Raw genomic sequence first — 87890 nt, forward strand, 5'->3', positions numbered from 1 at the left:
CACCCCCGTGTTCCGGTCGTGAACCATCGGCCAGCGATGCCCGCAGCAGCCGGGCCTGCTCGCGGATCGCGGCCAGCTCGGCCGCGGGCTTGCGCCCCAGGTGCGACCACTGCCCAGACCGCGTCGGTGGCCGGATCGAAGTCGTCGAAGACCGTGGACTGCCGGTCGAGTTGGACGCCCAGGACCAGCACCAGGTGATGCAGTGGTTTTGCCATCCCGGCAGTGTGCCGGCGGCGCCGTGCGGGCGCCGACAAGGCGGCCCGGACCGCCCGGTCCTCAGCCGCCGATGTATTCGCGCGGGATGCGGCCGTTGAGCCCGACGAGGATTTCGTAGGGGATGGTGCCCGCGGCGAGGGCCACGTCTTCGCAGCGGATCGCCTGGCCGCCCTGCCCGCCGATCAGCACCACCTCGTCCTCGTTGTAGGCCGTGCCGGCCGGCCCGATGTCGACCATGAACTGGTCCATGCAGATGCGCCCGACGATGGGGTAGCGCTGGCCGCGCACCAGCACCTGGCCGCGCGAACTGAGCGCCCGTGGGAAGCCGTCGCCATAACCGATCGGCACGGTGACCACGCGGGTGGCGACCTGCGGTGCCCAGGTGCCGCCGTAGCTGACCGGGTCGCCGGCCGGCACCACCTTGAAGTAAACGACCTGCGAGGCCAGGCTCATCGCCGGCCGCAGGGCCACGGTCGGTCGCGAGGCGGCGTCGGGCAGCACGCCGAACAGCGCGATGCCCGGCCGCACCAGGTCCAGGTGGGTTTCGGGGAAATGCAGCACGCCGCCGGAGTTGGCCAGGTGCCGGACCGGCATCGGGGCACCGAGCCGGTCGAAATGGGCGCAGGCGTCGAGGAACCGTTCCAGCTGCCGGGCCGTGGCCGGCGAGTCCGGATCGTCGGCGCAGGCCAGGTGCGAATAGATGCCCTTGATGTCGCAGTGGCGCGAAGCCAGCGCGGCCTCGATGAAGGGACCGGCGTGGTAGCTGTGCACGCCAATGCGCTCCATGCCGGTGTCGATCTTCAGATGCACGGTGGCGCGCTGGCCCAGGGACTCGGCCGCGGCCTCGACCTGGCGCAGTTTGTCGATCGACGACACCGTGATTTCCAGGTTGTTCGCGATCAGGCTCGCGGCCTGCGGCCCGAAGACGCCGCCCATCACCAGGATCGGCAGGCTGACGCCGGCGCGGCGAAGGGCGATGCCCTCTTCCAGGAAGGCCACGCCCAACTGGCCGGCCCCGTTCGCCTGCAGGTGCAGGCCCACGCGGGCCAGTCCGTGGCCGTAGGCATTGGCCTTGATGATCGGCATCACCGGCACGCCGGCGTGGGCGCCCAGGGCGCGCAGGTTGTGGGTGATGGCGTCCAGGTCCACGCGGATGCGCGTGGGCCGCTGGCTGAAGAGGTCGTCGCGCTGGCTGGCGGGGTCCATCGGCCGATTCTAGCCCGGGCCCGGCCTATTCGAAGCTGCCGACGCTGTCCCGGGCCAGGTTGTCGAAGCGGGTGTATTCGCCGAAGAACTTGAGCTTGAGCGTGCCGGTGGGGCCGGAACGCTGCTTGGCGATGATCACTTCGGCCAGACCCTTGTCGGCCGAGTCCTTGTGGTAGTACTCGTCGCGGTAGATGAACATGATGATGTCGGCGTCCTGCTCGATGGCACCCGACTCACGCAGGTCGGCCATGACCGGGCGTTTGTCGGTGCGCGACTCCAGGCCACGGTTGAGCTGGGACAGCGCGACCACCGGCACGTTGAGCTCCTTGGCCAGGGCCTTGAGCGAGCGCGAGATCTCGGAAATCTCGTTGGTGCGGTTCTCGCCGGTGCCGGGCACCTGCATCAGCTGCAGATAGTCGACCACGATCAGGCCCAGGTCGTGTTCGCGCTTGATGCGCCGCGCCTTCGAGCGCAGCACGTCCGGCGACAGCGCCGGCGTGTCGTCGATGAAGACCTTCACTTCCGACAGCATCTTGATCGCCATGTTCACCCGCGACCAATCCTCGTCCTCGAGCTGGCCGGTGCGCAGGCGGGTGGCGTTGATGCGGCCGATGGAGGAGATGAGTCGGAACGCCAGCTGCGAGGCCGACATTTCCATCGAGTAAACCGCCACGGCCTTCTTGGACTTGATGGCGCCGTATTCGGCGATGTTCAGCGCCAACGTGGTCTTGCCCATGGCGGGACGGGCCGCCAGGATGATCAGGTCCGACGGCTGCAGGCCGGCGGTGAGCTCGTCGAGGTCGGTGAAACCAGTGGCCAGGCCGGTGACGTTGCCCTGGTTCTCGTAGCGTTCCTGCAGGACCTGGAAGGCTTCCTTCATCGCGTCGCGCAGGGTGACGAAGTCGGCGCGGCCGCGGCGGCCCTGCTCGGCGATCTTGAAGACCTTCTGCTCGGCGGCCGACAGCACTTCCTGGCTGTCGCGGCCGTCGGGCTGGAAGCCGTCGTTGACGATTTCGGTGCCGGCTTCGATGAGCTGCCGCAGCACGGCCTTCTCGCGCACGATCTCGGCGTAGGCCTTGATGTTGGCGGCCGAAGGCGTGGTGCTGGCCAGCTCGATCAGGTAGCCGGTGCCACCGATTTGTTCACTGAGCGAGTTCGACTCGAACCATTCGCCCAGGGTGACGGCGTCGAAGGGTTTGTTCTTGTCGCTCAGGTCGCGGATGGCGCGATAGATGAGCCGGTGGTCGCGGCGGTAGAAGTCGTTTTCGGTGAGGAAGTCGCCAACCCGGTCGAGCGAATCCGGCGCCAGCATCAGGCCGCCCAGCACCGCCTGCTCGGCCTCCACCGACTGGGGCGGCAGGCGCAGCGCGTCGATCTTGGCGTCGGTTCTGAAGGAGTCGGGACGTGCGGACATGTTCGCCTTTTTCTAATTATCGACGTGGCGGGCCACGCGGGCCAGGTCGGTCATCCTAACGACCTGGCCTTCCAAGCGTTAGGCATAACCCTGTGCATAACCGGTGGGCATCTCATACCCGCCCGGGCTCTCATATCGTGAGATTGGCGCAGGAAATGCAAAGGGGGCGCCGAAACGCCCCCTGTCCGGGTCTCCGTGGCGTGCGCCTATTCGACGCAGATCGCGTCGCCGGCGTCGCCCTTGCCGGTGCCGCCGGCCTCTTCGCACAGCAGCAGGAACAGGTTGCAGCTGCCGCCTTCGCCGGTATTGGTGCAACAGGTGATGGTCTTGGTTTCGCTGCTGCAGTCCGCGGTCTCGTAGGCCTGGGGATTGCCGTCCGGATCCACGGCCGGCGCGAACCGGCCGGGCGTCGGCACCGTGCCAACGGGTGGCTTGCGCGCCGGGGCCGCAACCCGCGCCGGCCGTGCCGCCGGTGCCTGGCTGCGCTGCTTGGCGTCAATTTCGTCCGGTTCGACGCCCTGGCTGGCCGCGGTCGCCGTCGCCGGCTTGCGGGTCTCGCTGGCCGATGCGGACGCCGCCACCGCGACGAGGGCCATGGCCACGATCGTTGCCATCATTAGTCGGAGGCTGGGTTTCATGGGGTTCTCCTTGTGCCGGGGGGGCATCCAGGAATAACGCACCACGGCACGCCGGGGGGCCAAAAAGACGAAGGCCGCCCCGGGGGGCGGCCTTCGGCGGTCCGCATGGCTCGCGGATCAGGCTTCGGCTTCGACGATCACCTTGACGGTGGTCTGGGCGTCGGCGTGCAGGCGCACTTCGATGTCGAACTCGCCGGTGCGGCGCAGCGGGCCTTCGCCCAGCACGACTTCGTTCTTCTCCAGCGCGAAACCGGCCTTGGTGAAGGCTTCGGCGATGTCGCGCGGGCCGATCGAACCGAACAGCTTGCCTTCGGTCGAGGCGTTGGCGGCGATGGTCACCGACGCGCCCTCGAGCTTGGCCTTGCGGGCTTCGGCGTCGGCCAGCTGGGCGTTGGCCTTGGCTTCGTACTCGGCGCGCTTGGCTTCGAACGCGGCCACGTTGTCGGCGGTCGCCGGCACGGCCTTGCCGTAGGGGATCAGGTAGTTGCGGCCGTAGCCCGGCTTGACCTTCACCTTGTCGCCCAGGCCGCCGAGGTTGACGACCTTCTGCAGGAGGATCAGTTCCATTTTTTTAACTCCGTAACGTTAGCGGGGCCGGTGGCCCCGCAACTGTGGCTGTCCGTCAGGATCAGTTCTGGTGGTTGTCGGTGTACGGGATCAGGGCCAGCTCGCGGGCGCGCTTGATCGCGGTCTGCAGCTGGCGCTGGTACTTGGCCTTGGTGCCGGTGATGCGGCTCGGCACGATCTTGCCGTTTTCGGTCAGGTACTGGCGCAGGGTGTTGAGATCCTTGTAGTCGATCTCCTTGACACCCTCGGCGGTGAACTTGCAGAACTTGCGGCGGCGGAAGAACTTGCTCATGTCGGTCTCCTGGCTCAGGCCGCGTCGGCGTTGGAATTGCGGTTGTCGTTGTCGCCGTCGTTGCGGTCGCCGGACTCATCGTCCTCGCGGCGCGGGCGGCGCTCGGTCTTCTCGTCCTTGCTCTTCATGATCAGGGACTGCTCGGTCACCGCCTCGTCGCGGGCGATGATCATGTGGCGGAGGACCGCGTCGTTGAAGCGGAAGCCGTCGACCAGCTCGGTCAGCTCCTTCTGGCCGCACTCGATGTTCATGAGCACGTAGTGGGCCTTGACCAGGTTGTCGATGGCGTAGGCGAGCTGGCGGCGACCCCAGTCTTCGAGACGGTGGATCTTGCCTTCACCGCCCTCGATCAGCGACTTGTAGCGCTCGATCATGGCCGGCACCTGCTCGCTCTGGTCCGGATGGACCATGAAGACGACTTCGTAATGGCGCATTGCTGTTTCCTTGTGGATGCGGCCGAGGATTCGGCCTGGCAGCCCCCGGCCGGGATGCATGGCATCCGCCGTGGAGCAAGGTCTCCCCGGGATGGGGAGCCGCGTATTATGCCGGCAATGGGGTTTCCCGCGCAAGTTCAGGCACTTGCGGGCCCCGGGGCGGCTAGGCGGCGCGATCGGCCTTGGTGCTGAAGGACTCGCCGCAGCCGCATTCGTCCTCGATGTTCGGGTTCCTGAACACGAACTGCTGGTTCAGGCCCTGGCTGACGAAGTCGATTTCGGTGCCGTCCACCTGGGGCAGGCTGTGGGCGTCCACGAACACCTTCACCCCGTCGGTCTCGAAGACGGTGTCGTCCGGACCCGCGGCCGTGGCCATGTCGACCACGTAGGCAAAGCCGGTGCAGCCGGACTTGCGGACGCCGAAACGCAGGCCCAGCGTGCCCGGCGTTTCAGCCAGGTACTTGCGGATGCGGGCGGCGGCGGCGGGGGTGAGCGTGATGGCCATGGCGGGGTCCGTGATTAGTCGGGGGCGAGGCAGCGCACAGTATACCGGCGCTGCGCCGGGACGCGCCTGCGGGTATCCTTGCGCACTTAACCAGATGGGCCCGTCCGGGCAGGGAATCAAGGCATGGCAGTGGTCAGCGTCCAGCAGGCGCTCGGTGGCGTGGTCGCCCCCGGCGAAGAAGTCACGGTCCGCGGCTGGGTACGCACCCGGCGCGACTCCAAGGCCGGGCTGAGCTTCGTCAACGTCAGCGACGGCTCGTGTTTCGCCCCGATCCAGGTGGTCGCCCCGGCGAGCCTGGGCAACTATGAAGACGAAGTGCGGCGCCTGAGCGCCGGCTGTTCGGTGGTCGCCACCGGCACCCTGGTGCCGTCCCAGGGCCAGGGCCAGGGTTTCGAGATCCAGGCCAGCGCGATCGAGGTGCTGGGCTGGGTCGAGGACCCGGAAACCTACCCGATCCAGCCCAAGGCGCATTCGCTGGAATTCCTGCGCGAGGTCGCCCACCTGCGCCCGCGCACCAACCTGTTCGGCGCGGTCACCCGCATCCGCCACTGCCTGGCCCAGGCCGTGCACCGGTTCTTCCACGAACAGGGCTTCTACTGGATCAGCACGCCCATCATCACCACCTCCGACGCCGAGGGCGCCGGCCAGATGTTCCGGGTCTCCACCCTGGACATGGCCAACCTGCCCCGCGACAACAAGGGCGAGGTCGATTTCAGCAAGGACTTCTTCGGCAAGGAAACCTTTCTCACCGTGTCCGGCCAGCTCAACGTCGAGGCCTACTGCCTGGCGCTGAGCAAGGTCTACACCTTCGGGCCGACCTTCCGCGCCGAGAACAGCCACACCACCCGGCACCTGGCCGAGTTCTGGATGATCGAGCCGGAGATCGCCTTCGCCGACCTGGCCGCCAACGCCGACCTGGCCGAAGCCTTCCTCAAGTACCTGTTCGAGGCGGTGCTGGCCGAACGTGCCGACGACATGGCCTTCATCGCCGAGCGCGTGCAGAAGGACGCCGTCACCCGGCTCGAGAACTTCATCGACTCGCCCTTCGAGCGCATCGACTACACCGAAGCCGTGCGCCTGCTGAAGGACTCCGGCCACAAGTTCGACTACCCGGTCGAATGGGGCCTGGACCTGCAGACCGAACACGAGCGCTGGCTCACCGAGGTGCACGTCGGCCGGCCGGTGGTGGTGATGAACTACCCCGAGCAGATCAAGGCCTTCTACATGCGGCTCAACGACGACGGCAAGACCTGCGCGGCGATGGACGTGCTGGCGCCCGGCATCGGCGAGATCATCGGCGGCAGCCAGCGCGAGGAGCGCCTGGACGTGCTGGACAAGCGCATGGCGCAGTTCGGCCTGGATGCCGAGCACTATGGCTGGTACCGCGACTTCCGCCGCTACGGCAGCGTGCCGCACGCCGGCTTCGGCCTGGGCTTCGAGCGCCTGGTGGTCTATACCTGCGGCCTGGCCAACATCCGCGACGCCATCCCCTACCCGCGCGCGCCCGGCCTGGCGACGTTCTGACCCATGCAGACCGGCGCCGGCTCCCTGTTGCTGTTCCTGATGCTGGGCCTGGCGGGCTCCGCGGCACCGGCGCATATCGGGTTCCGGGTGCTCGCCTACCGCCAGCACCTGGACAAGGACCACGCCTTCGAACCCGGCACCGCCGACGGCAACTGGGGCTACAGCTGGTGGCTGATGCGCTGGCGGCACCGCGTGCTCGGCGATCCGTCGCTGAACTTCTTCGGCGGCATCGCCGCCGGCAGCGGCTGGCTGGCCCTGGTCGGCGGCATCGGCGTGATCGTCCTGATCGCACTGCAATAAAGGAAACCCATGAGCGACGACACTTCAAGCGACGACACCTCCCGGGACAACGACCAATGGTGGCTGGCCGTCCTGCCCCGCATGCTGGTCTGGTGCCGGCTGCGCGTGCTTGAGAGCGGCGTGGCCGAAGTCTTCGACTGCGACGGCCGGATCAACGTTTACGAAAACGAAGACATCGCCCGGTCCTCCCTGATGGACGCCGAATACCGCGCCTTCGACGGCTTGGACGATGAGGATGCCGAGGCCTGGGGCCTGGACCTGGAAGAAATCGAACCGCCGCGGGCCGAGAACGACGACGAGCTGCGCGAACGCATGATGCAGCCGATGAAGACCCCGCTGTCGGGACAGGATTGGTAATAGCGACGAGGAGCACCGATGCACAAGGACCTGGCCGGGCGACACGCCCTGGTATGTGGAGGCTCGGAAGGTATCGGCCTGGCGGCCGCCACCGCGCTGGCTGAACGCGGCGCCGACGTGACGGTGCTGGCCCGCCGCCCGGGCCGGCTGTCGGAAGTCGCGGCGGCCCTGCCCCGCGTGCACGAGTCGCAGCGCCACGGTTTCATCGCCGCCGACGCGACCGACGCCGACGACCTGGGCGCGCAGGTTCGCGTCCTGTGCGAAAAGCGCGCCGTGCACATCCTGCTCAACAACACCGCCGGCCCGCCCGGCGGCCCGGCCCACGCCGCCGACCCCCAGGCCTACGTGGACGTCTTCCGCCAGCACCTGGTCGCCGGGCAGACCCTGGTGCAGGCGGTATTGCCGGGCATGAAGGCCGCCGGCTGGGGCCGCATCATCAACGTCATCTCGACCTCGGTGAAGGAACCGATCGCCAACCTCGGCGTTTCCAACACCATCCGCGGCGCGGTCGCCAGCTGGGCCAAGACCCTGGCCAGCGAACTCGGGCCGTTGGGCATCACCGTCAACAATGTCCTGCCGGGCTACACGCGCACCCAGCGCCTGGACCAGATCCTGGCCGAGCGCGCCCGCGCCACCGGCAAGTCAGAGGACGACATCGCCAAGGGCATGCTGGCGACGGTCCCGGCCGGACGTTTCGCCGAGCCGGCCGAAGTAGCCGCCGCCATCGCCTTCCTGGCCTCACCGCCGGCGGGCTACGTCAACGGCATCAACCTGCCGGTCGACGGCGGCCGGACCCGGTCACTGTGAGCCGGGCCCGATGAACGACCACCGGTTCGCACAGCGCGTTCCCTACGCGGCCAGGGTGATGGTGGTGCGCGGCGAGGAAGCCTGGCTGGGCGAGGTCGTGGACCTGTCCGAGGGCGGCTGTGGCTTGTTCCGGCCCGAAGGCTGCGAACTGCAGGTAGCCGAGCTGGTGCAGCTGGTGTTCTTCGATGAACCCGGGCCAGCCGTGCTGGTCGGTGCCCGCGTGGCGCGGGTGCACGACGGCCTGCTGGGCTTCGAGTACCACGATCCGCAGCAGATCCCGCCGGTGCGCGGCTAGGCCGCGACGCCGCCTGCACACGCCACGCAGCAAGCTGCACGCATGCCCGAAGGTCCCGAGATCCGCCGCGCCGCCGACCGCCTCGCCGAAGCCGTGGTCGGCCGGCCGCTGGCCGCCGCCTGGTTCCATTTCCCCGAGCTCAAGCGCCACCAGAAGACGCTGGTGGGTCGCACGATCACGGCGATCGAGCCCCACGGCAAAGCGCTGCTGACGCACTTCGACCACGGCCTGAGCCTGTATTCGCACAACCAGCTCTACGGCGTCTGGAAAATCGCCGACGCCGGGCAGCGGCCCGACGAAGGCGCCCGCTCGCTGCGGGTGGCGCTGGAAACAGACGAGCGCGCGATACTGCTGTACTCGGCCTCGGACGTGGCCATGTGGAAAACGGCTGAACTGCCGCGCCATCCCTTCCTGGCCAAGCTGGGACCGGACGTGCTCGACGCCGCGCTGAAGGCAGCGACGGTCGCGAAGCGGCTGCAGGATCCGCGCTTCGCCGGCCGTTCGCTGGTGGCGCTGCTGCTCGACCAGGCCTTCCTGGCCGGCATGGGCAATTACCTGCGCTCGGAAGTGCTGTTCACCGCCGGCATCGCACCCGAACGCCGACCCTCGGAACTGTCGGCCGCCGAGCGCAAGCGCCTGGCAAAGGCCCTGCTCGACGTCCCCCGGGCAAGCTACCGGACCCGCGGCATCGAAGCCGCCTCGGGCATGAAGAGCGACTACCTGACCGACACGCCCGCCGGCTTCCGCTTCCAGGTCTTCGACCGCGAAGGCGAACCCTGCCCGCGCTGCGGCGACGTCGTCGTCCGCCAGGAACTCGGCAGCCGCCGCCTCTATTGGTGCCGCCACTGCCAGTGTTGAGCCCTCCCCCGTGGCGGGGACTCCCTGTGGGAGGGACTTCAGTCCCGAGCTCTGGTCTTGTCCTTCAACAAGCAGGGCGTTGCCGCTCAGGACGTTCGCGGGTGGAGGCAGCGTGCAGTCGCCCTGGCCGACACGCCGCAAGTACCTCCCTGTAGGCTCTTCGTCGACGTCCTTGTCTCCGAAGGTCGGCCAGGGCGACCGCACGCTACCTCCTCGAAAAGACGCAGTGGCCGTCAGGAAAGCAGCGGGAAACTGACGCCGGAAGCAGCTACCGGCCCCCGATCACTGGCGCGCGCCAGGCACTTCGACGCGAAGCGTCGGGCTTGCAATCTGCGGCCCGTGATGAAGTGGGAGCGTCGTCGTGCACGCTATGTCCTCGACGAAGTGGAGGACAGGATGTCCGTAACGGCGCCGGGCAGGATGCCCAAGTGTCGCGGAGCGCATGGATGCGCGGGAGCGACCCGGCCGTGAGCTGGTCATGGATGACGCTTGGTCCCGGCCGGGCGGCGAGGACGTAGCGTGCGCGGCGGCGCCTCCGACGAATGCCCCAAGGGCCGCCCTGCTTGCCCATAGGGCAAGACCAGAGCTCGGGACTGAAGTCCCTCCCACAGGACGTCGCGCCCTGCGGGATGGATTGGCGTCCCGACCTGTCCGTACGGAGGCATGGGCGGGTAAGCTTGCGGGCATGAGCCTGAGACTGAGCCACCTGATCGGCGGTGACGCCCGGTCCGCCTCCGGTGGCGGCTGGCTGGAGGTCTTCGAGCCGGCCACCGCTACCGCGTATGCCCGCTGTCCGGACGGCACCGCCGACGACGTCGACGCCGCCGTCGCTGCTGCCCGCAAGGCTTTTCCCGCCTGGTCCGCCCTGCCCGCCGCCGAGCGCGCCGCCTGGCTCAACCGGCTCGCCGATGCGCTCGAAGCCCGTCTGGATGACTTCGCCGCGGCCGAGTCCCGCGACGTCGGCAAGCCCTTGGCCCTGGCCCGCAGCCTCGACATCCCGCGCGCCGCGAGCAACCTGCGCTTTTTCGCTGCGGCCGCGACCCAGTTCGCCAGCGAATCGCATGCCGGCCCGGGTGTCGTGAACTACACGCTGCGCCAGCCGCTCGGCGTCGTCGCCTGCATCAGCCCGTGGAACCTGCCGCTGTATCTGTTCACCTGGAAGTTTGCCCCGGCCCTGGCCGCCGGCAACTGCGTGGTCGGCAAGCCCTCCGAGGTGACGCCGGTCACCGCCTGGATGCTGGGCGAGCTGGCGCGCGAGATCGGGTTCCCGGCCGGCGTGTTCAACATCGTCCAGGGGCGCGGCGCCGTCGTGGGCCAGGCACTGGTGGACCACAAGGACGTCAAGGCGGTCAGCTTCACCGGCAGCACGGCGGTCGGCACGGCCATCGCCACGGCCTGCGCCGCTTCGCTGAAAAAAACCTCGCTGGAACTGGGCGGCAAGAACCCGACCCTGGTGTTCGCGGACGCGCCGCGCCAGAAGCTGCTCGACACCGTGCAGCGTTCGGCCTTCCTCAATTCCGGGCAGATCTGCCTGTGCGGCTCGCGCATCCTGGTCGAGCGCGGCTATTACGACCAGTTCCGCGACGAGCTGGTGGCTCGTGCCCGGGCGATGGTCGTCGGCGATCCGATGGAAACGGACACGCAGCTGGGGCCGGTCGTGTCGCAGGCGCACTTCGACAAGGTCATGGCCTGCATCGAACTGGCCCGGTCCGAAGGCGGCCGGGTGCTGTGCGGCGGCGAAGCCGTGAAACCGGCCGGGCGCTGCCAGGACGGCTGGTTCATCGCCCCGACCGTCATCGAAGGCCTGGGGCCGGCCTGCCGTACCAATACCGAGGAAATCTTCGGCCCCGTGGTCACCCTGCAGGCTTTTGATTCCGACGAGGAAGCCCTGGCCCTGGCCAATGCCGCCCCCTACGGCCTGGCCGCCAGCGTCTGGACCGGCAACCTGGGCCGCGCCCACCGGCTTGCCGCCGCCATCGAGGCCGGCGTGGTGTGGGTGAACACCTGGATGAACCGCGACCTGCGCACGCCCTTCGGCGGCGTCAAGCAGTCCGGCGTCGGCCGCGAAGGCGGCTGGGAGGCCATGCGCTTTTTCACCGAAGCCAAGAACGTCACCATCGATCTGGAATGAACCCATGCCCCTGAAGGAACTACTCGACAAGAACAAGGAGTGGGCCGACAACGTGCGGGCCGAAGACCCGCAGTTCTTCAAGCGTCTCTCCGGGCTGCAGGCACCGAAATACCTGTGGATCGGCTGTTCGGATTCGCGCGTGCCGGCCAACCAGATCACCGGGCTGATGCCGGGCGAAGTGTTCGTGCATCGAAATATCGCCAACCTGGTCGTGCACACCGACCTCAACTGCCTGAGCACCATCCAGTTCGCCGTGGACGTGCTCAAGGTCGAACACATCCTGGTCGTCGGCCACTACGGCTGTGGCGGTGTGCATGCCGCGCTCACCGGCACCCGGGTCGGCCTGGCCGACAACTGGCTGCGCCACGTCGCCGACGTGTCCCGCAAGCATGCCGCGCTGCTGGCCGAGGTCGACCTCGAGTCGCTGCGCCACGCACGGCTGTGCGAACTCAACGTCGTCGAGCAGGTGGCCAATGTCTGCGAGACCACCATCGTCCAGGATGCCTGGGCGCGTGGCCAGACGCTGAGCGTGCACGGCTGGGTGTATTCGCTGCTCGACGGCCGCGTGCGGGAGCTCGGCATGGGCGTGGACAGCCTCGAAGAACTGCCCGAAGCCTATGAGCTGGCGATGAAACACATCCGTGGCCGCCTGCAGGACGAAGCATGAGCGACATCATCCGCACCGAATCCGCACCCAACCCCGTTGGCGCCTACCCCCACGCACGCCGGGTCGGCCAGTTGCTGTTCCTGTCGGGCATCGGCCCGCGCACGCCGGGCAGCAACGCCATCCCGGGCAACCGCTACGACGCCGATGGCCGCCTGAAGGACTACGACATCGTCACCCAGGCGCACTCGGTGTTCGCCAACGTGCGCGCGGTGCTCGAGGCCAGCCACTGCCGCTGGGAATGGCTGGTGGACGTCACCGTCTATCTCACGGACATGAGCCGGGATTTCCAGGCCTACAACGGCGTGTGGGCCGAGTATTTCCCGGACATCAACAAGGCGCCCTGCCGCACCACGCTGGGCATCAGCGCCCTGCCCACGCCGATCGCGATCGAGCTCAAGTGCGTGGCGGCCTATCCGGAGTCGCACCGATGATCCCCGACGCCTTCAACCTCCAGCAATGGGTGGACGAGCACCGGCACCTGCTCAAGCCCCCGGTCGGCAACAAATGCATCGTCGACGGCGATTTCATCGTCATGATCGTCGGCGGCCCGAACCAGCGCACCGACTACCACGTCGAGGAAGGCCCGGAGTTCTTCCACCAGCTCGAGGGCGAGATGGTGCTCAGGATCCAGGAGGATGGCCAGGTGCGCGACATCCCGATCAAGGCCGGCGAGATGTTCTACCTGCCGCCGAAGGTGCCGCATTCACCGCAGCGCATGGCCGGCAGCGTCGGGCTGGTGATCGAACGCAAGCGCCGCCCGGGCGAGAAGGACGGGCTGCTGTGGTACTGCGAGAAGTGCAACCACCCGCTGTTCTCCGAGTACTTCGAGCTGGAAAACATCGAAACCCAGTTCCAGGCGGTCTTCGACCGCTTCTATGCCTCGGTCGCACGCCGCACGTGCGCCGACTGCGGGCACCTCAACCCGGCGCCGGCCAAGTACGACGCGACCTGAGCCATGCCCTTCGACCTGGATCTTTTCACCGCCAACCTGCTGTCGCCGGTGGTGCTGGCGTTTGGCCTGGGCCTGATCGCACGCACCCTGCGCAGCGACCTGGACATCCCGCCGGCCATCCAGGCCTACCTGTCGATCTTCCTGCTGCTGGCGATCGGTCTCAAGGGCGGCGTCGCGCTGCGGCAGGAACCGCCGGACAACCTCTGGCTGCTGCTGGGCGTGACCATCCTGGCCGGGCTGGCCACGGCCACGTCCGCGTATTTCCTGGCCCGCGCCTGGCTGCGGGACTCACCGCTGCAGGCGGGTGCGATCGCGGCCCACTACGGGTCGGTGTCGGCGGTCACCTTCATCGCCGCCCAGCAGTTCGTTGAACGCACCGGCGGCCAGCCGGTCGAGGTGCTGGTCGCGCTGGTGGTGGCCCTGGAGATCCCGGCCATCCTGGTCGGCATCGGCCTGGCACGTGGCGGCGGGCGCCCCAACTGGCACCAGGTGCGCGAAGTCCTCACCGGACGCACGGCGATGCTGCTGCTCGGCGGACTGGCCATCGGCGCCATCGCCGGCAAGGCCGGCGTGCAGGCAGTGGACGCCATGTACGTGCAGCTGTTCCAGGGCATGCTGATGCTGTTCATGCTCGACATGGGCCTGGTGGCCGCGGGACAGCTGCGCCGCCTGGGCAGCGGCTTCGGGCGCCTTCTGGTGTATGCGACCGCGCTGCCGGTGTTGCACGGCCTGGCCGGCGTGGCCCTGGGACACGCCGTGGGGCTGGGTCCGGACGGCGCGACCGTGTTCGGGGCCATGCTCGCCAGCGCGTCCTACATCGCGGCGCCGGCCTCGGTGCGCGCCTCGCTGCCGGAGGCCGACGCCGGCCGCTGCATCACCGCGGCGCTGGGCCTCACGTTCCCGTTCAACCTGGCGGTGGGTATTCCCCTGTACGCCGCCTTTTCCATGTGGCTGGCGTCGTAAGCCGGCCGTGGATGCCGGGCCGGCCCGGGGGCCAAAGCGGCTAGAATCGTGACCATGCTGAAAATCGATAGCCACGCCCATTACCTGCCCCGGACCTGGCCCAACCTGGCCGAGAAGTACGGCGACATCCGCTTCCCGGTGATCCACCACGAGGACGGCCGCGCGCGCATCTACAAGGACGGCAAGTTCTTCCGGGAAATCTGGTCCAAGACCTGGGACCCGGCCGAACGCATCACCGACTACGAACGATTCGGGGTGCAGGTGCAGGTGCTGAGCACCGTGCCGGTGATGTTCAGCTACTGGGCCAAGGCCCAGCACGCGCTGGAACTGCACCAGGCCCTGAACGACCACATGGCCGAGGCCTGCCGCGACCATCGCCGCCACTGCGCCGGCATCGGCACGGTGCCGCTGCAGTCGCCGCGGCTGGCGGTGCAGGAGCTGGAACGCTGCATGGACCAGCTCAACCTGCAGGGCGTGCAGATCGGTTCGCACATCAACGAGTGGAACCTCGACGCACCGGAGCTGCAGCCTTTCTTCGAAGCGGCCCAGGACCTGGGCGCCGCGATCCTGGTGCACCCCTGGGACATGATGGGCACCGAGTCCATGCCCAAGTACTGGATGCCCTGGCTGGTCGGCATGCCGGCCGAACAGAGCCGCGCCGCCTGCGCGCTGATCTTCGGCGGCGTGCTCGAACGTTTCCCGCGCCTGAAGATCTGCCTGGCCCACGGCGGCGGCAGTTTCCCCTACACCATCGGCCGCATCGAACACGGCTTCAACATGCGCCCCGACCTGGTCGCCACCGACAACCCGCACAACCCGCGCAGCTATCTGCCCAAGCTCTATTTCGATTCCTGGGTCGCCGACGACCGCGCCCTGCGCTACCTGCTCGACACCGTCGGCGTGCCGCGGGTGATGCTGGGCACCGACTACCCCTTCCCGCTGGGCGAACAGGAACCGGGCGCCGGCATCGCCGCGCTGGGCCTGGACGACGCCGAACAGGCCCGGCTCTACCATGGCACCGCGCTCGAATGGCTGGGCCTGCCGCTTTCGAGGTTCGCATGAGCGAGCTGCACACGCTTGCCGCCGCGGACCTCGACGCCCGCGATCCACTGGCCACCTACCGCGAGCAATTCCTGATTCCCCGCCACGGCGACGGCGAGCAGGCCTATTTCTGCGGCAATTCGCTGGGGCTGCAGCCCCGTGGCGTGCGCGATGCCCTGCTGCAGGAGCTCGACGACTGGGCGGCGCTGGGCGTGGAGGCGCACTTCCACGGCAAGCACCCCTGGATGCCGTACCACAACGAAGTGCGCGAGGGCCTGGCGCACATCGCCGGCGCCCTGCCCTCGGAAGTGGTGGCGATGAACTCGCTCACCGCCAACCTGCACCTGCTGATGGTCAGCTTCTACCGGCCGACGGCCGGACGCCCGGCGATCCTGATGGAGGCGGGTGCGTTTCCCTCCGACCAGTACGCGATGGCTTCGCAGGTTCGCTTCCATGGCTTCGATCCGGCGACCGACCTGATCGAGGTGCAGCCCGACGAAGCCAACGGCACGATCTCGATGGCCGCCATCGAACGTGCCCTGGACGAACACGGCCACCGGGTCGCCCTGGTGATGTGGCCGGGCGTGCAATACCGCACCGGCCAGGCCTTCGACCTCAAGGAAATCACCCGGCTTGCCCATGCCAAGGGCTGCGTGGTCGGCTTCGACCTGGCCCATGCCGCCGGCAACCTGCCGCTGGCGCTGCACGACAGCGGCGCCGACTTCGCCGCCTGGTGCAGCTACAAATACCTTAATTCCGGCCCCGGCGCGGTCTCCGGCGCCTTCGTGCATGAGCGCCACGCCCGCACCGACCGCCCACGTTTCGCCGGCTGGTGGGGTCACGACCAGGACTCGCGCTTCAAGATGGGCCCGGAGTTCAACCCCACGCCCGGTGCCGACGGCTGGCAGTTGAGCAATCCGCCGATCCTGGCGCTGGCGCCGCTGCGGGTCTCGCTCGATCTCTTCGCCAGCGCCGGCCTGCCGGCGCTTCGCGCGAAATCGCAGCTGCTCACCGCGTATCTCGAAGGCCAGGTGCTGGCACGGCTGCCGAACGTGCTCAAGATCGTCACCCCGGCCGAGCCGGCGCGCCGCGGCTGCCAACTCTCCCTGCGGGTGCGCGGCGGACGCGACCAGGGCCGCGCCCTGTTCGAATTCCTGATGGCCCAGGGCATCGTCGGCGACTGGCGCGAGCCCGACGTGATCCGGATCTCGCCGGTGCCCCTGTACAACCGTTACAGCGACATCAGCCGTTTCATCGCCGCGGTCGAGGCCTGGGCCGCACCGGCGGGTGGCGTCGCGTGAAGCCGCAGGCGCCCATCACGATCGCAGGCGCCGGCCTGGCCGGCGCGCTGCTGGCCACGCTGCTGGCGCGACGCGGCTGGTCGGTGGACGTGTTCGAAAAGCGCCCCGACCCGCGACGGCGCGGTTACGAAGGTGGCCGTTCCATCAACCTGGCGCTGGCCGAACGTGGCCTGGACGCGCTGCGCCAAGCCGGGCTGCAGGATGCGGTGATGGCCCAGGCCGTGATGATGCGCGGCCGCATGGTGCATCCGCTGGGCGGCGAAACGATGCTGCAACGCTACGGCCGCGACGACAGCGAGGTGATCTGGTCGGTGCATCGGGGCCGGCTCAACATCGCCATGCTCGACGCCGCCGAAGCCGCCGGTGCGCGACTGCACTTCAACCAGCGCCTGGACGGGGTCGATTTCGAAAGCCGACGCGCCGACTTCGTCGACGACCACGACCGGGTCCGGCGCAGCCACGATTTCAGCGTGCTGCTCGGCTGCGACGGCGCCGGCTCGGGCCTGCGCGCGGCGATGGCGCCGCTGGTAGACCTGGGCGAGCGCTTCGAGCCCCTGGGCCACGGCTACAAGGAACTGGAAATCCCGCCCGCGGCCGATGGCGGCTTCCGCATCGAACCCAACGCCCTGCACATCTGGCCGCGCGGCGGCTACATGTGCATCGCCCTGCCCAACACCGAAAAAACCTTCACGGTGACGCTGTTCCTGCCCAACGAGGGCGATCCCAGCTTCGCCACCCTGCCCGACCTGGCCAGTGCCCGCGCGTTGTTCGAACGCGACTTCGCCGACGCCCTGCCGCTGGTGCCGGATTTCGACGCCGACTGGACCAACAACCCGGTCGGTGGCCTGGGCACGCTGCGCCTGAGCAACTGGCGGCTCGACGACCGCGCGCTGCTGCTGGGCGACGCGGCCCATGCCATGGTGCCGTTCCACGGCCAGGGCATGAACTGCGCCTTCGAGGATTGCGTGGCGCTGGACCGGCACCTGGCCAGCGCCGCCGACTTCGGAGCCGCTTTCGCCGCCTTCGAAGCCGAGCGCCGGCCCAATGCCGAAGCCATCCAGGCCATGGCGCTGGAGAACTACGTCGAGATGCGCGACCGCGTTGACGACGCCGACTACCTGCTGCAGCGCCAGCTCGAGGTCTTGCTGGCCGAACGCCACCCGGACCGCTTCGTGCCGCGCTACTCCATGGTCAGCTTCGGGCGCGTGCCCTACGCGACGGCGTTCGAGCGCGGCAAGGTCCAACGTGCCCTCCTGGTCGAGGCCACGCGTGGGCTGGATCGCCTGGAGCAGGTGGACCTGGCCGCCGCCGATGCCGCCGTCGAGGCGCGACTGGCGCCCTTGCCGCGGCAGGCATGACCGCCAGCTTCCTCTGGTACGACCTGGAAACCTTCGGGCGCGACCCGCGGCGTACCCGAATCGCCCAGTTCGCCGCCCAGCGCACCGACGCGCAGCTCAATCCCGTCGGCGAACCGATCAGCCTTTTTTGCCAGCCCGCCAACGACCTGCTGCCTTCCCCGGAGGCAAGCATGATCACCGGCATCACGCCGCAGCACGCGCTTGCACACGGCCTGCGCGAAGCTGAATTCATGGCCCGTCTGCACGAGGAGTTCGCCCAGCCCGGCACCTGCGCCGTGGGCTACAACTCGATTCGCTTCGACGATGAATTCGTAAGGTTCGGCCTATACCGCAACTTCCACGATCCCTACGAACGTGAGTGGCGCAACGGCAACTCACGCTGGGACCTGCTCGACGTCCTGCGCCTGGCCGAGGCCCTGCGCCCCGAGGGACTGGCCTGGCCGCAGCGCGATGATGGCGCGCCAAGCTTCAAGCTCGAGCACCTGGCCGAAGCCAACGGCGTGCGCGAGGGCGACGCCCACGAGGCCCTGAGCGACGTGCGCGCGCTGATCGGACTGGCCCGCAAGTTCAAGGCCGCGCAGCCGCGGCTTTGGGACTACGCCTTCTCCCTGCGCAACAAGCGCCAGGTCGGCGCCCTGCTGGACGTGGCGAACATGACGCCGCTGGTGCACATTTCCTCGCGCTACCCGGCCAGCCGGCACTGCGCCGCCCTGGTGGTGCCCCTCGCCCGCCACCCGCGCATCGAATCACGGGTGATCGTCGCCAGCCTCGACGAGGACCCGGCACGCTGGCTGGCGATGTCACCCGAGGACATCGCCGAACGTTTGTTCGTGCGCAGCGCCGACCTGCCCGAAGGCGAGCAGCGCATTCCGCTCAAGGAAGTCCACACCAACAAGTGCCCGGTGCTGCTGCCGCTGGCCCACCTGCGCGATGCCGATTTCGAACGCCTGGGTATCGACCGGGCCGCCGGCCTGGCGCATGCCGACGCGCTGCGTGCGACCGCCGGCCTGGGCGAGCGCGTGCGCCGCGCCTTCGCTGTGGAAGCCGCGCGCGAGCCGGCCGATGCCGACGCGGCCCTGTACGACGGGTTCCCGGCCGAGGCGGACAAACGCCTGTTCCCGCGCGTGCGCAGCACACCGCCGGCGGGCCTGGCCGCGCTGGCCGACCAGTTCACCGACCCGCGCTATCGGGAACTGCTGTTCCGGTATCGCGCCCGGAACTGGCCCGACAGCCTCGACGACGCCGAACGCGGTCGCTGGGACGATTACCGCCGTGCCCGCCTGGGCAGCGAGCAGCTCAGCGAGTACGACTTCACTTCGTATTACGCCGCCATTGGCAAACTGCGCGGCGAACATGGCCCGGGCCCGCAGCAGGCCTGGCTGGATGCCCTGGAGACCTGGGGCCGCGACCTGCAACGATCCCTGGCATGAGCACCTATTTCAGCGACAAGACCTTCAAGTTCCTGCGCGCGCTGGCACGCAACAACAACCGGCCCTGGTTCGAGGAACACCGCAAGGACTACGAGGCCCAGCTCAAGGGCCCGTTCCAGCGCCTGATCGCCGACCTCGAGCCCGACCTGCTGGCGATCAGCCCGCACTACCGGGCCGACCCTCGCGGCAATGGCGGCTCCCTGTTCCGCATCCATCGCGACACCCGCTTCTCCAACGACAAGACGCCCTACAAGACCTGGGGCGGCGCGCGCTTCTTCCATGCCCGCAGCAAGCAGGTCCCGGCGCCATCGTTCTACCTGCACGTGCAGCCCGGCAACAGTTTCCTCGGCGGCGGCATCTGGCATCCCGAACCGGACGTGCAGCGGCGCATCCGCGAGTTCCTGGTCGACAACCCGGCCGGCTGGCAATCGGTGAAGACCCCGGCCTTCCGGCGCCGCTATGAATTCTGGGGCGACACTCTGGTGCGCCCGCCGCGCGGCTTCCCGGCCGAGCACCCGCTGATCGAGGACCTCAAGCGCAAGGACTTCACCGCCGGTTACGCCCTCGACGACGAAATCGTGGTGGGGCCGCGCCTGCGCCAGGCCGTGGCCTCGGGCTTCAAGGGCGTCGCGCCCCTGGTCGATTACCTGTGCGCGGCGCTCGAGCTCGAGTTCTGACAGCGATACCCGACCGATCTCCATACGGGGTAAGCCACGCTGTACACCCCGGGCCCTGAACGGCCATACGCTGCCGCACTGCAGCATCGAAATGTGTTGACCGTCACGGATTTAGCCGTAGGGTGGGCTTCCATACGCCGGCGCAGGGGAGCACCGGTTACTACCGGACGTGGCGACGCAAGGACGGGAAACCCGCGTTTCGCATGACATTCCTGGGGAGGGATCGTGCGCTATTTAATCTTCGCCGCCTTGGCGGCTCTTTCGAGCGTGTGCAGTGCAAACACCGGCGTCGCCTTCGTGCATGGCACCGGCAAGCAGACCAACGCCACCGCGGACTACTGGACGTCCGGCTTCGTCAACAACGTGCGAGGGGGCCTGCCGAACTCGGCCAACTACGTCGTCATCAATTGCGATTTCACCAAGTACATGTGGGACAACGCGGCCGCCGGTTGCCTGGCCGGCCAGCTGACGACCTTCATCAACAACAAGGGCATCACCCGGCTGATCGTCATCACCCACAGCAACGGCGGCAACGTCATGCGCTGGATCCTTTCGAACCCGACCTGGGACAGCCGCTACCCGAACATCATCGCCAAGACCGTGCGCGTCAATGCGCTGGCGCCGTCCTCGGCCGGCACGCCGCTGGCCAATGCCGTCATCAACGGCAACGTCTTCGAAGGCGCCCTGGGCTGGTTGCTGGGTTACCAGAACGACGCGGTGCGCATGCAGCAGACCAGCTGGATGGCCAGCTACAACGGCAGCTGGCTCTACGGCACCAGCGGTCGCCCGGCCCTGCCCAAGACCTTCCGCAGCGTGGTCGGCACCGACGTCGACTCGGCGATCTGGGATCCGGACAGCTATTGCGGTGGCTACGTCGAGAACGTCGGCCTGGAAACCACGCAGAACTGGCTGAGCTCGTGCTCGGACGGCTTCCTGGAGTGTTCCAGCCAGTCCGCCGCCGGCAGCGTGTGGTTCCAGGACAAGGCGCGCATGCGCGGCCGCGAGCCGCTGTCGCACAACCAGAGTCGCCGGGCCTGCTTCGGCCTCGACACCATCCTTCGTTCGGACATGGGGGCCTGAGCCATGAACAAGACCCTCATCGCCTGCCTGGTCACCCTCGCCTTCTCCTCGGCCCAGGCCGGCACCTTGCTGCCGCCCGGCGCCGCCGACCAATCACCCACCCGACTGGTGGCTTCCCCGCTGCCCGAAGGCCAGTTCGAGCGCCAGCCGGTGGCCGTGGCCTGGGCCATGGACCCGGCGGCGGCATTGGCCGCCGACGCGCCCTACCTGGCGCAAAGCCGCGAGTACTGGTCGGCGGTCGACGCCGGCGAACTCAAGTCCGGCTTCGCGCTCACCACCACGGCTCCCGGTGCACTGGTGCGCATCAGCCCGCGCGACCACGCCAAGTCCGGCGCGGTGGACCCGGGCGAGCTGCGGCTGCTGCGCGGCGGCCAGCCGCTGGCGCCCTCGGCGTTCAAGCGCCTGGCCGGCGCCGGCGAGCTCAAGTCGGCCGGCATGGACGTGCCCGAGGGCTCGCTGATCGTGCAGCTCGACGACGCCATCGGCCAGGGCCGCTTCCAGCTCCAGCTGACCAAGGCATCGGGCCGCTACCTGGTGCATGTGTTCGAGCCCAACAGCGACCTCGTGCTCGAGGCCCAGGCCGGCCGCAGCCGGCTGCTGGCGGGTGAAAACATCGAGGTCGCGGCAAGCCTGCAAAAGGGCACGTCGGCCCTGGCCGGCGGCGTCATGCAGGCCCAGCTGGTTTCGCCCTCGGGCCAGACCTGGCCGCTGCAGTTCGCCGATGGCAAGGCCACCGGCCAACTGCCCCTGGACGCCGATCCGGCGCCCGGTCTCTGGGAAGTCCAGCTGTTCGCCGGCGCGACCAGCAAGGACGGACCGGTGCAGCGCGACGCCCGCACCGCCATCGAAGTCAGCCGGCCGACCGCCCGGCTGGGTGGCGACTACGGCTTCGACCCGGGCGCGGTGAAGTTCAGCCTGCCGGTGCAGGTGGCGGCCCCGGGCCGCTACGAGGTGCGCGGCGTGCTCTACGCCACCAGCGCGTCCGGTGAATCCCGGCCGGTGGCGCAGGCGCATTCGGCGAACTGGCTCGAAGCGGGCGAGCGCAAGCTCGACCTGGCCTTCGGGCCGGGCAACGTGCCGATGGGCTACGGCGCGCCGTTCGAGCTGCGTTTCCTCGAGCTCAAGGACCAGACCCGCATGGGCACGCTCGAGACCCGTGAACTGGCCCTGCGCGAGGCGGCCCGCCGGCCGGGTTCGCGCGGCGACACCCGCCGCGAACGCTAGTTCCGGACCGGCGCGAAAACAGCGATGATGCAACGGCCGGGCCTTCGGGCCCGGCCTTTCTTTTTCGATGCCTCGCGCCCATGCCCCGATCCCTCTGGCGCTTCGCCGCCTTTTATTTCTGGTACTACGCCGCGCTGGGCGCCTACACGCCCTATGTCGGGCGCTGGGTGGACGCGCTGGGCCACGGTGGTTTCGTGATCGGCGCGATGCTCGGGCTCTGGTACGGCACCCGCGTCCTGGCCCCGCCGACCTGGGCGGCGCTGACCGGCCGCAGCGCCCGGCCAGGGGAGTGGTTCGTGGCCGGCTGCGTGGCGACGACCCTGTGTTTCGCCGGCTTCCTGTTCACCCGCGAAGCCTGGGCCCTGCTGGGCGTGATGGCGGTTTTCGGGCTGTTCTACAACGCGGTGATGCCACAGTTCGAAGCCATGACCCTGACCGCCCTGGGGCCCAGCCCCGAACAGTACGGACGGCTTCGGGTCTGGGGTTCGGTGGGTTTCCTGCTGGTGGCCTCGAGCTATGGCGCGCTGATGGACTACGTCGGTGCCGAGGCCTTCCCCTGGCTCACCCTGCCGCTGTTCGTCGCGATGATCATTTCGGCCTGGCCACATCGGCACGACCGGCCACCGGAGCTGCCCGGGCCCGCGGTCGCCGACGCCGGACATCTGTTCAAACGCCCGGGCGTGCGCCGTTTCCTGCTGGTGGCGATGCTGATGCAGCTGGGCTTCGGGCCCTTCTACGTTTTCTACACCCTGCACCTGCAGGCTGCCGGGCATTCGGGCGCGGCCATCGGTGCGCTCTGGGCCATCGGGGTGACGATAGAGATCGCCATGTTCTGGCAGGCACCGCGGCTGATCGCCCGCTTCGGGGCCGCCAGGCTGCTCGGGGTCTGCTTGGGCGTCTCCGTGCTGCGCTGGGCGCTGGTGTCGGGCTTCGCCGACCTGTTCTGGGTCATGGCGCTGGCGCAGACCACGCACGCGCTGAGCTTCGCCACCTTCCACGCCTGCTGCATGCGGCTGATCACCGAATATTTCCCGGGACGGCGCGCCGTGGCCGGTCAAAGCCTGCTCTATGGATTCAGTTCCGGCGTCGGCGGCGTGTTGGGCGCCGGACTGGCGGCGCTGATGTGGGAACGCGGTGGCGGCGGCGTCGGGGCCTTCGCCGCAGGCGCCGTGGTGGCGGCGATCGCCTGGCTGGTCTTCGCGCTGCGCCAGCGCGACGTCACCGTCGGGACGACCTAGCCTTCGTTGGTGACGCCGAACGGCACATGGCCGGTGGCGACGTGGCGGCGGGCGTTTTCGACGTTGTGCTGGGAGTCGTCGAAGAAGATGTCGGCCCCGAAGGTTTCCAGGAACGGCCCCTTGTCGCGCCCGCCCAGGAACATGGCTTCGTCCAGGCGCACGCCCCACTCGCGCAGGGTCAGGATGACCCGCTCGTGCGCCGGCGCCGAACGCGCGGTGACCAGCGCGGTCCGGATCGGCGAGGCATCGCCCGGCGGGAAGGCATCCTGGAGCTTGTGCAGGGCCGCCAGGAATCCCTTGAAAGGTCCACCCGACAGGGCCTCGCCGACGCGGCTGGTTTCGTTGTCATGGAAAGCGGCCAGGCCCGACTGCCGCGACACCCGCTCGGATTCGTCGCCGAAAATGACCGCGTCGCCATCGAAGGCGATGCGCAACTGGTCGTGCGTCCGCTCGGGCGGCTTGGACGGCAGGATGGTGGCGGCGGCAACCTCGTGCTCGAGCGCGCCGCGCACCGAATCCGGGTTGGCCGACAGGAACAGCTGGGCCCCGAAGGGCCGGACATAGGGCCAGACCTCGGCGCCGCTGGTGAACACGGCGCGCACGATGCGCAGGCCATAGTGGCGGATGGAGTTGAAGATGCGCAGGCCGGTGTCGGAGGAGTTGCGCGACAGCAGCACCACTTCCACCCGGGGCGCCGCTTCGGTGGCGCCTTCGTTGAGCGCCAGCAGCTTCTGCACCAGGGGGAAGGCGATGCCCGGCGCCAGGATTTCCTTTTCACGGCTGCGCTGGAACTGCGCGTAGGCCTCCAGCCCGCTGGACTGGAACAGCGCGTGGCTGTCCTCCAGGTCGAACAGGGCCCGCGCCGTGATCGCGACGATCAGCCGGTCGGACGGGGATTCGGGCGGGAGCGAATTCGGGGCCATGGGGGCATTGTCGCCGGGGACGGTCTCACCGGCCGAGACGACTCAGGTGATGAATTGTTCGTTGAGGATGCGTTCCTCGAGGTTGTGCTCGGGGTCGAACAGCAGGGTCACGGTGCGTTCCTGCGATTCGCGCACGGTGATCTCGGCGACATCGCGCACTTCGTGGGAATCGGCCGTGGCGCTGACCGGACGCTTGTGGCCGTCGAGCACCTCGATGCGCAGCTCGGTATCCGAACGCAGCAGCGCCCCGCGCCAGCGCCGCGGGCGGAACGCGGCGATCGGCGTGAGCGCGATCACCTGCGACCCCAGCGGCAGGATCGGACCGTGGGCGGAGAAATTGTAGGCGGTGCTGCCGGCGGGGGTGGCCACCAGGGCGCCGTCGCAGACCAGCTCTTCCAGGCGCACCTGGCCATTGAGCGAAATCCGCAGGTGGGCGGTCTGCCGCGTCTGCCGCAGCATCGACACCTCGTTGTAGGCCAGCAGCGAGATCGTCGCCCCTGACTCGCTGGTGGCGGTCATCTCCAACGGTCGAAGCACGGTGTCGTGCGCGGCCTGCAGCCGGTCGAGCAGGCCCTCGGGCCGGTGCTGGTTCATCAGGAAGCCGACCGTGCCCAGCTTCATGCCGTACACCGGCTTGCCAAGGCTGCCATGCCGGTGGAGGGTATGGAGCATGTAGCCGTCACCGCCGAGCACGCACAGGACGTCCGCGTCTTCCGCGCTCACCTGGCCGAACCGCGCGGTGAAATGCTCCCGGGCGGCCTGGGCCTCCGGCGTCGAACTGGCGAGGAAGGCGATGCGCGGGTTGGCGGGCAGGCTCGTCATGGGCCGAGGATAGCGCAGCTGGTCACTGTGGGAGGGACTTCAGTCCCGAAAAGAATCGGGACTGAAGTCCCTCCCACAGGTCCGGTCTGGTCAGGCCGCGCCGGAGGCGGCGACCTGGGCCAGGCGCCGGACCGCCACCGACAACGTCGGGTAGTCCAGGTCGCGCAGGTCGCGCATGTCGGCGAACATCGCCATCGTGTAGCGCAGCGCCGCATCGTCACGCTCGAGCCAGCGCGAGACCCGCTCGATGGCCGGGAGCCCGGCCCCGGCAACCAGCACCTGGCCGACCAGGGTTCGCTGCTGGGCCTGCAGTTCGTCGCGCAGCACGCCGCGGGCCTGGGCGTGCCAGCGGCCGCCGACCGGCAGGGCCTCGACCGCGTCCATCAGCCACTTGGTGTGCAGTGCATCGGACAGGCTGAAGTAGGTCGCCGCGACTTCGGCCACCGGCAGCGCCTGTTCAATCGCGACTTCGACGATGTCCAGGGCGTAGGCCAGGAACGGCAGGCTGGCGAAGGCACGCGCCATGTCCTCCGGGTAGCCATGGGCCTGCCACTGGGCGACATCGGCGACCAGCTCGGCACGGGCGGCCTCGGGCAGCACGCGGTCGAGCGAGGCGCGCAGCTCGGCGACACCGCCGGCGTAGCGTTCCACCTTTTCGGCGATGTTGAGCACTTCGCCCGGACGGTTGAGCAACCAGCGGGTCAGGTTGCGCTGCAGCTGCCAGATGCTGGTCAGGGCTTCGAGCTGGGCGTCTTCGCTGACCTTCAGGTCCAGGGCGTCGATGCCGGCCCAGAGTTCGCGGGCGTCGAGCACTTCGCGGCTGATCGTGTAGGCCTTGGCGATCTGCGCCGGCGACTGGCCAGTGTCTTCCTGCATGCGCAGCAGGAAGGTGGCGCCCATGCGGTTGACGGTGGAATTGGTGACCGCGGTGGCGATGATCTCGCGACGCAGGCGGTGGTTCTCCATGTCCTGGGCGAAGCGTTCCTGCAGGGCATTGGGGAAATAACGCACCAGTTCCTTGGACAGGTAGGGGTCCTCGGGCACGTCCGAATCGAGCATCTGGTTGAAGACGACGATCTTGTCGTAGCTCAGCAGCACGCTCAGCTCCGGACGGGTCAGGCCCTGGCCGCGCGCCTTGCGGTCGCCGAGCTCCGCCTCGGAGGGCAGGAACTCGATGCCGCGGTCGAGCAGGCCCTGGTCCTCGAGCACCCGGATGAAGTGCCCGAACGAGCCCAGGCGGGCGGCGCTCATGCGCTCCATCAGGCTGATGGCCTGGTTCTGCCGGTAGTTGTCGGTCAGCACCAGCTCCGCGACTTCGTCGGTCATGCTGGCCAGCAGCTCGTTGCGCTGGGGCAGGCTCAGTTCCTCGCGCTGGACCGGGGCCGCGAGCAGGATCTTGATGTTCACCTCGTGGTCGGAGGTGTCGACGCCGGCGGAGTTGTCGATGAAGTCGGTGTTCACCAGCACGCCGTTCATGGCGGCCTCGATGCGGCCGCGCTGGGTCAGGCCCAGGTTGCCGCCCTCGCCCACCGCGCGGCAGCGCAGTTCGTTGCCGTTCACGCGCAGGCCGTTGTTGGCGCGGTCGCCGGCGTCGGCATGGGATTCACTGCTGGCCTTGACGTAGGTACCAATGCCGCCGTTCCACAGCAGGTCCACGGGCGCCTTGAGGATGGCGTTCATCAGCGCCATCGGGCTGAGCTGCTCGACGTCGTCGGCCAGGCCCAGGGCCTGGCGCACCTGCGGGCTGACCGGGATGGTCTTGAGCGAACGCGGATAGACGCCACCGCCCTCGGAAATCAGCGAGGTGTCGTAGTCTTCCCAGCTCGAACGCGGCACCTTGAACATGCGTTCGCGCTCGGCGTAGCTGCGGGCCGAATCGGGGTTGGGGTCGAGGAAGATGTGGCGGTGGTCGAAAGCCGCCACCAGGCGGATGTGCCGCGAGAGCAGCATGCCGTTGCCGAATACGTCGCCGGACATGTCGCCGATGCCGACGCAGGTGAAGTCCTGCGACTGGCTGTCGATGCCCAGCGCCCGGAAATGGCGCTTGACCGACTCCCAGGCGCCGCGGGCGGTGATGCCCATGCCCTTGTGGTCGTAGCCGACCGAACCGCCGGAAGCGAAGGCGTCGCCCAGCCAGTAGCCGTGTTCGGCGGAGATGCCGTTGGCGATGTCCGAGAACGTGGCCGTTCCCTTGTCGGCCGCGACCACCAGGTAGGGGTCGTCCGGATCATGGCGCACCACGTCCTGCGGGTGCACGACCTCGCCATCGACCAGGTTGTCGGTGATGTCGAGCAGGCCGTTGATGAAGCGCTTGTAGCAGGCGATACCCTCGGCCAGCTGGGCGTCGCGGTCGCCGCCGACCGGCGGCCGCTTGACCACGAAACCGCCCTTGGACCCGACCGGCACGATGACGGTGTTTTTCACCATCTGCGCCTTGACCAGGCCCAGCACCTCGGTGCGGAAGTCCTCGCGCCGGTCCGACCAGCGCAGGCCGCCGCGGGCGACCGGGCCGAAGCGCAGGTGCACGCCTTCGACCCAGGGCGAGTACACGAAGATTTCCCGGTAGGGCCGCGGCTTGGGCAGGTCGGGCACCAGCGCCGGGTCGAACTTGAAGGCGATGTAGTCGCGGAAGGCCCCGTCCTTGCGCTGGTAGAAGTTGGTGCGCAGGGTGGCGTTGATCAGGGCCTGGTAGCCACGCAGGATGCGGTCGTCGTCGATGCTCTGGACCAGGCCGTCGAGCAGGATCTCCAGTGCGTCGGTGACGGCGTCGACCTGGGCGGCGCGGTCGAGCGCACGCGCCGAGGCGATTTCCTGGGGAATGGTGTCCAACGCCTTGCGGCGGTCGCTGGGCAGCAGCCAGGCGATCTGGTCGTGCAGGGCCTGCTGGCCGGCGGCGTCGAGCGGCTGTTCACGACCAGGCTCGAAGCGGGCGGCGAACAGTTCCCACAGCAGGCGCGCGATGACCGGATAACGCTGCAGCGTTTCCTCCATGTACGGCTGCGAGAACGGCACGCCGGTCTGCAGGGCGTACTTGGTGTAGCCACGCAGCATCGCAATGTCGCGCCACTCCAGGCGCGCGCTGGGCAGGAGCTGGTTGAAACCGTCGTTTTCAGCTTCGCCGCCCCAGACCGCCGTGAAGGCTTCCTCGAAGGGCTGGCGCGCCGCCTCGACGTCGATTTCGCCGTGGCGGGCCTTGACCTCGAAGTCCTGGATCGAGATGCGTTCGCCCTCGACCTCGAGTTCGTAGGGGTGCTCGGTGAGCACGCGCAGGCCCAGGTTCTCCATCACCGGCAGCACGTCGGAAAGCGCGATGTCACCGCTGCGGCGGACCAGCTTCAGGCGCAGTTCGTCGCCGTGGCGATAGAAGGAAATACGCTGGTCGCCGGGACCGGCCAGGCGCGAAGCCTGCAGCACGTCGGCGGCGGCCACCTCCGGCGAGACGGCTTCGACGTAGCCGGCGGGCAGCGCGCGACCATAGGTCTGGGCCAGCTTCAGGCCCTGTTCCTCGCCCGCCTCGCGCACCAGGATCTCGCGCAGTTCGTCGTGCCAGTCGCGGACGATGCCGGCCAGCTCGGCTTCCAGTGCTTCCTGGTCGAAATCAACGCGGCAGCCGGCCTTGGGCCGGATCACCAGATGCAGTTGGGCCAGCGGCGACTCGCCGATCTGCACGCTGTGGTCGAGACGCTCGCCGCCCAGCTCGCGCATCAGCACCGCCTCGATGCGATGGCGGATGCTGGTGTTGAAGCGGTCGCGCGGGATGTAGACCAGGGCCGAGAAGAAGCGGCCATAGCGGTCGCGACGCAGGAACAGGCGGGTGCGCGCGCGCTCCTGCAGGCCCAGGATGCCCATGGCTGTGCGCTGGAGTTCTTCGGCGCTGGACTGGAACAGTTCCTCGCGCGGCAGCGATTCGAGGATGTGGCGCAGGGCCTTGCCGCTGTGGCTGGTCGGGGCCAGGCCCGACGCCGCCATGACGTGTTCGTGGCGCTGGCGCACCATCGGGATTTCCCAGGGGCGGCGGTTGTAGGCGCTGGAGGTGTAAAGGCCAAGGAAACGCTGCTCGCGCACGGCGCGGCCGTTCTCGTCGAACACCAGCACGCCGATGTAGTCCATGTAGCCCGGACGATGCACGGTGGCGCGGGCGTTGGTCTTGGTCAGGATCAGGGCATCGAGGCTGCTGCCGGGCGGCAGGTCGGCGGCGGCCAGGCCGGTGATCGGTCGCGGCCGGACCAGGTGGTCCTTGCCGCGCAGCAGGCCCAGGCCACTGCCGGGCACCGCGCGCAACTCGCGATCGACCACCTCGTACTCGCGATAGCCCAGGAAGGTGAAGTGGTTGTCGGCCGCCCAGCGCAAGAAGGCCTCCGCTTCGGCGCGGCTGGCGGCATCGACCGGCAAACACCGGGACTCGAGTTCACCGGCGACCTCCAGCATCTTCTCCCGCATCGGCGACCAGTCGGCGACCGCGGCACGCACGTCGGCCAGGGCCGCCTTGATCGCCGCCTCGATGTCGGCCTGGGCCTTGGCGTCGGCCTGCCGGTCGATTTCCAGGTACATCAGCGATTCGGGCTCGCCCTCGCCCACCGCCTGCAGCTTGCCGGCGGGGTCGCGGCGCATCGCGATGACCGGATGGGCGATCTGGTAGAGGGTGATGTTGAACTGCGCAAGCGCCATCCGCACCGAATCGACCAGGAAGGGCATGTCGTCGTTGGCGATGCGCACCACGGTGTGGGTGCTGTCGTAGCCGTCCTGCGCCAGGCTCGGGTTGCCCGTCGCCACCGACACCGTACCCGGCGCCCGGTCCTGCGCGAAGTCGAGGAAGGAGCGCGCGATCGCGGCCCATTCCGCGGCCGGACGGCTGCGCAGTTCGTCGTCCGGCACCCGCACGAAGAAGCTGCGGGTGAAGGCTTCCAGCCGGTCCTTTTCGGTCTGCGAACCCGTGGCGGGCAAGGCCGCGGCGATGGCGTCAAGGGACTCGGCGGAAGCCAGGGCGTGGGCGTTCATCAGGAGCGTTCTCGCGGGGCGTGGATAAAACGTGAATTGTAGTCCCCGGGGATGCGGGCGGCCAGCAAAAAACCGCATAAAAAAAGCCCCGCTTCAGCGGGGCTTCGGATACGGCGGGGTACGGCTGCCGGACTAGCGCAGTCCGGTCTCGTTGCGGGCGATGACCAGGCGCTGGATTTCGCTGGTGCCTTCGTAGATTTCGGTGATCTTGGCGTCGCGGAAATAACGCTCGAGCGCCATTTCCTTCGAGTAGCCCATGCCGCCGTGGATCTGCACCGCCTGGTGGGTGATCCACATCGCGGCTTCCGAGGCGGTGAGCTTGGCCACCGAGGCCTCGGTGGTGAACTTCTGGTCCTGGCCCTTGAGCCAGGCCGCGCGCAGGGTCAGCAGCAGGGAGGCGTCGAGCTTGCACTTCATGTCGGCGATCTTGGCCTGGGTCATCTGGAAGGCACCGATCGGCTTGCCGAAGGCCTTGCGCTCCTTGACGTAGTCCAGGGTGGCCTCGTAGGCGGCGCGCGCCACGCCGATGGCCTGGGACGCGATGCCGATGCGGCCGGCGTCGAGCACGCCCATGGCGATCTTGAAGCCCTGGCCCTCCTCGCCCAGCACGTCTTCGGCGCCGACCACGTAGTCCTGGAACTCGATTTCGCAGGTGGCCGAGGCGCGGATGCCCAGCTTGGGCTCGGTCTTGCCACGGTGGAAACCGGGCTTGGTGGTGTCGACGAGGAAGGCGGTGATGCCCTTGGCGCCCTTGTCGGCGTCGGTCATCGCGAACAGCACGATGTACTTGGCGACCGGGCCCGAGGTGATCCAGCTCTTCTTGCCGTTGACCACGAAGCTGCCGTCGTCCTGGCGCACGGCCTTGCAGCGCATGGCCGTGGCGTCCGACCCGGACTGCGGCTCGGTCAGCGCGAAGGCGCCGATTTCCTTGCCTTCGGCGATCGCGCGCACGTACTTCTGCTTCTGCTCCTCGCTGCCGAACTTGAGGATGCCGTTGCAGAACAGCGAGTTGTTCACCGAGACGATGGTGGAATGGGCGCAGTCGGCCGCCGCGATCTCGACCATGGCCAGCACGTAGCTGATCGGGTCCATGCCGGCGCCGCCGTACTCGGCCGGGACCTCGATGCCCATCAGGCCGTTTTCACCCAGGGTGCGAATGTTTTCCAGCGGGAACTCGCCGGTGTGGTCGTGGTGTTCGGCGCTGGGGGCGATCTTTTCGCGGGAAATGCGCCGGGCGACGTCCTGGATCATCAGCTGTTCTTCGGTGAATCGGAAATCCACGGGGCACCCTCGGTCTGTATTGGGACAAGACCGCAATTGTAGCGGCTGCCGTCGTCGTCGGCAGGTGCAGGCCGGGTGAAGCGCCCTGCCTGGCGAACACGGCCGCCCGACGCGGCTTGACGGCCCCTGGCCACGGGCCTAACCTTCCAATATCTTTGAATCCGGATGAAAGGATAAAGCATGGACCTGGACGCCTGGTCGGCCTGTTTGAAGGTCCTTTCCGACCCCACCCGGGTCCGGCTGCTGGCCCTGCTCGAGGGCGAAGAGCTCACCGTGGCCGAATTGGCCGCCATCACCCGCCTGGCCCAGCCGCGCGTCTCCACCCACCTGGCCAGGCTCAAGGAAGCCGACCTGGTGCGCGACCGTCGTGCCGGCGTGTCGGCCTACTACCGTTTCAACGGCGACACCCTGGACCCGGGCGAGGCCCGGCTCTGGGAAGCCCTGCGCGACAGCACCGACGATCCGCTGCTGCGCCAGGACGCCGAACGCCTGCCGGCGGTGCTGGCCACCCGCGCCGCCGACCAGAACTGGGCCGACTCGGTCGCCGGCGACATGGAGCGGCACTATTCCCCGGGCCGTACCTGGGAGGCCCTGGCCCGCTCCACCCTGCCCCTGCTCGAACCCGGCGACGTGCTCGACGTCGCGTCCGGCGACGGCGTGCTCGGCGAGTTGCTGGCGCCGCATGCGCGTCGCTACGTCTGCGTGGACTCGAGCAGCCGGGTGGTCAACGCCGCCCGCGAGCGGCTGAGCAAGTACCGCCACGTCGAGGTGCTCGAAGGCGACATGCAGGCCCTGGATTTCCAGGCCGCGCAGTTCGACCTGGTGCTGCTCATGCACGCGCTGACCTACGCCGAACGGCCGGCCCAGGCCATCGCCGAAGCCGCCCGCGTACTGCGCCGGGGCGGCCGGCTGGTCGCCACCTGCCTGGGCAAGCACGAGCACCGCGCCGCGGTCACGCCCTATGGCCACGTCAACCTCGGCTTCACGGTCAAGGACCTGCGCCGCCACGCCGAGAAAGCGGGCCTGGAAGTGACCGTCTGCGAAGCCGTGACCCGCGAGAAGCGGCCCCCGCACTTCGAGGTCCTGACGCTGCTGGCGCGCAAGCCATGAGCCAGCTTCCCTGGCACGACCCAGGGCGCAGCGAGCGCCTGCTGCAGGCATTATCCGAACGCATCCTGGTGCTCGACGGCGCCATGGGCACGCTCATCCAGCGCCACGAACTGGGCGAGGCCGACTACCGCGGCGAGCGCTTCGCCGGTTCGGGGCGCGACCTCAAGGGGAACAACGACCTGCTCACCCTGGTCCGCCCCGACATCATCGCCGGCATCCACCAGGCCTACTTCGACGCCGGCGCCGACATCGTCGAAACCAATACGTTCAACTCGACCGCGGTCTCGCAGTCCGACTATGGCCTCGAGGCCCTGGTGCCGGAACTCAACCGCGAGGCTGCCCGCCTGGCCCGCGCCTGCGCCGCCCGGGCCGAGGCCGCCGATCCCGGGCGCCCGCGCTGGGTGGCCGGCGTACTGGGACCGACCAGCCGCACGGCCTCGATCAGCCCCAAGGTCGAGGACGCCGGCTACCGCAACACCAGCTTCGACGCCCTCGTCGCCGACTACACGGTCGCCGCGCGCGCCCTGGTCGAAGGCGGCGCCGACATCCTGATGGTCGAGACGGTGTTCGACACCCTCAATGCCAAGGCGGCGCTGTACGCGCTCGACGTGCTGTTCGAAGAACTGGGCGCGCGCGTGCCGGTGATGGTCTCGGGCACGATCACCGACCGCAGCGGACGCACCCTGTCGGGCCAGACCGCCGAAGCCTTCTGGTACTCGCTGCGCCACGCCCGGCCGCTGTCGGTGGGCCTGAACTGCGCGCTCGGCGCCCGGGACCTGCGCCCGCACGTGGACATGCTGTCCCAGGTCGCCGACACCCACATCAGCTGCCACCCCAACGCCGGCCTGCCCAATGCCTTCGGGGGCTACGACGAGGGCCCGGAGGAAACCGCCGGCATCCTGCGCGAGTTCGCCGAAGCCGGCCTGCTCAACCTGGTCGGTGGCTGCTGCGGCACCACGCCCGGGCACATCGCCGCGATCGCCAAGGCCGTGCACGGCCTGCCGCCGCGGCAGCTGCCCACCCTGCCCGCCCATACCCGGCTGGCGGGCCTGGAACCCTTCGTCATCACGCCCGACACCAATTTCGTCAACGTCGGCGAACGCACCAATGTCACCGGCTCGATCCAGTTCAAGAAGCTGATCCTGGAAAACCGCTACGACGACGCCCTGGCCGTGGCCCGCCAGCAGGTCGAGAACGGCGCCCAGGTCATCGACGTGAACATGGACGAGGGCATGCTCGACGCCGAGGCGGCCATGGTCCGCTTCCTCAACCTGGTCGCGGCCGAACCCGACATCGCCCGGGTGCCGGTGATGATCGACAGCTCGAAATGGAGCGTGATCGAAGCCGGCCTCAAATGCGTGCAGGGCAAGGCGATCGTCAACTCCATCTCGATGAAGGAAGGCGAAGCCAGCTTCCTGGCCCAGGCCCGCGAGGCGCGCCGGCACGGCGCCGCCGTGGTGGTGATGGCCTTCGACGAACAGGGCCAGGCCGACACGTTCGAGCGCAAGGTCGCCATCTGCAGCCGCGCCCATGCCCTGCTGGTCGGGCAGGCGGGGCTGGCGCCCGAAGACATCATCTTCGACCCCAACATCTTCGCCATCGCCACCGGCATCGAGGAACACGATGGCTACGCCGTGGCCTTCATCGAGGCAGCGCGCGAACTCAAGCGGCGCTTCCCCGACTGCCATGTGTCGGGCGGCGTATCGAACGTCTCGTTCTCGTTCCGCGGCAACAACGCCGTGCGCGAGGCCATCCATGCGGTGTTCCTGTACCACGCCATCGGCGCCGGCATGGACATGGGCATCGTCAACGCCGGTGCGCTGGCCCTGTACGACGACCTCGACCCGGCGCTGCGCGAGGCGGTCGAGGACGTGGTGCTCAATCGCCGTGGCGACGGCACCGAACGCCTGCTCGCCGAAGCAGAGAAGCACAAATCGAAGAAGGGCGAGGTCCGCTCCGAGGACCTGGCCTGGCGCGAATGGCCGGTGGACCGGCGCATCAGCCACGCCCTCGTGCACGGCATCGACAAATACATCGAGGCCGACGCCGAACTGGCGCGGCAGGGCTCGTCGCGGCCGCTGGACGTGATCGAAGGGCCGCTGATGGCCGGCATGAACGTGGTCGGCGACCTGTTCGGGGCCGGCAAGATGTTCCTGCCCCAAGTGGTCAAGTCGGCCCGGGTGATGAAGCGCGCGGTCGCCCACCTCATCCCCTACATCGAGGCCGAAAAGGCCCGCAGCGGCGACGCCGGCAAGCCCCGCGGCAAGGTGCTGATGGCCACGGTCAAGGGCGACGTGCACGACATCGGCAAGAACATCGTCGGGGTGGTCCTGGCCTGCAACAACTTCGAGGTCGTCGACCTGGGCGTGATGGTGCCGGCCCAGGTCATCCTGGACCGTGCCCGCGAGGAAAACGCCGACGCCATCGGCCTGTCCGGGCTGATCACGCCCTCGCTCGAGGAAATGAGCCACGTCGCCCGCGAGATGAAGCGCCAGGGCTTCACGATGCCGCTGCTGATCGGCGGCGCCACCACGTCGCGGGCGCATACGGCCCTGAAGATCGATCCGCACTACGATGCGCCGGTGATCTGGGTGAAGGACGCCTCGCGCGCGGTGGGGGTCACCCAGTCCCTGCTCAGCGCCGAGCTGCACGCGCCCTTCGTCGCCGCCAATTCGGCCGACTACGCCGAGGTGCGAAAACGCCACGCCAACCGGGGCGACGCCAAGCCGCTGATGCCGCTGGCGAAGGCGCGGGCCAAGCGCTTCGACGGCGGCTGGACCCGGTATGCGCCGCCCGCGCCGCGCAAGCCCGGCCTGACGGTCTTCGACGACTATCCGCTTGCCCAACTGCGCCCGCTGATCGACTGGACGCCGTTCTTCCAGACCTGGGAGCTGGCCGGCCGCTACCCCGCCATCCTCGATGACGAGGTGGTGGGTGCGCAGGCGCGCGAACTGTTCGCCGACGCGAAGGCCATGCTCGACCAGATCATCGAGGGAAAATGGCTGCGCGCGAAGGCGGTGGCGGGGCTGTGGCCGGCGCGTTCGGTCGGCGACGACATCCAGGTGCTCGACGACACCGGCCATCTGCGCGCCACCCTGCACTGCCTGCGGCAGCAGGCCGACAAGCCCGAAGACCGCCCCAACCTGTGCCTGGCCGATTTCGTGGCGCCGCGTGACGCCGGCATCGAGGATTGGGTCGGTGGTTTCGCGGTCACCGCGGGCCTGGGCATCGAACCGCACCTGGCGCGCTTCGAGGCCAGCCACGACGACTACAACGCGATCCTGCTCAAGGCCCTGGCCGACCGGCTGGCGGAAGCCCTGGCCGAAGCCCTGCACCAGCGCGTGCGCACCGAACTGTGGGGCTATGCCCCCGACGAGGCGCTCGACAACGAGTCCCTGGTGCGCGAGCAGTACCGCGGCATCCGGCCGGCCCCGGGTTACCCGGCCTGCCCGGAGCACAGCGAAAAGGCGACCCTGTTCACCCTGCTCGACGCGGAGCGCCATACGGGCATCACGCTGACCGAGAGTTTCGCCATGAGCCCGGCCGCGGCCGTGAGCGGGCTGTACTTCTCGCATCCGGGCAGCCAGTACTTCGTCGTGGGCCGGCTCGGCCGCGAACAGGTCGCGGACTACGCCCGCCGCAAGGGCGTGCCGCTGCACCAGGCCGAGCGCTGGCTGGCCAGCAACCTCGACTACGATCCGGCCTGAATCACCAGATCAGGTCGTCGGGCACCTGGTACTGCGGATCGGCGTAGGGGTCGTCCGTCGCGGGCGCGTTCGGGTCGATCTTCAGGGCGAGCAGGCTCGGCAGCACGGCGGCCACCTCGTCGGCCAGCGCCGCGGTCACCAGCAGGTAGCGGCCATCGAGCTGCACCACGGCCAGTTCACCGGCGTTGAGCGCCTTGAGCTGGTCGGGCGTCACGTAGACCCGCTTGATCTTGCCGCCGTACTCGAAGTGGCGCGCATGTTCGGCCTCGGCGACGTTGAGCGCCTTGTCCTTGAGCAATTCCGCCGCCCTGGCCTTGGCGGCGCGACGGCGCGCCGCCTCTTCCTGTTTCAATCTTTCGGCCTCGATGCGCTCCTGCTTTTCCTTCTGCGCGCGGATCGCATAGGCCTTGGCCAGGTCGATTTCCTCCTGGCTGCGGGGTGGCCGGTTACCGGCGCCGGCCTTGCCGCCGCGCCCGGGCTTGCCGGACCGCCCGGGTTTGCCCGACGCCTGGCCACCCGCCTTGTCGGGCGTACGCGCACCGCCTTTGCCCGACGTCCCGGGCCCGCGCTCGGGACGCTCGCGCCGGGGTTCGGGCGCCGGGGCGGTGAAGCCCAGGCCCAGCAGTTTTTCGCGCAGGGAATTGCTCATGGTGCGTTCTTCGGATCAATAGTGTGGCGGCGGGGGTTCGCTGCCGGGATCGGCGTACAGCAAGGTACGCAGCTGCTTGAGTTCGGCCATCACCCGCACCAGCGTCTCGGCGTTGCGCGCCGACTCCATGCGGATTTCGGCCAGGGCATCGCTCAGCTCGCCCAGGGTGTGTTCCTGGAACGCGAGCCGGGTTTCGAGTTCCGCGATGCGCTGCTCGACATCAGTGGTCATGGCCAGCCTCCCCGGCAGGCCGCAGGCTGCGCCCGCGACCGATGCCGTAATACGCCAGCCCGGCCTGTTCGACCTGGACCGGGTCCCAGACGTTGCGTCCGTCGAAAACCACCCGGGCGCCCAGCGCCGTCGCCAGCGCCGGGAAATCCGGGCTCCAGTAGGCCTTCCACTCCGTCACCAGCACCAGCGCGTCGGCGCCCTCCAGGGCGCTGGCAGGACTCGCGCACAGTTCCAGGTCGCCGCGCTGGCCGAATACCCGGCGCGCTTCCTCCATCGCTTCGGGATCGTGCGCCCGCACACGCGCACCGGCCGCCCACAGGTCGGCCAGCAGCGCGCGGCTGGACGCCTCGCGCATGTCGTCGGTATTGGGCTTGAATGCCAGGCCCCAGACCGCGAAGGTCTTGCCCCGCAGGTCGCCGCCGAAATGGCGAAGCGCCAGCTCCGCGAGCTTGTGCTTCTGCCGTTGATTGACGCCTTCCACGGCCTGCAGCAATCCGGCCTGGTAATCGTGCTGGCGGGCGGTGCGTTCCAGCGCCTGCACGTCCTTGGGAAAACACGAGCCGCCGTAGCCGGCGCCGGGATAGATGAACTGGTAACCGATGCGCGGGTCCGAGCCGATGCCCTGGCGGACCATTTCGATGTCGGCACCCACCCGTTCGGCGATGTTCGCCATTTCATTCATGAAGCTGATCTTGGTCGCGAGCATGGCGTTCGCGGCGTACTTGGTCAGCTCGGCGGAACGCTCGTCCATCACGACCAGGCGCTCGTGGTTGCGGTTGAACGGCGCATACAGCCGCTTCATGGTGTCCACCGCGCCGGCGCTGCGCGCGCCCAGCACGATCCGGTCGGGCCGCATGCAGTCATTGACCGCGGCGCCTTCCTTCAGGAACTCCGGGTTCGACACCACGTCGAAATCCAGCGGCAGGCCGCGTGCCGACAGCTCGGCGGCTATGACGGCACGCACCTTGTCGGCGGTGCCCACGGGCACCGTGGACTTGTTGACGACCACCGCCGGCCTCGACAAATGCCTGCCGATGGTCCGGGCCACCGCCAGGACGTACTGCAGGTCGGCGCTGCCGTCCTCGTCCGGCGGCGTACCGACCGCGATGAACACGACTTCGGCATCCGCGATCGCGGCCGCCGCGTCCGTGGTGAAGGCCAGCCGGCCAGCGGCATGGTTGGCCTTCACCATCGGCTCGAGGCCGGGCTCGAATATCGGGACGATCCCGCGTTCGAGCCCTTCGATCTTGGCCTGGTCCACGTCCACGCAGGTCACCTGATGGCCGACCTCGGCCAGGCAGGTGCCCGAGACGAGGCCGACGTATCCGGTGCCGAATACCGTGGCGCGCATGGCTTACTCGACGATTTCGAGCAGTTCGACTTCGAAGGTCAGCATGGCATTGGGCGGAATGACGCCACCGCCACCGGCTTCGCCGTAGCCCAGCTCGGACGGGATCCAGAAGGTGTACTTGCTGCCGACTTTCATCAGCTGCACGCCTTCGGACCAACCCGGAATGACTTGGCCCAGGCCGAATTCGGCCGGCTGGCCGCGGTCGTAGGAGCTGTCGAAGACATCGCCGTTGGGCAGCGTGCCCTTGTAGTGCACGCGCACGACGTCGTCGGCCTTCGGGCTGGCGCCGTTGCCGGCACGCTCGACGCGGTACTGCAGGCCGCTTTCGGTGACCTGCACGTTCGGCTTGTCCTTGTTGGCGGCGAGGAAGGTTTCACCCTCGGCCTTGGCGGCGATCGCCGCGGCTTCCATTTCGGCCTGCTTGCGTTCCTGCAGCTTGGTGGTGAAGGCCGCCTGGATCTGCTGCATCTGCTCGTCGGTGATCTTGGGCTCGCGCTCTTCGAACGCGTCCTCCATGGCCTGGCGCACGACGTCCAGGTCCAGGTCCTGCTTGACCACCGACATCGAACGGCCAATATCCAGGCCGATCATGTAGCTCACCTGGGCGCGCTCGGTTTCCAGGCCTTCGATGCCCGCAACGATGGGCGCGCCGGATTCGGCAGCGGCGGGGTCACCGGACGGATCGGCTTGCGAAGCAGATTCGGCTTCCGACTCGGGGGTATCGGACTTGCAGGCGCTGAGGCTGAGCACCAGGCTGGCGAGCACCAGCGGCGCGGCGAAACGCAGGGCGGGATTCATTGGGACAAGACTCCTGAAGGGGCGGGCCGGAACGGCACGTCGCCCGCTATTGTCCCGATGCGCCGCCGTCACGGCAATCAGCACCGTGACGGCGGTTCAGGCTGGCCCGCGGTTCAGCCGGCCTTGCCGGCCTGGTCGGCGGGCGCCGGCGCCGCCAGCAGCTTCTCGATTTCAGCCACCAGCTTCGGATCGTCCGGGGTCGTGCGGCTGCCGAAACTGGCCACCACCTTGCCCTCGCGATCGATCAGGTACTTGTGGAAGTTCCAGCCCGGCGCCTCGCCCGTCGCGGCGGCGAGCTCCCGGTAGAGCGGCGTCGCACCCGAGCCGCGCACCTGCACCTTCTCGAACATCGGGAACTTCACCCCGTAGGTCAGCGTGCAGAACTCCTGGATGTCCTCTTCGCTGCCCGGCTCCTGGCCCATGAAGTCATTGGACGGGAAGCCGAGCACCGCGAAACCCTGGTCCTTGTACTTCGCGTACATGGCCTCCAGGCCTTCGTACTGCGGCGTGAACCCGCATTTGCTTGCGGTGTTGACCACCAACAGCACCTGGCCGCCGTAGGCCTGCTCCAGGTTCACGGTCTCCTTGCCCGCCAGTTGCCGGAAATCCCGGTCCAGCAGCTTGCCGGCAGCCATGGCCGGCACCACGGCCAGCAGCCCGGCCAGTAAAACAAGCGATTTCCTGCCCATCGTCCACCCTCCGGCGCGGACCATCCGCGCCTATGCCATCAGTTTGGGCCCCCGGACGTGCAAAAGGTGTTGACAGCCGCTTTTTGGGTGTTATAGTTTGCTACAACACCTGACCAATACCTCACCAACGCGGGAGGCCGCATGAGCCCCAAGATCAAAACCAACCTGATGGCCCTGGCCGTGGCGCTTGGCGTCCTCGTCGCCGGATACGGCTTCGGTGAACCGCCGAGCCAGGCAGTCTCGCTGGCGCCTGCGACGACCCTGGCCATGGCCGACAGCGTCGAGCCCATCGCCCAGGACGCCGAAGCGGCGCTCCGGGCCCACCGGATCAGCCGCGGCGCGCTCAAGCGCCAGATCGCCATGCCCTACGTGTCGATGGCGGCCTTGATCACCCGCCGGGAGTCCTGAGATGACTATCGCCTGGAATGACAGCGCGCCGATCTACCGGCAGCTCAAGGACAAAGTGGTGGCGATGATGCTCGACGGCATCCTCCAGCCCGGCGAGGCCCTGCCCTCGGTCCGGCAGATCGCCGCCGAATACCAGCTCAATCCAATCACCGTCTCCCGCGCCTACCAGGAGCTGGCGGACGAAGGTCTTGTGGAAAAACGAAGGGGACTTGGCATGTACGTGACCGAAGGGGCGCGCGAAAACCTGCTGCATTCGGAGCGCGAACGCTTCCTGAAGGAAGAATGGCCGTTGGTGGTCGAGCGCATCCAGCGCCTTGGCCTGGACATCGGCAAGCTCATGGCCCAAGCGAAGGAGAGCAACTGATGAGCGCCGTCATTTCCGCCCGCAACCTCTCCAAGCACTACGGCAAGGGCGTCAAGGCCGTCGATTCGATCAGCTTCGAGATCCCCGCCGGCCGCATCGTCGGCCTCATCGGCCCCAATGGCTCGGGCAAGACCACCACGCTCAAGGCCGCCCTGGGCCTGGTGCCCTTCGAGGGCGAGCTCAAGGTGCTGGGCAAGAACCCGCGCACCGAGCGTGACGACGTCATGCAGGACGTGTGCTTCATCGCCGACGTGGCGGTGCTGCCGCGCTGGATCAAGGTCAAGCAGGCCGTGGACTTCGTCGCCGGCGTGCATCCACGCTTCGACCGCAAGAAGGCCGAGGCCTACCTGGCGCACACCAAGCTGCACCCGGACATGAAAGTAAAGCAGATGTCCAAGGGCATGATCGTGCAGCTGCACCTGGCGCTGGTGATGGCCATCGACGCCAAGCTGCTGGTGCTCGACGAACCGACCCTGGGCCTGGACATCCTGTACCGCAAGCAGTTCTACCAGAACCTGCTCGAGGACTACTTCGACGAGAACAAGACCATCGTCGTCACCACCCACCAGGTCGAGGAGATCGAACACATCCTCACCGACCTGATGTTCATCCGCGAGGGCAAGATCGTGCTCTCGGCCACGATGGACGAAGTGGGCGAGCGCTTCACCGAGGTGATGGTGCCGGCCGACAAGGCCGAAGCCGCCCGCGCCCTGAACCCGATCGACGAACGCACCGTGTTCGGCAAGGCCGTGATGCTGTTCGACGGCGTGCCCCGCGAGCAGGTCGCCACCTTCGGCGAGGTCAGAAACCCCGGCATCGCCGACCTGTTCGTCGCCACCATGAAAGGAACCTACGCATGAACACCTTCAAATGGCTCCTCAAGCGCGAATACTGGGAACACCGCGGTGGCTTCCTGTGGGCGCCCCTGATCGCCGGCGCGGTCTTCCTGGTCATCAGCACCATGGCGGTGATCGCCGGTGAAAGCATGCGCCGCAGCGTCGACCAGGGCGACCTCGAGATGAACGGCGTGCAGCTGCGCATGCTCACCGAAACCCTGTCGCCCAAGGAAATGGCGGAGCTCGGCGGCGGTCTCGACCTGGGCACGCTGATGGCCGGCTCCTGGCCCCTCATCGTGCTCGCCTTCGTGGTGTTCTTCTACTGCCTGGGCGCGCTCTACGACGAGCGCAAGGACCGCAGCATCCTGTTCTGGAAGTCGCTGCCCCTGTCGGACGGCCAGACCGTGCTGTCCAAGGTGGCCAGTGCGCTGGTGGTGGCCCCGCTGGTGGCCATGATCGCGGCGGTCATCACCTCGATCGGCTTCCTGGTCCTGCTCAGTGCCTACGTGATGTTCCACGGTGGCAATCCGATCCCGCTGATCTGGGGACCGGCCAGCCCGCTGAGCATCGCCTTCCACATGCTGGCCTCCCTGCCCGTCTATGCGGCCTGGGCCCTGCCGACGGTGGGCTGGCTGATGCTGGTTTCGGCCTGGGCCCGCACCAAGCCCTTCCTGTGGGCGCTGCTGGTGCCGGTCTTCGCCGGCATCCTGGTGACCTGGTTCGACGTCATGGAAATGTTCGGCTCCAGCGCCTCCTGGTTCTGGCAGCACATCGTCGGCCGCATGCTGCTGGGCACCGTCCCGGGCATGGACCTGGTCTACCGCGGCGCCAATGACCCGCAGATGGCGAACTTCAACCCGGACGGCCCGCAGGACATCGTCACCCTGTTCTCGGCCCAGAATGCCTGGGGTGCCTTCGCGACCCTCGACCTCTGGATCGGTGCAGCCGTCGGCGCCGCGATGATCTTCGCCGCCGTGCACTTCCGCCGCAGCCGCGACGAAGGCTGATCCCATCGGCAGGGCGGCCCCGTTGGCCGCCCTGCCCGTTCCATGCTCCATCCGACATCGCGAGGTTCCCCATGTCCCGACTTTCCCTGCTCCTGCTTGCTCCCCTGCTGGCCCTGGCCGCCTGCGGCGCCAACGGCGACGACGCCAGCACCGGCAGTTCCCTGGCCGACAAAGTGACCCGCGAAATCCGCGAGGAAATGGCGACCGAGAACCTCGACCTGGGCCGCGGCGATGACCTGCCCCGCGCCGAGCTCACGCCCGAGGGTGAATTGATCATCGGCGGCGAGCCGGTGGGGCTGGACCCCTCCCAGCGCGAACTCGCCATCGCCTATCGCGCCGACGTGGCCGCCATCGCCGAACATGGCGCGCGACTGGGCCTCGAGGCGGCCGGCCTGGCCAAGGAAAGCATCGGCATCGCCATCCAGGGCCTCTTCACCGGCGAAGGCACGGCGGCCGTGGAAGAAAACGCCAAGAAGAAATCCAAGGAGATCGAGGTCGCGGCCCTGGCGCTGTGCGATCGCCTGCCCGCCCTGCACCAGAGCCAGCAGGCCCTGGCCGCGGCGGTGCCGGAGTTCGCGCCCTACGCCAAGATGGACCAGTCGGACATCGACGATTGCCACGTCAACGTGGACTGAGGACGGAGACCCGACCATGAAGCCGATACTGCTCCCCCTGCTGCTGCTGCCTGGCCTGGCCCTTGCCAACGACTGCAAGCATGAAGACACGCGCCAGCTCGCGCTCGACCTCGACGGGGTCAGCCTGGTGCGATTCGAAGTGAACTCGCATGACCTGCGGCTCGACGGCGTGCCGGACGAATCGGTGGCGCCGCTGCAGATCCGCGCCTGCGCTTCGGACCCGGACTACCTGTCCCAGCTCGTGGTGGAGGCCCAGCGGTCCGGCGACACGCTGCGCGTGACCATCGAACGCCGGGGCAAGAGCAGCGGCCTGTTCTTCAGTCCGACCTACGCCAACCTGGAGGTCCAGGCCCGCCTGCCGGCCGGACTCGCCTACGACGTGGAGGTCGGTTCGGGTGACGCCGAGGTCGCCGGCGTCGCCAGCCTGGTGGCCGACGTGGGCTCGGGCGATCTGGAGGCACGCCGCATCAGCGGCGAAGTGCGCGCTGAAGTCGGCTCGGGCGACCTGGATTTCGACGACATCGGCAGCCTGGACCTTCGTTCGGTCGGATCCGGTGACCTGGATGCCCGGCGGGTGCGCGGCGACGTGCAGATCGGATCGCTCGGTTCGGGCGACATCGACCTCGACGGCGTCGCCGGCAGCGTCCGGGTTCGCCGGATTGGTTCGGGCGACCTCGACGTACACGACGTCGCCGGCGACCTGGTGGTCGAACGCCTGGGCAGCGGCGATGTCGACCACGGCCGGGTCCTGGGCGCCGTCAACGTACCCAAGGACGACTGACCCCGCGGCGGGGGCTAGCCGCCCCCGCCCGCGCCGCCATGGATGCCGCCCTTGGCCAGGGCCGCGGGATCGAGCAGTTTGCGCAGGGTCTTCTCGTCCATGCCGGTGCGCTCCATCGCCACCGCCAGCACCGGCCTGCCCTCGCGGTAGGCCTGTTTTGCAATGGCGGCGGCGTTTTCGTAGCCGATCACCGGGTTCAGCGCCGTCACCAGGATCGGATTGCGCGCCAGCGCCGCTTCCAGCCGGTCGTGGCGCACGCTGAACCCCGTGATGGCGCCGTCGGCCAGCACCCGCATCGCATTGGCCAGCAGCCCGATCGACTGCAGCAGGTTGTGCGCCACCAGCGGCAACATGACGTTGAGCTGGAAATTGCCGCTGGCGCCGGCCACGGTGATCGTGACGTGGTTGCCCATGACCTGCGCGCAGACCATGCACAGCGCTTCTGGCAACACGGGATTGACCTTGCCGGGCATGATCGAGCTGCCCGGCTGCAGGGCCGGCAGCTCGATTTCCCCGAGCCCGGCCAGCGGACCCGAGTTCATCCAGCGCAAGTCGTTCCCGATCTTCATCAGCGCCGTGGCCAACGCATTGAGCTGGCCGGACAGCTCCACCGCCGCGTCCTGCGAGGCGATGCCTTCGAAAAGATTGCCTGCCTGGGTGAAGCGCTGGCCCGCATGGGTCGACAGTTCCTTGCACAGGCGCTTGCCGAAACGGGGCTCGGCGTTGATGCCGGTGCCGACGGCGGTGCCGCCGATGGGCAGGCGGCGCACGCGTTCGAGCGTGTCGTCGATGCGTTCCATTGCGGACGCCAGCTGCGCCGACCAGGCCCCCATCTCCTGGCCCAGGGTCAGCGGCATCGCATCCATCAGGTGGGTCCGGCCGGTCTTGACGACCTTGCCGACCCGGCGTGCCTTGCGATCGATGGCCAGGCGCAGGTGCCTGATCGCCGGCAGCAGGCGCTCGCGGCAGGCCAGCACGGCGGCGACCTGGATGGCGGTGGGCACCACGTCGTTCGAGCTTTGGCCCATGTTGACGTGGTCGTTGGCGTGCACGGGCGATTTGCGGCCCTTCGAGGCCAGCCGCGCGATGACCTCGTTGGCATTCATGTTGCTGGAGGTGCCCGAGCCGGTCTGGAAGACGTCCACCGGGAACTGCCCGTCCAGGTCGCCGGCGGCCACCTGCAGGGCGGCGTCGCGGATGGCCTCCGCCAGGTCCGCGGGCAACTGCCCCAGCGAGGCGTTGGCGCCGGCCGCCGAGGCCTTGACCAGGCCCAGGGCACGGATGAAGTCGCGCGGCAGGCGCAGGCCCGAGATCGGGAAGTTCTGCACGGCACGCTGGGTCTGGGCGCCATACAGCGCCTCGGCGGGAACCTGCAATTCGCCCAGGCTGTCGGATTCGGTGCGGGTCTTGCCGGCCATGGCGGTGCTCCTTGCGACTTGCCCCGAGCATAGCGCTCCCGCGGGAGGGACTTCAGTCCCGAAGCTTTTCGGGCCTGAAGTCCCTCCCACAGTGGGGGCCGGTTAGAATGACGCCTTCCCCGCACTGCCCGAGCCCAGCCGATGTCCGACGCCGCCCTGACCGCCCTCTCCCCGATCGACGGCCGCTACGCCGGCAAGGCCGAGGCGCTGCGGCCGATCTTCTCGGAATACGGGCTCATCCGGGCCCGCGTGCGGGTGGAGGTGGAGTGGCTGCTGGCCCTGGCCGCCGAGCCCGGCATCACCGAACTGGCGCCGTTCCCGGACGCCGCGGCGGCGCGCCTGCGCGCCCTCGCCGAGGGCTTCACGGTGGCCGACGCCGGCCGCGTCAAGGCCATCGAACGCACCACCAACCACGACGTCAAGGCGGTCGAATACTTCATCAAGGAACGACTCAAGGACGATGCCGAACTCGGGCCGGCGCTGGAGTTCGTGCACTTTGCCTGCACCAGCGAGGACATCAACAACCTCAGTTATGCCCTGATGCTGCAGGAGGCCTACACCCGCGTGATCGCGCCCAAGACCGCGGAAACCGTCGATACCCTGCGGGCCATGGCCCACGAGCATGCCGCGCTGCCGATGCTCTCGCGCACCCACGGCCAGACGGCCTCGCCCAGCACCGTCGGCAAGGAAATCGCCAACGTCGTGGCACGGCTGCAGCGCCAGGTGGCGGTGATGCACGGCATCGAGTTCCCCGGCAAGATCAACGGCGCGGTCGGCAACTACAACGCCCACGTGGTGGCCTACCCCGACGTCGACTGGCCGGCGCTGGCGCAGCGCTTCGTCGAATCGCTGGGCCTGGACTTCAACGCCTACACGACCCAGATCGAACCGCACGACGGCATCGCCGAACTGTGTGATGCGCAGCGCCGGATCAACACCATCCTGGTGGACCTGTGCCGCGACGTCTGGGGCTACATTTCGCTGGGCTATTTCAAGCAGGCGGTGAAGGCCGGCGAAGTCGGCAGCTCGACCATGCCGCACAAGGTCAATCCCATCGACTTCGAGAACGCCGAAGGCAACTTCGGCATCGCCAATGCCCTGCTGGGCCATTTTTCCGAGAAGCTGCCGATCAGCCGCTGGCAGCGCGACCTGACCGACTCGACCGTGCTGCGCGCCCTGGGCACCGCCTTCGGCCACACGCTGGTGGCGTTCGAATCGCTGCAGCGCGGCCTGGGCAAGCTCAGCGCCAACCCGGCGCGCCTGGCCGAAGACCTCGATGCCGCCTGGGAGGTGCTGGCCGAGCCGGTGCAGACCGTGATGCGTCGCCACGGCCTGCCCAATCCCTACGAACAGCTCAAAGCCCTGACCCGCGGCCAGGGCATCACGGCCGAGTCCATGCGCGAATTCATCCAAGGCCTAGACCTGCCCGCCGACGCCAAGGCCCGCCTGCTGGCGCTGACCCCCGCCGGTTACATCGGCCACGCGACCTCGCTGGCGCGGGACGTCTGACCGGCCTGGCCGCGGACCCCATGCGCCCTGAACCCATGGCCCGACACCCGATCGAAGTCACCGGTGACCGCAAGCAGCCGCTGGGCATGGCGCCGTCGGCGTTCCTGCGTGATTACTGGCAGAAGCGACCGCTGCTGATCCGCCAGGCCTTCCCGGGATTCGAGTCACCGATTTCCCCCGAAGACCTGGCCGGACTGGCCTGCGAAGAAGCCGCGCTGTCCCGCATCGTCATGCATGACCGGCGCCGCGATGCCTGGCAACTGCGCACCGGGCCCTTCGACGAAGCCATGTTCCCGGGACTTCCGCAGCAGGACTGGACCCTGCTGGTCCAGGACGTCGACAAATGGGACATGGACGTGCGCGCACTGCTGCAGGCCTTCCGGTTCCTGCCGGCCTGGCGGGTGGACGACATCATGGTCAGCTTCGCCGCGCCCGGCGGATCGGTCGGCGCGCACGTGGACCAGTACGACGTCTTCCTGCTGCAGGCGCAGGGCCACCGCCGCTGGCAGATCGACAGCCGTGCGGACGCCCCGACCGACTTCCGCCCCGACGTCGAACTCAAGCTGCTGGCCCGCTTCGACCCCGACCACGACTGGGTCCTGGGTCCTGGTGACATGCTCTACCTGCCGCCGGGCGTGCCGCACCATGGCGTCGCCGAGGAGGCCTGCCTGACCTTCTCGGTCGGCATGCGCGCACCCTCGCGCGCCGAACTCATCGTGGACCTCGCCGAGGAACTGGCCGCCGCGCTGCCCGAGCAGGCGCGCTACGCCGACCCCGACCTGGCGCCGCCGCGGGACCCGTGGGAAATCGACGACGCGGCCTTCGGCCGCCTGCGCGGGGCACTGCGGGATTTGCAGTCGCTGGAAGAAGACCAGCTGCGCGCTTGGTTCGGCCGCTTCATCACCCAATACCGCGCCGGCGGCGAGATCGCCGCGCCCGCGCGCCCGCCCAGCGCCGAAGCCCTGGCGTCGAGCCTGGACCAGGGGGCGAGCCTGCTGCGCCATCCCCACTCGCGTTTGGCCTGGACCCGCGAAGGCCGCCAGGCGCGGCTGTTCGCCAATGGCCTGGGCCTCACGCTGGGGGTCGCCGACGCCCGCCGCCTCGCCGCGGCCGAGGAGCTCGACGCCGCAGGCCTGGCCGCGCTGGGCCCCGCCGGCCGTGACGCCCTGCACGCCCTGGTGGCCGCTGGCCACTACCAGCTGGTCAAGCCACGCCGCAAACGGTGACGCCATGATCCCGACCGACTTCCGCATCGAACCCGCCGACTACGCCACCGACCTGCCGGACCTGCGCAAGGTCCGCGAGACGGTCTTCGTCCTCGAGCAAAACGTGCCGGAGGAAGAAGAATGGGACGAGCTCGACCCGCGCAGCCACCACGTGCTCGCCCGCGACGGCGAAGGCGAACCCATCGGCACCGGCCGCCTGACACCGGAACACAAGATCGGACGCATGGCGGTGCTGGCCGGGTGGCGCGGCCGCGGCGTCGGCGACGCGCTGCTGGTGGCCCTGATGGACCGGGCCCGCAGCCTGGGCTGGACCGAGGTCAGGCTCAATGCCCAGGTCGCGGCCATCGGTTTCTACGGGCGCCACGGCTTTGAACCCTACGGTGACCGCTTCATGGAAGCGGGCATCGAGCACCAGGCCATGCGCCGCGCCCTCGTGCCCCTGGCCGGTCCGGACCGGCCCCCGGCCAGGCCACGCGGCCCGTCGGTGCCGGCCACGGAGTTCGAAGGGCTTCCCGAAGCGAGCCAGGCCACCCTGCGCCTGGTCGGGGACGCCCGGCGCGAACTGTTCGTCTTCAGCCGCGACCTCGACCCGGTGCTCTACGGCCAGCCGGCGCTGATCGATGCGTTCCGGCGCTTCGCCACGGCCGGGCGCGGCGGCGTCGTGCAACTGATCGTGCTCGACCCCGCCGGCGTGCAGGGCCAGGGCCATCCCCTGCTGGGCCTGGCGCAGCGGCTGACCTCGGCTTTCCAGCTGCGCACGCCCACCGAGGACCTCGACCTGCAATATCCCTCGGCCTTCCTGGTCAACGACCGCGATGGCTACCTGTTCCGCCAGCTCGGCAGCCGCTGGGAAGGCGACTGGAGCCCGGCGCACCCGGCGCGCACGCGCCAGCTGGCGGAGCATTTCGGCCGGGTCTGGGAGCGTTCACGCGCCTGCACCGAATTCCGGGCCCTGGACATCTAGGCCGGCCCCCGCCGGGTCGTCACGCGCGGGCTTCGGGTTCCCGTACCTGCGCGTGCGGGCTATAATCCCGGGCCTTGTCGTCGCCCGCCCGCGGCGCCCCGACATCCCATTCCATCAATCACTTACCTGCCGTCAGGCGGGCCAGGCCAGGGTCGTGGATAGTCTGATCAAGCAGTTCAAACAGACCTCTCAGCTCGCCGGCGGCAATGCCGCCTATATTGAAGACCTGTACGAGTCGTACCTGGTCGATCCCGACGCCGTTCCGGCGGCCTGGAAAACCTACTTCGACGGCTTCAAGGGCCGCGAGGCCGGCGACGTGCCGCATTCGGCGGTCATGGCCCGGGTGCAGGCCGCCGCGCGCGCACCGCAGTCGGGTGGCGTGGACGACGAGACCGCCCGCAAGCAGGCCGCCGTCGGCAAGCTGGTCACGGCCTATCGTTCGCGCGGCCACCTGGGCGCCAAGCTCGATCCGCTGGAACTGATGAAGCGGCCGGACGCGCCCGACCTGGGCCTGGCCCACCACGGCCTGTCCGATGCCGACCTGGACACCGAGTTCACCGTCGACACCTGGTTCGGCGCGCCGCGCTACAAGCTGCGCGACCTGCTGGCCAAGCTGCGTGCGTCCTATTCGGGCAGCATCGGCGCCGAATTCATGCACATCTCCGACGTGCAGCAGCGCCGCTGGATGCAGCAGCGACTCGAAGGCGCCACCCGCGGCTACGGCCTGGACAAGGACGGCAAGCTCCGGCTGCTCGAGCGCCTCACGGCAGCCGAAGGCCTGGAACGCTACCTGCACACCGCCTTCGTCGGCCAGAAGCGTTTCTCGCTGGAAGGCGGCGACTCGCTGATCCCGCTGATGGACACCCTGATCCGCCGCGGCGGCAGCGCCGGCGTCAAGGACGTGGTCATCGGCATGGCCCATCGCGGCCGCCTGAACACCCTCGTCAATACGATGGGCAAGCCGCCGCACAAGCTGTTCGACGAGTTCCGCGGCCAGTTCGAGCACAACGACGACCCGGCCTACTCGGGCGACGTGAAATACCACATGGGTTATTCGTCGGACATCGCGACGCCGGGCGGCCCGGTGCACCTGGCGCTGGCCTTCAACCCCTCGCACCTGGAAATCGTCGACCCCGTGGTCGCCGGCTCGGTGCGCGCGCGCCAGATGCGCCGCGGCGACAGCAAGCGCGAGCAGGTGCTGCCGATCCTGGTGCATGGCGACGCCGCCTTCGCCGGCCAGGGCGTGGTGATGGAGCTGTTCCAGATGTCGCAGGCCCGCGGTTTCGCCGTCGGCGGCACCGTGCACGTGGTGGTCAACAACCAGGTCGGCTTCACCATCAGCCGCCCGGACGATGCCCGCTCGACGCTCTACAGCACCGACCCGGCGAAGATCATCGGCGCCCCGGTGTTGCACGTTAACGGCGACGATCCCGAGGCCGTGGCCTTCTGCGCCCAGATGGCCTTCGATTTCCGCCGCGAATTCGGCCGGGACGTTGTCATCGACCTGGTCTGCTACCGCAAGCACGGCCATAACGAAGCCGACGAGCCGGCCGCCACCCAGCCGCTGATGTACAAGAACATCCGCGCGCGCAAGTCCACGCGCGAGCTGTATGCCGAGCGGCTGGTCGAGGAAGGCGTGATCGACGCCGACGGCGCCAAGGCCCTGGTCGACGACTACCGCGACAAGCTCGACAAGGGCGTGGTCACGACCGAACTGGCCAAGAGCCAGTCCGATCCGTTCGCGGTCGACTGGTCGCCGTGGCTCGAGGGCACCCTGGCCGACGAGGTCAAGACCGCCGTCAAGCGCAGCGAGCTCGACGCGCTGGCCACCCGCATCAACGCCGCGCCCGAGGGCATCAAGCTGCACGCACGCGTCGCCAAGATCTACGACGACCGCCGCAAGATGGCCGCCGGCGAGCAGGCCATGGACTGGGGCTTCGCCGAGAACCTGGCCTACGCGACCCTGCTCAAGGAAGGCTACAAGCTGCGCATCGTCGGCCAGGACTCGGGCCGTGGCACCTTCTTCCACCGCCATGCCGTGTTGCACGACCAGGCCACGGGCGAATCGGTGATGCCGCTGCGCGCGCTGGTGGACAACCCCGAGCACGCCATGATCATCGACTCGCTGCTCAGCGAAGAGGCGGTGATGGGCTTCGAATACGGCTACTCCACCGCCGAACCGTCGACGCTCAACATCTGGGAGGGCCAGTTCGGCGATTTCGCCAACGGCGCCCAGGTCGTGATCGACCAGTTCATCACCTCGGGTGAATCCAAGTGGGACCGGCTGTGTGGCCTGGTGCTGTTCCTGCCGCACGGCTACGAAGGCCAGGGTCCGGAACACAGTTCGGCCCGCCTTGAGCGCTTCCTGCAGCTGTGCGCGCTGGACAACATCCAGGTCTGCACGCCGACCACGCCCGCGCAGATGTTCCACCTGCTGCGCCGGCAGATGCTGCGCGCCACCCGCAAGCCGCTGGTGGTGATGACCCCGAAGTCCATGCTGCGGCACAAGCTGTCGGTGTCGAGCCTGGACGACCTGGCCAAGGGCGGCTTCCAGAACCTCATCCCCGACAGCACCTGCAAGGACGCCAAGAAGGCGCGCCGGGTCGTGGTCTGCGGCGGCAAGGTCTATTACGACCTGGTCGAGGCGGCCGCGGAAAAGAAGGTCAAGGACGTCGCGATCGTGCGCGTCGAGCAGCTCTATCCGTTCCCGCGCCAGCTCCTGGCCGCGGAACTCAAGCGCTTTGGCGCCGCCAAGGAAGTGGTGTGGTGCCAGGAAGAACCCATGAACCAGGGCGCCTGGTACCAGATCCGCCACCACCTTGATTTCTGCCTGGGCAAGGGCCAGTCGCTCAGCTACGCCGGGCGCTCGCGCTCGGCCTCGCCGGCGGCGGGCCACCTGAACACGCACAATGCCGAACAGGCGCAGCTGATCGAAGACGCACTGGTCAACGCGCCCAACACCCACACCGCCGAATAAGCCCCCAATCCAACGCCAGCAGGACCTTGTCCATGAGCATCGAAGTCAAAGTCCCGGTCCTTCCGGAATCCGTGTCCGACGCCACCATCGCCACCTGGCACAAGAAAGCCGGTGACTCGGTCCGTCGCGACGAGAACCTGCTCGACCTCGAGACCGACAAGGTGGTCCTCGAAGTGCCCTCGCCCGTGGACGGCAAGCTCAAGGAGCTCAAGTTCAAGGAAGGCGACACGGTGAATAGCCAGCAGGTCGTGGCCATCATCGAGGAAGGCGCCGTCGAAGACGCGCCCAAGCCCGAAAAGAAAGCCGACACGCCCAAGTCCGAGGACAAGCCGGCGGCCAAGGCCGAGGCTGCCAAGGCCCCGTCCCGGACCGGCGGCAGCGAGCTGCCCCCGGGCGCCGCGGCCCACGCCGCCCGCAACGACGTCAACCCGGCCGATGTCGAAGGCACCGGCCGCGGCGGCCGCGTGACCAAGGAAGACGTCGTCAACCACATCAAGGTCGGCGGTGGCGCCCGCCCCGAACAGCGCGTGCCGATGACCCGCATCCGCCAGCGCATCGCCGAGCGCATGATGCAGTCCAAGAACTCCATCGCCATGCTCACCTCCTTCAACGAGGTGAACCTGGGCAAGGTGATGGCGATGCGCAAGGAACTGGGCGAGCCGTTCGAGAAGACCCACGGCATCAAGCTCGGCTTCATGAGCTTCTTCGCCAAGGCCGCGGCCAACGCGCTGCAGAAGCACCCGGCGGTCAACGCCTCGGTCGACGGCAACGACGTGATCTACCACGGTTACGCCGACATCTCGATCGCGGTGGCCACCGACAAGGGCCTGGTCACGCCGGTGCTGCGCAACGTCGAGAACATGTCCTTCGCCGACGTCGAGTCCTCCATCGCCGGCTACGCCAAGGCGGCCCGCGAAGGTGGCCTCAAGCTCGAAGACCTGCAGGGCGGCACCTTCACCATCACCAACGGCGGCACCTTCGGCTCGCTGATGTCCACGCCGATCGTCAACCCGCCGCAGTCGGCGATCCTGGGCATGCACGCCATCAAGGAACGCCCGATCGCCGAGAACGGCCAGGTCCTGGTCGCGCCGATGATGTACATCGCGCTCAGCTACGACCACCGCATCATCGACGGCAAGGACGCGGTGCTGTTCCTGGTGGACATCAAGAACCAGCTCGAGAACCCCCACCGCATGCTGCTGGGCCTGTAAGGCCAACAAGGAAGGAACCGGACATGTCTGAGCAATACGACGTCGTCGTCATCGGTGCCGGCCCCGCCGGTTACCATGCCGCCATCCGCGCGGCCCAGTTGGGCCTCAAGACCGCCTGCATCGATGCCGCGCTGGGCAAGGACGGCAAACCGGCGCTGGGCGGCACCTGCCTGCGCATCGGCTGCGTGCCTTCCAAGGCGCTGCTCGACAGCTCCCGCCAGTTCCACAACCTGCAGCACCTGTTCGGCGAGCACGGCATCACCGCCAAGGACGCCAAGATCGACGTCAAGACGATGGTTGCCCGCAAGGACAAGATCGTCAAGCAGTTCACCGGCGGCATCGCCCAGCTGTTCAAGGCCAACAAGATCTCGGCCTACTACGGTTTCGGCACCCTGCACGCCGGCAAGAAGGTGGTCGTCAAGCAGCACGACGGCAAGGAAGTCGAACTGGTCGGCAAGCACGTGGTGCTGGCGCCGGGCTCGGATTCGATCGAACTGCCGTTCGCGAAGTTCGACGGCAAGCACATCGTCGACAACGTCGGTGCGCTCGATTTCGAGCAGGTGCCCAAGCGCCTGGGCGTCATCGGCGCCGGCGTCATCGGCCTGGAGCTGGGCAGCGTCTGGAAGCGCCTGGGCGCCGAGGTCACCGTGCTCGAGGCCCTGCCCGACTTCCTGGCCGCGGCCGATGCCGACGTCGCCAAGGCGGCGCTGCGCGAATTCAAGAAGCAGGGCCTGGACATCAAGCTGGGCGCCAAGGTCAGCAAGGCCGAAATCAAGAAGAACGAAGTCCACCTGACCTACAACGACGGCAAGTCCGACCAGTCCCTGGTCGTGGACAAGCTGCTGGTCGCGGTTGGCCGCAAGGCCGCCACCAAGGGCCTGCTGGCCGACGACAGTGGCGTCAAGCTCAACGACCGTGGCCAGGTCGAGGTGGACGAGCACTGCAAGACGTCCGTCGACGGCGTCTGGGCCGTGGGCGATTGCGTGCGCGGACCGATGCTGGCGCACAAGGGTTTCGAAGAAGGCATCGCGGTCGCCGAGCTCATCGCCGGCCTGCCTGGCCACGTCAATCTCGACACCATCCCCTGGGTCATCTACACCGAGCCCGAGATCGCCTGGGTCGGCAAGACCGAAAAGCAGCTCAAGGACGAAGGCGTGCCGTTCAAGACCGGCAGCTTCCCCTTCGCCGCGGTGGCCCGTGCGGTGGCGATGGCCGAACCGGCCGGCTTCGTGAAGGTGATCGCGCACGAGGAAACCGACCGCATCCTGGGCATGCACCTGGTTGGCGTGAACGTCTCCGAGCTCGTGCACGAAGGCGTCCTGGCGATGGAATTCCACGGCTCGGCCGAGGACCTGGCGCGCATCTGCCACGCCCACCCGACCCTGTCGGAAGCCATCCACGACGCCGCCATGGCGGTCGACAAGCGCGCCATCCACAAGGCCAACTGAGGCATGGGCGTGCCGGAAAAATTCCGCGCATTCCGCATCCATGGGGAAGGTGGCCACCGCGCCGGCATCGAACAGGTCGGCATCGACGACCTGTCGCCCGGCGAGGTGGTGGTCCGCGCCGAATGGTCCAGCATCAACTACAAGGACGCGCTGGCGGGCACCGGCGAAGGCAAGATCCTGCGCAGGTTCCCGCTGGTCGGCGGCATCGACGTCGCCGGCCACGTGGTGGCCTCCACCGACCCGCGATTGCGCGAGGGCGACCCGGTGCTGTGCACGGGTTCGGGCCTGTCCGAAACCCGCGACGGTGGCTATTCCGAATACGTGCGGCTGCCGGCGGAGTGGACGATCCCGCTGCCGGCGGGCCTGGGCCTGCGCGAGGCCATGGTGCTGGGCACCGCCGGTTTCACCGCCGGCCTGTCGCTGCTGCGCATGGAGGCCAACGGCCAGACCCCGGCGATGGGGCCGGTCGTGGTCACCGGCGCCACCGGCGGCGTCAGCATGCTGGCGATCGACATCCTCACCCGCGCCGGCTACGAGGCGCACGCGATCACCGGCAAGTTCGACCAGCTCGACTTCCTCACCCGGCTGGGCGCGAAGCAGGTGCTCGACCGCAGGGACATGCACTGGGGCCAGCGGCCGCTGGAAACCGCCCTCTGGGCAGGCGCCATCGACAGCGTCGGCGGCGACACCCTGGCCGGCCTGAGCCGCGCCATCCAGCCCTACGGCAATATCGCCGCCTGCGGCCTGGCGGGCGGCCACGTACTCAACACCACGGTGATGCCGTTCATCATCCGGGGCGTCTCGATCCTGGGAATCGCCTCGGCAGGCACGCCGCGACCGCAGCGCGAGCAGGTCTGGGAACGCCTGGCCGGACCCTGGAAACCCGCCCACCTGGATGCCATCTGCACCCGGGAAGCCACGCTGGACGCGCTTGGCGAGGTTTTCCCGACCATGCTGGCCGGCGACTCCTTCGGACGAACGGTCGTCCGCATCTGACCCGGGTTGCACCCTGACCGCCCCCCCGGCATACAATCCCCATACCTGTTGGAGGCCCATTCATGGCACGCATCCTGATCGTCGATGATTCCCCGTCCCAGCTGATGGGCATGAAACGCATTGTTGAAAAGCTGGGCCACGAAGCCCTGACCGCCGAAGACGGCGCCGCCGGCGTCGAAGCCGCCAAGGCCAATGTCCCGGACCTGATCCTGATGGACGTGGTGATGCCCAACCTCAATGGGTTCCAGGCCACCCGCGCCATTTCCAAGGAATCGACCACGGCGCACATCCCGATCGTGCTCGTGACCACCAAGGACCAGGAGACCGACAAGGTCTGGGGCATGCGCCAGGGCGCCAAGGCCTACATCACCAAGCCGTTCAACGAGAACCAGCTGATCGAGGTCATCAACGGCCTGCTCACCGGCGGCTGATCCGGCACGACACGTTTGCAAAGGGCCCTTCGGGGCCCTTTTTTTCTCAGGCCCGCCGCGGGTCGAAGTCGAAGGCCTCGGCCATCTGCTGGTATAGCGCCTTCTGTGCGTCGGTCGACGCCTTGGGCGCGCGGACCTCGAGCTCGACGATCTGGTCGCCGGCCGCGGGCTTGCCCGGCAGGCCGCGGCCGCGCAGGCGCAGCTTGCGCCCGGTGTCGGAATCGGCCGGCACCCGCAGTTCGACCGTACCGCCCAGGGTCGGCACGCTCACCGTGGTGCCCAGCGCCGCCTGCCAGGGCGCCAGCGGCAGGGTGTAGAGCACGTTGCGGCCATCGACCTCGAACTCGGCGTGCGGGCGGTAGTCCACTTCCAGCTTCAGGTCGGCGCCACGACGCCCCTGCCCCGCCAGGCGGATCACCTGGCCCGGCTGGATGCCGGCCGGAATCCCGACGTCGAGCTTGCGGCCATCCACCTCGATGCGCTGCTTGCCGCCGGTGAAAGCCAGTTCCAGCGGGATCGCCAGCTTGGCCCGGGTATCGCCGGGCGGCTCCGGCCGGCCGCGCGGACGGCCGCCGCCGAACAGGGATTCGAAGAAGTCGCTGAAACCACCGCCGCCGAAGTCCTGTTCGAAGCGGAAGCCCTGGCCGCCGAAGCCACCGGCGCCGAAGTCCGGCGGCGGGCGAAACTCCTCGCCCGGGCGGTAACCCTGCGACTTGAGCTGGTCGTAGGCGGCGCGTTTTTCCTTGTCGCGCAGGACCTCATAGGCCTCGTTGATGGCCTTGAAGCGATCTTCGGCGCCCGCCTCCTTGCTGACGTCCGGGTGGTATTTGCGCGCCAGCCGCCGGTAGGCGGTCTTGATTTCCGCCTCGCCGGCCGTCGGCTCGACGCCGAGGGTTTCGTAATAATCCTTGAACTGCATCGTCTGGCCTTGGGAAAGAAAGGACCCGCGGGTGTCGGCCGCGGGTCCAGTTTACGCGGGTGCCGTCCCGGGGCCGGGGCCGCCGGGATCAGGACACCTGGATGCGGCGGGGCGTGGTCTCCGGGCGCTTGGGAATGGCGATCTCCAGCACGCCATGCTTGCCGGTGGCGGTGACGCCATCCGGGTCGGCGCTGTCGGGCAGCGCGAAGCGCCGGTAGAACACGCCGTGTGCGCGCTCGACCCGGGAGTAGCGGGCCGACTCGGCCACGGCTTCGGTCTTGCGCTCGCCCTTGATCGAGAGGATGCCCTTGTCCATCTGCACCTCGATCTGGTCCGGGTCCACGCCCGGCAGGTCGGCGAGGATCAGGAACCGTGCTGCTTCCTCCTTGATGTCCACCCGCGGCATCCATTGGCTGGTCACCACGCTGGAGGCATCGTCGGAATCGCCGTTGAAGAACTTGTCGAACACCTGCTTGATCTCGTCCTGCAGGGCGGCAGGATGGTTGGCTGAATAGCGGGTCAGGCTCATGTCGGATCTCCGTGGTTGCGGCGGCCGGGCCGCCATACCCGCTAGATAGGGACGGTCTTCACGGCTTCAAGACCCCTGACCCGGCAGCATCACCCATGGGGATAATCCCTTATTTCGTTTCCGCCGCCCTTCCGATATAACCGTTGTAATCACCCCCCGGAGCCACCCATGACCATCGCGGTCGGAGACAAGATTCCCAAGGCCACGCTCAACGTCCTTCGTGACGGCGTCCAGGCCGTGGACACGCAGGAACTGTTCGGCGGCAAGAAAGTCGTGCTTTTCGCCGTCCCGGGCGCGTTCACGCCCACCTGCTCGGCCAAGCACATGCCCGGGTACGTGGAGAAGATGGACGCCTTCCGCGAGCGCGGCGTCGAAGTCGCCTGCCTGTCGGTCAATGACGCCTTCGTCATGGGCGCCTGGGCCAAGGACCAGGACGTGCCGCCGGACCTGACCATGCTCGCCGACGGCAATGGTGCTTTTACCCAGGCCCTGGGCCTGGAGCTCGACGCCACCGCCTTCGGCATGGGCCTGCGCGCGAAACGCTTCGCCCTCTACGCCGACGACGGCGTCGTGCGGCAGCTGCACGTGGAGGCACCGGGCGAGTTCAAGGTCTCGGCGGCCGATTACGTGTTGGCCAACTTGCCCGGCGACTAATCGAGTACGCGCAGCCGCAGCTCGGCCCAGGCGCCGGATTCGGCCAGGGCGGTGACATGCTGCGGACCCGGCTGGTCGAATCGAACCGTCCAGGTCGACTGGCCCCGGGTCTGCCCGGCCAGGCGACCGTTGACCAGCCACTGAACCCGGGCGTCGGTACCGAGCGCGCGCAGCCGCAGCGTCGGCGGCTTGCTGCTGCCGGGCGGTGAGGCCAGCAGGCTGCCGTTGGCCGGGCCGTCGATGCGCAGGTTCTCGAAGGCGGCCAGGGCATCGGGCGGGCAGTCGGGGGACAGCGGCGGAATGGCCGAAGCCTGCCGTTCGGCCGCCGGCAACCAGGGCGTGGCCAGGCTGGGCCAGCGGGCGATTTGCACGCGTTTGACCGGGGCCTCGCGCCGGCAGCCCGCCGACAGCCGCCGGCCACTGCGCGCATCCAGGTCCAGCACCAGCCGACCCGCGCCCCAGGTTCGGGCATCACGCTCGGGCAAGGTCGGTGGCAGTTGTCCGGCCAGGGTCCAGGCCTCCCGGCGACGATGGCAAAGCGCGGGTGCCGCCGGATCCGGCGCCACCCCCAGCGGCCAGCAGATGTCGCGCTTTTCCACGGACGCCGGCATCGGCGGGCGTTGGCCGCCGCCGGGATCGCGCGGCAGGCCGTCGATGACCTCGAACAACAGGGGCAGCGCGGTGATGGCGCCGTACTGGCCCGGCAGCGGGGTCCCGTCCGGTCGCCCCACCCACACGCCGACGGTGTAACGACGCGTGCTGCCGATCGCCCAGGCGTCGCGGAAGCCGTAGCTGGTGCCGGTCTTCCAGGCCACGCGCTGGCGACCGGAGGCGTCCACGACACCCTCGCGCAGCCCCGGCCGCCCGTGCTGCTCGAGGATTTCGCGCACGATCCACGCCGAGCCTTCCGACAGCAGCCGGCGCTCCTGCAGCGGCGCATCCGGGGTGTACCGCACCGTGCCGGCCAGGCCGGCACGGTTGAAGGCGGCGTACGCACCGACGAGCTCCTCGAGCCGGGTGCCGGTGCCGCCCAGGATGATCGACAGGTTCGGCCGGGCACCGCGCGGCAGGCGCAACCCGACCCCGCCGTGCGCCATGCGCGCGGCGAACCGTTCCGGTCCGACCCGGTCGAGCAGGTCAACCGCCGGCACGTTCAAGGAAAGCCGCAGCGCCTCGGCCACCGACACCGGGCCATTGAAGGTGGGGTCGAAGTTGGCGGGCCGGTAGTCCCCGAACGACTGCGGCGCGTCCAGCAGCAGGCTTTCCGAATGCACCAGGCCATCGTCCATGGCCAGTCCGTAAAGGAAGGGCTTGAGCGTCGAACCCGGGGACCGCACGGCGCGCACCATGTCCACGTGGCCCAGGCGCCGGGCATCGCCGAAGTCCAGCGAGCCGACGTAGGCGCGGGCCTCGAGGGTGGCGTTCTCCACCACCAGCAGCGCGGCCGAACTGCGCTCGGGAAGCGGGGAAAAGTAGGCGGCGAGCCGCGCTTCCAGGCTTCGCTGCATGTCGGCGTCGAGCGTGCTGCGGATGCGCCCCTGGCCCGGCCGGGCGGCGTGCAGGCGTCGTGCCAGCAGCGCAGCGTGCATCGGCGGTCGCAGCCGGCGCGAGACCACCGGCTCGATGCGCGCGGCCTCGACCTCGGCGGGCGTCCAGTCGCCCTGCGTCGCCAACCGGTCGAGCACCTTGTCGCGCGCGACCCGCGCCGCTTCCGGATGCCGGTCCGGACGCAGCCGGCTGGGCGCTTGCGGCAGCACCGCGAGCAAGGCGGCCTCGGCGCGCGAGAGCTCGCGCGAGGACTTGCCCAGGTAAGCCCAACTCGCCGCCTCGACGCCTTCGACGGTGCCGCCGAAGGGGGCGTGGTTGAGGTAGAGCGCCAGGATCTGGTCCTTGTCCAGGTGCCACTCAAGCTGCAGCGCGCGCAGCGACTGCCGCAGCTTGCCGCCCAGGCTGCGCGGCTGGGGTTCGAGGATGCGTGCCACCTGCATGCTCAGGGTCGAACCACCCGACACCACCCGCCCGTGCCGGGCGCGCTGCCAGGCGGCGCGCCCCATCGCCAGCGGATTCACGCCCGGATGCCGGTGGAACCAGCGATCTTCGTAGCCCAGGAGCGCCTGCAGGTAGAACGGCGACACCTCGTCGGGTGTCACCGGGTATCGCCAGCTGCCCTCGCGGTCGGGGAAGGCACGCAGTGGCGATCCGTCGGCCGCCAGCACGACGCTGGCGCCCCCCGGCGCCGGCAGCGGCGGCGGGAACAGGCGGTCGACCAGCCACCAGGTGCCCAGCCAGGCGACCAGGACCAGCAGCAGCCCGCGACCCGGCCCGCGGACCCCGTCAGGGCGGCCAGCCTGGCGGCGCGGACCGCCCATTTCAGGGCGAACCGACGGTCACCGTCGCGGGACTGGCACGGCCGGTACCACGCAGCTGCGGCCGGTACATGTCCTCGGCCTGGGGCGGCGGCACGGCATAGGTTCCCGGGGTCACCGCACGGACCAGGTAGAACAGGTGCGCGGGCTGGCCCGGATAGAGCCTCAGTGCCGCCACGTAGCGGTCGTCCCGGTATTCCTCGTGCGCCAGGTCCGACGCGAAGCCCCGGTCCGACAGCGCCACGCCGTCGATGCTCACCCCGTTCCACTGGTCCGGATCGCTCAGGTTGAGGTTCTCGATCTCCAGGCCGGCGGCCAGGCGGTCGACGACCAGGGCGTCGGGCATGGCCTCGCGCGCCTCGATGCGCAGCGCCGCCACCAGCACCTGGCCCTCGCGCAGCGGCCCGGGTTTCCAGGGGCTGCCGTCCGGGTTGTGCCAGCTGCGCACGATGCTGATCTGGCTGTCGTCGAACTCGGGCGCGCGGCGCGGGATGCCGGTGACGTCCAGGAAGCCGAAGACCGGCGCATCCGCACGCGCCGTGAAGCGCAAGCCCGCCGCCAGTCCGGCGTGGCCCAGCTCGCGCACGTGGATGCGGTCGGGCGTGAGTTCGACGCTTTCGCCGCCGGCGACCAGCACGCCCGCGAAGGTGCGTTCGCCGTCCAGGGCCAGCTGCCTTCCCAGGCGCGCCAGCGCGATTTGTTCGCGCGTGCTGTACCAGGCCGGGCTGCCGCTGCCGCGGGCCTGCAGGTCGCGCGACAGCGCCAGCAGCCGCTCGTCCAGGCCCGGTGCCTGGCGGCCATGTTCGCGCAGCAAGGCCAGCACCAGGGCCTGGTCGCTGAGCACGCTGCCGTAATCACCCAACCAGCGCGGCCGGCGCGAGGCCTTGGCCAGGCCCTCGGCAATCGCGGCGTCGCCGCGGGCCGTGTCTCCCTGCAGCGACAGCGCCAGGCCCAGCTGCACCAGGGGCAGCCCGGCGAGCGCGTTCCCGCGCTGGTTGTCGTGCAGCGCACGCAGGGTACCCAGCGGCGCCCGGTTGAGCGTGGCCAGCACCAGACCGGCCTGCGCCTGGTAGGCGAAACGAAGATGTTCGGACTGGTCGTAGGCGTAGAACGGCAGGCCACCCGAGAGCAGGTCCTCGTTGAGGCGCTCAAGCGTCTTCTGCAGCATCGCCTCCGGCACTGCGAAACCAGCGTCGCGCGCGGCCAGCAGGAACTCGGCGATCGCCGGCGTCAGGATCGGCGAGGTATCGCTGCCTCCCCACATCGAGAAATGACCGCTGTCGGCCTGCAGCGCCGCCAGGCGGCTGATGCTGGCTTCCAGGCGGCGACGGCGTTCGTCCTGGCCCAGGCCGGCCAGGCCCATGCCCTTGGCGGTCTCCTGGTCGAGCAGCAAGGCCGCGTGACCGCGGCTCAGGGTTTGTTCGGCGCAGCCATAGGGATAGGCGAGCAATTCGCGCAGCGCCTGGGCAAAGGGCACCGGCGGCTGCGCGCTCAGGGTCAGTCGTGCCGACACGGTGGCCGGCATCAGGCCCTCGGCCAGGCTGGCGTCGAAGGCCAGGGTGCCGCCGGGTGCCACCGACTGCGCCCGCGAACGCGCGACGCTGCCCCAGGCCGGTCGGACCGGCAGGTCGAACTCGCGATTGACCACGTGGCCGCCGCCTTCGACCCGCAGCTTGAGCAAGCCCGTGCCGACGCCTTCGGTCGCCGTCAGCGGGAAGCTGAGCGTTTGCCGCGCTTCGGGTTGCAGCGAGACCCGGCGCTGGCCACCGCCGACCGCCAGCGGCCCCTCGGTGTCCAGTCGCAGGGTGAAGTCACCGGCCTTGCCGGTGAAGTTCTGCAGGTCGATGGTGACCGTGCTGCGGTCGCCCGGGGCGAGTACGCGCGGCGCGCTTAGTTCGGCCAGCACCGGCGCACGCAGCACGCTTTCGGCGCTGGCCTGGCCATAACGTTCGTCGCTGAACACCACGGCTGAAACCCGCAGCGTGCCGTTGAAGTCCGGCACCGGCAGCGCGACGGTGGCACGACCACCGGCATCGAGCCGCACCGGACCGGCGAACAGGTCCACGGTCTTGACCCGCGCCGTCGGTCGCCGCGCCTGCGGCAGCGCCGCCAGCGCCATGTCACCGCCAAAGCGCAGGCGGGCATCCTCGCCTTCGAAGCTCTCGATGACCCGGCCATACAGGTCGTAGGCATCCACGCCCAGGCGCCGTTGCGCGAAGAAATGCGCGGCGGCATCGGGAACCGGGAACCGCGTGATGTTGATGATGCCCAGGTCGACGGCTGAAATCGTCGCCCAGGCGTTCTGCCCGGCCAGCGCCGGCGCCGTGACCGTGACCGGCAGGTCGCCTTCGGGCTCGGCCATCGCCGGCACCTCCAGGCTGGCCTCGACGCGTCGTTCGGCGCGGTCCATCGGCACGTGCACGACGCCGACGGCGCGCGCAGGCGTCACCTTCTCGAGCGCCGACCCTCCCCGCAGCACCAGCGCGGTGATGTACACGTCGTGGCGCTCCCAGTCCTCGGTGACCTCGAGCTCGTAGCTGGCCCCGGGCTTGGCGAGCAGCGGCTGCACGTGCAGCAGCCGGTCGGTTTCGACCAGCAGCAGGCCCTGCCCCGGCTGCGGCGGCGTCACGGTCACCGTGAGCTTGTCGCCGGCACGGTAGTGCGTCTTGTCCAGGGCCAGCTTCACCTTGTCGGGGCGGGCGTCCAGGCCGCGGTTCTGGTTGTCCCAGCTCCAGCCGGCGACGAAGGGCAGTCGCGTCACCAGGCCGGTGGCCGGATCGCGAACCTCCAGCCGGTACTCGCCCCACTGCACCGGGAAATCAATGCGGGTGCCACCCTCCCGGCGCGCGACCAGCTCGCGGGTTTCCACCGTTTCGTAGCGGGCGGTGAAGTCGAATGCCCAGCCGCCGTCGTCGCGGCGCCAGTGGTAGTCACGATGCTCGCGCACCAGGCTCACCTGCAACGCGCCTTCCGAGAGCTTGCCGTCGGCATCGCTTCGCAGGACTTCGAACCCGGCGTTGCCGTTCGCCGGCGCGCCTTCCTTGGGATCGAACAGCGGCCGCACGCCGACCAGCACCGGCGCCGGCCAGAGGCTGCGCGACAAGGTGCGCACGACCGGACGGCCGCCACTTTCGTAGACGCTGCCGGCGACCAGCACGGCGACCGGCGCGGTCGGTTTCGCGACTTCTTCGGGCAGTTCGATGGCCTGTGCCAGCTTGCCCGCCTGGTCGAGCTTGGCGTCGATGACGTCGCGCGGTTCGCGCGGCACCACCACGCCCGGATCACCGAAGTGATGGTCCGGCAAGGACACGACCGGATGCAGCGCCGGCGAAAGCGACAGGCGTGCAGTGAACCGGTTGCCGGCGGCGGGCGCCCCGTACAGGTAGGCGGCGTCCACGGCCAGGTCGAGCGCTTCGCCCGGCGCCAGCGCATCAGGCGCCTGCAGCTCGAGTTTCATGCGCTCGGGCAGGAATTCCTCGATGCGCAGCGCCAGCCCCTGCACCACGTCGGCGGCGCCCGGCGAGGTGCGGAATTCAACCCGCCAGCGCCCGGTCGGTGCCTCCGGCGGCAAGGCCTGCTGCCACTCGTAGTAACCGCCCTCGCCCGCTTCGAGCCGGGTTTCGAGATGAAGCTTGCCATCGGGCTGGCGCAGGGCCAGGTACAGCGGCTGCGGCTTGACCGCCCCGCCGTCGTGGTCGCGCATCAGGGCCGAGATGCGCAGGGTTTCACCCGGCCGGTAGAGGTCGCGCCCCGACCAGGCGAACACGTCGAACCAGGCCTGGGTGCGGCCGGCGACCGCGAACTCGGAGAGGTCCAGCGCCGGCTGGTTGAAGGGCAACACCGACACGTCGTTGCCGCTGCGGGCCACGAGCACGTGACCAGCATCGAGGCGATAGGCGATCCGGGCATTGCCGGATGGGTTAGTGTGCGCGGCGACGGCCACGGTGCCGTCGGGCCCGAGGACCTCCAGGCTGACGTCGCCGGCCGGGTCGCCGGACTTGAGCGAGGCCACGTGCACGAAGATTTCCTCGCCGTAGGCACGCACGTGCAGGCCCAGGTCGCTGACGAAGAAGATCGCCGTTTCGTATTCCTCGTCGTAGCCGCCGACGCGGCGCATCAGCGCGAAATAAACGCCGGGATGCTGGAGCTCGGTGATGTTCTGCACCGGCAGGTAGGACAGCTTGCGCTCGTTCTGGGCGCCTCCGAGCACGAAGCGGTTCAAGTACACGGGCTCGGCGACGCGGGTGATCGCCACGCGGTCCTGCCAGGGACTGTCCGACAGGTCCCAGCCACCCCGGCGGCCGCCGCGCTGGTAGCTGACGAAGAAGTTGGCGATTTCCGACTCGCGCACGCGCAGGAATTCCACGTCCACTTCCGGCACGTTCACGGACACCACCGGCAGGCCGCGGGTGTCGCGCGCCGGCAGCACGCTGCCCTGCGAAGCGAATCCGGCCGCCGGCTCGACGGGCGCGGTGTCCAGCTCGCGCTCGACGTCCTGGCCCAGGCTGCTGCCGTCGGCCGCGGCCAGCGATGCGCGCAGGCGCACGGCATACTTGCTGCTGGCCTCGACGTAGGGGAAACGCAGCACCCTGGCGCTGTCGTCGAGCACCCAGCTGCCCTTGACCACCTCGCCATCGGGGCCGGTCACCGCGATGCGTTCGTCGAAGGCCTGGCCTGCGGCCAATGGCCGGGTGAACCGCAGCTCGATCGCAGTGGCGCCATCGTGGCGCCCGTGGCCGGCGCCCTCGAGCGCGAACTGTTCACTCCCGGTGCGGGTGTCCACCGGCGTCGCGCCCTGGAGCTCGGGAACTTCGCCAGCGTCACGCTGGCAAGCGACGGTCAGCAGGACGGCGAACAACAGCACCAGCGCGGCAAGGCGGCGGGACAGGGTTTGAACGGGCATGGGCGGCTCCCGGGAAGTCCGCGCCAGTATAGGCCGCCCGCCTTGCGGCTTTCAGTCCGGGTTTATTCCCCGCCGGCGATGGGCAGGCCGGCTGCCTGCGCGGTGGCCGCGGCGACCTTTTCCACCGGCGTCAGGCGCAGGACCATGTCGGCCATGTCCATGCCGATGCCGGGGTTCTGCGAACGCATCATCTGCGCCAGGTCGATGTCGACGTACCCCATGGGCAGGCCGTCGTGCGAGAACGCCAGGCCCGGCACGCCGTCCACCAGCAGGCGGTAGGTCGGCGTGTGGGTTTCGCCCAGTACCAGGCCCGGCCGGTACACCACGACGCCGCCGTATTCGTCGGACGTGCGCAGCGCCGAGAAGAACACCATGCCCGGCTTGGCCGGCGTGCCCTTGGCGAGATCGACGAAGGGCAGTTCGCCCTGGACGTCGCGCAGTCGCAGCCAGGCCAGGCCCAGCGCGCTGTCGCGCGTGACCAGGTCGGCAGGCTGCCACTCGTCGCTGCCGGCCAGGCGCACCCGGAAGTCGCTCGACTTCGCCACGGGCGCCCCTTGGGAGCCCTCGCGCAGGCTGGAGAGGTCCAGGCTGATGGTGCGCTCGGGCACCAGCAGCAGGCCATCGGCGCTGACCAGCACGGCCTGGGTACGGTCTTCGATGCGCTGCTCGTTGCCCGAATTGGTCACGGACATCACGAACTTGACGGTCACCACGGCATCGCCGTGGCGCTCGCCGAGCATGCTGAATACGTCCTGGTAGTCGTCGAAGTCCTCGGCCGCATGCGCGGCCGGAAGGCAAGCCGATCCGAGCAGCAGGGCCAGGGCGAACAGGCGGGCAAGGGTCATGGGGTCTCCGTAAGCCAATAGCGTTCAAGGTAAAGGATGCGTGACTCGGCGCCGCGCAGCACCTGCAAGGGGATCACGCGGCCATTGCCGTTTTCCAGCGCGGCGTCCAGCGCCGCCTGCAGGCCAGGCAGGTCGCGGACCACCTGGTCGCCCAGGCGCACGATGATGTCGCCGCGCTTGAGGTGGGCCAGGCCGGCCGGCCCGCCGGCCTCGACGCCGTCGACCATCACGCCCTGCTGGCTGGCCGGCAGTTCGCGCGCGGCGCGATCGAAGAAGCCCAGCTCCCGGGTCTGGGCGCGCAGTTTGGTCAGGGCCAGGGTACGCAAGGAGGCCGTGTTGGCCGGTGCGGCGCGCAGCGCCACCTGCAGCGCCAGCGTCTGGTCGCCACGGCGCGCCTGCATGGTGACCTTCTGGTTTACCGCCAGGTCGCGCACCCGTTGGTGGAAAGGCAGGTCCGAGGTCTCGTTGCCCGCGCGCAGCGCGACGTCGTCGATGGCGGTCAGCAGGTCGCCGACGCGCGCCCCCGCCTCGCCCAGCGGACTGCCGGGATAAACCCGGGTGATGCGGAAACCCGGGCCGGCAAGGCCGAGCTCGCGGGCCAGCGAACTGGTGACCGGCTGTACCTCGACGCCGGCCCAGGCCTTGTCGAGTTCGGGCAGCGGCACGCGCATCTGGTCGCCGTGACGCGGCACCAGCAGCGCGATGCGCCGCTCCGGCCCGCGCCGGTATTCGATGACCAGGGGCTGGTTTTCCGGCGGTGGTTCACCGGCCACCGCCTCGAGCGCCTCCAGGTCCGGGACCGGCTTGCCGTCCACGCTCAGCAGCAGGTCGCCTTCGTCCAGGGCGGGCCGGGCGATCGCCGCCGGGCCGCCGGGCCGCAGGCCGGTGACCAGCAGTCCCCGCTCGCCCTCGAGGTTGCGACGCCGGCCCATGGCCGCGGTGAGCTCGGCCAGCGAGGCGCCGAAGGGCGCAAAGGCCCGTTCCTCGCCGCGATCCTCGGGCTGGGCGCGGGTGGTGAGCTTGAGTTCGCGGCGCTTGCCGTCCTGGGCGATGCCCAGCCGGACCTCGGCGCCGATCGGCAGTTCGGCGATGCGTCGCTGCAGCGCCGGCACGTCCACCGGCTGCAGGGTGGTCACCGGCTCGCCGTCCACCGACACGATGCGGTCGCCGGCCCGCAGGCCGCCTTTTTCAGCGGCCGAGCCGCGCTCGACCGAATTGACCAGCACGCCTTCGGTTTCGCCGGTGCCCTTGAGCGAGCGCAGACGGAAGCCCAGGTGCGAGCGCTTGATTTCGCCGCGTTCGATCAGTGCATTGACCACGTCGCGGGCGTCGGGGCCGGGAATGGCGAAGGCCAGGTCACCGCCGAAAATCATGCCGCGGGTGTTCACCCCGACGATGCGACCGGAAAGATCGACCAGCGGGCCGCCGGAGTTGCCGGGGGCGATGGCGGCGTCGTGCTGGATCCAGGCGTAATACCGGCCGGTGGGTTCATCGGCACCCAGCCGGTCCTCGTAGTCGGCTTCGTCGTCGAACAGCGACACCAGCAGGCGGCGCGGGTTGTTGACCACGCCGGCGCTCATCGAGTTCGACAGGCCCCAGGGCGCGCCCATGGCCAGCACGGTGTCGCCCGGCGCCAGGTCCAGGACGTCGGCGAAGCGCGCGTGCGCGAAGGTTTCCGCCTTCGGCGGCTGCACCTTCAGCACCGCCAGGTCGGACAGGGTGTCGGTGCCGACCAGCCGCGCCGGGAGTTCGCGCCCATCGGCGAAGACCACCCGGAAACTCTTGCCCTTCTGGGTGACGTGGGCATTGGTCGCGACGTGGCCCTCGGGCGTGACCACGGTGCCGCTGCCGGAGGACACGGTCAGCACCGGCTCGCCCTGCTTGAAGTCCTCGCGCACCGTCAGGATGCTCACCACCACCGGCAGCACCTTGTCGCGCGCCGCTGCAATCGTGCTGGGCGCCGGCGCCTCGGTCGCGGGCACGGCATCGGCGGCAAGGGCCCGCGAAGCGGGAGTCAGGACCAGCCAGGCGGCAAGCAGGAACGCAGCGGGGCGGGAACAGGTCATCGGACACTCCTGGGGATTTCGCCCTTAGGGTACAGGCCGCGCGGGGAGTTCCGCGCGGCCTGTCGCCGTGGCGTGATGTGCCGGGTCAGGCGCCCGGCTGGTCGGCACCGACGGACGGGGTGTCGGTATCCGCTTCGTCTTCCGCGTCGACCTCCAGCACGTCCACGCGCTCGACCGCGATCAGCTTTTCGTCCTTGCCTACGCGCATCAGGGTCACGCCCTGGGTGTTGCGGCCGACCTGGCTGACTTCCGAAGCCCGGGTGCGCACCAGCGTGCCCTGGTCGGAGATGAGCAGGATCTCGTGCATTTCGGTCAACTGGATGGCGCCCACCAGCGCACCGTTGCGCTCGGAAACCTGCATGGCGATCACGCCCTGGGTGCCGCGGCCCTTGCGCGGGAACTCCGACACCGGCGTGCGCTTGCCGTAACCATTCGCGCTGGCGGTGAGGATGTCGCCCTCGCCGTCGACGACGATCATGCTGACCACCTTGGCGGCGTGGCCTTCGGCGTCGTCCTTCAGGCGCATGCCGCGGACGCCGGTGGCGGTGCGGCCCATCGGCCGGACCTCGCCTTCGTCGAATCGCACCACCTTGCCGTTGCTGGCGAAGAGCATCACGTTGCACTCGCCGTCGGTGAGCTGCACGTCCACCAGGCCGTCGCCCTCGTCGAGGTTGATGGCCCAGATACCGGTGGAACGCGGACGCGAATAATCGGACAGCGGCGTCTTCTTGACCGTGCCGTCGCGGGTGGAGAAGAAGACGTAACGCTGTTCGTCGAACTCGCGCACTGGCAGCACCGCCTGCACCTTCTCGCCTTCCTGCAGCGGGATCCAGTTGATGATCGGCCGGCCGCGGGCGTTCGGGCCGGCGTCGGGCAGCTGGTAGACCTTGAGCCAGAACACCCGACCGGTGCTGGTGAAGGTGAGCAGCGTGTCGTGCGTATTGACCACCCACAGGCGGTCGATGAAGTCTTCTTCCTTCATCGCCGTCGCCGAGCGACCCTTGCCGCCGCGCTTCTGGGCGCGGTAGGTGGTGAGCGGCTGGCGCTTGGCGTAACCGCTGTGCGACAGCGTGACCACCACGTCTTCGGACGCAATCAGGTCGAGCACGTCGAGGTCTTCCTCGCTCGGACGGATCTCGGTCCGGCGGGGGTCGGCGTACTCGGCACGCAGCGCGTGCAGTTCGTCGCGGATCACCTGGAGCAGGCGCTCGGGGTTCTCGAGGATCTCGATCAGCCCGCGGATGGCCTCGAGCAGCTGCTTGTATTCTTCGGTCAGCTTTTCCTGTTCCAGCCCGGTCAGGCGGTGCAGGCGCATTTCCAGGATCTGCTGGGCCTGGGTGTCGGTGAGCTGGTACCCCGAGGCCTGCAGGCCGACGCCGTCGGGCAGGTCTTCGGGGCGGGAGGCTTCGGCACCGGCGGCTTCGAGCAGCGCACCGACCAGGCCGGCGGGCCAGGTGCGCGCCAGCATGCGTTCCTTGGCGACGGCCGGATTCTCCGAGGTCTTGATCAGTTCGATCATCTCGTCGATGTTGGCCAGCGCGACCGTCAGGCCCTCGAGGATGTGGGCCCGGGCGCGCGCCTTGCGCAGTTCGAAGATGGTGCGGCGGGTGACCACTTCGCGGCGGTGGCGCACGAAGGCCTCGAGCATCTGCTTGAGGTTGAGGATCTGCGGCCGGCCGTCGACCAGGGCCACCATGTTGATGCCGAACACCGACTCCATCGGCGTCTGCAGGTACAGGTTGTTGAGCACCACCTCGGCCGACTCGCCGCGCTTGACCTCGATGTAGATGCGCATGCCGTCCTTGTCGGACTCGTCGCGCAGCTCGGAGATGCCCTCGATCTTCTTTTCCTTCACCAGCTCGGCGATCTTCTCGATCAGACGCGCCTTGTTGACCTGGTAGGGGATCTCGGTGACGACGATCGCTTCGCGGCCGTTGTCGTCGTTGACCTCGACATCGGCCTTGGCGCGGATGCGCACCCGGCCACGACCGGTGTGGTAGGCGGCGTGGATGCCGGCGGCACCGTTGATGATGCCGGCGGTCGGGAAGTCCGGGCCCGGCATGAACTGCATCAGGTCGGAAATGCTGGCTTCCGGGTCGTCGATCAGCGCGATGACCGCGTCGATGACCTCGCCCAGGTTGTGCGGCGGGATGTTGGTCGCCATGCCGACCGCGATGCCGGCCGAGCCGTTGACCAGCAGGTTCGGGAACCGGGCCGGCATGACCGTCGGCTCGAGTTCCTTTTCATCGTAGTTGGGCTGGAAATCGACGGTTTCCTTGTCGATGTCGGCCATCAGCTCATGAGTGAGCCGCGACATTCGCGCCTCGGTGTAACGCATCGCCGCGGCCGAGTCGCCGTCCACCGAACCGAAGTTGCCCTGCCCGTCCACCAGCAGGTAACGAAGCGAGAACGGCTGCGCCATGCGCACCAGGGTGTCGTACACCGACTGGTCGCCATGCGGGTGGTACTTACCGATGACGTCGCCGACGATTCGCGCCGATTTGTAATAGGGCTTGTTGCTGTGCGCGCCCAGTTCGTTCATCGCGTACAGCACGCGGCGGTGCACCGGCTTGAGGCCGTCGCGGACATCCGGGAGGGCGCGGCCCACGATCACGCTCATGGCGTAATCGAGGTAGCTCCTGCGCATCTCGTCTTCGAGGTTGACCGGGATGATTTCCTTCGCGAGGTCTGCCATTCGTGATTCCGTTCTAGAGCCTGCGGGCAGGCGTTTGGTTAGCGTGAAATCATAACAGAAACCGCCCCCGGACGGGGCGGTTTAGCCACGAAAAAACAAGGACTTAGCGAGGCCCGCCGGCCCCGAACATCGCTGCCATGCGGGCGGCGTCGGGCTGCTGCACCACACCCCGCTCGGTGACGATGGCATCCACCAGGCCGGCGGGGGTCACGTCGAACACCGGATTCCAGGCCAAGACGCCCTCGGCAACGGTGCGGGTGCCGGCCATGGACAGCATTTCCGCCGGGTCGCGCATCTCGATCTCGATGCCCTCGCCCGAGGCCGTGTCCATGTCCACCGTGGACGACGGAGCGACCACCATCACCCGGACGCCGTGGTGGCGGGCGGCGATGGCATGCGAATAGGTGCCGATCTTGTTGGCGACGTCGCCGTTGGCGCAGATGCGGTCGGCGCCGACGATGACCCACTGCACCTGGCCGCCCTTCATCAGGTGCGCGGCGGCGCCGTCCGCGACCAGGGTGGCCGGGATGCCGTCTTCGAGCAGCTCCCACACCGTCAGTCGCGCGCCCTGCAGCCAGGGCCGGGTCTCGCTGGCGAACACCCCGCCGATGCGGCCTTCGGCCACGCCCGCGCGAATCACGCCCAGGGCGGTCCCGAAGCCGGCCGTGGCCAGCGACCCGGTATTGCAGTGGGTGAGCACGCCGCTGCCCGGCGCGATCAGTGCGGCGCCGAGCGCCCCCATGTGCCGGTTCGCGGCGAGATCCTCGGTCTCGATGGCGCGCGCCTCGCACTCAAGCACCTCGCGCCAGTTGTCGCCAGCCACGCGCAGCACCCGACGGATGCGGGCCAGGGCCCACATCAGGTTCACCGCGGTCGGGCGCGCGGCCTGCAGGCGATCCAGGGCCGGTGCCAGCAGGGCCAGGGCCCCCGCTCCGTCTTCGGCCTGCACCTCGCGGCCGGCCAATACGGCGCCCCAGGCCGCGGAAATGCCGATCGCCGGCGCCCCGCGCACCACCAGGTCGCGGATGGCGGCCGCGACCGCGTCGCTGTCGGTGCAGTGAACGTCCTCGACCACGAAGGGCAGCTTGCGCTGGTCAAGCAGGGCCAGGTGGTCGCCCATCCAGCGGATCGGACGTATGCGGTCGTAGCGGTCGAAATCCATTCGGTCGGGCCGTTGCGGGAACGGCCTGGAGTTTACCAAGGCACGCCGCCGGGCCGTCGCGTTATCCTGCCGGCATGGCCAGCCGACCCCGTCGACTCACCCCCAGCAAGCCGCTGCCCGATACCGGCATCGAAGCCCTGCTGCACGGAGCCTGCGTGCGCGCCGGCGCCGGCGCCTCGATGCAGGTCGTGCTCGACCGGCTGCCGCTGCTGCGTCCCCTGCTGCCCGCGGGCCTGCGATTCGTCGGCAGCCGGGAATCGGCGCAAGCCACCCAACGCGCAGTGGTGGAGGAAATCTATCGCCGCTACGGCCTCAAACCCGCTGCCTGGGAAGTCGAAGGCGTGCTGGCCGTCGCCCAGACCCAGGCGGTGCTGAGCCCGCTGGCCAGCCGCGAGGGCCTGCGCAGCCTGCTGCGCGGCTGGCTTCCGGATGCGCTGAGCGGTCCGCTGATGCGCTACACGCCGCTTGAACCGCTGGTCACCGCCACCGTGCATGCGGTGGCCGAGACCTGGGCCGCGGGCCGCTACGCCGACAGCGTTTGCCGGCTGCGCAAGGCCGGCGCCGACTGGCTGCCCAAGCCGCTGGCAAGTGCGCTGAACATGGCACCGGCCACGCTCAAGGCCTGGAGCGCCGAAGCCCTGTCGATGGCGATGCCGCCGCTGAAGCTTGCAACGACCCTGGGCCGGCAGCTGACCAGCCTGGCCCTGCCCCGCACGGCCGTCAGCGCGGGCGTGCGCAAACCGGCAAACAAAAAGGCGCCCGCCAAAAAGCGGGCGCCTGCATCGAAGTCAGCCGGCTCCCGGCACAAGGCCGGGAGCAAGCCCAGGGCTCAGAAGACGACGAAGTCGGCGCGACAACCGCGGTCAACCCAGACGCCATCGCGACGGAAGCCCCAGGAATAACCGTAATCGCAGCCAGCGCGGCTGAGCCGGCGCTCGATGTCGGCCTCGCGCACGCCACCGGGCACGCGACAGAAATTCGGACGGTTGTCGTGCGACTCACAGCGCAGCACGCGTGGCTGCGGGCGGCCATAACCGTAGCCGGGACGCGGGTCGGGACCCCAGCCCGGGCGACCCCGCCCGCCGATCTCGAAGCGGGCGCGGCAGCCGCGCGTCACCCAGACGCCGCCGCGGTCGTAACCCCAGGTACGGCCAAGCACGCAGTCGGCGCGCGATTCCTGGCGCACCAGCCTGACGCCACCGCGGGTGTCGGCGGGGCAGTAGCGGTCGCGCTGCTTGACCGACTCGCAGCGCAGCACCTGCGGCGCGTGGTCGTAGCGGTCGTAGCGATCGTGGCGGTCACGAGCCTGGGCAAGCGTGGGCAGCGCGACGGCGGCCATCAGCAGGGAGATGAAAAGTCGGTTCATGCGTTGTCCTCCGTCGCGCCGCACCGGGCGCGGACAGGGTCAATCTAGGCAACACGGCATGAATCCCCGGCCAATTGGCGGTTTCAGGCGCCCCCGTGCTCAGAAACGGTTCATGCGCGTTCGAAGGGAAATGCCAGTACGTCGGCGATCTTTTCGGTGCCCAGCAGCGCCATCAGCAGGCGGTCGACACCCAGCGCGACGCCGGCGCAGGCGGGCAATTTCGGCAGTGCCGCCAGCAGGCGTTCGTCCATCGCCGGCTCGGCGGCGTTGCGGGCGCGGCGGCGTGCCAGGTCGAGTTCGAAGCGGGCGCGCTGTTCGTCCGGGTCGGTCAGCTCGTGGTAACCATTGGCCATCTCGAGCGGGCCCAGGTAGGCCTCGAAACGCTCCGCGACCGGCGGCTTGCCCGGGCGGATGCGCGCCAGCGCGCACTGGCTGACCGGGTAGTCGTAAACCAGCAGGATGCGGCTGGCCGGGATCGATGGCTGGATGAGGTGGGTCATCAGCAGGTCGAGCCAGTCGTCGCGGGTCAGCCCGGCCGGGTCGATGTCGTAGACGCCCAGCGGCGAGCGCAGTTCCTCTTCCGGCGCGGACATCGGGTCGAAACCGAACTTGTCCAGGTAGAGCTGGCGGAAACTGGTGTCGCGCACCGTGGCGCGGCGTCCGGCAAGCGCCAGCGCGGCCTTGAGCAACTCGGCGGTTTCGTCCATCAACTGGTGGTGGTCCCAGCCGACGCGATACCACTCGAGCATGGTGAACTCCGGATTGTGGCGCGCACCAGCTTCGCCGTTGCGAAAAACCCGGCCCATTTCGTAACAGTCGCCGATGCCCGCGGAGACCAGCCGCTTGAGCGGGAACTCGGGCGAGGTGCGCAGCCAGCGCGTGCTGGCCCCGGCCGAACGCGGGCCACTGAACTCAAGCTGGAAACTCTCGATGTTCGGGTCGGTGTTGCCCGCCATGGACAGCACCGGGGTCTCGACCTCGAGCACGCCGCGGTCGGCGAAGAAACGACGGATCAGCGCGTACAGCTCGGCCCGGAGTCGCAGGGCACGGGCATTCGCGGTGGGCTTGCTGTTTTTCATGGCCGCCACTTTACGCCCCGTCCGTCCAGCCGGCTTCCCCTGGGGTCACAGGGGTTCGGGCTTGTTCAGGTAGGCAAGCAGGCGGGCCTCGTCCCAGACCGTGATGCCCAGGGCCGTGGCCTTCTCCAGCTTGGACCCGGCGGCTTCGCCGGCGACCACGAAATCGGTTTTCTTCGACACGCTGGAGGCGACCTTGGCCCCCAGCGCCTGGAGCTGGTTGCCGGCCTCGTCGCGGCTCATCGCCGACAGGGATCCGGTGAGCACCACGGTCTTGCCGGCCAGCGGCCCCTCGGCGGCGCGCTGGGGGCCGGCCTCCGGCCATTGCACACCGGCCGCGCGCAGCGCCGCGATGACGTCGCGATTGTGCGGCTCGGCGAAAAAGCCAGCGATGCGTTCGGCGACCACCGGGCCGATGTCGGGGATCTCGACCAGGCTTTCGCGGCTGGCCGCCATCACCGGGTCGAGCGCGCCGAACCAGCGTGCCAGCGTGCGCGCGGTCGACTCACCGACGTCGCGGATGCCCAGCGCGAACAACAAGCGTTCGAGCGTGGTGTCCTTGCTGGCGGCGATGGCCGACACCAGGTTTTCCGCCCAGCGCGTGGCGACCTTGCCGGCTTTGACGGTCTCGGGCACGGTGCCGTCGCGTTCGTCGGCGCGGCGCTTCATTTCCAGGAAGTCGTCGAGCTGCAGCGCATACAGGTCGGCGACGGTCTTGACGTAGTCGAAGTCCACCAGCGCCTCGATGTACCGCTCGCCCAGGCCGTCGATGTCCATGGCCTTGCGCGAGGCGAAATGCACCAGCGCCTGCTTGCGCTGCGCCGGGCAGAACAATCCGCCGGTGCAGGTCAGCGTGGCACCCTCGGCATATTCGACGCCGGCCTTGGTTTGCTTGAGCACCTTGCGCACCGCTTCGATGTGCGAGCCGCAGGCCGGGCACTGCGCGGGGAACTGGAAAGGGGCGTGCAGCGGCCTGCCCTTGCCGTCCACCGGGCGGCGCTCGTCCACGACGCGCATCACTTCCGGGATGACGTCGCCGGCGCGGCGCACGATGACGGTGTCGCCGACACGCACGTCCAGGCGCGCGATCTGGTCGGCGTTGTGCAGGGTCGCATTGGTGACGGTGACGCCCGCCACCTGCACCGGCGCCAGCCGCGCCACCGGCGTCAGCGCGCCGGTGCGCCCGACCTGCACCTCGATCGCCTCGACGGTGGTGGTCTGCTCCTGGGCCGGGAACTTGTGCGCGATGGCCCAGCGCGGCGCCCGCGAGACAAAGCCCATGGCCTTTTGCTGGTCCTGGCGGTCGAGCTTGTAGACCACGCCGTCGATGTCATAGGGCAATCCGTCGCGAAGCGCGCCGATGCACTGGTAGTAGGCCAGCAGGCCATCGGCACCCCGCGCGATCGAAACCTCGGGCGACACCGGGAAGCCGAAGCCTTTCAAGGCCTGCAGGACGGCGCTGTGGCGCGGCGGCAGCGGCCAGTCACCGGTCGCCCCCAGCCCGTAGGCGTAGAAGCTCAGCGGCCGCGCGGCCGCCAGCTTCGGGTCGAGCTGGCGCAGGGATCCGGCGGCGCCGTTGCGCGGGTTCGCCAGGACCTTGCGGCCGGATTCACGCATGCGCGCGTTGTAGGCCTCGAAGCCGGCACGCGGCATGTAGACCTCGCCGCGCACTTCGAGCAAGGCCGGCGCCGCGCCGCGCAAACGAAGCGGGATGGCGCGGACCGTGCGCAGGTTCTGGGTGACGTCTTCCCCGGTGGCGCCGTCGCCGCGGGTGGCGCCGCGGACGAAACAGCCGTCCTCGTAGCGCAGGCTGATCGCCAGGCCGTCGAGCTTGGGTTCGACCGAAAACTCCGGCTCGGACTCGCCCAGCTCCTTGCTGATGCGCGCCACGAAGTCGTGCACCTCCTCGTCGCTGAAGGCGTTGTTGAGCGACAGCATCGGCACGTCGTGCACCACGGTCTCGAAGCCCGGCAGCACCCCGGCGCCCACTCGCTGGGTCGGCGAATCGGGTCGCCCCAGTTCCGGATGGGCCTGCTCGAGCGCCTGGAGCTCGCGCAGCATCGCGTCGTACTCGGCGTCCGGGATCGCCGGATCGTCGAGCACGTGGTAACGATGGTTGGCGTCCTCGAGCGCGAGGCGCAGTTCACGGATGCGCTTGGCCGCGTCGCTCATGGTGCCGGCCTCAACGGGTCGTGCGCAGGTCCCACTTGGTCTGCTTGCGGTCGTAGTTGCGCAGGTCCTCGCGGATGTGCGCGATGCGCTGCCGGCCCAGGGCGTTGCGTTCCTCGTCGAGCAGGACGCCGTCGAGCAGCTCGGCCATGCGCTGGGCGGTGGGCAACATGGCGTCCCAGGCGTCGAGCGCCGGCAGCGGACCGGGCAGCGCCATGAAAAAACTGATGCCCGGCGTGCGCAGGTCCTGGATACCGGCCATCTCGAAGGAGCCGGGCTTGACCAGGTTGGCGACCGAGAACACCGGCCCCTGCTCGGGATGGTTGTCGACCAGGCGATGGAAGATGTTCATGTGGCCATAAACCAGGCCGGCTTTTTCGGCGGCGACCACCAGGTCGGGGCCGTGGAAGGCCTGGCCGGCCCGCGCGGCCAGGTAGAGGCTGACCACCTTGTCGAAATTCTCGTCCGGGCGCGCACCGGGTGCCGGCGGTCCGGCCGGCGTGCGGTCGGGCACGGCTTCGCCGGCAAGGGTTTTTTCCAGCAGGTCGAGTTCGGACTGTTCGACGCCGGCGGCTTCACCGCCGGTGCTTGCGTCAGCTTCCATGATTTCGCGCAGCGTCGGTTCCTGGCGTGCGTTGCCGCCGGACTCGCGCTGCGGCGAGGCTGCGCGCCGACCCTGGCCGGGCTTGCGCCGGCTGCTGATGATGATCACCACGAACAGGACCAGGGCCGCGACGCCGATGGCGATGCGCAGCAGCGTGGTGTCGCTGAGTCCTTCGAACATGGTCCCCTCCCTGTGTCCTTGTCCGGTGGTGGCCAGGCCACCACGCGTGAATGATGCCCGAAAACCCGACCGCGGTCAGGCCGCGCCGGCCAGCCGCGCGGCTTCGGCCAGGTCCACCGACACCAGGCGGCTGACGCCCGGCTCGCGCATGGTGACGCCGGAAAGCTGCTTGGCGGCCTCCATGGTCGACTTGTTGTGGGTGACGAACAGGAACTGCACCTTTTCGCTCATCTCGGTGACCATGGACGAGAACCGGCCGACATTGGCCTCGTCCAGCGGTGCGTCCACCTCGTCGAGCAGGCAGAACGGCGCCGGGTTGAGGCGGAAGATCGCGAACACCAGGGCCACCGCCGTCAGCGCCTTCTCGCCGCCCGAGAGCAGCGAAATATTCGACACCCGCTTGCCGGGCGGGCGCGCCATGATCGAAACGCCCGTGTCGAGCAGGTCTTCGCCGGTCAGTTCCAGGTAGGCATGACCACCGCCGAACAGGCGCGGGTAGAGTTCCTGCACGCCGGCATTGACCCGGTCGAAGGTTTCCTTGAAGCGGCCGCGGGTTTCGCGGTCGATCTTGCGGATGGCGTCTTCCAGGGTTTCCAGCGCCGACGTGAGGTCGGCGTCCTGGGCGTCGAGGTAGGTCTTGCGCTCGCTCTGCTCGCCGTATTCCTGGATGGCGGCGAGGTTGACCGGTTCGAGCCGGCGCATCTTGGCGTCGATGTCGGCCAGCGCCTTGCGCCAGGCCTCGACGTCGGCTTGTTCCGGCAAGGAGGCCACCACCTCGTCCAGCGACAGGCCGGCTTCGGCCACCGCGTCGGAAAGCTGGCTGGCGCGCAGCTGAAGGGCCTGGTGTTCGAGCTTCTTCTGCGAGATCGCCTCGCGCTGGGCCAGGGACTCCTGGTCGCGCTGCTGGCGCACCTGTTCGTACTTGCGCATCTCGGCCTCGATACCGTCCATGGCCGAACGCGCCGCGGCCAGGCCCTTGTCGGCGACCACGCGCTGGTCGAGCGCCGCCTGGCGCTGGGCCTGCAGCGCCAGCACCGGGGCGTCGCCCTCGGCGAGCTGGGCCTGGAGTTCGTTCAAGCGCACTTCGAGCTGGGCTTTCTGGTTGCCCATTCGCGCCAGGGACTGGCTCAGCGCCACCACGCGGGCACGCTGTGATTCCAGCGTCAGGGCCAGCTGGTGGCTGGCCTCGCGGGCCTCGCGGGCGCTGTTGCGGGCGGCATCGCGCTGTTCGCCCAGTTCCCGGCGCTGGCCGTCGAGCGCCTGGCGCTCCGACTCCAGGTCGCCCATCTTCGCGACGGCCTGCTCAAGCCGGGCCCGGGCTTCACGGGCGTTGGCCTGCGATTCTTCGAGGGTGGTCGCCAGGCTGGCCAGCTCCGCGTCGATGCGGGCGACACGGGCCTGGGCCGATTCCAGCCGACCCTGCTGGCCCTGCAGCTGGCCGGCCAGCTCGGACACGCCGCGGTGCGCCATGTACAGCGCGCGCTGGGCATCCTCGCGGTGCTGCTCGGCCTCGAGCAGCTTGTCGCGCATGTTGGTCAGGCCCTCGTTGAGTGCCTGTTCCTTCTTCGCCAATGCCTCGATCTCGGCGCGCAGCGTCTGGATTTCGCGTTCGCGCGCCAGGGCGCCCTGCTGGGCCTCGCCGCTGCGCAGCACGCGCAGCCAGCCCGGGCCGAGCCATTCGCCACCCCGGGTGATCGCCGAGGCGTTTCCGGAAAGCGCGGGCGCGGCCTGGCCCTCTTCGACCGCCTGCACGTCCGCCAGCAGGCGCAACACGGCGTCCGGGCCCTTGACCTTGGCGGCCAGCGAACCCGCGGGTGCATTGAATCCACCGGAGGCCCCGGCCACGAGCGCGACGCGCCCCTGCGCCAGCTGGGCGATGGCGTCGAGCCATTCCTGCGGCGTGTCCACGGTGACGGCCTCGAGCAGGCTGCCAAGCACGGTTTCGACCGCGGTTTCCCAGCCCGGCTCGACCTGCAGGGCTTCGCCCAGGCGTGCCTGGCCGTCGAGCCCCTGGGCCTTGAGCCAGTCCAGGGCGACGTTTTTTTCCTGGCCGAGCGCCGCGTGCTGCAGTGCCTCCAGCGAAGACAGTCGACCGCGCGCCGCCTGCGCCTGCTTGCGCACGTCGGCCAGTTCGGACTGCTGCTGGCGCTGCTGGTCCTGCAGGCCGGCCAGCGCCGACTTGCGCTGTTCGAGCTGTTCGCCCAGGCCGTCCAGGCCCGCCTTCTGCTGGTCGTGGTCGGCGGTGAGCTGGGCCAGGCTGGAGGCGATCGCGCTGGTGTCCAGGCCGCTGCGTTCGCCGGCGAGGGTTTCGCGGCGCCGGCCGGCGTCCAGGGCCTGCTTTTCCAGGTATTCGATCTTGGTGCGCTCGACCTCGGCCCAGCGCGCGGCTTCGGACTGCGCCTTGGCATAGGTGTCCCAGCGCTGCTGCCAGTCGTGCAGCGCCGCTTCGGCGGTCTTGAGCGCTTCCTGGCGGCCCTGGTCGTCGGCACGCAGGGTCGCGAGCTGCGGTTCGGCGGCGGAAATCGCGTTGTGGAGTTCCGCCAGCTGGCGTTCGTCGCCGCTGATGTGCTCGCCGACCTGGGCGAACGCGGCATCGGCTTCGGCGCGGGCGGTTTCCAGGCGCTGGCGCAGTTCCTTCTGGTGCTGGATCTGCTGTTCGACGCGGGCGAGCTCGCCGCCGATGCGATAGACCTCGGCCTGGGCCTTGCCCAGGGCGTCGCTGGCCTCGCCATGCTGGCTGCGGCAGGCTTCGATCTGGGCCTCGGCCTGGCGCTGGTCGGCGAGGATGGCCTGGAGCTTGATCTCGTCCTGGGTCAGGGTGTCGTTGAGTGCCTTGAGATCGGCATCGAAGCGGCGGAACTCCAGCGCCTTGAGCTGGGCGTCCTTGTTGAGCCGCTCCGCCTGCAGGGCCTGGTACTGCTCGGCGGCGCGGGCCTGGCGCTTGAGGTGTTCGAGCTGCTTGTCGACTTCCTCGCGCAGGTCGTTGAGTCGGTCGAGGTTCTCCCGCGTGCCCTTGATGCGCGACTCGGTTTCCTTGCGGCGCTCCTTGTACTTGGAGATGCCGGCGGCTTCCTCCAGATACACGCGCAGGTCCTCGGGCTTGGCCTCGATGATCTGGCTGATCATGCCCTGCTCGATGATCGAATAACTGCGCGGACCCAGGCCGGTGCCCAGGAACAGGTCGGTGATGTCGCGGCGGCGGCAGCGCGCGCCGTTGAGGTAATAGTTGGACTGGCCGTCGCGGCTGACCAGGCGCTTGACCGAGATTTCGGCGTAGCGTGCGAACTCGCCGCCGATGCTGCCTTCGGCGTTGTCGAAGATCAGTTCGACCTGGGCCTGGCTGACCGGCTTGCGCGAGGACGACCCCGAAAAGATGACGTCGGTGAGCGAATCGCCGCGCAGGCGGCTGGCCGAGCTTTCGCCCATGACCCAGCGCACCGCGTCGATGATGTTGGACTTGCCGCAACCATTGGGACCGACCACGCCGGTCATGTTGGTCGGCAGGTGCAGCACCGTGGGATCGACGAAGGACTTGAAGCCGGAAAGCTTGATGGTGGAAAGGCGCATTGATCGGGGTTCTCAGTCGACCGGACGAACCGGCCGGCCACGGGGCGTTGCAGGCGCCCCGCCGCTGGGTCCAGGGGAAGTCCACGAACCGGTCCGCTGCCCACGCCAAGATGTTGATTTCATTGGCAGAGCGCGGTCCCCGGTGCGCGGCCGAACGGCAGTATAGCAGCGCCCCGGCGGGCTCCGGCCATAGCCTGGCCAGGCCCCGGCAATGCCCGGGACCTAGGTTTCGTCCGGGGTCCGGGCCTGGATGGACAGGGCGTGGATATCGCTCTGCATCAGTGGCCCCAGGGCCGCGTAGACCTTGCGGTGCCGGGCGAGCGGCGCCAGGCCGGCGAAGGCGCGGCTGACGATGCTGACCTTGAAGTGGCCGCGGCCGTCGCGGGCCCCGGCGTGGCCGGCGTGGCGGTGGCTGTCGTCCACGACGTCCAGCGCGACCGGGGCGAGCGCCGACTCGAGCATGGCGCGGATGGCGGCCGGACGTTCCTCGCGCGGCAGGCTCATGGCAGGACCTGCCGGAACGGCCAGACGTCGACGTGGCTGTAGGCGCCCGATTCCAGGTAAGGGTCGGCATCGGCCCAGGCGCGGGCGGCCGCCAGGTCGGCGAACTCGGCCACCACCAGGCTGCCGGTGAAACCCGCCGGACCCGGATCCTCCGCGTCGATGGCCGGCAGCGGGCCGGCCAGCTTGAGGCGGCCTTCGTCCGCCAATGCCTTCAAGCGTGCCAGGTGTGCAGGCCGGGCCTGCATGCGTGCGGCCAGTGACTCGGCCCGGTCATTGCCTTTGATGGCGTACCACATCGGACCCCCCCGGTTCCGACCCTGTTGGCCGCCATTATGGCCGAATCCCGTGGCGACGCGCGAACCGGCGACGGAACGGCGACAATGCCGGCAGGCTCCCCTCCGGACACGGCATGCGATCGCTGGACGATTTCCTGGTACTGGCCGAACTCGACGACCCGGCGCCGATCGCACCGCTGTTCCGCCGCACCTGGGGCGCCGAACCCCCGGCATTCGAATTCCACGCGGCCGCCCTGCACCGTCGCGAAGACGGCAGTCTGCTGCCGCTGTCCTACCTGCACCTGTGGCTGCGCGACGACACCTGCCTGCTTGGCGGCGCCTGCACCGACGGCCCGGCCATCGCAGCCATGCCGCCGGTGCAGCGGGAGCGCCTTCGCGCCGCCGGCGGCGCGATGCTGCAGGTGACGCGTTACGCCATCGGCCGCTATGGCGATCGCTGCGACGGATTCTTCGGGCACTGCGGCGACAACCGGTCCTGGGCGGTGCTGGCCCGCGCCGGTTTCGAACCCACGCCGCACCCCAACCGCATCGTGCACTGGCACCGGCCGCTGCCGGCGGAACGCAAGCAGGCCCTGCTGCAGCGCGTGCTGGCGTTCGGGATTTTCTGAAGCCTCAGTCCAGGCCGGCGAGCAGCGCTTCGAACTGCTGCGGCGACGACCAGTGCAGGCCGCAGACGTAACGCGGCACGTGCCAGGGATCGCTGTCGGGGCCCACCGCCCCGCCCTGGGTGCCGAAGGCGGCCTGCAGGCCGAGTGCGGCGCCCTGGCGCGGGAACCAGTCGCGCACCAGGAAATCCGGCGCGTGGCCGTAGGGATAAGCAAACAGCCGGCAGGTGCCCTGCCCCAGCCGCGCGGCCAGGTAGTCCGCGGCCTGGCGGATCTGGTGGTCGGCCCGGGCGTCGCTGTCGATGACATGGAAATCGCCGCGGACCAGGTCCGGCGGCCCCTCGCCTGCCATCACCGGGTGGTTGTGGTCCCAGCTGTGGTTGCCGATGCCGATCCGGCCACCCGCCAGCGCCGGTGCCCACCAGTCTTCGTCCATCCAGCCCAGGCCGTGCAGGCAGTCACGGTCCATGCGCTGGCGGGCCTCGGGCGAGGCGATGACGAAACAGGTGAGGTGGCGGTCGGGTTGCCCGGCCTGCGCCTGCAGCGCGCCCAGGAACGATGCCTGCGGCCCGTGGCCGGGGTAGTCGACGTCGCGCACGTCGAGCACGGTGCCGTCGTCGCAGCTCAGGGCCAGGCACCGATGCAGGTCGCGGTCGGCCAGGCCCAGCCGCTGCTCGACCACCCACTGCAGCGGGACGATGCGCCAGCCCAGCCGGGTCGCCGTCGCCAGGTCGCTGGCGAAGGCGACGTGGTCGTTGCCGGCGTAGTCCGGACCGCCGACGGTGCTGGCGTGGTAGGTCAGCACCGGCACCTGCCAGTCACGGCGGCTCATGGCAGGTGCATGCCCTTGTAGCGGGTGTTGTGCGGCGCGCGCTGCTCGGCCTCGGGGCGCGTCGTCGTGTAGTAGTACATCGCGATCGAACGGCGCCAGACGCCCTCGGGCGTCGCCAGCGGTGCCGGGTGGCCATGGAAGGTGTCCGAGCGGGTATTGAAGATGACGGCGCGGTTGAACAGGGGCGCTATCGACTTCTCACGCCGTGCCGCGTCGGTGGACCAGAGCTCCAGGTCACCGCCCCAGGCCGGGTCCCAGTCCTGGTTGAGGTAAAGCAGCAGGTTGATGCGCCGGTTCGCCTGCAGGCCCGGATGCCAGTTGAAATCCGCGTGCACGCCCAGGTGGCCGCCGCGCCCGACCAGGTGCAGGCCACCGCCGAGCAGCTGGGGATCGGGCAGCAGGTGCCCGATGCCGGTCAGGGCCTCGAGGAAACGCAGCATCGGCCCCGCATTGAGTTCGTGCAGGGCGCGGCAGACCGTTTCCGGCAGTTCCTCCTCGCGCGAGCAGGCCAGCTTCATCTCGAAACCTTCGGCCGCGTAACGGTCCCAGGCGATCTCATTGCCCGGTCCCGTGACCGCCGCGGCCAGGGCCGCGGCCGACGCGGGTTTCAGGAACTGGTCGAGCACGATGTGCGGAAAAGGATGGCCGCCGCGGTAGGCCCCGGCCTGGCTCGACGCGATCGCCGACAGCCTGTCCAGGTCGTAGATGAATTCCATGGCGGGGATGATGCCGGCTGGCGCGACCACAGGCCACTGCTATCGCTGCGTGCCCGGTCCCGGGCACAATCGGGCATGGCAGAACGATTGATGGTCCATCCGGTGACCCCGCAGCAGCGCCTCGTCGACAAGGCGGTGGCGGTGATCCGCGGCGGTGGCCTGGCCCTGGTGCCCACCGACGCCGGCTATTCCCTGGCCTGGGGCCTGGAGTCCCGGGACGCCGAGGCGCGGGTGCAGCGACTGCGTGAACTGGACAGCCGGCACCCTTTCACCTTACTCTGTCGCCAATTGAGTGAGGCCGGCCGCCTGGCCCGGCTCGACGATCCGGCCTTCAGGCTGCTGCGATCGCTGACCCCGGGGCCATGCACGTTCATCCTGCCGGCCTCTCCGGACCTGCCCAAGCGCATCAAGAACGCCGGCCGCAGCAAGCGCCGCGACATTGGCATCCGCTTGCCCGACCATGTCGTCACCCGGATGGTGCTTGAGTCCGTTGGCGAACCCCTGTTGTCCACCAGCCTGGTGCTGCCGGACGAGGAACATCCCAACAGCCACGAGGCCGACCAGGTCGCCGATCGTTGGTTGCGTTGGGTCGATGTGATGCTTGACGCCGAGGACTGTGAGCCGGGGCCGACCAGCATCGTTGACTGCACGGGCGATGAGCCCGAAGTGATCCGCCAGGGTTTCCATCCCGTGGCGCTGTAGCACCCGAACATCCGGGCCGGAGGGGCCCCCGCTCGATGAGAGCCCACGAACATTGCATGAGCCGCCGATGAGCGAACCGATCGCGCAGGACGCCGCGCGTCCGAGCCACCCGCAGCAGCAGGAAATGCCGCTGGCGGTGGTGAAGGGCCAGCCGGTGCTGCAGATGCCGCAGGACCTGTACATTCCGCCGGATGCGCTCGAGGTGTTCCTCGAGGCCTTCGAAGGTCCGCTGGACCTGCTGCTGTACCTGATCCGCCGCCAGAACCTGGACATCCTGGACATCCCCGTCGCCGAGATCACCCGGCAGTACGTGGACTACATCGGGGTGATGCAGGACATGCGCTTCGAACTGGCCGCCGAGTACCTGGTGATGGCCGCGATCCTGGCCGAGATCAAGTCGCGCATGCTGCTGCCGCGTCCCCCGGCCGAAGAAGGCACCGAAGCCGACCCGCGCGCCGAACTGGTTCGCCGCCTGCAGGAATACGAGCGCTACAAGAAGGCCGCCGAGGACATCGACCAGCTCGACCGCCTCGACCGCGACACCGCCCTGGCCTCGGTGCACGTGCCCGACCGCAGTGCCATCAAGGCACCGCCGCCGGTGGACCTGAAGGAAATGCTGCTGGCGCTGCGCGACGTGCTCAAGCGCGCCGACCTGTACACCCACCACGCGATCCGTCGCGAGGCGCTGAGCGTGCGCCAGCGCATGGGCGAGGTGCTCAGCCAGCTCTCCGACCGCCAGTTCCACGGCTTCGAGACCCTGTTCACCGTCGAGGAAGGCCGCCTGGGCGTGGTGGTCACCTTCCTGTCGATCCTCGAGCTGGCCAAGGAACAACTGCTCGAAATCGTGCAGGAGGCGCCGCTGGCGCCCATCTACGTCAAGTCGCTGGCCGCCACCGACGACGACACCGCCCTGCCCGACCCGTCTTCCGACGAAACCGGCGCCGACGCGCCGGCCGACTGACCCAGGAATCCCGAGCTACCCGCACCCATGGACCAGACCCTGATCCGACAAATCGTCGAAGCCGCCCTGCTGGCGGCGCCGCAACCCCTCACCGTGACCCAGCTGGCCGGCCTCTTCCCCGAGGACGAGCCCGCGCCCCAGGGCAGCCTGCAGCAGGCCCTGGACGAACTGCGCGAAGCCTGCGCCGACCGCGGGGTCGAACTGGTCGAGGTGGCATCCGGCTTCCGCTTCCAGGTCAAGGCCGCCGTGCATCCCTGGGTGGCCCGCCTGTGGACGGAACGCCAGGCCAGGTACACCCGCGCCACCCTCGAAACGCTGGCGCTGATCGCCTACCGCCAGCCGATCACCCGCGGCGAGATCGAACAGATCCGCGGCGTCGCCGTCAGCACCAACACCGTCAAGCTGCTCGAGGAGCGCGAATGGGTCCGCGTGGTCGGGCACCGCGACGTTCCCGGCAAGCCGGCGCTGTTCGGCACCACCAAGGGCTTCCTGGACTATTTCGGGCTCAGGAGCCTGGACGAGCTGCCGCCGCTGGCGGAGCTCAAGGACATTCCCGAACTCGAGCCGCAGCTGCCCTTCGACACACCCGCCGGCGTCGCCGCCGCGGCCGTGGCCCAGGACATCGCGGCCCAATCCCCACTTGAAGAGGCCGGCGAAGACGCCGCGCCGGAGCAATCGTCATGAGCAACACCCCCAAGAAGGTCCTTTCCCTGAAGGCGAAAGGCAGCGACACCCCCGCCACCAAGACCGAAGAACGCCTGCACAAGGTCCTGGCCCAGGCCGGGCTGGGTTCGCGCCGCGCGCTCGAAGAACGCATCGCCCAGGGCCTGGTCAAGGTCAACGGCGAAGTCGCCCGCACCGGCCAGTCCGTCTGCAGCGGCGACCGCGTCGAGATCGACGGCAAGACGTTCGTCGCCAGCGCCCTCACCGATCCGGCCCGGGTGCTGCTGTACAACAAGCCCGAAGGCGAGGTGACCACCCGCGACGATCCCGAGGGCCGCCCGACCGTGTTCGAGGCCCTGCCGCGCCTGAAGGGTGCGCGCTGGATCGCCGTCGGCCGCCTGGACATCAACACCACCGGCCTGCTGCTGCTCACCACCGACGGCGAGCTGGCCAACGCCCTGATGCATCCCTCGTCGAACATCCAGCGCGAGTACGTCTGCCGCATCCATGGCGAGGTGCCGGAAGACGTGGTGCAGCGACTGGCCAAGGGCGTGGAGCTCGAGGACGGGCTGGCCAAGTTCGATGCCATCGAGCGCATCGGCAGCTCCGACTCGCACGCCTGGTTCAACGTGGTGCTCAGCGAGGGCCGCAACCGCGAGGTGCGCCGCCTCTGGGAATCCCAGGGATTCCAGGTCAGCCGGCTCAAGCGCGTGCGTTATGGTTCGACGCCGCTGCCGCGGCCGCTCAAGCGTGGCCATGCCGAGGAGCTGCCTGAAGCCGAGGTCGAGAAGCTGCGCGGCCAGTTCCGCCTGGAAGACAAGCCGGCGGTGCTGACCCTGCAGCCGGTGATCGGCCAGCGCAAGTCGCGTCCCACCGAAATCCGCGTCGGCAAGGACCGCAAGCAGGCGTCCTACGTCAATGGCGCCATCGACGACGAGGCGCGCGAACTGCGCCGTTTCGACAACGTGCGCGAGGAACCGCGCGGCCGCGGCCGCGGTCGCCCCGGCGGTGGTCCCGGCGCCGGCAAGGGCAAGCGTGGCCCCGGCCGCGGCGGCCCGCGCGACGACAACTTTGGCAACCGGATCGACGGACCCCGGCCGGCCGGTGCCCGGCAGGGCAAGGCCCGCGGCCCGCGCGGTGATGCCCAGCCGACCCATCACGGTGGCCACGACGCCAATCCGGCGGCCTTCCGGAGCTGGTACGTGCCCGAGGGCGTGGAAACCGGCTCGAAGGTCGCGCCGCCACGCACCCCGCGCGGGCCCAAG

Annotated in this window: 74 protein-coding genes and 2 pseudogenes; 42 read left to right on the plus strand and 34 right to left on the minus strand. The window is 69.0% G+C overall.

The features are described 5' to 3' along the window. Nucleotides 1-276: 276 nt before the first annotated feature. From alr to N788_RS02435, 7 genes are all read right to left on the minus strand, one after another. Nucleotides 277-1422, minus strand: coding sequence for an alanine racemase (gene alr, locus N788_RS02405; protein ID WP_051924262.1), 1146 nt, complete (start codon nt 1420-1422; stop codon nt 277-279). Nucleotides 1423-1447: 25 nt separating this feature from the next. Then, nucleotides 1448-2836 (minus strand): replicative DNA helicase, encoded by a 1389-nt coding sequence (locus tag N788_RS02410; protein WP_034220472.1) that lies wholly within the window; start codon nt 2834-2836, stop codon nt 1448-1450. 206 nt (nt 2837-3042) lie between these two features. Further along, nucleotides 3043-3474, minus strand: a complete 432-nt coding sequence (locus tag N788_RS02415) for a hypothetical protein (RefSeq protein ID WP_152560337.1) — start codon at nt 3472-3474, stop codon at nt 3043-3045. A 117-nt stretch (nt 3475-3591) separates the two neighbouring features. Then, nucleotides 3592-4041 (minus strand): 50S ribosomal protein L9, encoded by a 450-nt coding sequence (gene rplI / locus N788_RS02420; RefSeq protein WP_034220474.1) that lies wholly within the window; start codon nt 4039-4041, stop codon nt 3592-3594. Nucleotides 4042-4102: 61 nt separating this feature from the next. After that, on the minus strand, nt 4103-4333 hold the full coding sequence (gene rpsR / locus N788_RS02425) for a 30S ribosomal protein S18 (protein WP_034220475.1): 231 nt from the start codon (nt 4331-4333) through the stop codon (nt 4103-4105). Nucleotides 4334-4347: 14 nt separating this feature from the next. Beyond that, entirely contained in the window at nt 4348-4767 is a 420-nt protein-coding gene (rpsF, locus tag N788_RS02430; RefSeq protein ID WP_034220477.1) for a 30S ribosomal protein S6, read from the minus strand. Nucleotides 4768-4930: 163 nt separating this feature from the next. Continuing rightward, nucleotides 4931-5272: a HesB/IscA family protein gene (locus N788_RS02435; protein WP_034220478.1), complete on the minus strand. Its 342-nt coding sequence runs from the start codon at nt 5270-5272 to the stop codon at nt 4931-4933. Nucleotides 5273-5395: 123 nt separating this feature from the next. On the opposite strand from N788_RS02435, the gene asnS reads away from it, so the two are divergent. From asnS to N788_RS02530, 19 genes are all read left to right on the plus strand, one after another. Continuing rightward, a complete protein-coding gene (gene asnS / locus N788_RS02440; protein WP_034220479.1) occupies nt 5396-6796 on the plus strand; it encodes an asparagine--tRNA ligase in 1401 nt (466 codons plus the stop codon). Between the two features lie 3 nt (nt 6797-6799). Beyond that, nucleotides 6800-7096, plus strand: a complete 297-nt coding sequence (locus N788_RS02445; RefSeq protein ID WP_034220480.1) for a hypothetical protein — start codon at nt 6800-6802, stop codon at nt 7094-7096. A gap of 9 nt (nt 7097-7105) precedes the next feature. Beyond that, complete coding sequence (locus tag N788_RS02450; protein ID WP_034220481.1) at nt 7106-7453, plus strand: hypothetical protein; 348 nt, start codon at nt 7106-7108, stop codon at nt 7451-7453. A gap of 18 nt (nt 7454-7471) precedes the next feature. Further along, on the plus strand, nt 7472-8260 hold the full coding sequence (locus N788_RS02455) for an SDR family oxidoreductase (RefSeq protein ID WP_034220482.1): 789 nt from the start codon (nt 7472-7474) through the stop codon (nt 8258-8260). 10 nt (nt 8261-8270) lie between these two features. Further along, nucleotides 8271-8555 carry a PilZ domain-containing protein gene (locus tag N788_RS02460; RefSeq protein ID WP_034220483.1) on the plus strand — a complete coding sequence of 95 codons (285 nt, stop codon included), beginning with the start codon at nt 8271-8273 and terminating at the stop codon, nt 8553-8555. Between the two features lie 42 nt (nt 8556-8597). After that, complete coding sequence (gene nei, locus N788_RS02465) at nt 8598-9413, plus strand: endonuclease VIII (RefSeq protein WP_034220484.1); 816 nt, start codon at nt 8598-8600, stop codon at nt 9411-9413. A 685-nt stretch (nt 9414-10098) separates the two neighbouring features. Next, nucleotides 10099-11544 (plus strand): aldehyde dehydrogenase, encoded by a 1446-nt coding sequence (locus N788_RS02470; RefSeq protein WP_034220485.1) that lies wholly within the window; start codon nt 10099-10101, stop codon nt 11542-11544. A 4-nt stretch (nt 11545-11548) separates the two neighbouring features. Beyond that, complete coding sequence (gene can / locus N788_RS02475) at nt 11549-12211, plus strand: carbonate dehydratase (protein WP_034220486.1); 663 nt, start codon at nt 11549-11551, stop codon at nt 12209-12211. Further along, nucleotides 12208-12642 (plus strand): RidA family protein, encoded by a 435-nt coding sequence (locus N788_RS02480; protein WP_034220488.1) that lies wholly within the window; start codon nt 12208-12210, stop codon nt 12640-12642. The genes can and N788_RS02480 overlap by 4 nt, the downstream gene beginning before the upstream one ends. Next, entirely contained in the window at nt 12639-13163 is a 525-nt protein-coding gene (locus N788_RS02485; protein WP_034220490.1) for a 3-hydroxyanthranilate 3,4-dioxygenase, read from the plus strand. Before N788_RS02480 ends, N788_RS02485 begins: the two co-directional genes overlap by 4 nt. A gap of 3 nt (nt 13164-13166) precedes the next feature. Then, nucleotides 13167-14126 (plus strand): sodium-dependent bicarbonate transport family permease, encoded by a 960-nt coding sequence (locus N788_RS02490; RefSeq protein WP_034220491.1) that lies wholly within the window; start codon nt 13167-13169, stop codon nt 14124-14126. A 54-nt stretch (nt 14127-14180) separates the two neighbouring features. Continuing rightward, nucleotides 14181-15188, plus strand: coding sequence for an amidohydrolase family protein (locus N788_RS02495; RefSeq protein WP_034220493.1), 1008 nt, complete (start codon nt 14181-14183; stop codon nt 15186-15188). After that, nucleotides 15185-16468, plus strand: a complete 1284-nt coding sequence (kynU, locus tag N788_RS02500; protein ID WP_034220495.1) for a kynureninase — start codon at nt 15185-15187, stop codon at nt 16466-16468. Before N788_RS02495 ends, kynU begins: the two co-directional genes overlap by 4 nt. Further along, nucleotides 16465-17826 (plus strand): FAD-dependent oxidoreductase, encoded by a 1362-nt coding sequence (locus tag N788_RS02505; protein ID WP_034220497.1) that lies wholly within the window; start codon nt 16465-16467, stop codon nt 17824-17826. Before kynU ends, N788_RS02505 begins: the two co-directional genes overlap by 4 nt. Further along, nucleotides 17823-19256 (plus strand): exodeoxyribonuclease I, encoded by a 1434-nt coding sequence (sbcB, locus tag N788_RS02510; RefSeq protein WP_034220499.1) that lies wholly within the window; start codon nt 17823-17825, stop codon nt 19254-19256. The genes N788_RS02505 and sbcB overlap by 4 nt, the downstream gene beginning before the upstream one ends. Further along, a complete protein-coding gene (locus N788_RS02515; protein WP_034220501.1) occupies nt 19253-19933 on the plus strand; it encodes a DUF2461 domain-containing protein in 681 nt (226 codons plus the stop codon). The genes sbcB and N788_RS02515 overlap by 4 nt, the downstream gene beginning before the upstream one ends. A 225-nt stretch (nt 19934-20158) precedes the next feature. Beyond that, nucleotides 20159-21013 carry a hypothetical protein gene (locus tag N788_RS02520; RefSeq protein ID WP_051924263.1) on the plus strand — a complete coding sequence of 285 codons (855 nt, stop codon included), beginning with the start codon at nt 20159-20161 and terminating at the stop codon, nt 21011-21013. A 3-nt stretch (nt 21014-21016) separates the two neighbouring features. Next, nucleotides 21017-22237 carry a DUF4785 domain-containing protein gene (locus N788_RS02525; RefSeq protein ID WP_051924264.1) on the plus strand — a complete coding sequence of 407 codons (1221 nt, stop codon included), beginning with the start codon at nt 21017-21019 and terminating at the stop codon, nt 22235-22237. An 80-nt stretch (nt 22238-22317) separates the two neighbouring features. Beyond that, nucleotides 22318-23475, plus strand: coding sequence for an MFS transporter (locus N788_RS02530; RefSeq protein WP_034220504.1), 1158 nt, complete (start codon nt 22318-22320; stop codon nt 23473-23475). On the opposite strand, the gene N788_RS02535 is transcribed toward N788_RS02530, so the two are convergent. The 4 genes from N788_RS02535 to N788_RS02550 all read right to left on the minus strand — a co-directional run bounded on the left by N788_RS02535 (nt 23472) and on the right by N788_RS02550 (nt 31535). Beyond that, nucleotides 23472-24398 (minus strand): 5'-nucleotidase, encoded by a 927-nt coding sequence (locus tag N788_RS02535; RefSeq protein ID WP_034220505.1) that lies wholly within the window; start codon nt 24396-24398, stop codon nt 23472-23474. The two genes, N788_RS02530 and N788_RS02535, sit on opposite strands and share 4 nt — an antisense overlap. 42 nt (nt 24399-24440) lie before the next feature. Next, nucleotides 24441-25220, minus strand: a complete 780-nt coding sequence (locus N788_RS02540) for an NAD kinase (protein ID WP_034220507.1) — start codon at nt 25218-25220, stop codon at nt 24441-24443. Between the two features lie 90 nt (nt 25221-25310). Further along, a complete protein-coding gene (locus tag N788_RS02545) occupies nt 25311-30218 on the minus strand; it encodes an NAD-glutamate dehydrogenase (protein WP_034220509.1) in 4908 nt (1635 codons plus the stop codon). A gap of 132 nt (nt 30219-30350) precedes the next feature. Next, the gene (locus tag N788_RS02550) at nt 30351-31535 is read right to left on the minus strand and encodes an acyl-CoA dehydrogenase family protein (RefSeq protein WP_338022624.1); all 1185 of its coding nucleotides are present in this window, start codon (nt 31533-31535) and stop codon (nt 30351-30353) included. Between the two features lie 144 nt (nt 31536-31679). Between N788_RS02550 and N788_RS02555 the strand changes: the two are divergent. Both N788_RS02555 and metH read left to right on the plus strand, forming a co-directional pair. Beyond that, nucleotides 31680-32606, plus strand: a pseudogene (locus tag N788_RS02555) (ArsR/SmtB family transcription factor); the annotation flags it as partial. Beyond that, nucleotides 32606-36316: a methionine synthase gene (gene metH / locus N788_RS02560; protein WP_051924265.1), complete on the plus strand. Its 3711-nt coding sequence runs from the start codon at nt 32606-32608 to the stop codon at nt 36314-36316. The pseudogene N788_RS02555 and the gene metH, both read left to right, overlap by 1 nt. 1 nt (nt 36317) lies before the next feature. Here the strand turns inward: metH and N788_RS02565 are convergent, their stop codons facing one another. The 5 genes from N788_RS02565 to N788_RS02585 all read right to left on the minus strand — a co-directional run bounded on the left by N788_RS02565 (nt 36318) and on the right by N788_RS02585 (nt 40034). After that, entirely contained in the window at nt 36318-36965 is a 648-nt protein-coding gene (locus N788_RS02565; protein WP_034220512.1) for a DUF2058 domain-containing protein, read from the minus strand. Nucleotides 36966-36980: 15 nt separating this feature from the next. Beyond that, complete coding sequence (locus tag N788_RS02570) at nt 36981-37196, minus strand: SlyX family protein (RefSeq protein WP_034220513.1); 216 nt, start codon at nt 37194-37196, stop codon at nt 36981-36983. Continuing rightward, nucleotides 37186-38547 carry a UDP-glucose dehydrogenase family protein gene (locus N788_RS02575; protein ID WP_034220515.1) on the minus strand — a complete coding sequence of 454 codons (1362 nt, stop codon included), beginning with the start codon at nt 38545-38547 and terminating at the stop codon, nt 37186-37188. The genes N788_RS02570 and N788_RS02575 overlap by 11 nt, the downstream gene beginning before the upstream one ends. Before the next feature lie 3 nt (nt 38548-38550). Beyond that, nucleotides 38551-39345, minus strand: coding sequence for an FKBP-type peptidyl-prolyl cis-trans isomerase (locus N788_RS02580; RefSeq protein ID WP_034220517.1), 795 nt, complete (start codon nt 39343-39345; stop codon nt 38551-38553). A gap of 113 nt (nt 39346-39458) precedes the next feature. Next, on the minus strand, nt 39459-40034 hold the full coding sequence (locus N788_RS02585; RefSeq protein WP_034220519.1) for a glutathione peroxidase: 576 nt from the start codon (nt 40032-40034) through the stop codon (nt 39459-39461). 141 nt (nt 40035-40175) lie between these two features. Here N788_RS02585 and N788_RS02590 point away from each other — a divergent pair, with 141 nt between their 5' ends. The 6 genes from N788_RS02590 (at nt 40176) to N788_RS02615 (ending at nt 44065) form a co-directional block, all read left to right on the plus strand. Then, complete coding sequence (locus N788_RS02590; RefSeq protein ID WP_034220520.1) at nt 40176-40442, plus strand: hypothetical protein; 267 nt, start codon at nt 40176-40178, stop codon at nt 40440-40442. A gap of 1 nt (nt 40443) precedes the next feature. Further along, a complete protein-coding gene (locus N788_RS02595) occupies nt 40444-40806 on the plus strand; it encodes a GntR family transcriptional regulator (RefSeq protein ID WP_034220522.1) in 363 nt (120 codons plus the stop codon). Further along, nucleotides 40806-41666, plus strand: a complete 861-nt coding sequence (locus N788_RS02600) for an ABC transporter ATP-binding protein (protein WP_034220524.1) — start codon at nt 40806-40808, stop codon at nt 41664-41666. The genes N788_RS02595 and N788_RS02600 overlap by 1 nt, the downstream gene beginning before the upstream one ends. Beyond that, a complete protein-coding gene (locus tag N788_RS02605) occupies nt 41663-42649 on the plus strand; it encodes a membrane protein (RefSeq protein ID WP_034220526.1) in 987 nt (328 codons plus the stop codon). Before N788_RS02600 ends, N788_RS02605 begins: the two co-directional genes overlap by 4 nt. Before the next feature lie 71 nt (nt 42650-42720). Continuing rightward, the gene (locus N788_RS02610; RefSeq protein WP_034220528.1) at nt 42721-43284 is read left to right on the plus strand and encodes a hypothetical protein; all 564 of its coding nucleotides are present in this window, start codon (nt 42721-42723) and stop codon (nt 43282-43284) included. A 16-nt stretch (nt 43285-43300) separates the two neighbouring features. Continuing rightward, on the plus strand, nt 43301-44065 hold the full coding sequence (locus N788_RS02615) for a DUF4097 family beta strand repeat-containing protein (RefSeq protein ID WP_034220529.1): 765 nt from the start codon (nt 43301-43303) through the stop codon (nt 44063-44065). A gap of 14 nt (nt 44066-44079) precedes the next feature. Here the strand turns inward: N788_RS02615 and N788_RS02620 are convergent, their stop codons facing one another. After that, nucleotides 44080-45483, minus strand: a complete 1404-nt coding sequence (locus N788_RS02620) for a class II fumarate hydratase (RefSeq protein WP_034220531.1) — start codon at nt 45481-45483, stop codon at nt 44080-44082. A 141-nt stretch (nt 45484-45624) separates the two neighbouring features. Between N788_RS02620 and purB the strand changes: the two genes are divergently transcribed. From purB to N788_RS02660, 8 genes are all read left to right on the plus strand, one after another. Beyond that, nucleotides 45625-46992, plus strand: a complete 1368-nt coding sequence (purB, locus tag N788_RS02625) for an adenylosuccinate lyase (RefSeq protein ID WP_034220533.1) — start codon at nt 45625-45627, stop codon at nt 46990-46992. Nucleotides 46993-47027: 35 nt separating this feature from the next. Beyond that, complete coding sequence (locus N788_RS02630) at nt 47028-48218, plus strand: cupin domain-containing protein (protein ID WP_338022625.1); 1191 nt, start codon at nt 47028-47030, stop codon at nt 48216-48218. Between the two features lie 4 nt (nt 48219-48222). Continuing rightward, nucleotides 48223-49182, plus strand: coding sequence for a GNAT family N-acetyltransferase (locus tag N788_RS02635; protein WP_034220535.1), 960 nt, complete (start codon nt 48223-48225; stop codon nt 49180-49182). Between the two features lie 154 nt (nt 49183-49336). Beyond that, nucleotides 49337-52159, plus strand: a complete 2823-nt coding sequence (locus N788_RS02640) for a 2-oxoglutarate dehydrogenase E1 component (RefSeq protein ID WP_034220537.1) — start codon at nt 49337-49339, stop codon at nt 52157-52159. Between the two features lie 32 nt (nt 52160-52191). Further along, nucleotides 52192-53370, plus strand: coding sequence for a 2-oxoglutarate dehydrogenase complex dihydrolipoyllysine-residue succinyltransferase (odhB, locus tag N788_RS02645; RefSeq protein ID WP_034220538.1), 1179 nt, complete (start codon nt 52192-52194; stop codon nt 53368-53370). A 23-nt stretch (nt 53371-53393) separates the two neighbouring features. Then, nucleotides 53394-54818 carry a dihydrolipoyl dehydrogenase gene (gene lpdA / locus N788_RS02650; protein WP_034220540.1) on the plus strand — a complete coding sequence of 475 codons (1425 nt, stop codon included), beginning with the start codon at nt 53394-53396 and terminating at the stop codon, nt 54816-54818. Nucleotides 54819-54821: 3 nt separating this feature from the next. Then, complete coding sequence (locus N788_RS02655) at nt 54822-55814, plus strand: oxidoreductase (RefSeq protein WP_034220542.1); 993 nt, start codon at nt 54822-54824, stop codon at nt 55812-55814. Between the two features lie 62 nt (nt 55815-55876). After that, nucleotides 55877-56245: a response regulator gene (locus tag N788_RS02660; RefSeq protein ID WP_034220543.1), complete on the plus strand. Its 369-nt coding sequence runs from the start codon at nt 55877-55879 to the stop codon at nt 56243-56245. Between the two features lie 46 nt (nt 56246-56291). Here the strand turns inward: N788_RS02660 and N788_RS02665 are convergent, their stop codons facing one another. Beyond that, nucleotides 56292-57164: a DnaJ C-terminal domain-containing protein gene (locus tag N788_RS02665; RefSeq protein WP_034220545.1), complete on the minus strand. Its 873-nt coding sequence runs from the start codon at nt 57162-57164 to the stop codon at nt 56292-56294. Nucleotides 57165-57252: 88 nt separating this feature from the next. Further along, entirely contained in the window at nt 57253-57693 is a 441-nt protein-coding gene (locus N788_RS02670) for an Hsp20/alpha crystallin family protein (protein WP_034220546.1), read from the minus strand. Between the two features lie 168 nt (nt 57694-57861). Between N788_RS02670 and N788_RS02675 the strand changes: the two genes are divergently transcribed. Further along, nucleotides 57862-58347 carry a peroxiredoxin gene (locus tag N788_RS02675; RefSeq protein ID WP_034220548.1) on the plus strand — a complete coding sequence of 162 codons (486 nt, stop codon included), beginning with the start codon at nt 57862-57864 and terminating at the stop codon, nt 58345-58347. On the opposite strand, the gene pbpC is transcribed toward N788_RS02675, so the two are convergent. The 6 genes from pbpC to mtnA form a co-directional block, all read right to left on the minus strand. Then, nucleotides 58344-60716, minus strand: coding sequence for a penicillin-binding protein 1C (pbpC, locus tag N788_RS02680; RefSeq protein WP_051924267.1), 2373 nt, complete (start codon nt 60714-60716; stop codon nt 58344-58346). The genes N788_RS02675 and pbpC overlap by 4 nt on opposite strands. 1 nt (nt 60717) lies before the next feature. Beyond that, nucleotides 60718-65616: an alpha-2-macroglobulin family protein gene (locus N788_RS02685; RefSeq protein ID WP_034220550.1), complete on the minus strand. Its 4899-nt coding sequence runs from the start codon at nt 65614-65616 to the stop codon at nt 60718-60720. 62 nt (nt 65617-65678) lie between these two features. After that, the gene (locus N788_RS02690; RefSeq protein WP_034220551.1) at nt 65679-66461 is read right to left on the minus strand and encodes a hypothetical protein; all 783 of its coding nucleotides are present in this window, start codon (nt 66459-66461) and stop codon (nt 65679-65681) included. Then, a complete protein-coding gene (locus N788_RS02695) occupies nt 66458-68527 on the minus strand; it encodes a PDZ domain-containing protein (protein WP_034220552.1) in 2070 nt (689 codons plus the stop codon). The genes N788_RS02690 and N788_RS02695 overlap by 4 nt, the downstream gene beginning before the upstream one ends. 85 nt (nt 68528-68612) lie before the next feature. Continuing rightward, nucleotides 68613-71222: a DNA gyrase subunit A gene (gene gyrA / locus N788_RS02700; RefSeq protein ID WP_034220553.1), complete on the minus strand. Its 2610-nt coding sequence runs from the start codon at nt 71220-71222 to the stop codon at nt 68613-68615. A gap of 103 nt (nt 71223-71325) precedes the next feature. Beyond that, nucleotides 71326-72384, minus strand: a complete 1059-nt coding sequence (gene mtnA, locus N788_RS02705; protein ID WP_034220554.1) for an S-methyl-5-thioribose-1-phosphate isomerase — start codon at nt 72382-72384, stop codon at nt 71326-71328. 74 nt (nt 72385-72458) lie between these two features. Between mtnA and N788_RS02710 the strand changes: the two genes are divergently transcribed. After that, complete coding sequence (locus N788_RS02710) at nt 72459-73286, plus strand: hypothetical protein (protein WP_034220555.1); 828 nt, start codon at nt 72459-72461, stop codon at nt 73284-73286. Here the strand turns inward: N788_RS02710 and N788_RS02715 are convergent. The 7 genes from N788_RS02715 to N788_RS02745 all read right to left on the minus strand — a co-directional run bounded on the left by N788_RS02715 (nt 73214) and on the right by N788_RS02745 (nt 82146). Continuing rightward, nucleotides 73214-73750: a DUF3011 domain-containing protein gene (locus N788_RS02715; protein WP_034220556.1), complete on the minus strand. Its 537-nt coding sequence runs from the start codon at nt 73748-73750 to the stop codon at nt 73214-73216. The genes N788_RS02710 and N788_RS02715 overlap by 73 nt on opposite strands. A gap of 110 nt (nt 73751-73860) precedes the next feature. Next, a complete protein-coding gene (epmA, locus tag N788_RS02720; RefSeq protein WP_034220557.1) occupies nt 73861-74829 on the minus strand; it encodes an EF-P lysine aminoacylase EpmA in 969 nt (322 codons plus the stop codon). A 45-nt stretch (nt 74830-74874) separates the two neighbouring features. Beyond that, nucleotides 74875-76998, minus strand: a complete 2124-nt coding sequence (gene ligA / locus N788_RS02725; protein WP_034220558.1) for an NAD-dependent DNA ligase LigA — start codon at nt 76996-76998, stop codon at nt 74875-74877. Nucleotides 76999-77008: 10 nt separating this feature from the next. Next, nucleotides 77009-77779: a cell division protein ZipA gene (gene zipA, locus N788_RS02730; protein WP_051924268.1), complete on the minus strand. Its 771-nt coding sequence runs from the start codon at nt 77777-77779 to the stop codon at nt 77009-77011. A gap of 75 nt (nt 77780-77854) precedes the next feature. Further along, nucleotides 77855-81346, minus strand: coding sequence for a chromosome segregation protein SMC (gene smc / locus N788_RS02735; RefSeq protein ID WP_034220559.1), 3492 nt, complete (start codon nt 81344-81346; stop codon nt 77855-77857). Nucleotides 81347-81568: 222 nt separating this feature from the next. Continuing rightward, nucleotides 81569-81850: a BolA family protein gene (locus tag N788_RS02740; RefSeq protein WP_034220560.1), complete on the minus strand. Its 282-nt coding sequence runs from the start codon at nt 81848-81850 to the stop codon at nt 81569-81571. Then, nucleotides 81847-82146: a YciI family protein gene (locus N788_RS02745; RefSeq protein WP_034220561.1), complete on the minus strand. Its 300-nt coding sequence runs from the start codon at nt 82144-82146 to the stop codon at nt 81847-81849. Before N788_RS02745 ends, N788_RS02740 begins: the two co-directional genes overlap by 4 nt. A 113-nt stretch (nt 82147-82259) precedes the next feature. On the opposite strand from N788_RS02745, the gene N788_RS02750 reads away from it, so the two are divergent. After that, the gene (locus N788_RS02750) at nt 82260-82754 is read left to right on the plus strand and encodes a hypothetical protein (RefSeq protein WP_034220562.1); all 495 of its coding nucleotides are present in this window, start codon (nt 82260-82262) and stop codon (nt 82752-82754) included. A 4-nt stretch (nt 82755-82758) separates the two neighbouring features. Here the strand turns inward: N788_RS02750 and N788_RS02755 are convergent, their stop codons facing one another. Beyond that, nucleotides 82759-83583, minus strand: a complete 825-nt coding sequence (locus N788_RS02755; protein ID WP_034220563.1) for a polysaccharide deacetylase family protein — start codon at nt 83581-83583, stop codon at nt 82759-82761. Next, complete coding sequence (locus N788_RS02760) at nt 83580-84299, minus strand: 2OG-Fe(II) oxygenase (protein WP_051924269.1); 720 nt, start codon at nt 84297-84299, stop codon at nt 83580-83582. The genes N788_RS02755 and N788_RS02760 overlap by 4 nt, the downstream gene beginning before the upstream one ends. 75 nt (nt 84300-84374) lie before the next feature. Here N788_RS02760 and N788_RS14790 point away from each other — a divergent pair, with 75 nt between their 5' ends. The 4 genes and pseudogenes from N788_RS14790 to rluB form a co-directional block, all read left to right on the plus strand. Then, complete coding sequence (locus tag N788_RS14790) at nt 84375-85001, plus strand: L-threonylcarbamoyladenylate synthase (protein WP_034220565.1); 627 nt, start codon at nt 84375-84377, stop codon at nt 84999-85001. A 67-nt stretch (nt 85002-85068) separates the two neighbouring features. Further along, nucleotides 85069-85962: a segregation and condensation protein A gene (locus N788_RS02770; RefSeq protein WP_034220566.1), complete on the plus strand. Its 894-nt coding sequence runs from the start codon at nt 85069-85071 to the stop codon at nt 85960-85962. A 27-nt stretch (nt 85963-85989) separates the two neighbouring features. Next, nucleotides 85990-86634 (plus strand): annotated as a pseudogene (gene scpB, locus N788_RS02775) (SMC-Scp complex subunit ScpB); the annotation flags it as partial. 8 nt (nt 86635-86642) lie between these two features. Then, on the plus strand, nt 86643-87890 hold a 1248-nt coding region (rluB, locus tag N788_RS02780; RefSeq protein ID WP_051924271.1), incomplete at its 3' end, for a 23S rRNA pseudouridine(2605) synthase RluB.

Origin of the sequence: Arenimonas donghaensis DSM 18148 = HO3-R19 (genome assembly GCF_000743535.1) — a bacterium.
GTDB lineage: Bacteria > Pseudomonadota > Gammaproteobacteria > Xanthomonadales > Xanthomonadaceae > Arenimonas > Arenimonas donghaensis.

Bases quoted from the DNA above. Each gene is read 5' to 3' on its own strand.
- N788_RS02750 (WP_034220562.1), top strand. From the start codon at position 82,260: ATGCGATCGCTGGACGATTTCCTGGTACTGGCCGAACTCGACGACCCG.
- N788_RS02540 (WP_034220507.1), bottom strand. From the start codon at position 25,220: ATGACGAGCCTGCCCGCCAACCCGCGCATCGCCTTCCTCGCCAGTTCG.
- N788_RS02595 (WP_034220522.1), top strand. From the start codon at position 40,444: ATGACTATCGCCTGGAATGACAGCGCGCCGATCTACCGGCAGCTCAAG.
- gyrA (WP_034220553.1), bottom strand. From the start codon at position 71,222: ATGGCAGACCTCGCGAAGGAAATCATCCCGGTCAACCTCGAAGACGAG.
- N788_RS02630 (WP_338022625.1), top strand. From the start codon at position 47,028: ATGGCCCGACACCCGATCGAAGTCACCGGTGACCGCAAGCAGCCGCTG.
- N788_RS02490 (WP_034220491.1), top strand. From the start codon at position 13,167: ATGCCCTTCGACCTGGATCTTTTCACCGCCAACCTGCTGTCGCCGGTG.
- N788_RS02710 (WP_034220555.1), top strand. From the start codon at position 72,459: ATGGCCAGCCGACCCCGTCGACTCACCCCCAGCAAGCCGCTGCCCGAT.
- mtnA (WP_034220554.1), bottom strand. From the start codon at position 72,384: ATGGATTTCGACCGCTACGACCGCATACGTCCGATCCGCTGGATGGGC.
- N788_RS02415 (WP_152560337.1), bottom strand. From the start codon at position 3,474: ATGAAACCCAGCCTCCGACTAATGATGGCAACGATCGTGGCCATGGCC.
- N788_RS02715 (WP_034220556.1), bottom strand. From the start codon at position 73,750: ATGAACCGACTTTTCATCTCCCTGCTGATGGCCGCCGTCGCGCTGCCC.
- alr (WP_051924262.1), bottom strand. From the start codon at position 1,422: ATGGACCCCGCCAGCCAGCGCGACGACCTCTTCAGCCAGCGGCCCACG.
- N788_RS02615 (WP_034220529.1), top strand. From the start codon at position 43,301: ATGAAGCCGATACTGCTCCCCCTGCTGCTGCTGCCTGGCCTGGCCCTT.
- N788_RS02470 (WP_034220485.1), top strand. From the start codon at position 10,099: ATGAGCCTGAGACTGAGCCACCTGATCGGCGGTGACGCCCGGTCCGCC.
- N788_RS02655 (WP_034220542.1), top strand. From the start codon at position 54,822: ATGGGCGTGCCGGAAAAATTCCGCGCATTCCGCATCCATGGGGAAGGT.
- N788_RS14790 (WP_034220565.1), top strand. From the start codon at position 84,375: ATGGCAGAACGATTGATGGTCCATCCGGTGACCCCGCAGCAGCGCCTC.
- N788_RS02685 (WP_034220550.1), bottom strand. From the start codon at position 65,616: ATGCCCGTTCAAACCCTGTCCCGCCGCCTTGCCGCGCTGGTGCTGTTG.
- N788_RS02530 (WP_034220504.1), top strand. From the start codon at position 22,318: ATGCCCCGATCCCTCTGGCGCTTCGCCGCCTTTTATTTCTGGTACTAC.
- N788_RS02535 (WP_034220505.1), bottom strand. From the start codon at position 24,398: ATGGCCCCGAATTCGCTCCCGCCCGAATCCCCGTCCGACCGGCTGATC.
- N788_RS02670 (WP_034220546.1), bottom strand. From the start codon at position 57,693: ATGAGCCTGACCCGCTATTCAGCCAACCATCCTGCCGCCCTGCAGGAC.
- N788_RS02450 (WP_034220481.1), top strand. From the start codon at position 7,106: ATGAGCGACGACACTTCAAGCGACGACACCTCCCGGGACAACGACCAA.
- N788_RS02600 (WP_034220524.1), top strand. From the start codon at position 40,806: ATGAGCGCCGTCATTTCCGCCCGCAACCTCTCCAAGCACTACGGCAAG.
- N788_RS02665 (WP_034220545.1), bottom strand. From the start codon at position 57,164: ATGCAGTTCAAGGATTATTACGAAACCCTCGGCGTCGAGCCGACGGCC.
- N788_RS02455 (WP_034220482.1), top strand. From the start codon at position 7,472: ATGCACAAGGACCTGGCCGGGCGACACGCCCTGGTATGTGGAGGCTCG.
- sbcB (WP_034220499.1), top strand. From the start codon at position 17,823: ATGACCGCCAGCTTCCTCTGGTACGACCTGGAAACCTTCGGGCGCGAC.
- N788_RS02585 (WP_034220519.1), bottom strand. From the start codon at position 40,034: ATGGGCAGGAAATCGCTTGTTTTACTGGCCGGGCTGCTGGCCGTGGTG.
- purB (WP_034220533.1), top strand. From the start codon at position 45,625: ATGTCCGACGCCGCCCTGACCGCCCTCTCCCCGATCGACGGCCGCTAC.
- N788_RS02485 (WP_034220490.1), top strand. From the start codon at position 12,639: ATGATCCCCGACGCCTTCAACCTCCAGCAATGGGTGGACGAGCACCGG.
- N788_RS02675 (WP_034220548.1), top strand. From the start codon at position 57,862: ATGACCATCGCGGTCGGAGACAAGATTCCCAAGGCCACGCTCAACGTC.
- N788_RS02745 (WP_034220561.1), bottom strand. From the start codon at position 82,146: ATGTGGTACGCCATCAAAGGCAATGACCGGGCCGAGTCACTGGCCGCA.
- kynU (WP_034220495.1), top strand. From the start codon at position 15,185: ATGAGCGAGCTGCACACGCTTGCCGCCGCGGACCTCGACGCCCGCGAT.
- ligA (WP_034220558.1), bottom strand. From the start codon at position 76,998: ATGAGCGACGCGGCCAAGCGCATCCGTGAACTGCGCCTCGCGCTCGAG.
- rpsR (WP_034220475.1), bottom strand. From the start codon at position 4,333: ATGAGCAAGTTCTTCCGCCGCCGCAAGTTCTGCAAGTTCACCGCCGAG.
- smc (WP_034220559.1), bottom strand. From the start codon at position 81,346: ATGCGCCTTTCCACCATCAAGCTTTCCGGCTTCAAGTCCTTCGTCGAT.
- N788_RS02770 (WP_034220566.1), top strand. From the start codon at position 85,069: ATGAGCGAACCGATCGCGCAGGACGCCGCGCGTCCGAGCCACCCGCAG.
- nei (WP_034220484.1), top strand. From the start codon at position 8,598: ATGCCCGAAGGTCCCGAGATCCGCCGCGCCGCCGACCGCCTCGCCGAA.
- N788_RS02445 (WP_034220480.1), top strand. From the start codon at position 6,800: ATGCAGACCGGCGCCGGCTCCCTGTTGCTGTTCCTGATGCTGGGCCTG.
- N788_RS02620 (WP_034220531.1), bottom strand. From the start codon at position 45,483: ATGGCCGGCAAGACCCGCACCGAATCCGACAGCCTGGGCGAATTGCAG.
- rpsF (WP_034220477.1), bottom strand. From the start codon at position 4,767: ATGCGCCATTACGAAGTCGTCTTCATGGTCCATCCGGACCAGAGCGAG.
- N788_RS02695 (WP_034220552.1), bottom strand. From the start codon at position 68,527: ATGACCTGTTCCCGCCCCGCTGCGTTCCTGCTTGCCGCCTGGCTGGTC.
- N788_RS02590 (WP_034220520.1), top strand. From the start codon at position 40,176: ATGAGCCCCAAGATCAAAACCAACCTGATGGCCCTGGCCGTGGCGCTT.
- N788_RS02460 (WP_034220483.1), top strand. From the start codon at position 8,271: ATGAACGACCACCGGTTCGCACAGCGCGTTCCCTACGCGGCCAGGGTG.
- N788_RS02435 (WP_034220478.1), bottom strand. From the start codon at position 5,272: ATGGCCATCACGCTCACCCCCGCCGCCGCCGCCCGCATCCGCAAGTAC.
- N788_RS02760 (WP_051924269.1), bottom strand. From the start codon at position 84,299: ATGGAATTCATCTACGACCTGGACAGGCTGTCGGCGATCGCGTCGAGC.
- pbpC (WP_051924267.1), bottom strand. From the start codon at position 60,716: ATGGGCGGTCCGCGCCGCCAGGCTGGCCGCCCTGACGGGGTCCGCGGG.
- N788_RS02690 (WP_034220551.1), bottom strand. From the start codon at position 66,461: ATGACCCTTGCCCGCCTGTTCGCCCTGGCCCTGCTGCTCGGATCGGCT.
- N788_RS02515 (WP_034220501.1), top strand. From the start codon at position 19,253: ATGAGCACCTATTTCAGCGACAAGACCTTCAAGTTCCTGCGCGCGCTG.
- N788_RS02610 (WP_034220528.1), top strand. From the start codon at position 42,721: ATGTCCCGACTTTCCCTGCTCCTGCTTGCTCCCCTGCTGGCCCTGGCC.
- lpdA (WP_034220540.1), top strand. From the start codon at position 53,394: ATGTCTGAGCAATACGACGTCGTCGTCATCGGTGCCGGCCCCGCCGGT.
- N788_RS02545 (WP_034220509.1), bottom strand. From the start codon at position 30,218: ATGAACGCCCACGCCCTGGCTTCCGCCGAGTCCCTTGACGCCATCGCC.
- asnS (WP_034220479.1), top strand. From the start codon at position 5,396: ATGGCAGTGGTCAGCGTCCAGCAGGCGCTCGGTGGCGTGGTCGCCCCC.
- N788_RS02570 (WP_034220513.1), bottom strand. From the start codon at position 37,196: ATGACCACTGATGTCGAGCAGCGCATCGCGGAACTCGAAACCCGGCTC.
- epmA (WP_034220557.1), bottom strand. From the start codon at position 74,829: ATGAAAAACAGCAAGCCCACCGCGAATGCCCGTGCCCTGCGACTCCGG.
- N788_RS02495 (WP_034220493.1), top strand. From the start codon at position 14,181: ATGCTGAAAATCGATAGCCACGCCCATTACCTGCCCCGGACCTGGCCC.
- N788_RS02580 (WP_034220517.1), bottom strand. From the start codon at position 39,345: ATGAATCCCGCCCTGCGTTTCGCCGCGCCGCTGGTGCTCGCCAGCCTG.
- can (WP_034220486.1), top strand. From the start codon at position 11,549: ATGCCCCTGAAGGAACTACTCGACAAGAACAAGGAGTGGGCCGACAAC.
- N788_RS02605 (WP_034220526.1), top strand. From the start codon at position 41,663: ATGAACACCTTCAAATGGCTCCTCAAGCGCGAATACTGGGAACACCGC.
- odhB (WP_034220538.1), top strand. From the start codon at position 52,192: ATGAGCATCGAAGTCAAAGTCCCGGTCCTTCCGGAATCCGTGTCCGAC.
- N788_RS02755 (WP_034220563.1), bottom strand. From the start codon at position 83,583: ATGAGCCGCCGTGACTGGCAGGTGCCGGTGCTGACCTACCACGCCAGC.
- N788_RS02575 (WP_034220515.1), bottom strand. From the start codon at position 38,547: ATGCGCGCCACGGTATTCGGCACCGGATACGTCGGCCTCGTCTCGGGC.
- metH (WP_051924265.1), top strand. From the start codon at position 32,606: ATGAGCCAGCTTCCCTGGCACGACCCAGGGCGCAGCGAGCGCCTGCTG.
- N788_RS02660 (WP_034220543.1), top strand. From the start codon at position 55,877: ATGGCACGCATCCTGATCGTCGATGATTCCCCGTCCCAGCTGATGGGC.
- N788_RS02740 (WP_034220560.1), bottom strand. From the start codon at position 81,850: ATGAGCCTGCCGCGCGAGGAACGTCCGGCCGCCATCCGCGCCATGCTC.
- N788_RS02410 (WP_034220472.1), bottom strand. From the start codon at position 2,836: ATGTCCGCACGTCCCGACTCCTTCAGAACCGACGCCAAGATCGACGCG.
- rplI (WP_034220474.1), bottom strand. From the start codon at position 4,041: ATGGAACTGATCCTCCTGCAGAAGGTCGTCAACCTCGGCGGCCTGGGC.
- N788_RS02565 (WP_034220512.1), bottom strand. From the start codon at position 36,965: ATGAGCAATTCCCTGCGCGAAAAACTGCTGGGCCTGGGCTTCACCGCC.
- zipA (WP_051924268.1), bottom strand. From the start codon at position 77,779: ATGTTCGAAGGACTCAGCGACACCACGCTGCTGCGCATCGCCATCGGC.
- N788_RS02480 (WP_034220488.1), top strand. From the start codon at position 12,208: ATGAGCGACATCATCCGCACCGAATCCGCACCCAACCCCGTTGGCGCC.
- N788_RS02635 (WP_034220535.1), top strand. From the start codon at position 48,223: ATGATCCCGACCGACTTCCGCATCGAACCCGCCGACTACGCCACCGAC.
- N788_RS02525 (WP_051924264.1), top strand. From the start codon at position 21,017: ATGAACAAGACCCTCATCGCCTGCCTGGTCACCCTCGCCTTCTCCTCG.